Source organism: Pseudomonas sp. AC532, assembly GCF_979258965.1.
This window is the reverse complement of record NZ_OZ409888.1, coordinates 792,282-904,223: the sequence shown is the minus strand read 5'-3', so window position 1 is coordinate 904,223 and position 111,942 is coordinate 792,282. Positions and strand designations below refer to the sequence as shown.

Annotated in this window: 107 protein-coding genes (2 of these 107 running past the window's edge); 82 read left to right on the top strand and 25 right to left on the bottom strand. The window is 60.2% G+C overall.

Annotated features, from left to right (window positions below; translation table 11 throughout):
- The 7 genes in view from fliM to flhB are tightly spaced (at most 60 nt apart) and all read left to right on the top strand, a layout consistent with a single transcriptional unit that may run on beyond the window.
- Positions 1-269 carry the final stretch of a flagellar motor switch protein FliM gene (gene fliM, locus ACZ0AV_RS04340; RefSeq protein ID WP_499149896.1) on the top strand. 703 nt of this gene lie to the left of the window's left edge, so the window shows 269 of its 972 coding nt (coding positions 704-972); its start codon lies off the left edge, out of view; it ends in the stop codon at positions 267-269.
- Between the two features lie 60 nt (positions 270-329).
- Positions 330-800, top strand: a complete 471-nt coding sequence (fliN, locus tag ACZ0AV_RS04335; protein ID WP_499149895.1) for a flagellar motor switch protein FliN — start codon at positions 330-332, stop codon at positions 798-800.
- A gap of 5 nt (positions 801-805) precedes the next feature.
- A complete protein-coding gene (gene fliO / locus ACZ0AV_RS04330) occupies positions 806-1,231 on the top strand; it encodes a flagellar biosynthetic protein FliO (protein ID WP_499149894.1) in 426 nt (141 codons plus the stop codon).
- Positions 1,231-2,016 (top strand): flagellar type III secretion system pore protein FliP, encoded by a 786-nt coding sequence (gene fliP, locus ACZ0AV_RS04325; protein WP_499149893.1) that lies wholly within the window; start codon positions 1,231-1,233, stop codon positions 2,014-2,016. Before fliO ends, fliP begins: the two co-directional genes overlap by 1 nt.
- 10 nt (positions 2,017-2,026) lie before the next feature.
- Positions 2,027-2,296, top strand: coding sequence for a flagellar biosynthesis protein FliQ (fliQ, locus tag ACZ0AV_RS04320; RefSeq protein WP_499149892.1), 270 nt, complete (start codon positions 2,027-2,029; stop codon positions 2,294-2,296).
- A 5-nt stretch (positions 2,297-2,301) separates the two neighbouring features.
- Positions 2,302-3,078, top strand: coding sequence for a flagellar biosynthetic protein FliR (gene fliR, locus ACZ0AV_RS04315; RefSeq protein ID WP_499149891.1), 777 nt, complete (start codon positions 2,302-2,304; stop codon positions 3,076-3,078).
- A complete protein-coding gene (gene flhB, locus ACZ0AV_RS04310) occupies positions 3,079-4,215 on the top strand; it encodes a flagellar biosynthesis protein FlhB (protein WP_499149890.1) in 1,137 nt (378 codons plus the stop codon).
- Positions 4,216-4,258: 43 nt separating this feature from the next.
- On the opposite strand, the gene sodC is transcribed toward flhB, so the two are convergent.
- Positions 4,259-4,780 carry a superoxide dismutase [Cu-Zn] SodC gene (sodC, locus tag ACZ0AV_RS04305; protein ID WP_499149889.1) on the bottom strand — a complete coding sequence of 174 codons (522 nt, stop codon included), beginning with the start codon at positions 4,778-4,780 and terminating at the stop codon, positions 4,259-4,261.
- A gap of 234 nt (positions 4,781-5,014) precedes the next feature.
- Between sodC and flhA the strand changes: the two genes are divergently transcribed.
- The 17 genes from flhA to ACZ0AV_RS04220 all read left to right on the top strand — a co-directional run bounded on the left by flhA (position 5,015) and on the right by ACZ0AV_RS04220 (position 22,205).
- Complete coding sequence (gene flhA, locus ACZ0AV_RS04300; RefSeq protein ID WP_499149888.1) at positions 5,015-7,144, top strand: flagellar biosynthesis protein FlhA; 2,130 nt, start codon at positions 5,015-5,017, stop codon at positions 7,142-7,144.
- Between the two features lie 15 nt (positions 7,145-7,159).
- A complete protein-coding gene (gene flhF, locus ACZ0AV_RS04295) occupies positions 7,160-8,467 on the top strand; it encodes a flagellar biosynthesis GTPase FlhF (protein WP_499149887.1) in 1,308 nt (435 codons plus the stop codon).
- A 94-nt stretch (positions 8,468-8,561) separates the two neighbouring features.
- The gene (gene fleN, locus ACZ0AV_RS04290; RefSeq protein ID WP_499149886.1) at positions 8,562-9,392 is read left to right on the top strand and encodes a flagellar synthesis regulator FleN; all 831 of its coding nucleotides are present in this window, start codon (positions 8,562-8,564) and stop codon (positions 9,390-9,392) included.
- Entirely contained in the window at positions 9,389-10,132 is a 744-nt protein-coding gene (fliA, locus tag ACZ0AV_RS04285; protein WP_499149885.1) for an RNA polymerase sigma factor FliA, read from the top strand. Before fleN ends, fliA begins: the two co-directional genes overlap by 4 nt.
- 153 nt (positions 10,133-10,285) lie before the next feature.
- Entirely contained in the window at positions 10,286-10,660 is a 375-nt protein-coding gene (locus ACZ0AV_RS04280) for a chemotaxis response regulator CheY (protein WP_499149884.1), read from the top strand.
- 19 nt (positions 10,661-10,679) lie between these two features.
- Complete coding sequence (locus ACZ0AV_RS04275) at positions 10,680-11,468, top strand: protein phosphatase CheZ (RefSeq protein ID WP_499149883.1); 789 nt, start codon at positions 10,680-10,682, stop codon at positions 11,466-11,468.
- An 11-nt stretch (positions 11,469-11,479) separates the two neighbouring features.
- Positions 11,480-13,711, top strand: a complete 2,232-nt coding sequence (locus ACZ0AV_RS04270) for a chemotaxis protein CheA (protein ID WP_499149882.1) — start codon at positions 11,480-11,482, stop codon at positions 13,709-13,711.
- Positions 13,712-13,753: 42 nt separating this feature from the next.
- Positions 13,754-14,887 carry a protein-glutamate methylesterase/protein-glutamine glutaminase gene (locus ACZ0AV_RS04265; protein ID WP_499149881.1) on the top strand — a complete coding sequence of 378 codons (1,134 nt, stop codon included), beginning with the start codon at positions 13,754-13,756 and terminating at the stop codon, positions 14,885-14,887.
- The gene (locus ACZ0AV_RS04260; RefSeq protein WP_499149880.1) at positions 14,887-15,627 is read left to right on the top strand and encodes a flagellar motor protein; all 741 of its coding nucleotides are present in this window, start codon (positions 14,887-14,889) and stop codon (positions 15,625-15,627) included. Before ACZ0AV_RS04265 ends, ACZ0AV_RS04260 begins: the two co-directional genes overlap by 1 nt.
- Before the next feature lie 2 nt (positions 15,628-15,629).
- Positions 15,630-16,502 (top strand): flagellar motor protein MotD, encoded by an 873-nt coding sequence (motD, locus tag ACZ0AV_RS04255; RefSeq protein ID WP_499149879.1) that lies wholly within the window; start codon positions 15,630-15,632, stop codon positions 16,500-16,502.
- 52 nt (positions 16,503-16,554) lie between these two features.
- On the top strand, positions 16,555-17,343 hold the full coding sequence (locus ACZ0AV_RS04250) for a ParA family protein (RefSeq protein WP_499149878.1): 789 nt from the start codon (positions 16,555-16,557) through the stop codon (positions 17,341-17,343).
- A gap of 92 nt (positions 17,344-17,435) precedes the next feature.
- Positions 17,436-18,260 (top strand): CheW domain-containing protein, encoded by an 825-nt coding sequence (locus ACZ0AV_RS04245; RefSeq protein ID WP_499149877.1) that lies wholly within the window; start codon positions 17,436-17,438, stop codon positions 18,258-18,260.
- A gap of 88 nt (positions 18,261-18,348) precedes the next feature.
- The gene (locus ACZ0AV_RS04240; RefSeq protein ID WP_225831817.1) at positions 18,349-18,828 is read left to right on the top strand and encodes a chemotaxis protein CheW; all 480 of its coding nucleotides are present in this window, start codon (positions 18,349-18,351) and stop codon (positions 18,826-18,828) included.
- Between the two features lies 1 nt (position 18,829).
- A complete protein-coding gene (locus ACZ0AV_RS04235; RefSeq protein WP_499149876.1) occupies positions 18,830-19,228 on the top strand; it encodes a DUF2802 domain-containing protein in 399 nt (132 codons plus the stop codon).
- Positions 19,229-20,115: 887 nt separating this feature from the next.
- The gene (locus tag ACZ0AV_RS04230; RefSeq protein WP_499149875.1) at positions 20,116-21,288 is read left to right on the top strand and encodes an MFS transporter; all 1,173 of its coding nucleotides are present in this window, start codon (positions 20,116-20,118) and stop codon (positions 21,286-21,288) included.
- Between the two features lie 104 nt (positions 21,289-21,392).
- Positions 21,393-21,827, top strand: a complete 435-nt coding sequence (locus ACZ0AV_RS04225; RefSeq protein ID WP_499149874.1) for a hypothetical protein — start codon at positions 21,393-21,395, stop codon at positions 21,825-21,827.
- A gap of 45 nt (positions 21,828-21,872) precedes the next feature.
- Entirely contained in the window at positions 21,873-22,205 is a 333-nt protein-coding gene (locus ACZ0AV_RS04220; protein WP_499149873.1) for a YnfA family protein, read from the top strand.
- A gap of 1,056 nt (positions 22,206-23,261) precedes the next feature.
- Here ACZ0AV_RS04220 and ACZ0AV_RS04215 read toward each other — a convergent pair.
- On the bottom strand, positions 23,262-23,501 hold the full coding sequence (locus tag ACZ0AV_RS04215) for a YheU family protein (protein ID WP_499149872.1): 240 nt from the start codon (positions 23,499-23,501) through the stop codon (positions 23,262-23,264).
- A gap of 317 nt (positions 23,502-23,818) precedes the next feature.
- On the opposite strand from ACZ0AV_RS04215, the gene ihfB reads away from it, so the two are divergent.
- The 26 genes from ihfB (at position 23,819) to ACZ0AV_RS04085 (ending at position 52,237) form a co-directional block, all read left to right on the top strand.
- Positions 23,819-24,106, top strand: a complete 288-nt coding sequence (gene ihfB, locus ACZ0AV_RS04210; RefSeq protein WP_042553988.1) for an integration host factor subunit beta — start codon at positions 23,819-23,821, stop codon at positions 24,104-24,106.
- 150 nt (positions 24,107-24,256) lie between these two features.
- Positions 24,257-25,753: an MBL fold metallo-hydrolase RNA specificity domain-containing protein gene (locus tag ACZ0AV_RS04205; protein ID WP_499149871.1), complete on the top strand. Its 1,497-nt coding sequence runs from the start codon at positions 24,257-24,259 to the stop codon at positions 25,751-25,753.
- Between the two features lie 494 nt (positions 25,754-26,247).
- Entirely contained in the window at positions 26,248-27,513 is a 1,266-nt protein-coding gene (locus ACZ0AV_RS04200; RefSeq protein WP_499149870.1) for a Wzz/FepE/Etk N-terminal domain-containing protein, read from the top strand.
- Between the two features lie 299 nt (positions 27,514-27,812).
- Positions 27,813-28,982 carry a UDP-4-amino-4,6-dideoxy-N-acetyl-beta-L-altrosamine transaminase gene (gene pseC, locus ACZ0AV_RS04195; protein ID WP_499149869.1) on the top strand — a complete coding sequence of 390 codons (1,170 nt, stop codon included), beginning with the start codon at positions 27,813-27,815 and terminating at the stop codon, positions 28,980-28,982.
- A gap of 211 nt (positions 28,983-29,193) precedes the next feature.
- Positions 29,194-30,060, top strand: coding sequence for an aldo/keto reductase (locus ACZ0AV_RS04190; protein ID WP_499149868.1), 867 nt, complete (start codon positions 29,194-29,196; stop codon positions 30,058-30,060).
- A gap of 4 nt (positions 30,061-30,064) precedes the next feature.
- Positions 30,065-30,970 (top strand): Gfo/Idh/MocA family oxidoreductase, encoded by a 906-nt coding sequence (locus tag ACZ0AV_RS04185; RefSeq protein WP_499149867.1) that lies wholly within the window; start codon positions 30,065-30,067, stop codon positions 30,968-30,970.
- Positions 30,967-31,722: an SDR family oxidoreductase gene (locus ACZ0AV_RS04180; RefSeq protein ID WP_499149866.1), complete on the top strand. Its 756-nt coding sequence runs from the start codon at positions 30,967-30,969 to the stop codon at positions 31,720-31,722. The genes ACZ0AV_RS04185 and ACZ0AV_RS04180 overlap by 4 nt, the downstream gene beginning before the upstream one ends.
- A complete protein-coding gene (locus tag ACZ0AV_RS04175; RefSeq protein WP_499153290.1) occupies positions 31,716-32,423 on the top strand; it encodes an acylneuraminate cytidylyltransferase family protein in 708 nt (235 codons plus the stop codon). The genes ACZ0AV_RS04180 and ACZ0AV_RS04175 overlap by 7 nt, the downstream gene beginning before the upstream one ends.
- On the top strand, positions 32,423-33,547 hold the full coding sequence (gene pseG, locus ACZ0AV_RS04170) for a UDP-2,4-diacetamido-2,4,6-trideoxy-beta-L-altropyranose hydrolase (RefSeq protein WP_499149865.1): 1,125 nt from the start codon (positions 32,423-32,425) through the stop codon (positions 33,545-33,547). The genes ACZ0AV_RS04175 and pseG overlap by 1 nt, the downstream gene beginning before the upstream one ends.
- Positions 33,544-34,074, top strand: coding sequence for a UDP-4-amino-4,6-dideoxy-N-acetyl-beta-L-altrosamine N-acetyltransferase (gene pseH / locus ACZ0AV_RS04165; RefSeq protein ID WP_499149864.1), 531 nt, complete (start codon positions 33,544-33,546; stop codon positions 34,072-34,074). Before pseG ends, pseH begins: the two co-directional genes overlap by 4 nt.
- Positions 34,075-34,076: 2 nt before the next feature.
- Positions 34,077-35,138 carry a pseudaminic acid synthase gene (gene pseI, locus ACZ0AV_RS04160; RefSeq protein WP_499153289.1) on the top strand — a complete coding sequence of 354 codons (1,062 nt, stop codon included), beginning with the start codon at positions 34,077-34,079 and terminating at the stop codon, positions 35,136-35,138.
- A gap of 45 nt (positions 35,139-35,183) precedes the next feature.
- Positions 35,184-36,296, top strand: coding sequence for an acyltransferase family protein (locus ACZ0AV_RS04155; RefSeq protein WP_499149863.1), 1,113 nt, complete (start codon positions 35,184-35,186; stop codon positions 36,294-36,296).
- A 253-nt stretch (positions 36,297-36,549) separates the two neighbouring features.
- The gene (locus tag ACZ0AV_RS04150) at positions 36,550-37,899 is read left to right on the top strand and encodes a capsular polysaccharide export protein, LipB/KpsS family (RefSeq protein ID WP_499149862.1); all 1,350 of its coding nucleotides are present in this window, start codon (positions 36,550-36,552) and stop codon (positions 37,897-37,899) included.
- Entirely contained in the window at positions 37,896-39,137 is a 1,242-nt protein-coding gene (locus ACZ0AV_RS04145) for an MATE family efflux transporter (protein WP_499149861.1), read from the top strand. The genes ACZ0AV_RS04150 and ACZ0AV_RS04145 overlap by 4 nt, the downstream gene beginning before the upstream one ends.
- Before the next feature lie 368 nt (positions 39,138-39,505).
- Complete coding sequence (locus tag ACZ0AV_RS04140; RefSeq protein WP_499149860.1) at positions 39,506-40,432, top strand: hypothetical protein; 927 nt, start codon at positions 39,506-39,508, stop codon at positions 40,430-40,432.
- Positions 40,425-41,573, top strand: coding sequence for an N-acetyl sugar amidotransferase (locus ACZ0AV_RS04135; protein ID WP_499149859.1), 1,149 nt, complete (start codon positions 40,425-40,427; stop codon positions 41,571-41,573). The genes ACZ0AV_RS04140 and ACZ0AV_RS04135 overlap by 8 nt, the downstream gene beginning before the upstream one ends.
- Complete coding sequence (gene hisH, locus ACZ0AV_RS04130; RefSeq protein ID WP_499149858.1) at positions 41,570-42,184, top strand: imidazole glycerol phosphate synthase subunit HisH; 615 nt, start codon at positions 41,570-41,572, stop codon at positions 42,182-42,184. The genes ACZ0AV_RS04135 and hisH overlap by 4 nt, the downstream gene beginning before the upstream one ends.
- Before the next feature lies 1 nt (position 42,185).
- The gene (locus ACZ0AV_RS04125) at positions 42,186-42,971 is read left to right on the top strand and encodes an AglZ/HisF2 family acetamidino modification protein (protein ID WP_499149857.1); all 786 of its coding nucleotides are present in this window, start codon (positions 42,186-42,188) and stop codon (positions 42,969-42,971) included.
- Between the two features lie 31 nt (positions 42,972-43,002).
- Entirely contained in the window at positions 43,003-44,037 is a 1,035-nt protein-coding gene (locus tag ACZ0AV_RS04120) for a polysaccharide biosynthesis protein (RefSeq protein ID WP_499149856.1), read from the top strand.
- Between the two features lie 2 nt (positions 44,038-44,039).
- Entirely contained in the window at positions 44,040-45,143 is a 1,104-nt protein-coding gene (wbjC, locus tag ACZ0AV_RS04115) for a UDP-2-acetamido-2,6-beta-L-arabino-hexul-4-ose reductase (RefSeq protein ID WP_499149855.1), read from the top strand.
- Positions 45,140-46,273: a non-hydrolyzing UDP-N-acetylglucosamine 2-epimerase gene (gene wecB / locus ACZ0AV_RS04110; RefSeq protein ID WP_499149854.1), complete on the top strand. Its 1,134-nt coding sequence runs from the start codon at positions 45,140-45,142 to the stop codon at positions 46,271-46,273. The genes wbjC and wecB overlap by 4 nt, the downstream gene beginning before the upstream one ends.
- Positions 46,274-46,278: 5 nt before the next feature.
- Positions 46,279-47,532 (top strand): glycosyltransferase family 4 protein, encoded by a 1,254-nt coding sequence (locus ACZ0AV_RS04105; RefSeq protein ID WP_499149853.1) that lies wholly within the window; start codon positions 46,279-46,281, stop codon positions 47,530-47,532.
- Positions 47,532-48,485, top strand: coding sequence for a UDP-glucose 4-epimerase family protein (locus ACZ0AV_RS04100; RefSeq protein WP_499153288.1), 954 nt, complete (start codon positions 47,532-47,534; stop codon positions 48,483-48,485). The genes ACZ0AV_RS04105 and ACZ0AV_RS04100 overlap by 1 nt, the downstream gene beginning before the upstream one ends.
- Positions 48,486-48,529: 44 nt before the next feature.
- Positions 48,530-49,546, top strand: a complete 1,017-nt coding sequence (locus ACZ0AV_RS04095; protein ID WP_499149852.1) for an MraY family glycosyltransferase — start codon at positions 48,530-48,532, stop codon at positions 49,544-49,546.
- Positions 49,546-50,121 carry an acetyltransferase gene (locus ACZ0AV_RS04090; RefSeq protein WP_499149851.1) on the top strand — a complete coding sequence of 192 codons (576 nt, stop codon included), beginning with the start codon at positions 49,546-49,548 and terminating at the stop codon, positions 50,119-50,121. Before ACZ0AV_RS04095 ends, ACZ0AV_RS04090 begins: the two co-directional genes overlap by 1 nt.
- 100 nt (positions 50,122-50,221) lie before the next feature.
- Positions 50,222-52,237: a polysaccharide biosynthesis protein gene (locus ACZ0AV_RS04085; protein WP_499149850.1), complete on the top strand. Its 2,016-nt coding sequence runs from the start codon at positions 50,222-50,224 to the stop codon at positions 52,235-52,237.
- Positions 52,238-53,178: 941 nt separating this feature from the next.
- On the opposite strand, the gene ACZ0AV_RS04080 is transcribed toward ACZ0AV_RS04085, so the two are convergent.
- The 5 genes from ACZ0AV_RS04080 to mnmC all read right to left on the bottom strand — a co-directional run bounded on the left by ACZ0AV_RS04080 (position 53,179) and on the right by mnmC (position 62,051).
- Positions 53,179-54,369 (bottom strand): osmoprotectant NAGGN system M42 family peptidase, encoded by a 1,191-nt coding sequence (locus tag ACZ0AV_RS04080; protein ID WP_499149849.1) that lies wholly within the window; start codon positions 54,367-54,369, stop codon positions 53,179-53,181.
- 319 nt (positions 54,370-54,688) lie between these two features.
- Complete coding sequence (gene ngg, locus ACZ0AV_RS04075) at positions 54,689-56,434, bottom strand: N-acetylglutaminylglutamine synthetase (protein WP_499149848.1); 1,746 nt, start codon at positions 56,432-56,434, stop codon at positions 54,689-54,691.
- 136 nt (positions 56,435-56,570) lie between these two features.
- Entirely contained in the window at positions 56,571-58,340 is a 1,770-nt protein-coding gene (locus ACZ0AV_RS04070) for an N-acetylglutaminylglutamine amidotransferase (protein WP_499149847.1), read from the bottom strand.
- Between the two features lie 398 nt (positions 58,341-58,738).
- On the bottom strand, positions 58,739-59,182 hold the full coding sequence (locus tag ACZ0AV_RS04065) for an REP-associated tyrosine transposase (RefSeq protein ID WP_499149846.1): 444 nt from the start codon (positions 59,180-59,182) through the stop codon (positions 58,739-58,741).
- A 910-nt stretch (positions 59,183-60,092) separates the two neighbouring features.
- On the bottom strand, positions 60,093-62,051 hold the full coding sequence (gene mnmC / locus ACZ0AV_RS04060) for a bifunctional tRNA (5-methylaminomethyl-2-thiouridine)(34)-methyltransferase MnmC2/FAD-dependent 5-carboxymethylaminomethyl-2-thiouridine(34) oxidoreductase MnmC1 (RefSeq protein ID WP_499149845.1): 1,959 nt from the start codon (positions 62,049-62,051) through the stop codon (positions 60,093-60,095).
- 270 nt (positions 62,052-62,321) lie between these two features.
- Between mnmC and pap the strand changes: the two genes are divergently transcribed.
- Positions 62,322-63,815, top strand: coding sequence for a polyphosphate:AMP phosphotransferase (gene pap, locus ACZ0AV_RS04055; protein ID WP_499149844.1), 1,494 nt, complete (start codon positions 62,322-62,324; stop codon positions 63,813-63,815).
- Between the two features lie 71 nt (positions 63,816-63,886).
- Here pap and ACZ0AV_RS04050 read toward each other — a convergent pair whose 3' ends face one another.
- The 3 genes from ACZ0AV_RS04050 to ACZ0AV_RS04040 all read right to left on the bottom strand — a co-directional run bounded on the left by ACZ0AV_RS04050 (position 63,887) and on the right by ACZ0AV_RS04040 (position 65,945).
- Positions 63,887-64,099 carry a DUF6316 family protein gene (locus tag ACZ0AV_RS04050; RefSeq protein WP_499149843.1) on the bottom strand — a complete coding sequence of 71 codons (213 nt, stop codon included), beginning with the start codon at positions 64,097-64,099 and terminating at the stop codon, positions 63,887-63,889.
- A gap of 840 nt (positions 64,100-64,939) precedes the next feature.
- Positions 64,940-65,341, bottom strand: a complete 402-nt coding sequence (locus ACZ0AV_RS04045; RefSeq protein WP_499153287.1) for a YbaN family protein — start codon at positions 65,339-65,341, stop codon at positions 64,940-64,942.
- Positions 65,342-65,357: 16 nt separating this feature from the next.
- Positions 65,358-65,945 (bottom strand): UPF0149 family protein, encoded by a 588-nt coding sequence (locus ACZ0AV_RS04040; protein WP_499149842.1) that lies wholly within the window; start codon positions 65,943-65,945, stop codon positions 65,358-65,360.
- A 364-nt stretch (positions 65,946-66,309) separates the two neighbouring features.
- On the opposite strand from ACZ0AV_RS04040, the gene recQ reads away from it, so the two are divergent.
- The 4 genes from recQ (at position 66,310) to ACZ0AV_RS04020 (ending at position 72,753) form a co-directional block, all read left to right on the top strand.
- Positions 66,310-68,433 (top strand): DNA helicase RecQ, encoded by a 2,124-nt coding sequence (gene recQ, locus ACZ0AV_RS04035; protein WP_499149841.1) that lies wholly within the window; start codon positions 66,310-66,312, stop codon positions 68,431-68,433.
- Between the two features lie 118 nt (positions 68,434-68,551).
- Entirely contained in the window at positions 68,552-68,986 is a 435-nt protein-coding gene (locus ACZ0AV_RS04030; protein ID WP_499149840.1) for a MarR family transcriptional regulator, read from the top strand.
- A complete protein-coding gene (locus ACZ0AV_RS04025) occupies positions 68,986-70,386 on the top strand; it encodes a DHA2 family efflux MFS transporter permease subunit (protein WP_499149839.1) in 1,401 nt (466 codons plus the stop codon). The genes ACZ0AV_RS04030 and ACZ0AV_RS04025 overlap by 1 nt, the downstream gene beginning before the upstream one ends.
- A gap of 237 nt (positions 70,387-70,623) precedes the next feature.
- Entirely contained in the window at positions 70,624-72,753 is a 2,130-nt protein-coding gene (locus ACZ0AV_RS04020; protein WP_499149838.1) for a motility hub landmark protein FimV, read from the top strand.
- A gap of 1,022 nt (positions 72,754-73,775) precedes the next feature.
- On the opposite strand, the gene ACZ0AV_RS04015 is transcribed toward ACZ0AV_RS04020, so the two are convergent.
- Together ACZ0AV_RS04015 and fliK are read right to left on the bottom strand one after the other, a co-directional pair.
- Positions 73,776-74,117: an EscU/YscU/HrcU family type III secretion system export apparatus switch protein gene (locus ACZ0AV_RS04015; RefSeq protein WP_499149837.1), complete on the bottom strand. Its 342-nt coding sequence runs from the start codon at positions 74,115-74,117 to the stop codon at positions 73,776-73,778.
- Entirely contained in the window at positions 74,114-75,649 is a 1,536-nt protein-coding gene (fliK, locus tag ACZ0AV_RS04010) for a flagellar hook-length control protein FliK (protein ID WP_499149836.1), read from the bottom strand. The genes ACZ0AV_RS04015 and fliK overlap by 4 nt, the downstream gene beginning before the upstream one ends.
- A 130-nt stretch (positions 75,650-75,779) precedes the next feature.
- Here fliK and ccmA point away from each other — a divergent pair, with 130 nt between their 5' ends.
- The 12 genes from ccmA (at position 75,780) to ACZ0AV_RS03950 (ending at position 85,911) form a co-directional block, all read left to right on the top strand.
- Positions 75,780-76,415, top strand: coding sequence for a cytochrome c biogenesis heme-transporting ATPase CcmA (ccmA, locus tag ACZ0AV_RS04005; RefSeq protein WP_499149835.1), 636 nt, complete (start codon positions 75,780-75,782; stop codon positions 76,413-76,415).
- Complete coding sequence (gene ccmB, locus ACZ0AV_RS04000; RefSeq protein ID WP_499149834.1) at positions 76,412-77,083, top strand: heme exporter protein CcmB; 672 nt, start codon at positions 76,412-76,414, stop codon at positions 77,081-77,083. The genes ccmA and ccmB overlap by 4 nt, the downstream gene beginning before the upstream one ends.
- A 60-nt stretch (positions 77,084-77,143) precedes the next feature.
- Complete coding sequence (locus tag ACZ0AV_RS03995; protein ID WP_499153286.1) at positions 77,144-77,902, top strand: heme ABC transporter permease; 759 nt, start codon at positions 77,144-77,146, stop codon at positions 77,900-77,902.
- Positions 77,899-78,075, top strand: coding sequence for a heme exporter protein CcmD (gene ccmD / locus ACZ0AV_RS03990; protein WP_499149833.1), 177 nt, complete (start codon positions 77,899-77,901; stop codon positions 78,073-78,075). Before ACZ0AV_RS03995 ends, ccmD begins: the two co-directional genes overlap by 4 nt.
- The gene (gene ccmE, locus ACZ0AV_RS03985) at positions 78,072-78,536 is read left to right on the top strand and encodes a cytochrome c maturation protein CcmE (RefSeq protein ID WP_499149832.1); all 465 of its coding nucleotides are present in this window, start codon (positions 78,072-78,074) and stop codon (positions 78,534-78,536) included. The genes ccmD and ccmE overlap by 4 nt, the downstream gene beginning before the upstream one ends.
- A complete protein-coding gene (locus ACZ0AV_RS03980; RefSeq protein WP_499149831.1) occupies positions 78,533-80,506 on the top strand; it encodes a heme lyase CcmF/NrfE family subunit in 1,974 nt (657 codons plus the stop codon). The genes ccmE and ACZ0AV_RS03980 overlap by 4 nt, the downstream gene beginning before the upstream one ends.
- Complete coding sequence (locus tag ACZ0AV_RS03975; RefSeq protein ID WP_499149830.1) at positions 80,503-81,039, top strand: DsbE family thiol:disulfide interchange protein; 537 nt, start codon at positions 80,503-80,505, stop codon at positions 81,037-81,039. Before ACZ0AV_RS03980 ends, ACZ0AV_RS03975 begins: the two co-directional genes overlap by 4 nt.
- On the top strand, positions 81,036-81,521 hold the full coding sequence (locus ACZ0AV_RS03970; protein WP_499149829.1) for a cytochrome c-type biogenesis protein: 486 nt from the start codon (positions 81,036-81,038) through the stop codon (positions 81,519-81,521). Before ACZ0AV_RS03975 ends, ACZ0AV_RS03970 begins: the two co-directional genes overlap by 4 nt.
- On the top strand, positions 81,518-82,726 hold the full coding sequence (gene ccmI, locus ACZ0AV_RS03965) for a c-type cytochrome biogenesis protein CcmI (protein WP_499149828.1): 1,209 nt from the start codon (positions 81,518-81,520) through the stop codon (positions 82,724-82,726). Before ACZ0AV_RS03970 ends, ccmI begins: the two co-directional genes overlap by 4 nt.
- Positions 82,723-83,067 carry a hypothetical protein gene (locus ACZ0AV_RS03960; protein WP_499149827.1) on the top strand — a complete coding sequence of 115 codons (345 nt, stop codon included), beginning with the start codon at positions 82,723-82,725 and terminating at the stop codon, positions 83,065-83,067. Before ccmI ends, ACZ0AV_RS03960 begins: the two co-directional genes overlap by 4 nt.
- Positions 83,068-84,074: 1,007 nt before the next feature.
- Complete coding sequence (locus ACZ0AV_RS03955; protein WP_499149826.1) at positions 84,075-84,914, top strand: IclR family transcriptional regulator domain-containing protein; 840 nt, start codon at positions 84,075-84,077, stop codon at positions 84,912-84,914.
- Between the two features lie 178 nt (positions 84,915-85,092).
- A complete protein-coding gene (locus tag ACZ0AV_RS03950) occupies positions 85,093-85,911 on the top strand; it encodes an SDR family oxidoreductase (RefSeq protein WP_499149825.1) in 819 nt (272 codons plus the stop codon).
- A 254-nt stretch (positions 85,912-86,165) separates the two neighbouring features.
- Here the strand turns inward: ACZ0AV_RS03950 and ACZ0AV_RS03945 are convergent, their stop codons facing one another.
- Both ACZ0AV_RS03945 and ACZ0AV_RS03940 read right to left on the bottom strand, forming a co-directional pair.
- Positions 86,166-86,720 (bottom strand): hypothetical protein, encoded by a 555-nt coding sequence (locus ACZ0AV_RS03945; protein WP_499149824.1) that lies wholly within the window; start codon positions 86,718-86,720, stop codon positions 86,166-86,168.
- A gap of 184 nt (positions 86,721-86,904) precedes the next feature.
- Positions 86,905-87,183, bottom strand: coding sequence for a hypothetical protein (locus ACZ0AV_RS03940; protein ID WP_499149823.1), 279 nt, complete (start codon positions 87,181-87,183; stop codon positions 86,905-86,907).
- A gap of 351 nt (positions 87,184-87,534) precedes the next feature.
- Between ACZ0AV_RS03940 and ACZ0AV_RS03935 the strand changes: the two genes are divergently transcribed.
- Entirely contained in the window at positions 87,535-87,882 is a 348-nt protein-coding gene (locus tag ACZ0AV_RS03935; RefSeq protein WP_499149822.1) for a ribonuclease E inhibitor RraB, read from the top strand.
- 54 nt (positions 87,883-87,936) lie between these two features.
- Here the strand turns inward: ACZ0AV_RS03935 and ACZ0AV_RS03930 are convergent, their stop codons facing one another.
- Both ACZ0AV_RS03930 and ACZ0AV_RS03925 read right to left on the bottom strand, forming a co-directional pair.
- On the bottom strand, positions 87,937-88,254 hold the full coding sequence (locus tag ACZ0AV_RS03930; protein WP_499149821.1) for a protealysin inhibitor emfourin: 318 nt from the start codon (positions 88,252-88,254) through the stop codon (positions 87,937-87,939).
- The gene (locus ACZ0AV_RS03925; RefSeq protein WP_499149820.1) at positions 88,251-89,294 is read right to left on the bottom strand and encodes a M4 family metallopeptidase; all 1,044 of its coding nucleotides are present in this window, start codon (positions 89,292-89,294) and stop codon (positions 88,251-88,253) included. Before ACZ0AV_RS03925 ends, ACZ0AV_RS03930 begins: the two co-directional genes overlap by 4 nt.
- A gap of 375 nt (positions 89,295-89,669) precedes the next feature.
- Here ACZ0AV_RS03925 and ACZ0AV_RS03920 point away from each other — a divergent pair, with 375 nt between their 5' ends.
- From ACZ0AV_RS03920 to ACZ0AV_RS03905, 4 genes are all read left to right on the top strand, one after another.
- Positions 89,670-91,079 (top strand): circularly permuted type 2 ATP-grasp protein, encoded by a 1,410-nt coding sequence (locus ACZ0AV_RS03920; RefSeq protein ID WP_499149819.1) that lies wholly within the window; start codon positions 89,670-89,672, stop codon positions 91,077-91,079.
- A 2-nt stretch (positions 91,080-91,081) separates the two neighbouring features.
- Positions 91,082-92,032: an alpha-E domain-containing protein gene (locus ACZ0AV_RS03915; protein WP_499149818.1), complete on the top strand. Its 951-nt coding sequence runs from the start codon at positions 91,082-91,084 to the stop codon at positions 92,030-92,032.
- Complete coding sequence (locus ACZ0AV_RS03910; protein ID WP_499149817.1) at positions 92,029-92,826, top strand: transglutaminase family protein; 798 nt, start codon at positions 92,029-92,031, stop codon at positions 92,824-92,826. Before ACZ0AV_RS03915 ends, ACZ0AV_RS03910 begins: the two co-directional genes overlap by 4 nt.
- Positions 92,827-92,974: 148 nt before the next feature.
- A complete protein-coding gene (locus ACZ0AV_RS03905) occupies positions 92,975-93,862 on the top strand; it encodes an AEC family transporter (RefSeq protein ID WP_499149816.1) in 888 nt (295 codons plus the stop codon).
- A 424-nt stretch (positions 93,863-94,286) separates the two neighbouring features.
- On the opposite strand, the gene ACZ0AV_RS03900 is transcribed toward ACZ0AV_RS03905, so the two are convergent.
- Together ACZ0AV_RS03900 and ACZ0AV_RS03895 are read right to left on the bottom strand one after the other, a co-directional pair.
- Entirely contained in the window at positions 94,287-94,553 is a 267-nt protein-coding gene (locus tag ACZ0AV_RS03900) for a PepSY domain-containing protein (RefSeq protein ID WP_499149815.1), read from the bottom strand.
- Between the two features lie 90 nt (positions 94,554-94,643).
- Positions 94,644-94,793 (bottom strand): hypothetical protein, encoded by a 150-nt coding sequence (locus ACZ0AV_RS03895; protein ID WP_499149814.1) that lies wholly within the window; start codon positions 94,791-94,793, stop codon positions 94,644-94,646.
- A gap of 183 nt (positions 94,794-94,976) precedes the next feature.
- On the opposite strand from ACZ0AV_RS03895, the gene ACZ0AV_RS03890 reads away from it, so the two are divergent.
- Positions 94,977-95,705 carry an amidotransferase gene (locus ACZ0AV_RS03890; RefSeq protein ID WP_499149813.1) on the top strand — a complete coding sequence of 243 codons (729 nt, stop codon included), beginning with the start codon at positions 94,977-94,979 and terminating at the stop codon, positions 95,703-95,705.
- Positions 95,706-95,792: 87 nt separating this feature from the next.
- Here ACZ0AV_RS03890 and ACZ0AV_RS03885 read toward each other — a convergent pair whose 3' ends face one another.
- Positions 95,793-97,412, bottom strand: coding sequence for a malate:quinone oxidoreductase (locus ACZ0AV_RS03885; protein WP_499149812.1), 1,620 nt, complete (start codon positions 97,410-97,412; stop codon positions 95,793-95,795).
- Between the two features lie 1,062 nt (positions 97,413-98,474).
- Between ACZ0AV_RS03885 and exaC the strand changes: the two genes are divergently transcribed.
- Positions 98,475-99,995 (top strand): acetaldehyde dehydrogenase ExaC, encoded by a 1,521-nt coding sequence (exaC, locus tag ACZ0AV_RS03880; protein WP_499149811.1) that lies wholly within the window; start codon positions 98,475-98,477, stop codon positions 99,993-99,995.
- A gap of 42 nt (positions 99,996-100,037) precedes the next feature.
- Here exaC and ACZ0AV_RS03875 read toward each other — a convergent pair whose 3' ends face one another.
- The gene (locus tag ACZ0AV_RS03875) at positions 100,038-101,012 is read right to left on the bottom strand and encodes a LysR family transcriptional regulator (RefSeq protein WP_499149810.1); all 975 of its coding nucleotides are present in this window, start codon (positions 101,010-101,012) and stop codon (positions 100,038-100,040) included.
- A 108-nt stretch (positions 101,013-101,120) separates the two neighbouring features.
- On the opposite strand from ACZ0AV_RS03875, the gene ACZ0AV_RS03870 reads away from it, so the two are divergent.
- The 4 genes from ACZ0AV_RS03870 to queF all read left to right on the top strand — a co-directional run bounded on the left by ACZ0AV_RS03870 (position 101,121) and on the right by queF (position 105,048).
- Positions 101,121-101,876, top strand: a complete 756-nt coding sequence (locus ACZ0AV_RS03870; RefSeq protein WP_499149809.1) for a sulfite exporter TauE/SafE family protein — start codon at positions 101,121-101,123, stop codon at positions 101,874-101,876.
- Between the two features lie 299 nt (positions 101,877-102,175).
- Entirely contained in the window at positions 102,176-103,384 is a 1,209-nt protein-coding gene (locus tag ACZ0AV_RS03865) for a winged helix-turn-helix domain-containing protein (protein ID WP_499149808.1), read from the top strand.
- A gap of 76 nt (positions 103,385-103,460) precedes the next feature.
- Entirely contained in the window at positions 103,461-104,159 is a 699-nt protein-coding gene (gene pyrF / locus ACZ0AV_RS03860; RefSeq protein ID WP_499149807.1) for an orotidine-5'-phosphate decarboxylase, read from the top strand.
- Between the two features lie 61 nt (positions 104,160-104,220).
- A complete protein-coding gene (gene queF / locus ACZ0AV_RS03855; RefSeq protein ID WP_499149806.1) occupies positions 104,221-105,048 on the top strand; it encodes an NADPH-dependent 7-cyano-7-deazaguanine reductase QueF in 828 nt (275 codons plus the stop codon).
- A 55-nt stretch (positions 105,049-105,103) separates the two neighbouring features.
- On the opposite strand, the gene ACZ0AV_RS03850 is transcribed toward queF, so the two are convergent.
- Together ACZ0AV_RS03850 and pcrP are read right to left on the bottom strand one after the other, a co-directional pair.
- Complete coding sequence (locus ACZ0AV_RS03850) at positions 105,104-105,370, bottom strand: DUF4404 family protein (protein WP_499149805.1); 267 nt, start codon at positions 105,368-105,370, stop codon at positions 105,104-105,106.
- Positions 105,371-105,473: 103 nt separating this feature from the next.
- The gene (pcrP, locus tag ACZ0AV_RS03845) at positions 105,474-106,157 is read right to left on the bottom strand and encodes an HAD superfamily inactivated hydrolase PcrP (protein WP_499149804.1); all 684 of its coding nucleotides are present in this window, start codon (positions 106,155-106,157) and stop codon (positions 105,474-105,476) included.
- 222 nt (positions 106,158-106,379) lie between these two features.
- On the opposite strand from pcrP, the gene ACZ0AV_RS03840 reads away from it, so the two are divergent.
- Positions 106,380-107,081, top strand: coding sequence for an MlaA family lipoprotein (locus tag ACZ0AV_RS03840; RefSeq protein WP_499149803.1), 702 nt, complete (start codon positions 106,380-106,382; stop codon positions 107,079-107,081).
- Positions 107,082-107,175: 94 nt separating this feature from the next.
- On the opposite strand, the gene ACZ0AV_RS03835 is transcribed toward ACZ0AV_RS03840, so the two are convergent.
- Complete coding sequence (locus tag ACZ0AV_RS03835; protein WP_499149802.1) at positions 107,176-107,475, bottom strand: PilZ domain-containing protein; 300 nt, start codon at positions 107,473-107,475, stop codon at positions 107,176-107,178.
- 208 nt (positions 107,476-107,683) lie between these two features.
- Between ACZ0AV_RS03835 and rssB the strand changes: the two genes are divergently transcribed.
- Both rssB and rssC read left to right on the top strand, forming a co-directional pair.
- A complete protein-coding gene (gene rssB, locus ACZ0AV_RS03830) occupies positions 107,684-108,868 on the top strand; it encodes a two-component system response regulator RssB (protein ID WP_499149801.1) in 1,185 nt (394 codons plus the stop codon).
- A gap of 8 nt (positions 108,869-108,876) precedes the next feature.
- Complete coding sequence (gene rssC / locus ACZ0AV_RS03825) at positions 108,877-109,362, top strand: anti-sigma factor antagonist RssC (RefSeq protein ID WP_499153285.1); 486 nt, start codon at positions 108,877-108,879, stop codon at positions 109,360-109,362.
- A gap of 58 nt (positions 109,363-109,420) precedes the next feature.
- Here the strand turns inward: rssC and tal are convergent, their stop codons facing one another.
- Positions 109,421-110,347: a transaldolase gene (tal, locus tag ACZ0AV_RS03820; protein WP_499149800.1), complete on the bottom strand. Its 927-nt coding sequence runs from the start codon at positions 110,345-110,347 to the stop codon at positions 109,421-109,423.
- A 91-nt stretch (positions 110,348-110,438) separates the two neighbouring features.
- Complete coding sequence (gene dusA / locus ACZ0AV_RS03815; protein ID WP_499149799.1) at positions 110,439-111,449, bottom strand: tRNA dihydrouridine(20/20a) synthase DusA; 1,011 nt, start codon at positions 111,447-111,449, stop codon at positions 110,439-110,441.
- 109 nt (positions 111,450-111,558) lie between these two features.
- Here dusA and ACZ0AV_RS03810 point away from each other — a divergent pair, with 109 nt between their 5' ends.
- Positions 111,559-111,942 carry the start of a tyrosine-type recombinase/integrase gene (locus tag ACZ0AV_RS03810; protein ID WP_499149798.1) on the top strand. It continues 798 nt past the right edge of the window, so 384 of the gene's 1,182 nt are visible here — the first part of the coding sequence; the start codon lies at positions 111,559-111,561; its stop codon lies off the right edge, out of view.

Genomic DNA, 111,942 nt, shown 5'->3' with positions numbered 1-111,942 from the left:
CCGATGTCGACGACCAGGACGAGCGCTGGGTCAAGGCATTGCGCGAAGACATCCTCGACGTCAACGTGCCGCTCAGTGCCACCGTGGCGCGACGCCAGCTCAAGGTCCGCGACATCCTGCACATGCAGCCTGGCGACGTGATCCCGGTGGAACTGCCGGAACACATGATCCTGCGCGCCAATGGCGTGCCATCCTTCAAGGTCAAGCTCGGCTCGCACAAGGGCAACCTGTCGCTGCAGGTGCTCGACCCGATCGAGCGTCACCGCTAATTCCCATTTCGCCTTGCGCGGCGCGCAGGGCAACCGATAAACGCCAGCCGAGGTTGAACGATGGCAGACGAAAACGAAAACACCACGCCCGAGGAACAGGCGCTGGCAGACGAGTGGGCGGCAGCCCTGGCCGAGTCCGGCGATGCCGAAGGCCAGGACGACATCGACGCCATGCTGGCCGCCAGTGCGCCAAGCCAGCCGGCCGCGCCACGTGCGCCGATGGAAGAGTTCGGCAGCATGCCCAAGGTCAACAACCCGGTCAGCCTGGAGGGCCCGAACCTCGACGTGATCCTCGATATTCCCGTGTCCATCTCGATGGAAGTGGGCAACGCCGATATCACCATCCGCAACCTGCTGCAGCTCAACCAGGGCTCGGTTATCGAGCTCGATCGCCTGGCCGGCGAGCCGCTCGACGTGCTGGTCAACGGCACGCTGATTGCGCATGGCGAAGTGGTGGTGGTCAACGAGAAGTTCGGCATTCGCCTGACCGACGTGATCAGCCCCAGCGAACGCATCAAGAAACTGCGCTAGCGACCATGAACAGAATCCTGCTTGCGTTACTGGCATTGCCGCTTTGCGTGCTGGCTGCCGAACCTGCCGCCCCGGCTCCGGTGCCCGGCAGCGGCATTGGCGGTCAGCTGGTGCAGCTGGTCCTTGGCCTGTTGCTGGTCATCGGCCTGATTTTCGCGCTGGCCTGGATGATGCGCCGGGTGCAGCGCCTCGGGCCTTCGGGCGGCAAGGTCATCAAGATCGTCGCCACCCAGGCGCTGAGCCCACGTGACCGGCTGGTGCTGGTACAGGTAGGTGACGAGCAGATACTGCTGGGCCTTACCCCGGGGCGGATCAACCAATTGCACGTCATGGCCGAGCCGGTGCACCTGCCGGATGTCGAGCCGGCTTCGACCGAGTTCGCTCAGCGCCTGATGGAATTGCTGGGCAAAGACCAGAAGGACAAACCCTGATGCTGCGCCTGCTGCTTGTGCTGGTGTTCACCCTGGGCGCCTCGCTGGCGTTCGCGCAGGAGCCGCCTGGCGCCAGCCCGCTGATCCAGCAGGGCAGCAACCCGCTGTCCATCCCGGCGATCACCCTCAGCACCGATACCGAGGGCCAGCAGGAATACTCGGTCAGCCTGCAGATCCTGTTGATCATGACGGCGCTGAGCTTCATCCCGGCGTTCCTCATGCTGATGACCAGCTTTACGCGCATCATCATCGTCTTCTCGATCCTGCGCCAGGCCATGGGCCTGCAACAGACGCCGTCCAACCAGATCCTCATCGGCCTGGCGTTGTTCCTGACCATGTTCATCATGGCGCCGGTGTTCGACCAGATTAACCGCGAAGCGCTGCAGCCCTACCTCAATCAGCAGCTCCCGGCGCAGCAGGCCATCGAGCGGGCAGAGGTGCCGATCAAGAACTTCATGCTGGCGCAGACCCGCGAGAGCGACCTGGAGCTCTTCGTGCGCCTGTCCAAGCGTACCGACATCGCCACGCCCGAACAGGCGCCGCTGACCATTCTGGTACCGGCCTTCGTGACCTCGGAGCTGAAAACCGCGTTCCAGATCGGTTTCATGATCTTCATTCCGTTCCTGATCATCGACATGGTGGTGGCCAGTATCCTCATGGCCATGGGCATGATGATGCTGTCGCCGCTGATCATCTCGTTGCCGTTCAAGATCATGCTGTTCGTGCTGATCGATGGGTGGGCGTTGATCATGGGTACTCTGGCCAGTAGTTTCGGCACCTTATAGAGAGGCTTGCATGACCCCTGAAGTTGCCGTCGACCTGTTCCGCGAAGGACTCTGGCTGATCTCCCTGATGGTCGGCCTGCTGGTCATGCCCAGTTTGCTGGTTGGCCTGCTGGTAGCGATGTTCCAGGCCGCCACGCAGATCAACGAACAGACGCTGAGCTTCCTGCCGCGCCTGCTGGTGATGCTGTTGACGCTGATCGTCGCCGGGCCGTGGATGGTCCAGCAGCTCATGGAGTACACCGAGAACCTGATCATGAACATCCCGCAGCTGATCGGCTGAGCGCGATGTTCGAGCTGAGCGATGCGCAGATCGGCGGTTGGGTCAGCAGCTTCGTGCTGCCGCTGTTCCGTGTCGCCGCGCTGCTGATGGTGATGCCGATCTTCGGCACCCAACTGGTGCCGACCCGGGTACGCCTGTACCTGGCGCTGGCCATCAGCGTGGTGCTGGTGCCGACCCTGCCGCCGATGCCGCAGGTCGATTCGATCAGCCTGCAATCGTTCATGCTCATCGCCCAGGAAATCCTCATCGGCGTGATGCTCGGCTTCGTGCTGCAATTGTTCTTTCACATCTTCGTGGTGGCCGGGCAGATCCTGGCGATGCAGATGGGCCTGGGCTTCGCGTCCATGGTCGACCCGGCCAACGGCATTTCGGTGCCGGTGATCGGCCAGTACTTCACCATGCTGGTGACCCTGCTGTTTCTGGCCATGAACGGCCATCTGGTGGTGTTCGAGGTGCTGGCGGAGAGTTTCGTGACGCTGCCGCCGGGCTCCGGGCTACAGGTCGAACACTACTGGGAAGTGGCCACCAAGCTCGGTTGGGTGATGGGCGCCGCGCTGATTCTGGTGCTGCCGGCGGTCACCGCGCTGCTGGTGGTGAACATCGCGTTCGGGGTGATGACTCGCGCCGCGCCACAACTGAACATCTTTTCCATCGGCTTCCCGCTGACCCTGGTGCTGGGCATGGTGATCGTGTGGATCTCCATGGCCGATATCCTCTCGCACTACCAGGCATTGGCGTCCGAAGCACTGATGATGCTGCGTGAACTGGCGAGGGCGAGCTAGATGGCCGAATCCGAGAGCGGCGCCGATAAAAGCGAAGAACCCACGGAGAAACGCCGCCGCGAATCTCGTGACAAGGGCCAGATCGCGCGCTCGCGCGAGCTCAATACCCTTGCCATCATGCTTGCCGGTACCGGTGGCCTGCTGGCCACTGGCGGGGCGATCGGCAATGCCATGCTGGAGATCATGCGCGGCAATTTCGCCTTGTCCCGTGAAGTGCTGATGGACGAACGCAGTATGGCGCTGTGGCTGGCGGCTTCCGGGCAGATGGCCATGGAAGCGTTGATGCCGCTCTTCGTGGTTCTCCTGGTCGCCTCCATCGTCGGCCCGATCTGCCTGGGCGGCTGGCTGTTCTCGGCCAAGGCCATGGCGCCCAAGTTCAGCCGCATGAACCCTTTGGCCGGGCTCAAGCGCATGTTTTCCATGAAGGCGCTGATCGAACTGGTCAAGGCGCTAGCCAAATTCATCCTGATCCTGCTGGTGGCGCTGGTGGTGCTGTCGATGGACCGCGACGACCTGCTGGCAATCGCCAATGAGCCGGTGGAGTCGGCCATCATGCACGCGTCCCAGGTGGTCGGCTGGAGCGCCCTGTGGATGTCCCTGGGGCTGATCCTCATCGCGGCCGTGGATGTGCCGTTCCAGCTCTGGGACAACAAGCAGAAGCTGATGATGACCAAGCAGGAGGTCAGGGACGAATACAAGGACAGTGAGGGCAAACCGGAGGTCAAACAGCGGATTCGCCAGTTGCAGCACGAGATGACCCAGCGTCGCATGATGCAGGCCGTGCCGCAGGCCGACGTGGTGATCACCAACCCGACGCACTTTGCCGTGGCATTGAAATATGACCCGGAGAAGGGCCAGGCGCCCATGCTGCTCGCCAAGGGCAGCGACTTCACCGCGTTGAAGATTCGTGAAATCGCCCAGGAGCACAAGGTCATGCTGCTGGAATCGCCCGCCCTGGCGCGGTCGATCTATCACACCACCGAGCTGGACCAGGAAATTCCGGCCGGGCTGTATCTGGCGGTTGCTCAGGTCCTGGCATACGTCTATCAGATCCGCCAATACCAGGCTGGCAAGGGCAAGCGCCCGGTGCCGCTCAAGGACCTGCCGATCCCGCCGGACCTGCGTCGCGACGAATGAGGGCCGCGCCCCGCGAGTTGCGATTCGCGGGGCGCGGCAGGTATCACTTGATCACGCCGCAGGCGACGCGCGCGCCACCACCACCCAGTGGTTTCGGGTGGTCGGCATGGTTGTCGCCACCCGCGTGAACCATCAGTGCCAGGTTCTTCAGCTCGTCGACACTTTTGATGCGGGGCGCCAGGACGGGCTGGTTGGCCTTGCCGTCGGCGGTGACCAGCAGGGCGGGGAGGTCGCCCAGGTGGCCTTCTCCCCATGGTAGCCCGTGCTTGCCGGCGTTTTTGGGGTCCCAGTGGCCACCTGCGGCCTCGGCCGCGGAGGCCTCGCCGTCTTTCTGCGCGGCGTCGCAGCTGGGCTTGCTGTGTACATGGAAGCCATGCACACCCGGCTCCAGGTCGTGCAGTTCGGGGGTGAACACCACGCCATAAGGGCTTTGGCTGATCACCACCTTGCCTACGGACGCGCCAACGCCCTTGGCGTCCACGGCATTGAGATCGACCGTCAGGTCGGCAGCCTGCAGGCTGGCGGCGCAGCAACTGGCCAGGGCGGCCATCATCCAGCGTTTCATACGTGACTCCTCGAGGATGGAAAATCGCGGGGCGAGTACGTCGCCCACAGGGGTGTGGACTGGGGTTTTCCGGCGTGGTTCGTGTTTTCGTCGTGCAGGCATTTCCTGCGCAGGCAACCAATTGTCGCTCCAGCCCCGTGACTGCGGGCTTCTCGAAGAGTTGGAAGGGATCTTGCAAATACCGGCAACAGAGACGCTCAGGCGTCAAAAGTTTGATTCAGCCGGGGTAACCACGTGGCAGTAGATCGCACACAACTGATTGGCAACGTTCGCAACAACCTCTCGGGGTTGCGCGGCGGCAATCTAGGCATCCCGCTGTTGCTGTTGATCATGCTTGCCATGGTCATGCTGCCGATTCCGCCGTTCCTGCTCGACGTGCTGTTCACCTTCAGCATCGCGCTGTCGATCGTCGTGCTGCTGGTCGCGATCTACGCCTTGCGGCCGCTGGACTTCGCCGTGTTCCCGACCATCCTGCTGGCCGCCACGCTGTTGCGCCTGGCACTCAACGTCGCCTCCACGCGGGTGGTGCTGCTGCACGGCCAGGACGGCCACGATGCGGCCGGCAAGGTGATCCAGGCGTTCGGTGAGGTGGTGATCGGCGGCAACTACGTGGTGGGCATCGTGGTGTTCGCGATCCTCATGATCATCAACTTCGTGGTGGTAACGAAAGGTGCCGGGCGGATCTCCGAAGTCAGCGCCCGTTTCACCCTGGATGCCATGCCTGGCAAGCAGATGGCCATCGACGCCGACCTCAACGCCGGCCTGATCGACCAGGTCGAAGCCAAGAAGCGCCGCAGTGAAGTCGCCCAGGAAGCCGACTTCTACGGCTCCATGGACGGTGCCAGTAAATTCGTCCGTGGCGACGCCGTCGCCGGTCTGCTGATCCTGTTCATCAACCTGATCGGCGGCGTTGCCATCGGTATGCTGCAGCATGGGCTGCCTTTTGCCGAAGCGGGCCGTATCTACACCCTGCTGACCATCGGCGACGGCCTGGTAGCGCAGATTCCGTCCCTGCTGCTGTCCACTGCCGCCGCCATCATGGTGACCCGAGTATCCAGTTCGGAAGACATGGGCGCCCAGGTCAATCGCCAGATGTTCGCCTCGCCGCGGGCACTGGCGGTCGCCGCGGCGATCATGATCGCCATGGGCCTGGTTCCCGGCATGCCGCACATGTCCTTCATCAGCCTGGGGCTGGTGGCTGCCGGCGCCGCCTACTGGATCGCCAACAAGCAGCGCCAGACCAAGGAAGCCGAGGTCCAGGAAGTGCAGCGCCAGCAGGAGCTGCTGCCCGCGCAGCGTGCCCAGGAGGTCAAGGAACTGGGTTGGGATGACGTGATGCCAGTGGACATGGTCGGCCTGGAAGTCGGTTATCGCCTGATTCCGCTGGTCGACCGCAACCAGGGTGGGCAACTGCTGGCGCGGATCAAGGGGGTGCGCAAGAAGCTCTCCCAGGAGATGGGCTTCCTGATGCCGTCCGTGCATATCCGCGACAACCTGGACCTGCAACCCAACGCCTATCGTTTGACGCTGATGGGCGTGAGCGTCGCCGAGGCCGAGGTGTACCCGGATCGCGAGCTGGCCATCAACCCGGGTCAGGTATTCGGCACACTCAACGGCGTGGCCGCCAAAGATCCGGCGTTCGGCCTGGATGCCGTATGGATCGATCCGGGCCAGCGCGACCAGGCGCAGTCCCTCGGTTATACGGTGGTGGACGCCAGTACCGTGGTTGCCACGCACCTCAATCAGGTCCTGCACAAACACGCCCATGAACTGCTCGGCCATGAGGAAGTCCAGCAATTGATGCAGTTGCTGGCGAAAAGCTCGCCAAAGCTGGCGGAAGAGCTGGTGCCTGGCCTGATTTCCCTGTCGACCCTGCTCAAGGTGCTTCAGGCGTTGCTGCAGGAGCAGGTGCCGGTGCGCGACATCCGTACCATCGCCGAGGCCATCGCCAACGTTGCACCGCGGAGTCAAGATCCCGCCGCGATGGTCTCTGCGGTACGCGTCGCGCTGGCCCGCGCAATCGTGCAAAACATCGTGGGACTAGAGCCGGAGCTGCCTGTGATCACCCTTGAGCCAAGGTTGGAACAGATATTGCTAAATAGTCTTCAGAAGGCCGGTCAAGGCTCCGAGGATGGCATCCTCCTGGAGCCTGGCATGGCCGAGAAGCTGCAACGTTCCCTGGTGGAAGCAGCGCAGCGTCAGGAGATGCTTGGCAAGCCGGTGATACTGCTGGCGGCCGGGCCGGTTCGGGGAATGCTTTCGCGTTTCGCCCGGTTGGCCGTCCCGAGCATGCATGTTCTGGCGTACCAGGAAATTCCGGATAACAAGCAGGTCACCATCGTTGCGACGGTGGGGCAGAACTAATCGAGGGTACGGGCCATGCAGGTCAAACGCTTTTTTGCCGCCGATATGCGCCAAGCCATGAAACTGGTTCGCGATGAGCTGGGCGCCGATGCGACCATCATCGGTAACCGCCGAGTGGCCGGTGGCGTGGAATTGACGGCCGCACTCGATTACCAGGTCGCGCCTGCACCGGCACGCCAAGCCAACCCGGCGCTCGAGGCTGAGCTGCGCAAGACGCAGTCGCGTATCGCCTCTGCCCAGGCCGAGCTGACCACCCGCGCACAGCTGGATGCCGGCAAGGACCGCCAGATGTTCGCCGAAACGCCGGCCGCAGCTCCCGTCGACAGCCTGGACGCCGTGCTCGAACGCCAGCACAAGAAGCCGGCCGCAGCCGCGGTCGACCAGTCCGCGCTGGAGTCCATGCGCTCGGAGCTTCATGGCCTGCGTGAGCTGATCGAAATGCAGATGGGTTCCATGGCCTGGGGCCAGTTGCAGGCTCGTCGCCCGCAGCAGGCTACCCTGTGGCGCCGTCTGCAACGCATGGGCCTGCCGGCCGAGCTGGCGCGTTCGCTGCTCGATCGCGTGGCCTCGCTGACCGACCAGCGTCAGGCCTGGCGCATGGTGCTCGCGCACCTGGCCCACGCAATCCAGACCCCCAAGCAGGAGCCGATGGAAGAGGGCGGTGTGATCGCGCTCGTCGGCCCTGCCGGCATGGGCAAGACCACCACGCTGGCCAAGCTCGCAGCACGCTACGTACTCAAGTACGGCGCCACCAACATCGCCCTGGTGAGCATGGACAGCTACCGCATCGGTGCCCAGGAGCAGCTCAAGACCCTGGGTCGCATCCTCGGCGTCTCGGTGACCCACGTCGACCCCGGGCAGTCCCTGACCCAGGCCCTGGCGCCGCTTGCCCGCAAGCGCGTGGTGCTGATCGATACCGCCGGCCTGCCAGCCAATGATCCGGCGCTGCGCATGCAGCTGGAAGCGCTGGCCAGCCGGGGCGTCAATGCACGCAATTACCTGGTGCTGGCGGCGACCAGCCAGGCCCAGGTGCTCAAGGCGGCTTATCACAGCTACAAGCGTTGTGGGCTGTCGGGCTGCATTCTGAGTAAACTGGACGAAGCGACCAGCATGGGTGAGGTATTGGGTCTGGCTATTAGCCACCGTCTACCGGTAGCCTATCTGGCAGATGGCCCGCGGATTCCGGACGATGTTCACGTGCCGCGCAGCCACCAGCTGGTCAGTCGTGCGGTGGGTCTGCAGGCGCCGGAAGAACCGAGCGAGGACACGATGGCCGATATGTTCGCCGGCCTGTATCAGGACCCGGCACGACGCGCAGGATGAACAGGCAGGTGTGGCGAGGCACTGGTTGCCGCCGCCACGGCAGCGCACAATGGCCTATGGCTTAAAGCGAAGTTAGATAAGGTGTGTAGATAACATGGGTATGCATCCCGTACAGGTGATCGCGGTGACCGGCGGCAAAGGCGGCGTTGGCAAGACCAATGTGTCGGTAAATTTGTCGTTGGCGCTGGCTGATCTCGGTCGGCGCGTCATGCTCATGGACGCCGACCTTGGCCTGGCCAACGTCGACGTACTGCTTGGGCTGACCGCCAAACGCACCCTGGCCGACGTCATCGATGGCAATTGCGACATTCGTGACGTCGTCTTGCAGGGGCCGGGCGGCATTCGCATCGTGCCCGCTGCCTCCGGCACCCAGAGCATGGTGCAGCTCACGCCCATGCAGCACGCGGGCCTGATCCAGGCATTCAGCGATATCAGTGACAACCTCGATGTACTGATCGTCGACACCGCTGCCGGTATCGGTGATTCGGTGGTGAGCTTCGTGCGCGCGGCCCAGGAAGTGCTGGTGGTGGTGTGCGACGAACCGACTTCCATCACCGATGCCTACGCGCTGATCAAGCTCCTCAACCGTGACCACGGCATGAACCGTTTTCGGGTCCTTGCCAATATGGCGCACAGCCCGCAGGAGGGACGCAATCTGTTTGCTAAGCTGACCAAGGTGACCGATCGTTTTCTGGATGTTGCGCTGCAGTACGTGGGCGCAGTGCCCTACGACGAATCGGTGCGCAAGGCCGTACAGAAACAACGTGCGGTGTACGAAGCATTTCCTCGTTCGAAGTGCGCGCTTGCGTTCAAGGCGATTGCCCAGAAGGTCGATGCATGGCCGTTACCGGCCAACCCGCGAGGCCATCTGGAATTTTTCGTTGAACGCCTGGTGCAACAACCGACTGCAGACACGGCTGTATGACGACAGCCTCTGGACTCCGTATGTACAGCAAGGCAACAGCACAAGATTCACAGCATCAGTTGATTGAACGCTACGCCCCGCTGGTCAAACGTATCGCCTACCACCTGTTGGCGCGTTTGCCTGCCAACGTGCAGGTGGATGACCTGATCCAGGCCGGGATGATCGGCCTGCTCGAAGCTTCTCGCAAATACGACGCCGGCAAGGGCGCCAGTTTCGAGACGTTTGCCGGCATTCGTATCCGTGGCGCCATGCTTGATGAGGTCCGCAAGGGCGACTGGGCACCGCGCTCGGTGCATCGCAACAGCCGCATGGTCAGCGACGCCATACGAAAAATTGAGGCCAGAACCGGAAGAGACGCTAAAGATCAGGAGGTTGCTGCCGAACTCCAATTGAGTCTCGAAGATTACTACGGCATTCTTGGCGACACGTTGGGCAGCCGCCTGTTCAGTTTCGACGACCTGCTTCAGGAAGGCGAGAGTGGCGGACTGCAGGAAGACACGAGTTCCCTCCACCACGGGCCGTCACACGAACTGGAAGATGATCGTTTCCAGGCGGCGCTGGTGGATGCCATCAGCAACCTGCCGGAGCGTGAGCGGTTGGTGCTGTCGCTGTATTACGACGAGGAGTTGAACCTCAAGGAAATCGGCGAGGTGTTGGGAGTGAGTGAATCGCGGGTCAGCCAATTGCATAGCCAGTGTGCCGCGCGCCTACGTGCGCGGCTCGGCGAATGGCGCGCATGAATAATTGAGCAGGGCGCTGGAAAACACTGTGAACGCAGCAAAGTCGGACGCAATGGTTTTGCGGCGTTCCGCCAGGCCGGTTTCACGATTTAGAAGCGCTTCAGAATGCTGAAGGCGTTTTAGGACTGTACGGAGGTCGACTTGGACAAGAACATGAAAATCCTCATCGTCGATGATTTCTCGACGATGCGACGGATCATCAAGAACCTCTTGCGTGATCTGGGGTTCACCAACACGGCAGAGGCCGACGACGGCATGACGGCCTTGCCGATGCTGCAGAGCGGCAGCTTCGACTTTCTCGTCACTGACTGGAACATGCCCGGCATGAGCGGCATCGACCTGTTGCGCGCGGTGCGTGCAGACGAGCGCCTGAAGCAGATGCCGGTGTTGATGGTTACGGCAGAGGCCAAGCGCGATCAGATCATCGAGGCCGCGCAAGCCGGTGTGAACGGCTATGTGGTCAAGCCTTTCACCGCTCAGGTGCTTAAGGAAAAGATCGAGAAAATCTTCGAGCGGGTTAACGGCTGATGTCTGCCGCGAGGTTGTTATGGAACACGATGATTCTCAAGAGGCCGACCTCGAGTCGACCCTGAAAAGCAATGCCCGCCAACTGGTCAACAGCCTTGAACAAGGCAACTTTGGCGAAGCGGTACAGCTGATCAATGAACTGAACAAGGCGCGCGACCGGGGTCTTTACCACGAAGTCGGCAAGCTCACCCGTGAGCTGCACAACGCCATCGTCAATTTTCAGCTCGACCCACGGGTGCCTCACGCCAAGGAAGTCTCGCAGATATCCGATGCGACCGAACGCCTCAACTACGTGGTAACGATGACCGAGCGTGCGGCCAACCGCACCATGGACCTGGTCGAGCAGAGCGCGCCGCTGGTCAACGACCTGAGCAGCGAGGCCGATGCATTGAGCGAGGACTGGGGCAAGTTCATGCGCCGCGAAATGGGCGCTGATGCGTTCCGCGAGCTGGCCAAGCGCATCGAGCTGTTCCTGGCGCGCAGCCAGCGTGACAGCAGCAAACTGTCCGGGCACCTCAACGACATCATGCTCGCACAGGACTATCAGGATCTGACCGGGCAGGTGATCAAGCGCGTCACGCAATTGGTGACCGAAGTCGAGAGCAATCTACTGAAACTGGTGCTAATGGCCAGCCAGGTCGACCGTTTCGCCGGCATCGACCATGACCATGAAGTACTGCGTGCCGAGCAAAACAAACAAAAACCTGCGTCACACGGTGAAGGTCCGCAGATTCATGCCGATAAGCGTGATGACGTCGCATCGAACCAGGACGACGTCGACGATTTGCTGTCCAGCCTGGGATTTTAGGAGCACGTCATATGAGCTTCGGCGCCGATGAAGAAATCCTCCAGGATTTCCTGGTAGAGGCCGGCGAGATTCTTGAGCTGTTGTCCGAGCAGTTGGTGGAGCTGGAAAGCCGCCCGGACGACATGAACCTGCTCAACGCGATTTTTCGGGGATTTCATACGGTAAAGGGCGGGGCCGGCTTTCTGCAGCTCAATGAGCTGGTGGAGTGCTGCCACATCGCCGAGAACGTGTTCGACATCCTGCGCAAGGGTGAGCGACGGGTCGACGCCGAGTTGATGGACGTGGTGCTCGAGGCGCTGGATGCGGTCAACGGCATGTTCACCGAAGTGCGCGAGCGCGTCGAGCCGACACCAGCCTCGCCCGAGCTGCTGGCGGCCCTGGCACGCCTTGCCGAACCTGCTTCTGCTCAGCCCGCGGCAGTGGCTGCGCCAGCTCCGGCAGCGGTAGCCATGGCACCCGCTGCAGCCGACGATTCGGCGAATATCACCGACAGCGAATTCGAGCAGCTGCTCGACGCGCTGGGTGATGAGCCGCAACCGCAGGCAGGCGCCTCGGATGATGAAATCAGCGACGATGAATTCGAATCGTTGCTCGACCAGCTGCATGGCAAGGGCCAGTTCGTGGCCCCGGCCGTGGCTGCCGCGCCCGCCGTTCAAGCGCCTGCCGCCGCTCCGGCTGCAGGGCCGAGTGGCGGCAATGGCGATGACATCACCGACGACGAATTCGAAGCGCTGCTCGACCAGTTGCATGGCAAGGGCCAGTTCGTTCCGCCAGCGGTCGAGGCGCCGGCTGCTCCTGCACCTGCCGTGTCTGCCAGCGCAGCCGCCCAGGGCGACGACATCACTGACGACGAGTTCGAGGCGTTGCTCGACCAGTTGCATGGCAAGGGCAAGTTCGTCGAACCAGCCGCTGCCGCACCGGTAGCCGACGCTCCTGCTGCCGCGCCAGCAGCGCCAGCGGCCAAGCCGGCGGCGCCTGCACCGGCAGCGGCCAAGCCTGCACCGGCAGCACCTGCCGCGAAAGCCGAGCCAGTCAAGGCTGCTGCAGCACCTGCTGCCGCTGCGCCGGCCAATGAAGCGGAAACCACCGTGCGGGTCGACACCGCGCGTCTCGACGAAATCATGAACATGGTTGGCGAGCTGGTACTGGTGCGCAATCGCCTGGTGCGCCTGGGGCTCAACAGCGGCGACGAAGCCATGTCCAAGGCCGTTTCGAACCTGGACGTGGTCACCGCCGATCTGCAGACCTCGGTCATGAAGACCCGCATGCAGCCGATCAAGAAGGTCTTCGGGCGCTTCCCGCGCCTGGTTCGTGACCTGGCTCGCCAGCTCAAGAAAGAGATCAACCTGGAGTTGGTCGGCGAAGAAACCGACCTCGACAAGAACCTGGTCGAGGCCTTGGCCGATCCGCTGGTCCACTTGGTGCGTAACGCCGTTGACCACGGTGTGGAAGGCCCCGACGAACGCGAGGCCGCTGGCAAATCGCGCACCGGTCGCGTGGTGCTGTCCGCCGAGCAGGAGGGGGACCACATCCTGCTGATGATCACCGACGACGGCAAGGGCATGGATGCCGACGTCCTGCGCAGCAAGGCCGTGGAAAAAGGCCTGCTGGACAAGGATGCGGCCGATCGCCTGACCGATCTGGAATGCTACAACCTGATTTTCGCACCGGGCTTCTCGACCAAGACCGAGATTTCCGACGTGTCCGGCCGCGGTGTCGGCATGGACGTGGTGAAGACCAAGATTTCCCAGCTCAACGGCACGGTCAACGTGTTCTCGCAAAAGGGCCAGGGCTCGAAGATCGTCATCAAGGTGCCGCTGACCCTGGCGATCATGCCGACACTGATGGTGATGCTGGGCAACCAGGCCTTCGCCTTCCCGCTGGTCAACGTCAACGAGATCTTCCACCTCGATCTGTCGCGCACCAACGTGGTCGACGGCCAGGAAGTGGTGATCGTTCGCGACAAGGCGCTGCCGCTGTTCTATCTCAAGCGCTGGCTGGTCAGCAAGGCTGCCCACGAAGAGCAGGGCGAGGGCCACGTGGTGATTCTTACCGTCGGCAACCAGCGCATCGGTTTCGTCGTCGACCAGCTGGTGGGCCAGGAAGAGGTGGTGATCAAGCCCCTTGGCAAGATGCTGCAGGGCACCCCCGGCATGTCCGGGGCGACCATCACCGGTGACGGTCGCATCGCACTGATTCTCGACGTGCCGAGCATGCTCAAGCGCTACGCACGGCGTATCTGATCGTCCGCGGCGCGACCCCTGTCGCGCCGCTTAGGAGTGTTTATGGTTGTCAAGGTACTGGTGGTCGACGACTCCGGCTTCTTCCGTCGCCGGGTCTCGGAGATCCTGTCGTCCGACCCCAACATTACCGTGGTTGGCACGGCCACCAACGGCCGGGAAGCCATCGATCAGGCGCTGGCGCTCAAGCCCGACGTGATCACCATGGATTACGAAATGCCGTTGATGGACGGCATAACGGCTGTGCGCAGCATCATGCAGCGCTGTCCGACGCCGGTACTGATGTTCTCCTCGCTCACCCACGAAGGCGCCCGGGTCACCCTGGATGCGCTGGATGCCGGTGCGGTGGATTTCCTGCCGAAGAACTTCGAGGACATCTCGCGCAACCCCGAGAAGGTCAAGCAGTTGCTGTGCGAGAAGGTGCACAGCATTTCGCGCAGCAACCGCCGGGGGATCGGCACGGCGTCCCTGACGCCGCCCGCCGGCGGTAGCCTGAGCCGACCTGCAAGCACGTTCACTACACCGGCACCGGCGCCGGCGGCTCGGCCGCAGGCCAGCGTGAGCACGCCGGCGCCGGAGCGCACCTCGTCCGCAGCCAGCGCCGCGCCCAAACGCAAGGCCTACAAGCTGGTAGCGATCGGCACGTCGACCGGCGGCCCGGTCGCCCTGCAGCGGGTGCTCACCCAGTTGCCGGCCAATTTCCCGGCGCCGATCGTGTTGATCCAGCACATGCCGGCAGCCTTCACCAAGGCGTTTGCCGAGCGTCTCGACAAGCTCTGCAAGATCAACGTCAAGGAAGCCGAAGACGGCGACATCCTGCGTCCCGGCCTGGCCATCCTGGCCCCCGGCGGCAAGCAGATGATGATCGACGGCCGCGGCACCATCCGCATCCTGCCCGGTGACGAACGCCTGAACTACAAACCCTGCGTGGACATCACCTTCGGCTCGGCGGCCAAGGCCTACAACGACAAGGTGCTGGCGGTGGTGCTCACCGGCATGGGCGCCGACGGCCGCGAGGGCGCGCGCCTGCTCAAACAGAGCGGCAGCCAGGTGTGGGCCCAGGACGAAGCCAGTTGCGTGATCTACGGCATGCCGATGGCGATCGTCAAAGCCAACCTCGCGGATGCGATCTACTCGCTCGATGATATCGGCAGACACCTGGCCGAGGCCTGCATCTGATGGATGTGCTGAGCCTGATTGGCGTCATTCTGGCATTCGTCGCCATTCTTGGCGGCAATTACCTCGAAGGCGGCCATGTATCGGCTCTGCTCAATGGCCCGGCCGCGTTGATCGTGATCGGCGGTACCGTGGGCGCGGCGTTGCTGCAGACTCCGGTGGCGGTGTTCAAACGGGCCATGACCATCGTGCGCTGGATCTTTTTTCCGCCGCAGATCGACCTGCCAGGTGGCATCGACCGGGTGGTCAACTGGAGCATGACGGCGCGCAAGGAGGGCCTGCTGGGTCTCGAAGCCGTGGCTGACGGCGAAGCCGATCCCTATGCACGCAAGGGCTTGCAACTGCTGGTCGATGGCGCCGAGCCGGAGGCCATCCGCAGTATTCTCGAGGTGGACCTGTACACCCAGGAAAGCCGCGATATCCAGGCGGCGAAGTTCTTCGAATGCATGGGCGGCTATGCGCCGACCATTGGCATCATCGGGGCGGTGATGGGGCTGATCCACGTGATGGGCAATCTTGCCGATCCGAGCCTGCTCGGCGGCGGTATCGCCGTCGCGTTCGTCGCCACCATCTATGGGGTGGCGGTCGCCAACCTGCTCTTGTTGCCCGTCGGCGCCAAGCTCAAGTCCGTCGCCATGCGCCAGTCGGCGTACCGGGAAATGCTCCTCGAAGGCATCCTGTCCATCGGCGAGGGTGAGAACCCGCGCTCCATCGAGTTGAAGCTGCAAGGCTTCATGAACTGATCATGGCTCGCCGACGCCGCCACGAAGAGCACGAGAATCACGAACGCTGGCTGGTGTCCTACGCGGACTTCATCACCTTGCTGTTCGCCTTCTTCGTGGTCATGTACTCGATATCCTCGATCAACGAGGGCAAATACAAGATCCTGTCCGAGACCCTTACCGGCGTGTTCAACCAGCCGGACCGTTCGATCAAGCCCATTCCGGTGGGCGACGAGCGACCGCGCACCACCGAGCCGGATCGCTCGATGGTCGACGAGGCGGCGCCGCAGCAGATCGCGGCCTCGACCCTGCAGAGCATCGCCGACAGCATCCGCGATGCCTTTGGCGGCTTGCTGCAGAGCGACCAGTTGAAAGTGCGCGGCAATGAGCTGTGGATCGAGATCGAACTCAGTTCCGGGTTGCTGTTCAACAGCGGCGATGCGCTGCCCAACGACATGGCATTCGAGATTATCGAGAAAATTGCCAAGATTCTGGCACCTTACGACAACCCCGTGCATGTCGAGGGCTTCACCGACAACCAGCCCATTCGCACCGCGCAGTTTCCCACCAACTGGGAACTGTCCACCGCGCGAGCGGCCAGCATCGTGCGCATGCTCGCGCTGGACGGCGTCGATCCGTCGCGCCTGGCCGCGGTAGGCTACGGCGAGTTTCAGCCGGTGGCGGACAACGCTACTGCGCAGGGCAGGGCGCGCAATCGGCGAGTGGTGCTGGTGGTCTCGCGTAACCTCGATGTACGGCGTAGTGTAAGCGGTGTCGGCAGCGCCAATGCGCAACCCGATGCCGCGCTGCAGCGGGCTGGCACGCAACCTGCTATCTCGCCTGATGTACAGGCGCCAGGCAATAGTGCCGTCAATTCCCCGTCGCCCGCTCCATGAAGCGGGCACTCAGTCTCGGCCAGGCGCAGCCTGCTCCGGGAGGATGAAGCGTATGAGAGTTTGGGCTGTAGCCAACCAGAAAGGCGGTGTCGGCAAGACCACATCGTCCATCGCCCTTGCCGGCTTGCTGGCCGATGCCGGCAAGCGTGTGGTGGTGGTCGATCTCGACCCGCATGGATCGATGACCAGCTACTTCGGCCACGACCCCGATAGCCTCGAACACAGCGTCTTCGACCTGTTCCAGCATCAGGGCAGCGTGCCCCAGGGGCTGCCGGCGCAGTTGCTGCTGCCAACCAGCAACGAGCGGATTTCGCTGTTGCCGTCGAGCACGGCGCTGGCCACCCTGGAGCGGCAGTCGCCCGGGCAGAACGGCCTCGGCCTGGTGGTCGCCAAAAGCCTGGCGCAGCTGTGGCAGGACTTCGACCATGCGGTGATCGACAGCCCGCCGTTGCTCGGCATACTGATGGTCAATGCGCTGGCCGCGAGCCAGCAGCTGGTGATTCCGGTGCAGACGGAGTTTCTCGCCGTGAAAGGCCTGGAACGCATGGTCAGCACCCTGGCAATGATCAACCGGTCACGCAAGCAGGCCCTGCCGTACACCATCGTGCCGACCTTGTTCGACCGGCGTACCCAGGCCTCGATGTCGACCCTGCGGTTGCTCAAGAACAATTATCCCGAACATCTCTGGCAGGCTTACATCCCGGTCGACACGCGGCTGCGTGATGCCAGCCGGGCAGGGCTGACGCCTTCGCAGTTCGATGGCAACAGCCGCGGCACCATCGCCTACCGCGCGCTGCTCAAGCATTTGCTGGCGCAGCAACCTGCGTCGCAAGTGGCCTGATTGCCAATGGCCAGATATTCTGCTCGTACGGCCTCAAGTCTGCCGCCCCTGCGGCCGATAGCTCATACAGGTTCCCATCGCAGGTTGCATCCATGAGTCGTTCCACTGCCACCGCCACACGACCCCAATTGGCCCTGCAGGCCTATCTCGACGGATTGCTGCAGGATGCCGCGGTCGAGCTCGAGCAGGAGTTGGCGGACAGCAGCCTCGACGAGTTCGAAGCTGCCGTGCTCGAGGAGCAGATCCGTGATGCCCGGGTGGCGCCGCGGGTCGAGGTTGCGCCGTTGGTGCTCGTCGAGCCTGTCGCGCCTGCAGTCGTCGCACCCGTGGTGGAGGCGTTGCTGCCGACCCCGGTCGAGCCCGTGCCCGTGCCGGTCGTCGAACCGCTGGTGGAGGTGCACCGCCCGGTACCGCCCCTTGCCGCGGTGCTGGCCGATGGTCGCCCCGAGTGGGCCGAGGAGCCATTCGAATGCCTGCTGTTCGATGTCGCCGGGCTGACGCTTGCCGTGCCGCTGGTGTGCCTGGGTTCGATCTACCCGCTGGCCGGCCAGGACCTCACACCTTTGTTTGGTCAACCCGATTGGTTTCTAGGCATACTGCCTTCACAGTCGGGCAACCTTAAGGTGCTCGACACGGCGCGCTGGGTGATGCCCGACCGCTACCGGGATGATTTCCGCCAGGGGTTGCAGTACGTGATTTCCGTGCAAGGCTACGAATGGGGGCTGGCCGTTCATCAGGTCAGCCGTTCGATTCGCCTGCATCCGGACGAGATCAAATGGCGCGGCCAGCGTGCCCAGCGGCCATGGCTGGCGGGTACCGTGATCGAGCACATGTGCGCCCTGCTGGACGTTGCCGCACTGGCCGAATTGATCGCCAGCGGCGCCATCAAGCGCATGAACAACGGACAGATACACTGATTACCGGGGCGCGTGCCGTGCACGCGCCCTCGATTGAATAGCGGGAATCCCGCACACCGCCACACGCGGTCAATGACGAGGCTAGGCCATGAAGAAAAGCTCTGCACAAGGCGCTGAAGATCCGATCCTGCAGTGGGTGACGTTCCGTCTGGACAACGAAACCTATGGCATCAACGTGATGCAGGTGCAGGAAGTTCTGCGCTACACGGAAATCGCCCCGGTGCCGGGTGCGCCGAGCTACGTGCTGGGCATCATCAACCTGCGCGGTAACGTGGTCACCGTGATCGACACGCGTCAGCGTTTCGGCCTCGATTCCTCCGACGTCACCGACAACACGCGCATCGTCATCATCGAGGCGGACAAGCAGGTCGTGGGCATCATGGTCGACAGCGTCGCCGAAGTGGTTTACCTGCGTCAGTCCGAGGTGGAAACCGCGCCAAACGTCGGTAACGACGAGTCGGCCAAGTTCATTCAGGGCGTCTGCAACAAGAACGGCGAGCTGCTGATTCTGGTCGAGCTGGACAAGATGATGACCGAGGAGGAGTGGTCGGAGCTGGAGAGCATCTGACGTGCTCGAAGCCGTTCTGATCGTTCTCGCGCTGGTCTGTGCCGGGCTGGTGGGCACCTGCGTGTGGCTCGCAGGGCGCCTGCGCCTGGCCAGCCAGCTACAGGCCGAGCGCGATGCCCAGCGTGACCAGCGCATTCGCGAACTGGGCAAGCGCCTGGACACCTATCTGACCGGCAGTATCCGCATGGGCGAGGAGCTCCACGAGTTGCGCCGCACCGTAGCGCCGCTGCCGGACAAACTGACCCAGATCGAACAGCGCGACCCCACCAGCCTGTCATTCACCCAGGCCGCGCGCCTGGTGGGCATGGGCGCCAGTGCCGACGACCTCACCCAGTCCTGTGGGCTAAGCAAGGCCGAGGCTGATTTGGTCGCCAAGCTGCACCAGTCCCGTCGCCCCTGATACGCCAAGCGGTCGCGATTCCTGCGCGAAATGTGCCCGCCCGTAGGCGCGTCGCCCTCGACGCGAAGGTGATTGCGGCCACACCGCACAATCCGCATTGCCCCTACTATTCGCCGCGAGGTCGCGGCTCCTACAATGGATCGCGGCACCACCACCCGCGTAGGAGCGTCGCCCCCGGCGCGAAAGCGATTGCGGCCACACGGCAAAATCAATGTTGCCCCGCCATTCGCCGCGAGGTCGCGGCTCCTATAATGGATCGCGGCACCACCACCCGCGTAGGAGCGTCGCCCCCGGCGCGAAATGTTGCAGCCGCGCCGCGCCATCGCGTAACGGCCACCATTCGCCGCGAGGTCGCGGCTCATACAATGGATCGCGGCACCACCACTCGCGTAGGAGCGTCGCCCCCGGCGCGAAGGCAATTGTGGCCACACCGCAAAATCAAATGTTGCCCCGCCATTCGCCGCGAGGTCGCGGCTCCTACAATGGATCGCGGCACCACCACCCGCGTAGGAGCGTCGCCCCCGGCGCGAAATGTTGCAGCCGCGCCGCGCCATCGCGTAACGGCCACCATTCGCCGCGAGGTCGCGGCTCCTACAATGGATCGCGGCACCACCACCCGCGTAGCAGCGTCGCCCCCGGCGCGAAGGCGATTGCGGCCACACTGCACAATCCGCATTGCCCCCACCATTCGCCGCGAGGTCGCGGCTCCTACAATGGATCGCGGCACCACCACCCGCGTAGGAGCGTCGCCCCCGGCGCGAAAGCAATTGCGGCCTAACTGCAAAATAAACCCCAGTTTCAGCGCAAGCCCATCGAGCTTGCCCTTGCGCTGCTCTGTCGGTAGGGTTGCCGCCTCGGCTAACCTGGCCACCTGATCAGGATCTTGTGTGAAACCCGTTTCCCGTGCGTTGTTGCTGCTGGCCCTAGTGGCCGCAGCGGTAAATTTGCGACCAGGCATAACTTCGCTAGCGCCCCTTATCGAGCGTATCGCTCAGGAACTGTCCCTGAGCCGCGGCTTCATCAGCCTCACTACCGCGTTGCCGGTGCTGTGCATGGGGCTTCTGGCGCCTCTGGCTCCGCGCCTTGCGGTCCGGTTTGGCTTGGAGCGCACCATAACCCTGTGCCTCTTCACCATCACCCTTGCCCTGGCGCTGCGCCTGGCTGGCCACTCCAGCACGATACTGGTGGCCAGTGCCGTGCTGCTTGGAGCCGCCATTGCGATTGCCGGGCCGCTGTTGTCGGGTTTCATCAAGCGCCATTTTTTTGGCCGCATGGGGCAGGTGCTCGCCTGGTACTCGCTGAGCATGGCCATCGGCGGCGCGGTCGGGGTCGTGCTCACCATGCCGGTAACTCAACTGTTCGCGGATGACTGGAGCGTCGGCCTGGCTATCTGGGCACTGCCGGCCGCATTGGCAGCGGCCATCTGGCTTGGCCTGCCAAAACATCAGGCCGAGCCGCTGAGCAGCGAGGATGCCTCTGCGGGGTTGCCCTGGCGTGAGCCGCGGGCCTGGCTGATTGCCGGCTACTTTTCGCTGCAGGCCGGATTGTTCTATGCGATTGCGACCTGGACCGTGGCCCGTTACCAGGAAGCCGGACTGTCGGCGATGCACAGCAACACGTTGTTCAGCCTGGCGATGCTGATGGGGTTGCCGAGCTCGTTCCTGCTGCCATGGTTGGTGCAGCGGGTCGCCAACCATTACCTGCTGATGGTGGCCTGCGGCTCGATGACGCTATTGAGCCTGAGCATGATCACCTTCGTGCCCACTTTCGTACCCGAGTTGTGGGCGCTGACGCTGGGCTTCGGCATGAGTGGCTCGTTCGCCCTGTCGCTGCTGTTGCCGATCTACGAAGCGGGCTCGCCCATGGCGGTGAGCCGCTGGACAGCGATGATGCTCGGCCTGGGTTACAGCGTCGCCTGCCTGACGCCCGTGCTAAGCGGCCTGGCCCGCGATGTTGCCGGCACCTATCAGGTGCCGTTCATGGTCCTGACCGGGATGGCCGTGGTCATGGTGCTGCTGGCATGGCTAATGCGCAAAGGGCCACGCCGGGCCGGTAAATGACGGGCAGGGCGCAGGCATGTCGCAATACCCGAAATCCGCCGGCGGAGTTCCCTGGCACGCCTCTCGTGTGATAGAAGGCAGCCAGTTTTTTACGGAGTGAACCCGTGGAATCGGAATCCATCGTCTATGGCTGCATCCGCGACTGGCCATCGGACAGTCCTTCGGAGAGCCGTTTACGCCGTCTGCTCAATCGGCAGGTACTGGATGCGTTACCCGCTGGCGATGCCTGGCCCTTCCTCGGGCGCGAGATGTTCTCCTGCTGTCAGCAGCCGGGCAGCGGCCTTTACCAGACCCAGGTGATCCACTTCGGCGCGAGTTACCAGACCGTCGAGTATGAATGGAAGCTATGGGTCGCCGAGTTCGAGGCCTTGCTCAAACGGCTGTACTGGGCCAGCGCTGTGGTGCATCTGGAAACCGAACTGAACGGCACCCATACCTTCCGCTGGGAATCCGAGTCGGAAAACGGTTTGCATAGCCCGCACGACGGCGCCCTGCGCGTGCGCTGTGCCTGGGAGCGGGAAGGGGGCCTGCGCGGCTAACCCGGCAGGTTGGATGCGAACGTTGAATCATTGGCAGGACAAAAAATGCTCAATTACTTCTGGTTCTTTCTCGCAGCACTGTTCGAAATCGCGGGTTGCTACGCCTTCTGGATGTGGTTGCGCATGGGCAAGAGCGCATGGTGGGTGCTGCCTGGCCTGTTCAGCCTGTTGCTGTTCGCGCTGCTGCTGACCCGCGTCGAGGCGGCTTATGCAGGCCGTGCCTATGCAGCCTACGGCGGCATCTACATCGTTACCTCGCTGCTCTGGCTAGGCATCATCGAAAAAGCGCGCCCCCTCGGTAGCGACTGGCTCGGTGCAGCGTTCTGCGTGATTGGCGCCTCTATCATCCTGCTTGGCCCACGCTTGCCGCAGCCATAAGCTGGCACCACCAAACACCCCGTAGGAGCGCCGCCCCCGGCGCGAACGAGTGCGGCCTTTCAGGGATACCGGAGTTGTGCATGCGATTCGCCGCGAGGTCGCGACTCCTACGGGGTGTGGCGTTTGTAGGAGCGTCGACCTCGGCGCGAACGAGTGCGGCCTTTCAGGGATATCGGAGTTGTGCATGCGATTCGCCGCGAGGTCGCGACTCCTACGGGGTGTGGCGTTTGTAGGAGCGTCGACCTCGGCGCGAACGAGTGCGGCCTGTCAGGGATATCGGAGTTGTGCATGCGATTCGCCGCGAGGTCGCGGCTCCTACGGGGTTTGGCGTTTGTAGGAGCGTCGACCTCGGCGCGAATGATGGCGGCCTTACCGCATCTTCGATGCTGCCCACACGCGTCGCCGCGAGGTCGCGACTCCTACGGGGTGTGGCGTTTGTAGGAGCGTCGACCTCGGCGCGAACGAGTGCGGCCTTTCAGGGATATCGGAGTTGTGCATGCGATTCGCCGCGAGGTCGCGACTCCTACGGGGTGTGGCGTTTGTAGGAGCGTCGACCTCGGCGCGAACGAGTGCGGCCTGTCAGGGATATCGGAGTTGTGCATGCGATTCGCCGCGAGGTCGCGGCTCCTACGGGGTTTGGCGTTTGTAGGAGCGTCGACCTCGGCGCGAATGATGGCGGCCTTACCGCATCTTCGATGCTGCCCACACGCGTCGCCGCGAGGTCGCGACTCCTACGGGGTGTGGCGTTTGTAGGAGCGTCGACCTCGGCGCGAATAATGGCGGCCTTACCGCATTTTCGATGCTGCCCACACCATTCGCCGCGAGGTCGCGACTCCTACGGGGTGTGGCGTTTGTAGGAGCGCCGCCCCCGGCGCGAAGGATGGCCGCCGTACCGCAGGATTGATGTCGTGCCCACCATTCGCCGCGAGGTCGCGACTCCTACGGGGTGTGGCGTTTGTAGGAGCGCCGCCCCCGGCGCGAAACGCTTGTGGCTACGCCATACGATCAGCGTCTCACCTGCTCCCCGTGAGCACGAATCCTACCCGGCAGCAGCGCTTAGGCTTCATCTTCTTCCAGCCATTCTTTCGGCACATCGCGTTTGAGCGCCAACTGGCATTGCTGGCTTTCCGGATCGAAGACGATTACCGCTTCGCCTTTGTCCAGTGCCCGGCGTACGCGGATTACGCGGGTCTCCAGCGGCGTTTCGTCGCCGTTATCGGTGCCGTCGCGGGTCACGAAGTCCTCGATCAGGCGGGTGAGGGTTTCTGCCTCGAGCAGGTTGGCCGGAATCAACACGATTTTCTCCTGAGGCGCCATGGCCTCGTGAACATCAAAAAAGCATCAGCCCAGTTGGACGGCACCAGCCGGCGTTTGATCACCTCTTTCGCTCACCGGCCGATGCAGTGTTGCAGGCTCCGCTGAGCTAACAATCGGCAAAGCAACATCCCAGGCCATACAACGACTTACGCTCGCCTGCTCGATTCAGCCGTGACTTTTACATCAACCTGTGCACATTTTCCGGGTTGGTGATTTTTTAGACTGTTCAAAAGCTGATCAGCGTGCTAAAACCGTTCCATCGAGTGACATAGCCGCTTGAAAACGAAGGGAAAAGTATGACCAAGTCGGAGCTGATCGAAAGAATCGTCACCCACCAAGGACAGCTTTCAAACAAAGATGTCGAGCTGGCCATCAAGACCATGCTCGAACAAATGTCCCAAGCGCTGGCGACCGGTGATCGGATCGAGATCCGTGGCTTCGGCAGTTTTTCTCTTCATTACCGTGCTCCCCGTGTCGGTCGTAATCCGAAAACCGGCCAGTCGGTACGGCTGGATGGCAAATTCGTCCCGCACTTCAAACCTGGTAAAGAGCTGCGCGACCGGGTGAACGAAGAGGAAGAGTAAGCATACGCAGCCCTATGCCTGAACGCCCAGCCTGGGCCAGGCGTCGCCTCACAGCCATCACTTCTCAAGGGTCGTCGCCCGGATTGATCAGAAACATCCGCTAGATCGATCTCGACCTTGCCGCTCCATCACCAGTTAAAGGATTGACTGATGAGCTACCCGCAGATCACCCACCATGGCGCGCACGACGGGGTAACCGGCTCCTGCCACCAATTGCATATGGCCGCCGACAGCAGCGTGCTCATCGACTGTGGGCTTTTCCAGGGTGCCGACGCTTCAGCCAATGGCGCCCGGGCGGATCACCAGACCATCGATTTCACCCTGGAAGGCATCCGCGCGCTGATCGTCACCCACGTGCACATCGATCATGTGGGGCGCATTCCGTACCTGCTAGCTGCCGGCTTCAAAGGGCCGATCCTGTGCAGCGAACCCTCCGCCAGGCTACTGCCCATCGTGCTCGAAGACGCCTTCAAGCTGACCTTCAGCCGCGACCAGCGCCAGGTCGAACGCTACATAAAGGAGGTGCAGCAACGGCTTATCGCACTGCCCTACAACCACTGGTTCACTCTGCAAGAGGGCGGCGGCCTTACCGTCAGGGTTCGCCTGCAGCGTGCCGCCCATATGCTCGGCTCCGCCTACGTGGAAGTGGATCTGCAAGACGATGCCAGCGCGCCGAGCAAGCGCATCGTCTTCTCGGGCGACCTCGGCGCGCCGGGTGCGCCAATCCTCAAACCCTGCATACCGCCGCGTCGCGCCGACATTCTGGTGCTGGAAAGCACCTACGGCGACCGCCTGCACGAGGATCGCAGTACCCGCCGTCAGCGCCTGGAGCAGGTCATCGAACACGCCCTGGCCAACAACGGCACCGTGCTCATACCTGCCTTCAGCGTCGGTCGCACGCAAGAGCTGCTCTACGAGCTGGAAGACATCATCCACAGCAAGAGTCTGGGTACCCCAGCCGCTATAGAGTCACCTGTGGGAGCGGGCCATGCCCGCGAAAATCCTCAAACTGCACTCAATGATCCTGCTGAAACCGACTGGCCAAGCCTACCCATCATCCTCGACTCACCCTTGGCCAGCCGCTTCACCCAGGCCTACCGCGAACTGGAAGATTTCTGGAACGACGAAGCCCAGGCCCGCGTGCAATCCGGCAGAAGGCCGCTGGCCTTCGACCAACTGATCACCATCGACAGCCACGCCGACCACCAGAGGATTCTCAACCACCTGGCCAGCAGCGCCAGGCCGGCTATCGTCATCGCCGGCAACGGCATGTGCTCCAGCGGCCGCATCGTCAACTACCTAAAGGCCATGCTGGGCGACCCGCGGCACGACGTGCTATTCGTCGGCTACCAGGCCAGGGGTACGCCAGGCCATGCTATTCAACGCTTCGGCCCGCGCAACGGCTACGTGGAGTTCGACGGCGAGCGCTATGACATTCGTGCTGGTGTACACAGCATCGGCGGGTACTCTGCCCATGCGGACCAGGCGGGGTTGGTTGAGTTCGTGACGGCGATGGAGCAGTTGCCGAGGGAGATTCGGTTGGTGCATGGGGAGGAGGGGGCGAAGGCGTCATTAAGGCGTGCGCTGGTAAGTGCTTACAGCGCACGTGGGCTGACCCTTAGGTTTCAGGCTGCTGCGCCCTCTTAGGGCGCAAAGACCAAGCGAAAAATGTGAGGATTCGTTCACGTCGGTGGTAATTGATCCATAAAGAACAGCTAGAATGATCGCTCGATAAGTCTACAGCGGCCTCGAAAAGTTAGCAGTATTCCGATTGATGCTAGCCAGCAGTTTGCCGGGGCACCACAGCTAGCACGACGTTGTAGGTTTATAGGTGTGTAGTGATTGCCGGATGCTGTTGTGACAATGTTCAACTTAGCCCTATCGGTGCCCAGACGCCCAGTCGAGTGTGTGGCTACTGACTTCATGTTGGGGGTTCCCGGGTTTGCTGTATCGCACAATCTTGCGCTTTTGTCCTCTGTGCCATAAGCACCTCCAGCCGTTGCCAGCGCCGCTAGCCGTAGCAGCATCGCCCTCGGCATGACGCATCTACGTGGATTGACTGTCTGCACCGCTCGTCTAGCGATCACGTTGTTCCGTGCCTCGAATTTCTCCGCCCGCCTTGAAACAGGATCACTGAGCCCATGCCGCAATCCCCAAATGTCCGCCCGCAAAACGATGAGATCGATCTGGGCAAGCTGATGCACGCACTGTGGGAGCGCAAGAAACTGATCATTAGCGTTACAGCCATCGTGACGCTGTTGGCGGTCGCTTATGCGCTGCTGGCTACCAAGTACTACCGTACCCAGAGCATCCTTCGCCCGGTTGCGATGAACGTGCTCGATGAACTCAATGCGTCCGGCCTCTACACCCTGACGCCTGAGGAGGCACTGCAACGAGTCGGTGCAGGGATCAGCTCCTATGAATATCGGCTCGAGTACTTCAATGCAAACCAGGAGCTTTTTGGGCCGGAGGCTGTGAGCGATGGGCAGACGCCCGAGCAGGCGCTGAACCAGATCACTGAAGATTTCGAAATACTCAGGCCCGCTGCCAATCGTACGGATGGTGGCTTTTCCTATGTAGGTCTCGCTTATACCTATCCTTGGGGCGTGAAGGGCGCGGATATCGTCAATGGGCTGATTCAGTACGTCATTCAGCGAGAACGCATCGCCTTAGCGGAAGATGTGGAAGTGATCATCCGTAACCGCCTAGCCAAGTTAGAACAGCGCATGGCAGCAGAGCGAGCAGCCTACCAGGCAAACAAGCAGGCGAAAATAGCATCCCTTTTGGAGGCTGATGCGCTCAAGCGTGCTCAACTACAGGACGAGCTGAGTTCGTTGCGCAAACAGCTGCGTACCCGCCGTGACGACAGAATTGCTCAACTCAACGAGGCCATTATGATCGCGCAGTCTTTGAGCATCGAGAAGCCCAGCACGCCATCTAGTCTTTCTGACAATACTTCGATAACCGGTTCGGGCGATGTGATCCGCACTGAAATCAACAACCAGAATATTCCGCTTTACTTCATGGGCACAGAGGCATTGGAAGCTGAGCGCGTTGCACTCCAAAAACGTCTTACGGATGACTTTATAGAGCCGAGAGTCGCGCAGATTCAAGCAGATCTACGGCTACTTGAGCAGAACCGCGAGGTTGAACTCCTTAAACAGCGCGTCGATGAAGATGTCTACATCGAGAATTATGCGAAGTGGAGTCTGGAGGCTGCGGAGCTTAAGGGATTGAATCTTGACCTAAACACTTTGCAGCTGATCAACATAGATAGCGAGGCGATCTATCCGAATTCGTCTATCAGCCCTAGAGTAGCCTTGGTAGCAGTGTTAGGTGGTATTTTTGGTATTATGCTTGGTCTGTTCTGGGCTTTAATCAGTGTGATAGCCGTCCGCCCAAGGTAAACATTAATGTCTAAGCTTTTCTAAATGTTATGTTGTCTAATTTTTTGAGCTAAGTTTAGGGAGTGTAGGGCGGGGCTTTATATAATGCAGATATATTGAAAAGATTTGGCGGGTAGTTAGGTTTTAAATTAAAATAAAGATGGCTCTGATTATAAATCAAATTGATTGGTGTTATTTTTTGGCTTGCAAATATGCTGGCGGTTTTGGTATGTAAGGTTAAGTGATTTTTACTGATCTGATTTTAGGTGGTCAGTTCCCTTGGGGCTGATCCGAAGTAGCTTATAAATTGAGGTGTTAATATGATTCCTTATGGGCGGCAAGATATTACTGAAGAAGACATAAAGACGGTGATAGACGTCCTTAAGTCATCCCACTTAACTCAAGGTCCAGCCGTGCCTAAGTTTGAACAGGCTGTGGTGCGCCACTGTAATGTTAAATATGCGGTTGCGGTAAATAGTGCTACATCTGCGTTGCATATCGCATGTTTATCTCTCGGACTTGGGGAGGGGGACTGGCTATGGACGACGCCCAATACATTTGTCGCTTCAGCTAATTGTGCGCTTTATTGTGGTGCAAAGGTTGATTTCGTCGATATTGATTCTCGCACATATAATTTATGTCCTGTAGCGTTAGAGGCAAAGTTAATAGATGCGGAAAAGTGTGGATTGCTGCCAAAGGTTGTTGTCCCCGTACACTTTAGTGGTCAGCCCTGTGACATGAAGGCTATCCATGCGCTATCTTTGAAGTACGGATTTAAAATAATAGAAGATGCATCTCATGCTATCGGTGGGCTCTACTTGAATGAGCCTATTGGTAATTGTCGTTATAGTGATATTACAGTATTTAGTTTTCATCCCGTTAAAATTATTACTTCGGCGGAAGGGGGGATGGCATTAACAAATAATGAAAAATATGCCGAGAAGATGTCTTTATTGCGAAGTCATGGGATTACACGAACGTCGAGCTTAATGACTAAGCCAATGGAGGGGGCTTGGTATTATCAGCAGGTAGATCTCGGTTTTAATTATAGAATGACCGATCTCCAGGCTGCACTAGGGGGCAGCCAGATGTCGAGGCTTCTACACTACGTGGCCCGCAGGCATGAGTTGGCTAAGCGCTATAATAAGTTGCTCTCGGATCTGCCTGTTGTTACGCCATGGCAACATAAAGACGGGCATTCTGCGTATCATCTTTATGTTATTTGCTTGAAATTGGATGAGATAAAAATTTCACACGTAGAGGTTTTTGAGGCTCTCAGAGCTAAAGAAATTTTAGTCAATCTTCATTACATTCCGGTACATACACAACCTTACTACCAAGCCATGGGGTTTAGTGTTGGTGACTTTCCAAAGGCAGAGAAATATTATTCTGAGGCCATAAGCATTCCTATGTTTCCTACGCTAAAAGAAGCAGAGCAGGATTATGTTGTTGAATCGCTTAGGGAAATACTTCAATCCTCTTGCGGGTAGGGTTGTCAATGATTTCGGAAGCAGAAAATAATTGGCCAAAGCTCTCGATTCTTTTCTTTTTCATTCGTTGGAGTGGTTAGTATAAAAAGGCCTATAGGCGAGCCTTATAGCAGGTGCTTATAATGGATAAATGTGATCTTACTGATTTCCTTTGAAATGTTGATCGCATAACTGCCGTAATTTTTACGATCTACTTGGCGGTGAAATTGTTATGTCTTTGTTTAAGTTGGCACTGGGAACTGCGCAGTTTGGTCTCGATTATGGAGTTTCAAACTCTAATGGTAAAGTAAGCCTACAAAACGCAACTGATCTTCTTTCTTATGCCAAAAGTAATGGCGTTAGTATGCTGGATACTGCAGTGGCTTATGGTGACAGCGAGCAAGTTCTGGGTAATATTGGAGTAATCGATTGGGATATAGTCACTAAGTTACCTGCATTCCCAGAATGCGAACACGATATTGAATCTTGGGTCGAACGACAGCTGAAGGAGTCACTCGAACGTCTCGGAGTTAATAGCATTTACGGGTTGCTATTGCATCGTCCTCAGCAGCTATTGGAGGGGGGCGGGGGTGAATTAATCCGCGCGCTCGAGCGATTGAAACTGCAAGGTTTTGTGAATAAGGTAGGGGTCTCCATATACCAACCAGAAGAGCTTGATTGTATTTGTAAGGTTATAATTCCTGACATTGTCCAAGCCCCACTAAATATTCTTGATCGCCGTTTAATTGATTCTGGCTGGCTTGCTAGGCTCAAATTATTAGGGGTTGAGGTTCATGCACGCTCAGTTTTCATGCAAGGCCTATTGCTAATGCCGCCGGCTCAGCGACCAAAAAAATTCGCTCGTTGGCAAACTCTTTGGAATGAATGGGATCAATGGCTAAAAGCGAATGAAATTGACCCCGTTGTTGCGTGTTTAGGATTTATATTATCAGAGCCTTTTGTTGACAAGATTGTAGTCGGCGTCGAAAACGCGACGCAGCTCAAAAGTATAATAGGATCAATAGATGTGAGTATACCGAAGGTTCCTGCAAGCATCAGCTCGCAAGAGCTAGACTTGTTAAATCCTGCAAGGTGGTAGGTATATGACACTTAGGCTTGGTGTTATAGGAATGTCAAAAGGCAATGGCCACCCTTATTCGTGGTCAGCTATCTTTAATGGCTACGATGAAGAAAGCATGATGGGCTGTGGCTTTCCAGCCATCTCGGAGTATTTAGCCCTGCAAGAATGGCCGCAGGCCCAGATTAAAGGCGCTTGCGTTACGCACATATGGACGCAAAGTCTTGAGTTGTCTGAACATATAGCAAGCGCTGCTCTGATCAAACATATTGTTTCGCGCCCGGAAGAAATGATAGGCGCTGTAGATGCCGTCCTTTTGGCGCGCGACGATGCTGAACGACACTTGGAGTTCGCAGTTCCTTTTATTGAAGCGGGTATCCCTATCTATATAGACAAGCCCGTGGCCTTGTCTTTAATTGATTTTGATTATTTGTTTAGTCTTGAAAAATATGCGGGACAAATATTTACATGCTCAGCTCTGCGCTACAGTAAAGAGTTGAAGTTAACTTTGCTAGATCGAACTCATCTTGGTGAGATTCGTGAGATACACGCAGTTACGCCAAAATCTTGGGATAAGTACGCGGTGCATATTATTGAGCCTGTTTTGGCAATGTTGCCTAGCCCAGATAAAATCGTTTGCGTGGAGCAAGGCGCTGCAAGAGATAAAGGCGGAGCATTGAGCGCAGTTTGGGAAAGTGGTGTCGTTACTCGATTTTTTGCTATTGGTGAGTCCGCAGTGGCGCCAATAGCCATTCGGGTTTTTGGTAGTAATGGTTATAAAGATCTTTTATTTACTGATTCTTTTGGCGCATTCAAAGCAGCATTGCAGGAATTTATTGATGGCGTGCAGCTTAAATTGGTTAAGTCATCGCCGGATTTCAACAGAAGAGTTGTTTGTCTGATAGAACAAGGGCGGAGGGAACTAGAGTGAGTACTATCCTGATCACAGGAGGAACTGGAAAATTTGGTTCCGTATTGGTTGATTTTTTTTGTCAGAAGGGCCTGCAGGTTGTTTTTACATCGACCTCGGCAGAGAAAATCGCCGCGTTCTCAGGTGAGTATTCTCAGAATAATCAATCGCTAGTCGGTATTGAGGTGGATTTCAATGCCGAGGGCAGCATAGATTATTTAGTAGGGCAGTTGGTCGAAAAAAATATTTCAATCGATTTTTTAGTGAATAACGCAAGAAGTTTAAAGTCTCTCGCCATTGACGCCGACGGCCTTGTGTCAAGAGAGAACTTTGTTGCCGAGTACTTGCTTGATGTAGTTGTCCCCTATGAATTGACTATGGCTCTTTCCAGGCTTAAAGACAGTAGTTTGAAAAGCGTCGTCAATATAGGCTCTCAATATGGACTGGTTGCTGCGAATCCCTCTTTATATACTGATCATATTCGGCAGTCTCCCATCCAGTATGGCGTTGCCAAAGCGGGGCTTGTGCATCTTACCAAAGAGTTAGCTGTACGCCTTGCCGAGCAAAAAGTTCGTGTAAACTGCGTTGCTTACGGGGGCGTTGAAGGGCGAGTAGATGAAGGGTTCAAAGTGCGCTACGCAAGCTTAGTGCCTAGCCAAAGAATGCTTCGTGAAACAGAGATACCTGGACCTATCGAGTTTTTGCTGAGTGATGCTAGTTCCGCAATCACAGGCCAAGTGGTGTCTGCGGATGGCGGGTGGACGATATGGTAAAAAGGTGTATAGCCATAATTCCAGCACGTGGCGGCTCAAAGCGTATTCCGCGTAAGAATATACTCGATTTTTTTGGTAAGCCGATGATTGCGTGGACAATCGAGGCAGCCCAGAAAAGTGGACATTTCGAGCGCATTTTGGTTTCTACTGACGACGAGGAAATTGCTCAGGTAGCAAGGAATTATGGGGCCAGTGTGCCGTTCTTGAGAGTGGAGTGCGCCGATGATCATAGTCCTGTTACTACAGCGACATTGGCTTCGCTTAAGCAGGCTGAGCTTTATTGGGAAACCAAATTCGATACAGTTGTTCAATTAATGCCTAATTGCCCAATGCGTACTGCAGATGATATAAGAAATGCTATTGATAGATTCAATAGTAGGCAGGTCACGTTTCAGATTAGCTGTTTCAAGTTTGGCTGGATGAATCCCTGGTGGGCTTTGCGGCTGAATGAGCAAGGTCAGAGCGAGAAGCTTTTTTCAGAAGCAATGTCTGCAAGATCACAGGACTTGCCTGAACTCTATTGTCCCACAGGTGCTATCTGGTTAGCGCAAGGAGCTGCTTTGAAAGAGCTAGGTGATTTTTATGGCGCTGGGCACGTATTTGATCCGATGCACTGGAGTTCAGCTGTAGATATTGATGATTACGAAGATATGGAGATGGCAAAAGCAGTATGGGTAATGCGCAATCAGATAATTAACTAATGGCTAGCTTTGTTTTTCGTGCCGATGCTTCCCTGCAAGTAGGGACAGGCCATGTAATGCGCTGCTTGACTTTAGCTGATGGACTCAAGGCTAAAGGCGGAGATTGTCATTTTATCTGTCGTGAACATCCGGGCAATCTTCTGGGCTACATAGAAAGTAAGGGTTATAAGGTTTATGTTATTCCTGCTCTGCAAGTAGAGGGAGGCGAATGGAAAAGTGCTAGCGCTTTGTCTCCAAGTGGAGTAACTACTTTGGCTCATTCCCATTGGCTAGGCGCTTCACAAGAAGAAGATGCTGATTCATGTGCAGTGATTTTGAGTGAGTTACGGCCTGACTGGCTGATAGTCGACCACTATGCGTTGGATGCATGCTGGGAAAACATGCTGTCCCGATACTATCGTAAGTTAATGGTTATTGATGACTTGGCTGATCGACAGCATATTTGCGATGTGTTATTAGATCAAACCTTTGGCCGCAATGCCGATGACTATGCGCAAAAGGTTCCGACAGCGTGCAAAGTACTCTGCGGTGCGCAATATTCTTTGCTACGCCCTGAGTTTGGTGCTCTCCGACATTACAGTCTAAATCGACGAAAAGCTCAGGAGGTGAAGCGGCTGCTCGTTACAATGGGAGGCGTTGACAGGAACAATGCCACTGGAAAAGTGCTAGAAGCCCTTAGGTATTGTGATCTCCCGCCGAACTGCAGCATCACTGTAGTAATGGGCAACAACGCCCCTTGGCGGAGTGAGGTACGACTGCAGGCTGAGCAGATGCCTTGGCTTACAGATATCCTGATTGGTGTAAGTGATATGGCTCAGTTGATGGCTGACAGCGACTTAGCAATTGGCGCTGCTGGTTCGACTTCCTGGGAACGCTGTTGTTTGGGATTACCTACGGTAATGGTCGTCCTAGCTGATAATCAGCGTCATTTAGCTCATTGGTTAGAGACCGAGGGGGCAGCAGTATCAGTAGAGTTGCAGAAGATTGATGAATTTCTTCCCGCATTGATAAGTCAGCTGATATTGCTATCAAGCCCTAGGCTTGTTATGAGTCAGGTCGCAGCTGATATAACAGATGGAAGTGGAGTGGCTGCAATTATTCAGCATTTGGAGTCTGTAAAATGACTTTGATGGTGTCAGGTAAACAAAGTATTCGTCTAATGTCACCTGATGATTTGGAGTTGGTACTCGCATGGCGGAACCATAAAGAGATTCGCCGCTATATGTATACCCAGCATGAAATTACTTTAGCTGAGCATTCAGCATGGTTTGATCGGGTATCGCATGACTCCAGTCGTCATTTGCTTATTTTTGAAGATGATCAAGTTCCGCTTGGTTTCATAAATATTAATCAGATAGGTCTTGGCGGAATAGCCGACTGGGGTTTTTACACTGACCCAGCTGCGCCAAAAGGAACCGGCAGAAAGCTCGGCCAATTAGGCTTAAAGTTTGCATTCACTCACGCTAAGCTACATAAAATTTGCGGCCAATCACTAAAACATAATAATCGCTCAATTAAATTTCATCTGCATTTAGGATTTAAGCAAGAAGGCATTTTGAGTGAGCAGCATTACGATGGTCAGAGATATCATGATATTGTGTGTTTTGGTCTACTGGCTTCTGAGTGGCAAATCAATATTTTAGAGGTTTAATTATGCCTACATTACCTGCTATTCACATTGCTGGCCGCCGTATTGCTGCAGACATGCCTCCTTATATTATTGCTGAGCTTTCTGCAAACCATAATGGCAAGTTAGAAACAGCATTAAAAATAATTGAGGAGGCCAAAAAAGCCGGTGCCGACGCGGTTAAATTGCAAACGTACACCGCGGATACCATCACGCTTGATTGTGACTCTGAAGATTTTCAAATTCATGGCGGTTTATGGGGCGGAAAAACGCTTTATCAGCTTTACCAAGAAGCTCATATGCCTTGGGAATGGCATAAACCATTGTTTGAACATGCACGTAAGATGGAAATTACCATCTTCAGTTCGCCATTTGATAACAGTGCTGTCGATTTTCTGGAAGATTTGAATGCGCCTGCATATAAGATAGCATCTTTTGAAGCAGTTGATTTATCGCTTATTAAATATGTAGCCAGCACAGGCAAACCAATGATCATTTCTACAGGCATGGCTGATGCCGAGGAGATTCAAGAAGCTATTGATGCCGCATTCGCTGGCGGATGTAAAGAATTAGCGATATTGCACTGCGTGAGTGGTTATCCTGCGCCGGCGGAAGATTATAATTTGCGAGTTATTCCGGATATGCTGCGGCGTTTTGGGTTAGTTACTGGTTTGTCAGATCATACATTGGATAATACGACTGCAGTTACCAGCGTAGCGTTGGGTGCAGCTTTGATTGAAAAACACGTTACTCTTAATCGTAGTGGCGGGGGGGCTGATGATAGCTTCTCTTTAGAGCCTAACGAACTTGCGCAGCTATGCGAGAATAGTCGTATTGCATGGAGTGCGTTAGGAAAGGTCGATTATGGGAGAAAGTCAAGCGAGCAGGGTAATGCTAAATTTAGAAGGTCGCTATATTTTGTTAAGTCGCTGAAGAAGGGTGAGCTAATTACCTCCGATTCTATTAGAAGTGTTCGGCCGGGATTTGGGCTGGCTCCGAAGTACTTAGAAACATTAATCGGTTGTTCCGTAACGTCAGATATTAAAGCTAATACTCCAGTGAGTACTGAGTTAGTAGGTAAGCGATAAAATGACTCATCAGTCACTGCGAATCTCCATGGTGCCGGAGTTGCTATGTTAAAAGCAGATGAGTCGTTGTTTCTAGACTTTATAAGAGCTGCGAGTGCCTTTGTTGTTTTGCTCGCACATGTACAGCAAATTTTGATAAGTCCTACTTGGATGCCGTTTTCGTTGAGCGGCAGAAGTGACATTGTTCCTTTCATATATTCGCAGATTGGCGCACTCGGTGTAATGGTATTCTTTGTGTTAAGTGGTTTTCTAATAGCATACTCATTCGCTGGCAACTTAAAGAAGAATAGATATGAAAAATTCAGTGCTAAGAAGTATTTTAAGAGTCGATTGCAAAGACTGTACCCTCCACTAGTATTCAGCCAGGTTCTGGTCTTATTGGTTTTTGGAATACTTCATTTTTTTGAATTAAATAGCGCTGCTTTTTTTACAACTGGGAACGAATTGTATGTGGCAAGAAGCGAATTTAATTTCGATCTTGTTGATTATGTTGGGAGTTTCTTTTTTTTAAATAATATTGTTAGCGGCGTGAATAGTCCGATTATAAATGGTCCGCTGTGGTCGGTTGCTCAAGAGTTTTGGTTTTATATGCTTGCTGGTTTGCTTGTGGCAGCATTCTACCGGCGTGAAATGTTAATAGCCTTGGTGTTCGTATCGTGCTTTGTTTTTTTTCAAGCAGACGTGTTTTTTTGGTACGGCTTTGGAATATGGCTGTTGGGGGCTGCTGCTGCTGTCTTGCATATGAATAGACTGCACGAGTCCAATGCTGCGCTTATATCCATTGCGGCTTTAGTAGCCTTGTCTGTCTGGGTGATGTTGCTGTATTTAAACGAAAATTTATTTATACGTGCGCGACATCAGTTTGTCTTCGGCATTGCGTTTTCATTTATTCTTTTGCTGCTGTTAGCCAGTAAAAGTCTCCTAAGAGGAATGGTATGCTCCTGGCTCGTAAAAAAAATCGCCACGCAGGCGTGTTTTTCTTACACTCTTTATTTGATCCACTTTCCATTGTTATTGTTAATTTGGGCTATTACAAATAAGTATGTTCAAGGGGATTTTTTATTGGTATTTTCAGTTTCATTAGTATCCGTTGTTGCGCTCATGTGGGTTTCTGCAAAGATATCCCTCCTCACAGAGGGAAGTTCACCAGGAAAATAACGCGACGATTTATCTATAATAATAAAGCTTTACTCGTCGAGCTGATCTCGGAGATTGGAAGTATTGAAAGAAGCTTTCTGAAAAGCAAAGTGCTCCTGAGCTTCTTGTTTTATGTGTTGAAGCAGGCATTTAAAATCTAGACATTATTGATGGGTTACACCAGGCAGCAAGCATGATCCTAGAGTTATGGCCTTTACTTACATATTCACTTTGAGCTCGCTCAAGAAATAGCAGTTTATAAATGAGGTTGATTATGAGGTTTCTCTGCCATGCAGGTCCATGGTCGGACGTTTATCTATCAAGTATTGTGCAGCATATTTCTACCAAAAACAGTTGCGCAATATTAAGTGCTCACAAGAAAAGTGATGAGTCGGGCGTGTGGGATGCTTACTATGCATTCTTAGCTGAGTACAGAAATGTAAGATTTTTAGCAACAGCAGAGGACGAAGACATAATTGTTCGATGTCGTCTATTACGTAATATTGGTCGAGACGAGTCACTGCTACATTTGAATAGTATGAGGGATGCGATACGCACCGTCTTTGATAGATATAAACCTGATATAGTGCTGAGTGAAACAATCGACTCCTATATCATGGATTTAATGTATTTCGAGTCGCTGAAAAGAAACATCCCTTTTATTGGTTTGGTCACAGTATTTGTTAATGGCTATTTTCGGGTGTCTGCACGCGGTGAGCACAACCGTTTACGAACACCTGGAGCTCAGGAAATTTCGGATGTTTTGGAAGTTCTGGAGAACAAGAACTATCTGCCAGATTTTGTCAAAAAAGATAAAAGAAATCCCAAATTATCTATTCTGCGAAAGTGGTTAAGAAATATTATAAAAATACCTTATTTCTTTTTGAAGAGACATGTCTCCGGCGATTTTTATAATTACCACTACTGGCAGTCTGTTATTATTTCAAAGCAATGGTTTCATTTACGACCTAGATTTGAGATAGGCGATGATAAGTGGTTGGCAAGCTTGTCTGCTGTGAATAAACCAGTTATCTATGTGCCGCTCCAAATGATACCAGAGGCCACTGTAGATTACTGGTGTGTTACTGCTGATGTTATTGATTATAATAATGCGCTGTTGGGATTTATCGCGAGCCACCAGGAATTGCACTTTTTAATAAAGGAACATCCCAACGTCATAGGTTATAGAAATCCACGTATATACGATCAGCTCGCTGAGTTTGTAAATGTAACTCTCTGTCCTACGCAAGTAGAGTCCAATTCATTATTTGACCATTATGATGCTGTGTTGGTTTGGACGGGTACTGTCGGGTTTGAGACTGTGCTTAGGGGAAAGCCCGCGTTATGCTTTTCGCATCCGTATTATTTTCCTAATGAGGAGTATTTTAAGCTAATTCGTTTGGATACGAGTAGTGCTGATATAGTCGAATATATAGACCAGTATAAGTGTGGTCTATCGATAAAGAAAAAAAGAGATTTGGTATCACATCTCTTGAGCGGGGTGGATAAGGGTAGGCTGATAGTTGATGGATCCTGGGATCCATCGTCGGACAGTGATAAGAAAGAGATGGCACTGCTCGCCGACTCTCTAAGGCGGTATATAGACAGCAGATTGCCAGAATGATGAAGAGAGATTACTCGTTTTACGTTGTGCTTTCTTTTAGTGCAGCCATCTTGTCCTTTTATAAGCTAGGGTACTTGGCAAGCAAACTATCCTCTGAAGATTTTGGTTTGTATTCAATAATAATTCTTTCCTTCGTTTATATCTGTTATTTGGGAGGTATGGGAGGGAGTGATTATGTTCTGAAGTTAGGGTCGATGACTGCGCATGATAAACGGCCTGAACTTTTTCTAATGCGAAATAACGCAATTTTTTACGGTTTGCTGGGGGTGCTGGTTGTTTCGCTGATCCTTATCTTGGTCTCCTATGCATTTCTTAGTACAGAAATATATTTCGCTATGTTCGCTGTTGCAGCTTTGGCGGTTTGTACGCTTCCTTATAATGTTTTTGAATCATATTATCGCGCCACGCAATCACCGCTGGTTTTTTCAGGGATGCTGTTAGCTAAGGCCGTTCTTGTTATTGTTGGTATTTATATCCTAGTAGACGATTTTGGAGTCTTCGGTATATTGATTTCTGAAATAGTTGCGCTTGTCATGATTGTAGCTTTTTGCGTTGCAAAAAACTTTAATATGATTCTTTTGGGCGGTTTAGAGTCTCCCGTAATAGCAATAAGAAAAATGATGGAGAATGGATTTTATATTAGCGTGTCAAACTTGCTGAGAAATGTATCTATCGCGACAGATAGATATATAGTGGCTTTTTTTTTAGGCGTCTACAGTTTGGGTGTTTATTCGTTTGTGATGATCCTGTATCAAGGAAGCGTTTTGTTCAGTGGAATCGTTATGAATATTGTAGGGCCCTATTTTATGAGGCGTTATAGCTCCAATCCCTCTAGGCGTGAAATCGCTAGCTTGCTTTGGAAGGTAGTGGCTTCGCTCGTCATTGTGGGAACTTGTGTTTTTCCGATTTTTGATCATTTAGTTAGATTCTTTGTCGGGATTTTTTTTAAAGACTATGATAGCCCTGATGTTTATTTTATGCTGAATATGATTTATATCGCGTCGATTACATCTTTTTTTGTTTTTCTTTTAGATTGGTTTTTCATATGTATATCGAAGGAGTATTTAATCTCAATAGTTTCGTTTTTTTCTTTTATGCTGATTCTTTCTTCTGCGCTTTTTTTTAGCTTTTTTAATATTGATCTTGAGTTTTATGTCACTTTTTTTATGATGGTTAGAGTAGCCGTGTTTTTTGTGATGACAATTCTAGTGGTTCGATATACTAGGAGTGAGCTTTAATGTTGAATTGTTTGTCAGCTTCTATTTTTGCTCGGTTTGTATTGTTTTCAGTGCTAATCATAGGTCCTTGGTGTTTTGTATTTGTTGTTAGATTTTTCGGTCCCATTACCTACCCTCAAGTAAGTATGGAATTAATCTTTTTTTTAGTTCTCTGCATTGCGGTGAAGTATTTCGCATTTTGCTTAGGTTTTTTTACGTTATCTACGTTCAATCAGTCGACGTCTCATGTGCCTCACCTGTCGAAGCCACCTTCGACTGATATGGGTGGCATATTTTATGTCGTTAGATTAACGGTCGTATGTATGGCCGTAATGCATTTAATAGTTTCTATAATTGATTTTTTTGTTGTGAAGGATGCTGCCTTATCGATGATTGTTGAACAAAGGGAGGCTGAGCACCTTACGGGACCTAGAAATTCTCTCATAGGAGCTGTTGGTGCTTTGCTCTCTGGGGCTCCACCAGTGTTATTGGCAATAATGGGGTTGTCCAGATTTAGAAGTTTTCCCTTAAATTTTTTTATTTATATAGTTGCAGCTCTTGGCTTTGCCACGATGTTTCTCTCTGGTGGGCGAAATTCTTTTTTTATAAGCGCAGCTTTTGTTTTTTTCTTCTACCTGTTCTTCTCGGTTAATTACGTCGGAGTAATGGCAAGGTTTTCTATGAAAAGTTTTCTTGCGCTCGGATTTTTTCTTTATTGCGTATATTTTTCGATGAGGATGTTTTTGGATCGCTTTGAGGCTCAAGGGTTTGAAGTTGGATTTATGTTGGAGTACTTGGAGCGTGAGTATGATGTGAAAATATTCAGGTTTGAGTACGGCGGTGACTTGTTTTTGGCTGCGTATTCGGTGCTTGTATATTTGAGTTTTTATATTGCGCATTCATTTACATATTTAAATGATTACTTTGTGGCAGCGTATACTCCTTATATGGGAGGCGGGTATAATTTTCCGCAGGTTGCAAGATTGATTGACGTCGCTTTTGGCTCCAGCTTTTTTGAGAGTGGGCGGGAGCGAATGCTTTTGGTAGGTGTTTACCTTACTCTCCCAGGCTCGCTATATCTTGACTTTGGTATTGTGGGAAGTCTGATTGTTTCCTCGCTCATTGGCTTCTGTTGTGGCTACCTTGCCTGTAATATGTCGCGCTTGGCGCTTTATCAGAAACTATGGTTGTCCTATATGGCTGTTGCATTGGTTTTCTCTCCAATATATAGTGTTTTTGGCATGGCTAATGGCTTCTCGTTGATCTTTATTTTGATATTAATAGTTTTGTTTTCCTTGAGGGTGCGTCATGAGTAAGTTTGTTATGCCTTATCAAGTATGCAGGCAATGTATTATGGATGCCAGTGACCCGAATATCAGGTTTGATCAAAATGGCGTTTGTGATTACTGTCTGAATTTTGAATCAAAGATTATTCCGAGCTGGCACACGGATACGCGTGGTTCTGCAATACTCAAGTCTCTTGTTGAGGAAATAAAAAAAGATGGTGCAGGTAAACCTTTTGACTGCATCATAGGGCTGAGCGGCGGGTTAGATAGCTCCTACGTTGCATATATTACGAAAGCGAAGTTAGGACTCCGCCCACTGCTTTTTCATGTAGATGCGGGCTGGAATACCGATCAGGCGGTTGGCAATATCGAGAAGCTGGTAGATGGGCTCGGTCTCGATCTTTATACCGAGGTGATCAACTGGGAAGAAATGAAAGACCTTCAGGTCGCGTTTCTCAAATCCCAGATCGCGGATCAGGACTTGCCCCAGGATGCAGCCTTTTTCTCTGGTCTGTACAAGTTCGCGCGCAAGCACGGCATCAAGTACGTGCTGACCGGTGGCAATTATTCGACCGAGTGCTGCCGCGAGCCTGAGGAGTGGGGCGGCTATCCGGGGATCGACAAAACTCTGTTCGCGGATATTCACAAACGCTTTGGCAAACGCCCGCTCAAGACTTTTCCCCTGGTCGATATCATGACCTACAAGATTCTCTACCAGCGTGTGCTGGGCATGCAGATCGTCAAGCCGCTTAACCTGGTGCCTTACGTCAAGAAAGAAGCCGAAGCCGAGCTGGAACGTCGTTTCGGTTGGCAGAAGTTCCAGCACAAGCACCATGAGTCCCGCTTCACGCGTTTCTATGAAGATTATTGGATGCCGCGCAAATTCGGCTACGAGAAGCGGCGTGCGCACTTCTCCAGCCTGATCATGACGGGCCAGATGACTCGCGACGAGGCCTTGGCACGTATCGCCAAGCCTGAAATGGATGAGCAGTTCCTGAAAACGGAATTCGAGTTCGTGGCCAACAAGCTGGGGCTTTCGGTCGCTGAGTTGCAGGCGATTTTCGAAGGCGAAAACAAGACGTATCGAGATTACAAGAACAAGCGCTTTCTAATCGGCATCGGTTCGCGTGTAATGAGCGCCCTCGGATTGGAGAGAAGACTGTTCAGATGATAACCATCATCGATTACGGCCTGGGTAATATTCAGGCCTTTGTCAATGTCTACAAGCGCCTGCATATTCCGGTCACGGTAGCGACCAGTGCTGGTCAGCTAGCTGGTGCCAGTAAGTTGATCCTGCCCGGCGTGGGTGCATTCGACCATGCCATGCAGCGCCTGAACGCCTCCGGGATGCGGCAGACGCTCGATGACATGGTTCAGGGGCATGGTATCCCCGTGCTGGGTATCTGCGTGGGCATGCAGATGCTCGCCGACTCCAGTGATGAGGGCGTGCTGCCGGGCCTGGGCTGGATTCCGGGCCAAGTGCGTAATTTCCATTCCGTCGCTGAATCCAGCGAACTGGCGCTGCCCCATATGGGCTGGAACGATGTGCTGCCTGTTGCTGACAGCCCATTGTTTCAGGGGCAACAGGAGAACTGGCTGTTCTACTTCCTTCACTCCTACTTCTTCGAGTGCACTGAACCTGCGCATATCGCGGCCACCGCGACTTATGGCGCCAGCTTCAGTTGTTCCGTTGCATCGAAGAATGTGTATGGGGTGCAGTTCCATCCCGAGAAGAGCCACCACTGTGGTGTCGCCCTGCTGAAGAATTTCGCGGAATTGTGAAATGTTGAGACCACGTATCATCCCCTGTTTGCTGATCCAGGATAGCGGTCTGGTGAAGACCGTAAAATTCAAGGATCCCAAATACGTCGGCGATCCGATCAACGCCGTGAAGATTTTCAACGAGAAGGAAGCGGACGAGCTGATCGTCATAGATATCGATGCCAGTGCCCATGACCGTGAACCGGACTATCAGAAGATTGCCTATCTTGCTTCCGAGTGCAGAATGCCGCTTTGTTACGGCGGTGGGGTACGTACCGCCGAGCAGGCCAAGCGCATCATATCCCTGGGCGTCGAGAAGGTAGCGATCAGCTCGGCTGCGCTGGCCAACCCCGCGCTGATCAGCGAAATCGCCGCCGAGATCGGTCGGCAAAGCGTTGTCGTGGTGCTCGATCACAAGCAGCGGTTGCTGGGCAAGACCCAGGACGTCTGGACTCACAACGGCACGCGCAACACCAAACGCAGCGTCATCGACGTGGCGCTGGAAATGGAAAAGCTCGGGGCAGGCGAGATCGTCATCAATTCCATCGATAACGACGGCAAGATGAAGGGCTATGACGTGGCTCTGGCTGCTCAGTTGCGTGAGGCGCTTACGGTTCCACTCACCGTGCTCGGCGGGGGAGGGAGCCTCGATGACATGCACAAGGTGGTCGCCGCCTGCGGTGTGGTTGGTGTGGCGGCGGGTAGCTTCTTCGTGTTCAAAGGCCCCTACCGTGCGGTGTTGATTAGCTACCCCACTGCACAGCAGAAACGTGACTCTATTTATTCAGCCCTGCAAGGCCGCCGCTAGGCTGCCTCGCAACCGGATTTCAGGATTGCATATGTTCAATGAAAAGAAGCTGCTCATCTCTGGCGGCACAGGTTCGTTCGGCAATGCCGTACTCAAGCGTTTTCTCGATACCGATATCGCTGAGATTCGTATCTTCAGCCGAGACGAGAAGAAGCAGGATGACATGCGTAAGCTTTACGCCAGCCCCAAGCTGAAGTTCTACATTGGCGACGTGCGCGACTACCAGAGCGTTTTGAATGCGACCCGGGGCGTTGATTACATTTTCCATGCCGCTGCGTTGAAGCAAGTTCCGTCTTGCGAGTTTCACCCGATGGAAGCGGTCAAGACCAACGTGCTGGGCACCGAGAACCTGCTGGAGGCGGCTATCCAGAATGGCGTCAAGCGCGTGGTCTGCCTTAGTACCGACAAGGCTGTTTACCCCATCAATGCCATGGGTATTTCCAAGGCCATGATGGAAAAGGTCATGGTGGCCAAGTCCCGCAATCTCGATGAGACCGATACGGTCATCTGCGGTACCCGCTACGGCAATGTGATGGCTTCTCGCGGCTCGGTGATTCCGCTGTTCGTCGATCAGATCCGTGCCGGTAAACCCCTGTCCATCACTGACCCGAATATGACTCGCTTCATGATGACCCTGGCCGACGCGGTCGACCTGGTGCTGTATGCATTCGAGCATGGCCGCAATGGCGATCTGTTCGTGCAGAAAGCACCTGCTGCAACGGTTGAAGTGCTCGCGCAAGCGCTGACCTCCCTGTTGGGCAAGCCCGATCATCCCATCCAGGTTATTGGTACTCGTCACGGTGAGAAGCTTTACGAAGCGCTGCTGAGTCGCGAGGAGATGGCCTGCGCCGAAGACCGAGGCGAGTACTACCGCGTACCGCCGGATCTGCGCGACCTGAACTACAGCAAGTTCGTTGAGCAGGGTGAAGAGCGTATCTCCCATACGGAAGATTACAATTCGCACAACACCGAACGCCTTGATGTGCAGGGTATGCAGCAGCTGTTGCTCAAGTTGAATTTCATGCGCGCCATTCAGCGCGGCGAAGACGCAGCGCCCGAGGAGTAAAGATGAGGGTTCTGATCACTGGTGCCAACGGTTTCGTAGGCAAGAATCTGATCGTTCACCTTAAAGAGCGCCAGGATGTCGAGATTCTCACATTCGGCCGTTCCGATGATTTGAACTTGCTTGGCGAGCGCGTGGCTCAAGCTGACTTTATCTTCCATCTGGCTGGGGTGAATCGCCCTCAGGATCCTGCTGAGTTCGGTCAGGGCAATACCGAGCTGACCGTTGAACTGTGCAGGGCCATTGAAGCCAGTTGTCGGCAGATTCCGGTTGTGTATACCTCGTCGAGCCAGGCCGCGCTGGACAATCCCTATGGCACCAGCAAGCGTGGCGCCGAGGAAGCCTTGCAGCTGCTTGGGCAGCAGCAAGGTAGCCCGGTGCATGTTCTGCGCCTGCCGAACGTATTCGGCAAATGGGCCAGGCCGAATTACAACTCGGCGGTAGCCACCTTCTGTCACAACATCGCTCGCGATTTGCCTATCCAGATCAACGATCCGGCCGCCGTCATCACGCTGGTGTATATCGATGATGTGATTGCCCATTTCCTCGCCTTGATGTCGGGCGAGAAAGCTCGTGTCGAAGTGCAGCCGCAGTATCGCGTGAGTGTCGGCGAGATAGCCGACCGCCTGCGCGGCTTCAAGGAAAGCCGCGATACTCTGGTCACGGATCGGGTAGGTGATGGCTTTGTACGCGCCCTGTACTCGACTTACTTGAGTTACCTGCCTCCCGAGCGATTCAGTTACGAAGTGCCGAAATACGCTGATCAGCGTGGTGTATTCGTCGAGATGCTGAAAACCCCTGACTGTGGGCAATTCTCGTTCTTCACCGCGCACCCGGGTATTACCCGTGGCGGCCATTATCACCACACCAAAACCGAGAAGTTTCTGGTCATCAAGGGGCGTGCGCGCTTTGGGTTTCGCCACATGACCTCGGGTGAGCTCCACGAGCTTGTCACCGAGGGTGATAAGCCGCAGATCGTCGAAACCGTACCGGGCTGGACACACGACATCACCAATATTGGTGATGATGAAATGATCGTGATGCTCTGGGCCAATGAGATCTTCGACCGCGCGCACCCCGATACCTACGCCTGCCAGGTGAAACCATGAAAAAACTGAAAGTCGCCACGGTCGTTGGCACCCGCCCGGAAATCATCCGCCTGGCTCGCGTCATGGCCAAGCTGGACGAGCACTGTGATCACGTTCTGATCCATACCGGGCAGAATTACGATTATGAGCTCAACGAGATCTTCTTCGAAGACCTGGGCATTCGCCGCCCAGACCATTTTCTCAATGCGGCCGGTGCCACGGGGGCCGAGACCATTGGCAACGTGATCATCGCGGTCGACAGGGTGCTGGCAGAGGTGCAGCCCGATGCGCTGCTGGTGCTGGGCGATACCAACAGCTGCATGGCGGTGATTCCGGCCAAGCGCCGCAAGATCCCCACCTTCCATATGGAGGCGGGCAACCGCTGTTTCGACATGCGCGTGCCGGAAGAGATCAACCGCCGTATCGTCGACCACACGGCGGACATCAACCTGACCTATAGCACCATCGCTCGCGACTACCTGTTGCGTGAAGGGCTATCGCCGGACATGGTGATAAAGACCGGTAGCCCGATGTTCGAGGTGTTGACCCATTATCGTGAAGGTATCGACGCCTCCGACGTACTTCAGCGCCTTGGGCTGGAGGAGGGCAAGTTCTTCGTGGTCAGTGCGCACCGTGAAGAGAACATCGACTCCGAAACGAACTTCCGCAAGTTGGCCGAGACCCTGAACGAGGTCGCTGCCCATTACGATATGCCGGTAATCGTTTCCACCCACCCGCGCACCCAGAAACGTGTGGATGCATTGGGTGTGACCTTCCATCCCAACGTACGCCTGCTCAAGCCACTGGGCTTCAAGGATTACAACAAGCTGCAGGCCAGCGCCAAAGTCGTATTGTCCGACAGCGGTACCATCTCGGAAGAATCGTCGATTCTCAATTTCCCGGCTCTGAACATTCGTGAGGCTCACGAACGCCCCGAGGGTATGGAAGAGGCTGCGGTGATGATGGTAGGCCTGGGCGTCGAGCGAGTGATGCAGGCACTCCAGGTACTGGAGTCTCAAGCCCGTGGAGACCAGCGTAGCTTGCGCCTGGTCGCTGACTACAGCATGCCCAACGTGGCGGAAAAGGTCGTGCGGATTCTGCATAGCTATCGCGACTACGTGATGCGTACGGTCTGGAAACGGAACGACTGACGCGCATGCGAGAGGGAAAACTGAAGATATTGATCGTCAGCCAGTATTTCTGGCCCGAGAACATGCGCGTCAATGACATGGCCGAAGAGCTGGTGCGCAGAGGGCATGAAGTCACGGTACTGACGGCGTTGCCAAATTATCCTGAGGGCCAGGTATTCGAGGCTTATCGTGAAGCGCCGGAGCAATTCGCCTCCTATCGTGGCGCGGAGGTGGTTCGGGTACCGATCATTCCACGCGGCAAGCGCAGCCTGACTCTGGCTCTCAACTACTTGTCGTTCGTTGTGAGTGGTTCGCTGCTGGGCAGTTGGAAGCTGCGGGGCAAGGATTTTGACGGTGTGTTCGTTTATGCCGTCTCACCGATCATGTCCGCCATTCCCGCCTTGGTGATGGGCAAGTTGAAAAAGGCTCCGGTCAGCGTCTGGGTGCTGGACTTGTGGCCGGAAACCTTGCGCGCGGTCGGGGTCGTCCATGATGACCGCGCCCTGGCGTTGGTCGGCAAGATGGTGTCGTGGATCTACAATCGCACCGACTATTTGCTGCTCCAGTCCCGCGCGTTCATGGATAGCGTCCGTTCATACTGCACAAAGCCCGTTGAGGATGAGCGACTGGTGTATTTCCCCAGTTGGGCCGAGGACGGGTTCAGCGAGCTGCCCAGCGAGGCATCGCCCTTGCTGGCTCGTTCTGCAGACGAATTTACCATCCTCTTCGCGGGGAATCTGGGCGAGGCACAGGACTTCCCTGCGATTCTCGACGTCGCCCAGGCCTTGCGCGATGTCGTGAAGGTTCGTTGGGTGCTGGTCGGGGACGGCCGAATGAGCGATTGGTTACAGCTGGAGGTCGCTCGTCGCAATCTCGATAATGTGCTTTTGCTTGGCCGCCATCCACTGGATGCCATGCCGGGTCTGTTTGCGACGGCTGATGCCTTGCTGGTGTCTTTGAAGACCAACGAAGTGTTCGCCAGAACCATCCCGGGGAAGGTTCAGGCCTACCTCGCTTCTGGCAAGCCAGTGCTTGGCATGATTGGTGGCGAGGCGGCGCGGGTTATCGAGGAGTCGGGTGCAGGGCTCGCTTGTGCGTCCGGCGATCAGCAAGGTTTGTCTCGTATCGTGCAACTGATGGCGGCTATGAGCCCGCAGGAGCGTGACGCGATGGGCCGCGCGGGCAAGTGCTACTACGATGATCAATTCTCCAAGGAAAAGATCTTCTCGAATCTGGAGCGCCTGTTTCGGCAAGGAACGCGCAGGGACCAAAAGCAGTGATGAAGAAAGTAATGCTCACAGGGGCAAGCGGTTTTGTTGGTCGTTCGTTGCTCGAACGTTTGCACCAGGAAGGCTACGAGTTGGTCGCCCCATCGCGTACGCCCCTGGCGGGGGCGCCGGTCGGCGTCGGCAATCCGCTGGTGGGCGAGCTGGCTGCGGATGTTGACTGGGGCGGTTCGCTGGAGAGCGTTTCGGTGGTCATACACAGCGCTGCTCGCGTTCACGTCATGAACGATACGGCTGACGATCCCCTGGTGGAGTTTCGCAAGGCCAATGTCGACGGTACCGTGAGCCTCGCCAGGCAGGCTGCTGCAGCTGGGGTGCGACGTTTCGTTTTCATCAGCTCGATCAAGGTCAACGGCGAGGGCACGGAACCTGGGCAGCCTTACCGCGCCGATGACACGCCGGCCCCGCAGGACCCTTATGGCGTTTCCAAGATGGAAGCCGAGCAGGCGCTACGCGCAGTGGCGAGCGAGACGGGTATGGAGGTGGTGATCATACGCCCCGTACTGGTCTATGGCCCGGGTGTGAAAGCCAACTTTCGCAGCATGATGAGCTGGTTGAGCAAGGGCGTTCCGTTGCCACTGGGGGCCACCGGTAATAAACGCAGCCTGGTGGCAGTGGACAATCTGGTGGATCTGATCGCCACCTGTATCGAGCATCCAGCTGCGGCCAACCAGACCTTTCTGGTCAGTGACGGTGAAGATCTTTCCACGACGCAATTGCTGCAGCGCATGGGTAGCGCGCTTGGGCGGCCGGCAAGGTTGCTGCCGGTACCTGCCAGCCTGCTGCAGGCCGGTGCCGCCATGCTTGGCCGACGCGCCATTGCACAGCGCCTCTGTGGCTCGTTGCAGGTGGATATCACGAAAACTCGGGAGTTATTGGGCTGGACGCCCCCTGTGAGCGTCGATGACGCACTGCGGCGAACTGCCCATGCCTTCGCGGCTGGTTGAACAGGAGTACCTGCCTTGAGCGGCGGGACTTAGGAGAACATTGAGTGTTGACCACCGTCTTGCTGGTTATCGCCAGCCTGTCGTTCGTGCTGACCTGGCTGCTCAGGCGTTATGCGTTGGCCAGCAGCCTGATGGATGTGCCCAATGCGCGCAGCTCTCACTCTGTGCCTACACCGCGCGGCGGCGGTGTGGCCATTGTCATTTGCTTTCTGCTGGCGGTGCTTGGCCTGGCCTTGACTGGCCATGTCGACAGCGCTGCGGCCTACGCGTTGTGCGGCGCGGGCGGGCTGGTGGCTGTGGTCGGCTTTCTTGACGACCACGGGCACATTGCGGCTCGTTGGCGGCTGCTCGGTCATTTCGCCGCGGCTACCTGGGCGCTTTTCTGGATGGGAGGCCTGCCGGCAATCAGTCTGTTTGGCACTGTGGTCGACCTGGGTTGGTTTGGCCATGTAATGGCTGCCATTTACCTGGTGTGGCTGCTCAACCTCTACAACTTCATGGATGGCATCGACGGTATCGCCAGTGTGGAAGCCGTTTGTGCATGTGTCGGCGGGGCCTTGCTCTACGCCTGGCTCGGCAGCACTGCCGGTTCGCTGATTACCGTGTTGTCGCTGGCGGCTGCTGTCATTGGCTTCCTGATCTGGAACTTTCCACCCGCTCGTATCTTCATGGGCGATGCCGGTAGCGGTTTTCTGGGCATCACGCTGGGCGTTCTGTCTTTGCAGGCGGCGGCTGCGTCGCCTCAGTTGTTCTGGGCCTGGTTGATACTACTGGGTGTATTCGTGGTCGATGCCACCTTCACGCTGTTGCGCCGTCTGCTGCGTGGCGAGCGTGTGTACGAGGCTCACCGAAGCCATGCCTATCAATACGCCTCGCGGCACTACGGGCGTCATTTACCGGTCACCCTGGCAGTCACCGCGATCAATCTGCTGTGGCTGTTGCCCATTGCCTTATGGGTCGGGGTTGGCGGGGTAGACGGCACCATTGGACTGCTGGTGGCCTATCTGCCGCTGGTTGTTCTCGCCGTCAGGTTCAATGCTGGTTCTGTGGAGCCGAAATGATGGACGAAACCCTGCTGATACTGGGCGCAGGCGGGCACGGTAGGGCGGTTGCCGAAGCGGCTCTGCTGTCTGGCCAGTGGCAGTCGGTTCGGTTTCTGGATGACCGATGGCCTGAGGCGAGCGACCTTTATGGAATACCTCTCGTCGGTAAGCCTGACGATGTGGCCAGGTTCGCGGGCGCTGGCCATGCAGCAATTGCCGCGGTGGGTAACAATGCGCTGCGTGAAAAGTGGAGTGCGTCGATCAGAGCCGCCGGGTTGTCTTTGGCTACGGTTATTCACCCTCGGGCCTTTGTCAGCGCGGGTGCAACCGTTGAACGCGGTGTAGCGGTAATGGCCATGGCGATGGTAGGTGTCGGCGCTGTGCTCGGCCGAGGTGCCATCGTGAACGCCAATGCAACCGTCGATCATGACGCGGTGCTAGGTGCTTTTGCCCATCTGGGCGTCGGGGTGCAACTTGCCGGCGGCGTGAAAGTGGGCGCCAGGGCTTGGTTACAGGCAGGATGCAGTGCCGGCTATAACGTTGTTGTAGAGGAAGGTGCATTGCTCGCGCCAGGTACCGTTTTGATCGGTTAGGTCGCGAAGTGCAGGCGATCGAGGCGAGTCCGCCTGCTTACTCTTGTACCGTCAGGGAGCTGCCTGATGGTGGCTTGCTACAGGGATATGAGGTGTTGTTTTGTTGAGGTTTGCAGAGTTGCTCCGGACTCGATTGGTACGGTTGCGGCGTCGCCAGAAGCGTTTGATCCAGGTATCCGTCGATGTCGTGCTGGTGTGGGTCGCCTTGTGGCTGGCGTTCGTGGTGCGGTTGGGGGACTTCAGCCAGATCCACCCCTTGGATGGGCACTTGTGGCTCTTCGCACTGGCACCGCTGATCTCCATTCCGTTGTTCATTCGCTTCGGCATGTATCGCGCGGTGCTGCGTTACTTCGGTAACGAAGCACTGATTGCAATCGCCAAGGCGGTTTCGCTGTCCGCGTTGATTCTGGCCCTGGTGATTTACTGGCGCGAGGACACGGGAGCGCTGATTCCGCGCTCCATGGTGTTCAACTACTGGTGGCTGAGCATCATGCTCATCGGTGGGTTGCGCCTGGCGATGCGCCAGTTCTTCATGGGCCATTGGTTTGCCGCAGACCAGCCGTTCAAACTGAGCGGCCGGGAGGCTAGCTTGCCGGCTGTCGCCATCTACGGGGCGGGTTCGGCAGGGAACCAGTTGGCGGCCGCCTTGCGCATGGGCCGAGCCATGCGGCCGGTGGCATTCATCGACGACGAACCGAATATCGCCAATCGCGTTATCGCCGGCCTGCGGGTGTACTCGCCGAGGCACATCCAGCAAATGATCGAAGATACCGGTGCGGTCGAGATCCTGCTGGCACTGCCGTCCGTATCGCGCACCCGCCGGCGAGCGGTGCTGCAGCTACTGGAGCAGTACCCGTTGCACGTACGCTCGGTTCCCGGCTTCATGGATCTGGCCAGTGGCCGGGTCAAGGTCGAGGACGTTCAGGAGGTGGATATCGCCGACCTGCTGGGCCGTGATGCCGTGCCGCCCCAGCGCGAGCTGTTCGAGCGTTGCATCCGCGACAAGGTGGTGATGGTTACGGGAGCGGGTGGCTCGATTGGCTCCGAACTGTGTCGCCAGATTCTCGGCTCTGGGCCACGAACCTTGTTGCTGCTCGAACATGGCGAATTCAACCTGTATTCGATCCACAGTGAACTGGAGCAGCGAATCCGCCGGGAGTCCTTGCCGGTGCGTTTGGTACCTGTGCTTGGCACGGTGCGCAATCAGGAGCGTCAGCTCGAGCTGATGCGTTCCTGGGATGTGAACACGGTCTACCACGCGGCGGCCTACAAGCATGTACCGATGGTCGAGCACAACATTGCCGAGGGCGTGCTGAACAATGTGTTTGGTTCGCTGTGCACCGCGCAGGCCGCGTTGCGCGCCGGTGTCGAGAACTTCGTGCTTATCTCCACAGACAAGGCGGTACGCCCCACCAACGTGATGGGCAGTACCAAGCGCTTGGCCGAGATGGTGCTGCAGGCACTGAGCCAGGAAACGGCGCCAGTGTTGTATGGCGACAAGGACAGGCTGCATCAGGTCAACACGACGCGTTTTACCATGGTGCGCTTTGGCAACGTGCTGGGTTCCTCGGGTTCGGTGATTCCGCGCTTCTATGAGCAGATCCGCAAGGGCGGGCCGGTTACTGTCACCCACCCCAATATCACCCGTTACTTCATGACCATCCCGGAGGCCGCACAGCTGGTGATCCAGGCAGGTTCCATGGGTAAGGGCGGGGACGTGTTCGTGCTGGACATGGGGCAGCCGGTGAAGATCGCCGAGCTGGCGGAGAAGATGATCCACCTTACTGGCCTCAGCGTGGCGTGCGATGACAATCCTGGCGGCGATATTGCCATCGAGTTCACCGGTTTGCGGCCTGGCGAGAAGCTTTACGAAGAGTTGCTGATCGGTGACAACGTAAGCCCTACAGATCACCCGATGATCATGCGGGCAAACGAAGAACACCTACCTTGGGAATCCTTCAAGGTGGTGATGGCCGACCTGATCAAGGCGGTCGAGCAGGATGATTACGACCGAGTGCGCCAGTTGTTGCGCGAAACCGTATGCGGTTATGCGCCGGAAGGCGAGATCGTCGACTGGATGCATTTACGCCGCGCCGCCAAGCGGCCGCTGGAGTAGGGCGCATCAGCCACGGGATCTGTCTTCGTAGCAGCTATGCCCTCGGCGCGACGAGCGCGGCCTGCCAGGGATATCGGCGTTGTGCATGCGATTCGCCGCGAGGTCGCGGCTCCTACAAGAGCGCTACACACCACACTGCGTAGGAGCGTCGCCCCCGGCGCGAAGAATTGCAGCCGCGCTGCGATATCGGCGTTGCCCACTCGATTCGCCGCGAGGTCGCGGCTCCTACAAGAGCGCTGCACGCCACACTGCTTAGGAGCGTCGCCCCCGGCGCGAAGAATTGCAGCCGCGCTGCGATATCGGCGTTGCCCACTCGATTCGCCGCGAGGTCGCGGCTCCTACAAGAGCGCTACACCACACCGCGTAGGAGCGTCGCCCCCGGCGCGAAGAATTGCAGCCGCGCTGCGATATCGGCGTTGCCCACTCGATTCGCCGCGAGGTCGCGGCTCCTACAAGAGCGCTACACACCACACCGCGTTGGAGCGTCGCCCCCGGCGCGAAGAATTGCAGCCGCGCTGCGATATCGGCGTTGCCCACTCGATTCGCCGCGAGGTCGCGGCTCCTACAAGAGCGCTACACACCACACTGCGTAGGAGCGTCGCCCCCGGCGCGAAGAATTGCAGCCGCGCTGCGATATCGGCGTTGCCCACTCGATTCGCCGCGAGGTCGCGGCTCCTACAAGAGCGCTGCACGCCACACTGCTTAGGAGCGTCGCCCCCGGCGCGAAGAATTGCAGCCGCGCTGCGATATCGGCGTTGCCCACTCGATTCGCCGCGAGGTCGCGGCTCCTACAAGAGCGCTACACCACACCGCGTAGGAGCGTCGCCCCCGGCGCGAAGAATTGCAGCCGCGCTGCGATATCGGCGTTGCGTATGCGATTCGCCGCGAGGTCGCGGCTCCTACGGGGAGTGGCATTTGTAGGAGCGTCGCCCCCGGCGCGATCAGCTTTCTCTCTCGCGGTTGCCTACCAGGCTGTCGACGGTCGGCACGCGGGTGTCCGGTTCCATCTGCGCATTGTGTTCCAGCTGGTGGCTGAAGCGCTCCAGGGAGCCGTTTTCCGGCTGGGCGTCGCTGGCGAATACCGGCGGGCTCAGCAGGTAGGCGCCGAGCAGGCGGGCGAGGGCAGCCAGGCTATCGATGTGGGTGCGCTCGTAGCCATGTGTGGCGTCGCAGCCAAAGGCGATCAGCGCGGTGCGTATGTCGTGGCCGGCGGTAACGGCCGACTGGGCGTCGCTGTGGTAGTAGCGGAACAGGTCACGACGCACGGGGATTTCGTTCTCGCTTGCCAGGCGTAACAGTTGCCGCGACAGGTGATAGTCGTAAGGGCCGCCGGAGTCGTGCATGGCCACGCTGACGGTGTGCTCGGTGGAGCGCTGGCCAGCGGCGACCGGTGCGATGTCGATGCCGACGAACTCGCTCACATCCCAGGGCAGTGCAGCGGCGGCGCCGGAGCCGACCTCTTCGGTGATGGTGAACAGCGGGTGGCAATCGATGTGCGGTTCCTGGCCACTCTCCACGACTGCCTTGAGCGCAGCGAGCAGGGCGGCGACACCAGCCTTGTCGTCCAGGTGCCGGGCGCTGATGTGGCCGCTCTCGGTGAACTCGGGCAGCGGGTCGAAGGCCACGAAGTCACCGACGGATACACCCAGGCTTTCGCAATCGGCGCGGCTGGCGACCAAAGCGTCGAGGCGCAGTTCGACGTGATCCCAGGAGATGGGCATCTGGTCGACTTCGGTATTGAAGGCGTGCCCGGACGCAAGCAGCGGCAGTACGCTGCCGCGAAACACGCCGTGGTCGCTGAATACGCTGACTCGGCTACCTTCCGCGAAGCGGCTCGACCAGCAGCCAATCGCGGTCAAACACAGGCGGCCGTTGTCTTTGATCTCGCGGACCATCGCACCGATGGTGTCGAGGTGCACGGATACCGCACGGTCGGGGCTGTAACGACGACCTTTGAGTGTGCCGCGGATAGTGCCTCGCCGGGTCATTTCGAAAGGAATGCCGATTTCCGTCAGACGCTCCGCGACGTAGCGCACGATGGTGTCGGTAAAACCGGTAGGGCTGGGAATGGCGAGCATTTCCAGCAGCACTTTTTGCATGTATTCGAGATCGGGTTCAGGAATTTGCGACATGGAATCTCCATCTGTGACGGGGACGGGTCGCCGAGCGGCGTCAGTCTTGGGTGAATGCCTATGACGCCCTGTCGACGGACATTAATGTGCTCTGTGTTACATGCTGACCTGATATAGCGGTGAGGGTTTCAAACAAGCCTCGGTGTTGCGAAAACGGGTGCCGGAGCGGCGAGCGGTTTCTCTGGTAAGAGTCGCGACCTCGATGCGAATTACGTAGCCGACACCGACATCGCGGTAGGGCCACAACCGTTCGCGCCGGGGGGGCGCTCCTACAGGCACGCGGGGTTCCTGTTTTTAAGCTTTCTTTAACAGCCCACTCCTATCGATCGCCTACGCCGTGGCTGAGCGGGAACAGCAGGTCGATGAAGCGCTCCGCAGTCGGTTGTGGCTCGTGGTTGGCGAGGCCGGCGCGTTCGTTGGCCTCGATGAACACGTGCTTCGGCTGGTCCGCTGCGGGGACGAGCAGGTCGAGGCCTACTACCGGGATGTCCAGCGCACGAGCGGCTTTGACGGCTGCTTCGGCGAGGGCCGGATGCAAGATGCCGGTAACGTCCTCGAGAATCCCTCCGGTGTGCAGGTTCGCGGTTTTGCGCACGGCCATGCGTTTGCCCTGTGGCAGCACGCTGTCGTAGTCGTAACCGGCGGCATGCAGGGTGCGTAGGGTTTCGGCATCCTTCGGGATGCGGCTTTCACCACCGGTAGCGGCCTGGCGCCTACGGCTCTGCGCATCGATCAGTTCACCAATGGTATGGCGGCCGTCGCCCAGCACTTCGGCGGGGCGGCGAATGGCGGCGGCGACCACTTCGAAGCCGATCACCACGATGCGCAGGTCATAGCCCTCGTGGTAGCTCTCCAGCAACACGCGCTCATCGAACGGGCGGGCGCGTTCGATGGCGGCCTGTACCTCGGCCGGCGTGCGCAGGTCGACGGCCACGCCCTGGCCTTGCTCGCCGTCTACCGGCTTGACCACCAGGCTGCCGTGCTCGGCGAGAAATGCCGCATTGTCTTCGGCGCTACCCGCCAGTCGCTGCGCTGGCAGACTCAAGCCGGCGCGGCTCAGCGTGCGGTGAGTCAGGCGCTTGTCCTGGCAGAGGGTCATGGTGACGGCGCTGGTCAGGTCGGTCAGCGATTCTCGGCAGCGTATACGGCGCCCGCCCTGGCTGAGGGTGAACAGACCGGCTTCTGCGTCGTCGATGTGCGCGTCGATGCCACGGCGGCGCGCCTCGTCGACGATGATGCGCGCGTAAGGGTTGAGATTGTCATCCGGCCCCGGGCCGAGGAACAGTGTCTGGTTGATACCATTCTTGCGTTTGATGCTGAAGGTCTGCAGCTCACGGAAGCCGAGCTTGGCATACAGCTTCTTGGCCTGGCCGTTGTCATGCAGCACGGACAGGTCGAGGTGGCTCAGGCCGCGGCTCATGAAGTGTTCGATCAGGTGGCGCACCAACACCTCGCCAACGCCGGGGCGGCTGCAGGTCGGGTCGACCGCCAGGCACCACAAACTGCTGCCGAGCTCGGGGTCGCGGTAGGCTTTCTGGTGATTGAGGCCCATGACGCTGCCGATCACGGCGCCGCTGTCTTCGTCCTCGGCGAGCCAGTAGACCGGGCCGCCCTGGTGACGCGGAGTCAGTTTCGCGGTATCGATGGGCAGCATGCCGCGCGTCTGGTAGAGGCAGTTGATGGCCTGCCAGTCCGCATCGGTCTGTGCGCGACGTACGCGGAAACCACGAAAGCTGCGCCGTGCCGGCCGATAATCGCTAAACCACAGGCGCAGCGTGTCCGAAGGATCGAGAAACAGCTGCTGTGGCGCCTGCGCCAGTACCTGTTGTGGCGCGGCCACATAAAGCGCGATGTCACGCTCGCCGGGCTGTTCGCTGAGCAGCTCTTCAGCCAGTACCGCCGCGTCCGGGAATGTGTGGCCAATCAGCAGCCGGCCCCAGCCGCAATGGACGATCTGCGGCTGACCGATTGCGTCACCGTGTTCTTCGGCAAAGCGGGCCTGCAGGCGCTCGTAGGAAGGCGATTGACCCCGGAGGAGACGTTGGTTGTGGGCAGTGGCTCGCATTGGAGAATGTTCCTTTGCTTTCGCATGGCCGGCCATGAGCCGGCTATCGGTTGACCTGTTTGCGGATCCGCGTCGACGCGAATTCGGCCATTCCTGTTTAAGTGCCGGGGGAACCTGCGGCGCCCCCGGTTAGTGATTACAGCCCCTGTTCGGCGAGCCACAGGTTCAACGCCGCCATCTGCCACAGCTTGGAGCCGCGTAGCGGCGTCAACTGACCTTGTGGGTCGGTGAGCAGGCGGTCGAGCATCTGCGGGTTGAAGATGCCGCGGTCGTGGGCCGGGTCGACCAGCAGGTCGCGTACCCAGCCCAGCGTGGCGCCTTCCAGGTGCTTGAGTCCCGGCACGGGGAAATACCCCTTCTTGCGGTCGATGACCTCGGACGGAATGACCTTGCGCGCGGCTTCCTTGAGCACGTACTTACCGCCTTCCGGCAGCTTGTACTGCCCCGGAATGCGGGCAGACAGCTCGGCGAGATGGTAGTCGAGGAACGGCGTACGCGCTTCCAGGCCCCAGGCCATGGTCATGTTGTCGACGCGTTTGACCGGGTCGTCGACCAGCATCACCGTGCTGTCCAGGCGCAGAGCCTTGTCCACGGCAGCGTTCGCGCCAGGCTGGGCAAAGTGCTCGCGGACGAATTCGCCGGCGGCGTCGTGGGTCAGCCAGGCGGGCTGAACGCAGGCCGCATACTCGTCGTGTTCGCGATCGAAGAACGCCTTGCGGTAGGCACTGAAGGCATCCTCGGCGCCATCTACCAGGGGGTACCAGTGGTAGCCCGCGAACAGTTCGTCAGCACCCTGGCCGCTTTGCACCACCTTGCAATGCTTGGCCACTTCTCGGGACAGGAGGTAGAAGGCGATGCAGTCATGGCTGACCATCGGCTCGCTCATGGCGCGGAACGCCGAAGGCAACTGGTCGAGAATTTCGTTCTCGCCAATGCGCAACTGATGGTGCTGCGTGTTGAAGCGCTGGGCGATCAGGTCCGAATACTGGAATTCGTCGCCGCGCTCGCCGCCTGCGTCCTGGAAGCCGATGGAGAAGGTCAGCAGGTTATCGACCCCGGCTTCGCGCAGCAGGCCAACCAGCATGCTGGAGTCCACGCCGCCGGAGAGCAGCACGCCAACGTCGACCGCGGCGCGCTGGCGGATCGACACCGCTTCGCGCATGCCATCGAGCACCGCGTCGCGCCATTCGTCGAAGCCATAGTTGGCCTCGTCAGCGTTCGGGCCGAAGTTCAGTGTCCACCAGACCTGTTGCTCGACCTTGCCGTCGGTGTCGATGCGCATCCAGGTCGCTGGTGGCAGCTTCTCGACGCCGGCCAGGATGGTGCGGGGCGCGGGCACGACGGCATGAAAGTTCAGGTAGTGATTGAGCGCGATCGGGTCCAGCGTCTTGCCGATGTCGCCGCCCTTGAGCAGCGCTGGCAGGCTGGATGCGAAGCGTAGGCGGTCCTTGGTTTTGGACAGATACAGAGGCTTGACGCCCAAACGGTCGCGAGCGATGAACAGCTGCTGGCTGTCGCGTTCCCAGATGGCGAAGGCGAACATGCCATTGAGTTTGGGCAGCAGCTTTTCACCCCAGGCGTGATAGCCCTTGAGCAGCACTTCGGTATCGCCGCCCGAGAAAAAACGATAGCCGAGCTGTTCGAGCTCGCCGCGCAGTTCCGGGTAGTTGTAGATGGCGCCGTTGAAGACCATCGACAGGCCGAGGTCATTATCGATCATCGGCTGGCCCGAGGCCTCGGCGAGATCCATGATCTTCAGCCGGCGGTGGCCGAAGGCGACGGGGCCGCGGCTGTGAAAGCCATGGGCGTCGGGGCCACGCGGGGCGAGGTGGTGAGTGATGCGTTCAACGGCAGCCAGGTCGGCTGGTTGGTTATCGAAGCGTAATTCGCCTGCTATTCCGCACATAGTCTATAAAGCCCTCGTATTTCCTGGGCTCTGTTCCTCCTTAACGTCAGTCCGTACCAGTTGTGTAGCGGTTCTGAGTTCCAGTGCGCTCCAGGCGCACCGGAGACGATCGAGCATGGATGGACCCGGTGTCCGCCCGAGGCGGCGCACGAGTCCCGAGTTTTTTCGAGTCCCCCTGGCGCGCGAATGTTCAATAAAATGACGGTGACGTGGGGCGTCTGCGTTGCGCTTGCAAAAGCCGCGACCCCGCTGCGAATCGAGTGGGCAACGGCGATATCGCAGCGCGGCCGCAATTTTTCGCGCCGGGGGCGACGCTCCTACGCGGTATGCATGACCCGGCGGGAGTCTCTTCGAAACGGTCTTTTGTGTTCCCGGCCCGTCGTACGCATGACCGTACGTTAGAGCCAAATGGCATCCCAATGCGGATAGTCGCCTATGTGCGTCACCAAACCGGCGCGCAGAGGATTCGCCACGATATAACGGGCAGTGGGAAGCACGTCCTTTTCGTCGCGCAATGCATGGTCATGGAAGCCCCGTTGCCAGACAGATTTGCCAATGCGTCTGGATGAAAGCGACTTCACGCGTCCGACCAGTTGTGACAGGTTTCCCTGATGTAGTTGAAGGAGCCAGTGCAAATGATCTGGCATCACTACATAGCACAACGTCTGATGGGTGCCTGCCAGGGCGTCTTGTTTGATGGTGTCGATCAGCGCTCTTGCGTGATGGAAGTCGGCGAACACGGGGCGTCTACCGAGTGTCACAGCCGTTATCAGGTAATGGTGGCCTGGGGCTGACCACCTGCCTAATCGAAGCCGGTGGGCAGCTTGGCGGCTGACGCTCATGGTAACCACTCCCTGGATCTGCGCATTTCGCCAGTCTAGGCGCAGCGACCAGAGGATGCCCGGCAGGCACCTCTACAAAATGTGTAACGCTCTTGTAGGAGCCGCGACCCCGCGGCGAATCGAGTGAGCAACGCCGACATCGCAGCGCGGCCGCAATTTTTCGCGCCGGGGGCGACGCTCCTACGCGGTGTGGTGTGTAACGCTCTTGTAGGAGCCGCGACCCCGCGGCGAATCGAGTGAGCAACGCCGACATCGCAGCGCGGCCGCAATTTTTCGCGCCGGGGGCGACGCTCCTACGCGGTGTGGTGTGTAGCGCTCTTGTGGGAGCCGCGACCCCGCGGCGTATCGAGTGGGCAACGGCGATATCGCAGCGCGGCTGCAATTCTTCGCGCCGGGGGCGACGCTCCTACGCGGTGTGGTGTGTAACGCTCTTGTAGGAGCCGCGACCCCGCGGCGAATCGAGTGGGCAACGGCGATATCGCAGCGCGGCTGCAATTCTTCGCGCCGGGGGCGACGCTCCTACGCGGTGTGGTGTGTAACGCTCTTGTAGGAGCCGCGACCCCGCGGCGAATCGAGTGGGCAACGCCGACATCGCAGCGCGGCCGCAATTTTTCGCGCCGGGGGCGACGCTCCTACGCGGTGTGGTGTGTAGCGCTCTGGTAGAAGCCGCGACCCCGCGGCGAATCGAGTGAGCAATGCCGATATCGCAGCGCGGCTGCAATTCTTCGCGCCGGGGGCGACGCTCCTACGCGGTGTGGTGTGTAGCGCTCTTGCAGGAGCCGCGACCCCCCCCGCGGTGTGGTGTGTAGCGTTCTTGTAGGAGCCGCGACCCCGCGGCGAATCGAGTGCACGACGCGCTTATCGTGGTATGGCTGCCATTCTTGCCCTGGGCAATACGCGGGGGAGGGGCTCAGCCCTTGCGGATCAATTGGCGCAGCATGAAGCGATTCGGGTGGCAGGCTTCGGCCACATCCTGTGGCACGGGCAGCGGCTCGTCATTCAGCCAGGCGGCGATCAACTCGCCGGACAGCGGTGCGGTGATCAATCCGCGTGAGCCGTGGCCGCTGTTTATGTAAAGCCCGTCGTGCCAGGGGCAGGGTATCGACGGCACCTGGCGGGCGTCGCGTGCCAGCACTTCATAGGCCTTGGCAAACGCCTCGGCATCGGCAAGCGGCCCGACGATGGGCAGGTAATCGGGGCTGGTGCAGCGGAACGCCGCGCGACCCTGCAGGGTTTCGACATCGACGGTATCCGCCTGCAGGCGCTCGGCCAGGTCGGCGGAAATTTCCCGTAGTAGCCCAAGGTTGCTCGCGTGCTCGGCACTGCTCGGCGTCAGGTCATCGCTATCGAAATTGAAGCTGGCGCCCAGGGTATGCTCGCCCTCACGGGCAGGTGCCACATAACCTTCGGCGCACACTACCGTGCGCAGGGCCGCGCTCTGCGGCGAGACTGGCAGGCGGGTGATCTGCCCGCGAATGCGCTTGAGTGGTAACCGGGCGCTCTGCTCCAAGCGGGTGATATCGGCGGCACCGCAGAGTACGACCACGGCAGCGCTGGCGATCAGCCGTTCACCGCTCCACGCCTGCCAGTGGCCGTTCACGCGCTCCAGCTGCAAGGCTTCCTGGTGGTGATGCAGATGTATCCGGTGATGATCGACCATGAGCCGGCAGAGCGCGGGAGGATGCACCCAGCCTGCGTCGGGGTAGAACAGCCCGCCGCTAGCCAGTGCGATACCGGCGTGGTGCTCGGCCTCGTCAGCCGGCACCTGAATGAGCAGCGTGTCAGGAAATGCTGCGGCGAGTTTGGCCTGGCGCTGCATTTCGCGCTCGTCGAAGGCCAGCTGCAGCACGCCGCAATTGTCCCAGTCGTGGCCCTTGTGCAGGCGCTGGAGCAACCGGCGTGTGTAGCCGAAACCGTCAACGATCAGCCGCGACAGGGCCGTGCCATGAGCGGACAGCTTGAGGTACAGCACACCCTGGGGATTGCCCGAGGCTTCCTGGGCGATAGCCGCGTGGCGCTCCAGTACCTCCACTTGCCACCCACGCGCGGCCAGGCTGGCTGCTGTCGCGCAGCCCGCCAGTCCCGCGCCGATGATAAGTGCACGGCGCTCGGTGGGAACATGGTCCGGGCGGGCAAACCAGGGTTTGCTCAGGCTGCCGGGCGGCCCGTCGAAAGTGCCGCGCATGACCTCCCATTTCTTGCCGAGCCCCGGCACGCGCTTCATCCGAAAGCCGGCCTCGTTCAGCGCGCGGCGCACGTAACCGGTGGCGGTGAAGGTGCCGAGGGTAGTCATGGGGCCACTCAGCCGGGCCAATTGGGCAAACAACTCGGGCGTCCACATCGCGGGGTTCTTGGCGGGGGCGAAACCGTCCAGGAACCAGGCGTCGATGCGCGTATTCAGGTGCGGCAGCATGGCGCTGGCATCGCCGATCAGCAGCGTCAGCACCACGCGGCCTGCATCGAATACCAGGCGCTGGAACCCGGGGTTCACAGCGACGTAGGCGTTCAGTAATGGGGTGCTGTAGCGTTGCAAGGATGGCCACAGGGCGAGGGCGCGCTGCAGGTCGGCCGGTGTCAGCGGGTGTTTTTCCACGCTGACGAAATGCAGCCGCGCGCCGGCTGGCGCCTGCTGTTCGAAGAGCTCCCAGGCGCAGAGAAAATTCATGCCGGTGCCGAAGCCGGTTTCGCCGATCACCAGTTGCGCACCGGGGGGCAGCGCGGCGAAGCGTTGTGGCAGGTCGTTGTTGGTCAGGAATACGTAGCGGGTTTCCTCGAGGCCGTCTTCCCGGGAGAAGTAGACGTCGTCGTACTGACGTGACAGCGGCTGGCCCTGGTCATTCCAGTCCAGCTGGGCATATTGATCGGCCATGGCGGCGTTCCGAAGCAGGCAGGGCGGCGATTCTAGCAGGGGCAGTGGCAGCGTTGGCCACGCCATTCGCTGCACGGTCGCGGCTCCTGCGCGTAGGTGGCTGCCGCGTAGAAGCGTCGCCCCCGGCGCGAATGATGGTGGCCGTGCCGCAACGTCGGTGATGCTCACACCATCATCGTAGGACGTGCCTCCTTCACGTATGTGGTCTCGCGGCTTGCGCTGGAGTGTCAGCCCCACCTAGTCTGGTGAGACAGTTCAGGAGAGGTGCTTATGTTCGAATCTGCGGAGATCGACCACGTCATCGACAAGGCCACATTCGATGCAGAGGAACAAGTACTGCGCGAGGCGCTGCTCGAGGCGCAGTACGCGTTGCGTGAGCAGGGTCGGCATGCGGTGATCATCTTGATCAACGGCATCGAGGGGGCGGGCAAGGGCGAGACGGTGAAGCTGCTCAACGAGTGGATGGATCCGCGGCTGATTCAGGTCAGCACCTTCGATCAGCAAACCGACGAGGAGCTGGCCCGGCCACCGGCCTGGCGTTATTGGCGGCAATTGCCGCCCAAGGGGCGTATCGGCATCTTTTTCGGCAACTGGTACAGCCAGATGCTGCAGGGGCGTGTGCATGGCGACCTGAAGAAGGACGAACTCAATGGCGCCATCGAAGGCGCGCTGGGCCTGGAGCAGATGTTGTGCAACGAAGGCACGCTGATCTTCAAGTTCTGGTTCCATCTCTCCAAGGAGCAGATGCTCACGCGGCTCAAAACCCTGCAGGACGATCCGTTGCACAGCTGGCGCTTGAGCCCGCTGGACTGGCAGCAGTCGAAGACCTACGACAAGTTCGTACGTGCCGGCGAAGACGTGCTGCGCCGTACCAGCCGCGACTATTCGCCCTGGTACATCGTGGCCGGCGCGGATGCCAACTACCGTAGCCTGACGGTCGGTCGCATCCTGCTGGAGGGGTTGCAGGCTGCGTTGCGTGGCACCGGCGAGCGGGCGCCACTGCCCCACGCGACGCCGCTGACCACGCGCACCGATCAGCGCAGCCTGCTCGACAGCCTGGACATGAGTGTGAGCCTGGGCAAGGCGGACTACCGCGAGCAACTGACCCGCGAGCAGGCGCGCCTTTCACAATTGATGCGCGACAAGCGCATGCGGCGCCATGCCCTGGTTGCAGTGTTCGAGGGCAATGATGCCGCGGGCAAGGGCGGCGCCATTCGCCGGGTTGCCGCAGCCCTGGATCCTCGCCAATACCGCATCGTGCCGATCGCCGCGCCAACCGAGGAGGAGCGCGCCCAGCCCTACCTGTGGCGGTTCTGGCGGCATATCCCGGCGCGTGGCAAGTTCACCGTATTCGACCGCTCCTGGTACGGGCGCGTACTGGTGGAGCGCGTCGAAGGTTTTTGTGCGCCGGCCGATTGGCTGCGCGCCTATGGCGAGATCAATGATTTCGAGGAGCAACTGAGCAATGCCGGCGTGGTGCTGGTGAAGTTCTGGCTGGCAATCGACGAGCAAACCCAGTTGGCGCGCTTTCGTGAGCGCGAGGCCAATCCGGTCAAGCGTTTCAAGATCACCGAGGAAGACTGGCGCAACCGCGAGAAGTGGCGGCAATACCGTGAGGCAGTGGGCGACATGGTTGACCGCACCAGCACCCGCCTTGCGCCGTGGACGCTGGTCGAGGCCAACGACAAGCCCTATGCGCGGGTAAAGGTGCTGCGCACCATCAATGATGCGTTGCAAGCAGCGTTCGATGAAGACAAGCACTAGCGCGGGTGCACTGCGCCTGTTGCGGATGGGCCGCGAGCGCCGTGGCTTTGGGGCATCTGCCTGCGGCTGAACTAGGCGTTGTTGCGGCTTTCGAGGATCGCCAGCGATTGGCTCATGCGGTCGATGTAGCGGGGAATGCTGCGCTCTGCCTCGCTGCGCGAAAAATAGGGGCCCTCGAGCGTGCCTTCACGTGTCGTGAAAAAGAAACGGCCATTGATGGTGCTGATGCGGTCACTGCGAAAGTGAGTGGTCTGCACCGTATCCTGCGCGCGCTGAATGGCCATGGGGCACCTTCGAATAATCTAATGCTCTTCGAGTGTATCAGCGGTTTGAAAACCTGCTCGCGCGGTGCTACCCGCAGGTACAGCAATCCTACGTTGCCACGTGGGAGCGTCGCCCCCGGCGCGAAAGATCGTGGGTGTATCGCGACATCGGCATTGCCCGCTCGATTCGCCGCGAGGTCGCGACTCCTACAACAGCAGCGCACACCGCGCAGGAGCGTCGCCCCCGGCGCCAAAGATCGTGGGCATACCGCGACACTGGCATTGCCCGCTCGATTCGCCGCGAGGTCGCGACTCCTACAACAGCACCGCACGCCGCGTAGGAGTGTCGCCCCCGGCGCGAAAGACCGTGGGTGTAACGCGACATCGGCATTGCCCACTCGATTCGCCGCGAGGGCGCGACTCCTACAACAGCAGCGCACACCGCGTAGGAGCGTCGCCCCCGGCGCGAAAGATCGTGGGCGTACCGCGACATCGGCATTGCCCACTCGATTCGCCGCGAGGTCGCGACTCCTACAACAGCAGCGCACACCGCGCAGGAGCGTCGCCCCCGGCGCCAAAAATTGTGGGTGTACCGCGACATCGGCATTGCCCACTCGATTCGCCGCGAGGTCGCGACTCCTATAACAGCAGCGCACACCGCGTAGGAGCGTCGCCCCCGGCACGAAAGATCGTGGGCGTATAGCGACGTCGGCGTTGCCCACTCGATTCGCCGCGAGGTCGCGACTCCTACAACAGCAGCGCACACCGCGTAGGAACGTCGCCCCAGCGCGAAAGATCGTGGGCGTAGAGCGATACCGGCATGGGCCCGGCGATTTCCCGCGCCGACCAGGCACGTCGCCCCTAGCGGCGGTCGGGAAGGGTCTTCTGTTTAAGGATATACAGGCTGACCAGCACAGCACTGGTTAGCATGAACGCCCGCGCCCAGATCAGCGGAACCAGCCAGCAGGAAATGCCGATGCTCAACCACATCAACGCGATGGCATAGCACTTGGCTTTGCGCGGGATGCCGTCACCGTTGAGGTAGTCGCGAATCCACGGGCCCAGGTGCGGGTGGTCGACCAGCCACAGGTAGAATCGCCGGGAACTGCGCATGAAGCAGGCCGCTGCGAGCAACAGGAACGGTGTGGTGGGCAGCACCGGAAGAAATATCCCCAGCACGCCCAGCGCCACGCTCAGCCAGCCGATGACCAGCAGGCTGTAGCGCAGCAGAGGGTTGCGTGTTTCATAGGGTTCGCGCGCCATATCGATGGCGTCGCCATCAGTGGTGGCGAGGCTTGAGCAGCGCCGGTTTTTCATCAGGCGCGTTGCACAGCAGGAACAGGGCGGTGAGCAGCTCAGGAATCTGTTCGACCATGCTGTCGACCAGGTCGCGGTCACGGGCGATTTCGGCGAACTCCGGCTGCTCGTCGAACAGGCCGGAACCGACCATGATCGGCAGCAGCAGTTCGCTGACTTCATCTTCGGCATCGTCGAACCACACGGCTTCGCGCAGGAATACGCCTTCCATGAAGCCAATGCACCAGCCGCGCAGGTCGGAGTCGTCCGGCTCGTCACCCAGGTCGAGGTCACAGGGCACTTCAGGCTCGTCGTCGCTGGCCAGTTGGCGGGCGATGTGCGCCTGCAGCTGGATCAGTGTGGCTTCGATATCATCGCGTTCTTCATCGCTGCGGTAGTGCGGCGGCTCGGAGAACAGCGCGTCGATCCATTCGCGGGGTTCGACTTTGTCCGGGCAGATGGACAGGGCAGTCAGGTAACCGTGTGCGGCGACATAGTCCAGCGCTTCTTCGTGCAGCTCATCGGCATCGAGGAAGGCTTGCAGGCGGGACAGTTGCTCGGCGAAGGACATCGGTGGCTACCTTGAAAGAGTAAACGAGGCTGGATTCTAGCAGGCTGTTGAAAAACTATCTGCGTTGCCGTCGCCTGATTGCACAGAGCCTGGCAAGGCGTTTGCGCTGGCGTGCAGCTCGATGACAAGCAATCTACCAGGGCATGACAGGGTCGCTTCGAGCGGCCCCATCAGGCGGCCGCAACAGGCCGCCATCGGCTCTCCTGCGGCGCATCGCATGCGTTTTTCAAGCACCTGCTAGAGCAGACCCGCCCGCCGGGCCAGAGTTGCAGCCAAAACAACCTGCCACACGCTAAAAAACACATCACGTGCCGTCCTCGCGAGACACTTGCGTATAATGCCCCGCTTGATTCGGAGACCCTACATGCTCGAGCAGGCGCAACGCATCCTCAAAGACGTTTTTGGCTATGACAGCTTCCGTGGCCGCCAGGGTGCGATCATCGAGCGCGTGGCCAGCGGCGGCGATGCGCTGGTGCTGATGCCCACCGGTGGCGGCAAGTCGCTGTGTTTCCAGGTGCCGGCGCTGTTGCGCGAGGGCCTGGCGGTAGTGGTGTCGCCGCTGATCGCGCTGATGGACGACCAGGTGGCTACGCTCGAAGAGCTGGGGGTCGCCGCCGTGGCCCTGAACTCCACGCTGGAGGCCGACCAGCAGCGCGAGATCGCCGAGCGCATCCGCCGTGGCGAGATCAAGATGCTCTATCTCGCCCCCGAGCGGCTCGTGCAACCGCGCATGCTGGCATTCCTGCAGCAGCTGCAGATTGCTCTTTTCGCCATCGATGAAGCGCATTGCGTGTCGCAGTGGGGGCATGATTTCCGTCCCGAGTACCTGCAGCTGGGGCAATTGGCCGAACTGTTTCCCGAGGTGCCGCGCATCGCCCTGACGGCGACCGCCGACATGCGTACGCGCGAGGAAATCGTCAATCGCCTGCACCTGCAGGACGCCGAGCGCTTTCTGTCGAGTTTCGACCGCCCCAATATCTTCTACCGCATCGTGCCCAAAGAGCAGCCGCGCAAGCAGTTGCTGGCCTTCCTGGCTGCGCGCAAGGGTGATGCCGGTATCGTTTACTGCCTGTCGCGCAAGAAGGTCGAAGAAGTCGCTGCCTACCTGTCTGAGCAGGGTTTCCCGGCATTGCCCTATCACGCGGGGTTGCCAGCCGAACTGCGTGCCTACAACCAGAAGCGCTTCCTCAATGAGGAAGGCCTGATCATGGTCGCGACCATCGCCTTCGGCATGGGCATCGACAAACCCAACGTACGGTTTGTCGCCCACCTCGACCTGCCCAAGTCGCTGGAGGCCTATTACCAGGAGACCGGCCGCGGTGGCCGCGACGGGCTGCCTGCCGATGCCTGGATGGCCTACGGGCTGCAGGACATGATTTTCCTCAAGCAGATGCTCGCCAACTCCGAGGGTGATGAACGCCACAAGCGCGTGGAACAGCACAAGCTCGATGCCATGCTGGCGCTGTGTGAGGAGACCCGCTGCCGCCGTCAGGTGCTGCTGGCCTATTTCGACGAAGACCTGCCACAGCCCTGCGGCCACTGCGACAACTGCACCGATGGCGTACAGACCTGGGATGCCACCGAGCCGGCGCGCCAGGCACTGTCGGCGATCTACCGCAGTGGCCAGCGCTATGGCGTTGGCCACCTGGTGGACATTCTGCTCGGTCGCGACAATGAAAAAATTCGCGGGCTTGGCCACCAGCACCTGTCGGTGTTCGGTGTCGGCAGCGCACTCAGCGACGGTGAGTGGCGCTCGCTGTTTCGGCAATTGGTGGCGCGTGGCCTGGCTGATGTCGACCTGGAGGGCTACGGTGGCCTGCGTCTGTCCGACAGCTGCCGGCCCCTGCTGCGCGGCGAAGTGAGCCTGCAACTGCGCCGCGATCTCAAACCGCAGCAGAGCGCCAAGGCCTCGGGCAGTGCGGCCCGTCAGTTGGTGCGTGGTGACGAGCGCGAGCAGTGGGAAGCCCTGCGGGCCTTGCGCAAGCGCCTGGCAGAGGAGCATGCGGTGCCGCCGTATGTGATCTTCCCGGATGCAACGTTGCTGGAGATGCTGCGCAGCAAGCCGACCACCCTGGCGGAAATGGCTCGGGTCAGCGGGGTGGGTGCGCGCAAGCTGGAGCGCTACGGCGACGCGTTCCTCGAAGTGCTGGCCGGTGGCGACACGCCGCAGCCGGTCGTCGACCTGCGCCATGAGCTGGTCAGCCTGGCGCGCGCCGGGATGACGCCCACGCAGATCGCCAACCAGCTTGGCTGCAGCCAGAAAAGCGCCTACACGTTGCTTGCCGAGGCCATTGCCGATCAACAGATTTCGCTGGAGCAGGCTCTGGACCTGCCGGAGGAACTGCTTGGCGAAATCCAGGATGCATTTCTCGATGGCGAGGGCGAATTGCCCCCTGTGGCGCAGATCAGTGCGATGTTCGTCGGCCGCGTGGAGGAGGGGGTGCTGCATTGCGTTCGTGCTGCCCTGCAGGCCGAATTCGAAGCCTGATCGACGATGATGGGCGCGACGGACTCTTGTCTTGCAACGACTGCAATCTTGCTCTCTATCAAAAGCTATGGTTAGCTCGCTAATAATTAGTTTTTTGATAATTCCAAGAGTTGCCTGAATGTCCCATTCCGAACAACACCGTTTCGCTATGCAGTTGGCCCAGCTATCGCGTTCCTGGCGCGCCGAACTGGATCGGCGTCTTGCCGGCCTGGGGCTGTCGCAGGCGCGCTGGCTGGTGCTGCTGCACATCGGTCGCTTCGCCGAATTGCCGACCCAGCGGGAGCTGGCACAGAGCGTTGGGGTAGAAGGGCCTACCCTGGCACGCCTGCTCGACAGCCTGGAGGCGCAGGGGCTGGTCAGCCGCCAGGCGGTGCCGGAAGACCGGCGTGCCAAGAAAATCGCCCTGTGTCCGCCCGCCAAACCATTGATCGAGCAGATCGAGGCCATCTCCACGCAACTTCGCGAAGAGCTTTTCGCCGGTATCGACGAAGAGGACTTACGCCGTTGTCAGCAGGTGCACGCACGCATCCTGGGTAACCTGGAACGGCGCTGATGGAAGGGCTGTCTCTGCTGCAGAGACGCTTCGGGCCGCGTTATCCGCACTACCTGCTGATCGTGCTGATGCTGGGCAGCATGGCCATGATCCTCGCCTCGACCAGCATCAATGTCGCGCTACCGGCCATCATGGCCGACTTCGATATCGGGCGGCCGCTGGCCCAGTGGCTGTCCACCGGCTTTCTCGCCGCCATGACCGCAGGGCTGCTGCTTTCTGCCTGGGCCCAGGCGCGCCTCGGCGCACGCCTGACCGCGCAGGCCGGCTTGAGCCTGTTCATCGTGACCTCGTTGCTGGCGCTGGTGGCTGGCGCTGCCTGGCAACTGATCGCGTTGCGCATCATCCAGGGCCTGTGCGCCGGGATCGTCCAGCCGCTGGCCATGGTGCTGATCTTCAAGGTGTTCGCCGGCGGTGGCCGCGGTACTGCCCTGGGCGCTTACGGGCTCGGTGTGATGATCGCGCCGACGCTGGGGCCGACGATCGGCGGTTACCTGGTCGACGGGTTTGGCTGGTATGCGATCTTCTGGTTACCGCTGCCGATGTGCGTGCTGGCGATGCTCGCCGGGCAGTTTCTGATGCCCAGCGAGCGACAGTCCAACACACCGTTTCTGGATATCTGGGCGTTCGCGCTGCTCTGCATCGGCTTGTTCGCCGGGCTAGGCGCCCTCGCGGAAGCCCAGCGCTTCGCCTGGAGCGAGCCGCGCGTGTGGCTGACCGGACTGGCCGGGGTGCTTGGCGGGGGCGGATTTCTGCTGCGCAGCCGCTACAGCCGGCGGCCCCTGCTGCCGCTCGGCTTGTGGCGACGCAGCGGTTTTCGCAAGGCCAGCTGGGTGGCCCTGGCGCTGGGGCTCGGGCTGTACGGCACGACCTACCTGATTCCGCTGCACGTGCAGACCGTCGAAGGGTACAGCGCAGGTTGGGCGGGACTGTTGTTGCTGCCCACCGGCATCGTGATGGGCATGGCGTCGTTTCTCGGCGGCTGGATGAGTGATCGCCTGTCCACCGCCGTGCTGCTGGTCAGCGGTTTGCTGTTGTTGGCGGTCTCGTCTTTCGGGTTCGGGTGGCTGGAGCCGGGCGCGTCGTTTCTGGTGCTGTGCTGTTGGGCGTGCGTGGGGCGTATTGGCCTGGGCATCCTGCTGCCGGCCCTGAACACCGGTGCGCTGGACATTCTCGACCGCGATGAACTGGCCCATGGAGCAGGGGCCATCACCTTCGTGCGCCAGTTGGGCGGGGCGTTCGGCGTCAACCTGCTGACCTTTTTTTTGGAATGGCGGCATCAGCGCGAAGGGGGCGACATTGCCGCCGAAGTGCTGGCGTTCCAGCAGAGTTTCATGCTCATGGGAGCGGTGTTCGCACTCACCGTCGTCGCCGCTTGGCGGATGGGTTTGTCACAACGTTGACGGTGTTCACATAACTAGCCGAATTTTCAGCTTTTTGCGTATGATGGCTAAATGTTGAGGTCGAGCGAGTCATGCCGTTGGAAAACTCGCAAGCCCTTGAAATATGACCATACTCACTATTCGGTGTGACAGGGAGCGTTTACCGACGCAGCGCTGTGCCACGCCGCATTTGCAGGGGCACCCGGTCCGGTTCCGGTGGCTGAAGCTACTCTTCGAGCGGAGTTATCGGGAGCTTTTATGACTCGTGTTCGTCACCTACTGATCGGCCTGGCATCGGGTTCGGCGTTTTATTCGGGACTGGCGCCGGCGCTCGGGCTGGGTGAAATCACCCTGCACTCAGCGCTGAACCAGCCATTGAACGCCGAGATCGAGCTGTTGGCGGTCGCCGACGACATGAGCGCCTCTGACGTCAGGGTTTCCCTGGCGCCGGCCGATGCCTTCAACCTGGCTGGCGTCGACCGTGTGTATTTTCTCAACGACCTGCGCTTCAGCCCGGTTTTGCGTGGCGGCAAAAGTGTCGTGCGGGTGGTCTCCAACCAGCCGGTGCGCGAGCCGTATCTGAACTTCATCGTGGAGCTCAAGCGCCCTGGTGGACAGTTGCTGCGTGAGTACACGTTGTTGCTCGATCCTCCCTCGTCCTCTTCCTACAGCGCCCAGGCCGCACCGGTCGGCGACGAGCAGTTCACGTCCTATGCGCCGCCGCGCCGCACGCCCATCGCCAGCCGCGGCGAGCGCTATCAGGTGGCCAGCGGAGAAAGCCTGTGGACGATCGCGTCCAAACTGCGGGTCGACGGCAATCAGAGTTCCCTGCAGGATCTGATGCTGGATATTCACGCGCTCAACCCGCAAGCCTTCAGCAACGGCGATATTCACCGCCTGCGCGCGGGGGTGTCCCTGCTGCTGCCGGATCACGCCCGTGTCGCCGAGCCAGCGCCAAGCCCGCCTGCCGAAAGCGGGGAGGCACCACGGCCCGAAGCGCCGGCTGAAATCATCCCCGATACCGCACCTCAACAACCTGCCGAACCGCAGGTCGAGGTGCTCGCGCAGATTCGCCGGGTCGAAGAGGAAGTCGCCAACCGCACGGCCGAGAACATGCAACTGCAGCAGGATCTGCTGGTGGTGCAGAACCAACTGAAGGATTTGATGACGCGCATGGAAGCGCGTGATCAGCAGATCGCCCAGTTGCTCGAGCAACTCGCCCAGCGGCCGGCGTCGGCTGCATCTGCCGAACCTGCGCCGGCAGTATCCGCCGCACCCGCCGCGCAGAACGTGGCGCCGGCCGCTGAGGCGCCGGCGGTTGCCCCCGCGCCGGTCGCGCAGCCGGCTAGCGACAGCTTCTGGAACCTGTGGAATATGCTGTTGGCAGCGCTGCTCGCCATTCTGGCGCTGGCGCTGGTGCTGTTCAAACGCAAGCGCAAGCCGGCCCCTGAAGCGGTTGCCGAGCCGGTGGTGGTCGTGCCGCCTGCGGCCCAGGTGCTTGCTACCGAGGTCAGCGAACCGCTGGTGGCGCCACGCGCTGCGGTGGTTGACGTGCCGTTGCCGGTCCGCACACCGGTGGTGGCGAGAGCGGAGCCGAGCCCGACCGATCCACTGGACGGTGCCAATATCTACCTCGCCTATGGGCGCCTGGGCGAAGCAGTATCGGTGTTGCGACAGGCGTGCGAGGACAATCCGCAGCGGCTGGACATCCGGTTCCGTCTGCTCGAAGTGCTGGCCCAGCAAGGCAATACCGTTGCCTTCGCCGAAGAAGAGGCGAAGCTGCGCCAGGCCGGTTTCGACGCAGCGCGCATCGATGCCCTGAAATCCCGCTACCCGGCGCTGTTCATGCTGCCGCCGGAAACCCAGGATGCCGACGAACTGCCGCCGCTCGACGATCTCGAGGAGCTGACCCTCGACCTCGACGACGTGCCAGCGCCCGAGCCGAAGAAAAATCAGGACGACGACTTCCAGCTCAACCTGGATGATCTCTCGCTGGACGCCGACTGGGACCTGGTCAACCCGTTCGAAAATGGTGCGCGTCAGCGGCGTGGCGCCGCAGAGGCCGACGTGTCGGCTGCGCGTGCCGAGCCGTCGGCCGATATCTTCGGTCACCACGACGTCAACAGCCCATTCGCCGGCACCATGCTGGTCGAAGAGGAGGGGGCGGAGCACAATTGGCTGGAGCTGGACGACCTGCCTGGCGACTCCACCGATGGCCTGGATCGTTTCGTCACCAGCCACGAGAACCTCACCAAGCTCAACCTGGCGATGGCCTACATCGAGCAGGATGACCTGGAGGCCGCCTGTAACATCCTCAACGAAGTGATCAACGAGGGTGACGAAGACGAGAAGCAGGAAGCGCGCGAGCTGCTGGCACGCATCGCCTAGCAGCTCTGCTGGCGGCGCAGTCATCTCTACGCGGATGTAATCGTTCGTAGGAGCGTCGCCCCCGGCGCGAAAAATCGTGGCCTTACCGCAATATCGGCGTCGTACCTACGATCGCCGCGGGGTCGCGGCTCCTACGCGGATGTAATCGTTCGTAGGAGCGTCGCCCCCGGCGCGAAAAATCGTGGCCTTACCGCAATATCGGCGTCGTACCTGCGATTCGCCGCGGGGTCGCGGCTCCTACGCGGATGTAATCGTTCGTAGGAGCGTTGCCCCCGGCGCGAAAGATCGTGGCCTTACCGCAATATCGGCGTCGTACCTACGATTCGCCGCGGGGTCGCGGCTCCTACGCGGATGTAATCGTTCGTAGGAGCGTCGCCCCCGGCGCGAAAAATCGTGGCCTTACCGCAATATCGGCGTCGTACCTACGATTCGCCGCGGGGTCGCGGCTCCTAAGGGGTGTGGCGCTTGTAGGAGCGTCGCCCCCGGCGCGAAAAATCGTGGCCTTACCGCAATATCGGCGTCGTACCTACGATCGCCACTGGGTCGCGGCTCCTACGCGGATGTAGTCGTTCGTAGGAGCGTCGCCCCCGGCGCGAAAAATCGTGGCCTTACCGCAATATCGGCGTCGTACCTACGATTCGCCGCGGGGTCGCGGCTCCTACGGGGTGTGGCGCTTGTAGGAGCGTGGCCCCCGGCGCGAAAAATCGTGGCCACACCGCAGTATCGGCGTCGTACCTACGATTCGCCGCGGGGTCGCGGCTCCTACGGGGTGTGGCGCTTGTAGGAGCGTGGCCCCCGGCGCAAAAGATCGTGGCCACACCGCAATATCGGCGTCGTACCTGCGATTCGCCGCGGGGTCGCGGCTCCTAAGGGGTGTGGCGCTTGTAGGAGCGTCGCCCCCGGCGCGAAAAATCGTGGCCTTACCGCAATATCGGCGTCGTACCTACGATCGCCGCGGGGTCGCGGCTCCTGCTGCGCCCCGATTCCGAGCACGTCGGTCGCGCGGCTGTCGTGTCAACGCCCTAGCGGCCGCTGTTCTTGCGACTGGGGCCGTCAAGCAGAAGCGGACCTTCCTTTGGTTTGCCGCGAGGGTCGAAGCCTGGCGGGTACTTGCCCTTCAGGTACCAGGCAAACGCGATGATTTCGGCGATGCAGCGGTACAACTGCTCGGGTATCGCTTCGCCCAGTTCCAGGCGTGCCAGCAAGCGCACCAGTTCGGCGTTCTCGTAGATCGGTACGTCGTGAGCACGGGCGATGGCGAGTATCGCTTCGGCGAGTTCGTCATCACCCTTGGCGCTGAGGTTGGGGGCGTTCTGGCCGTCGTAGGTGAGGGCGATGGCCTGGCGGGGGGCTTTGTTGCTCATGCGGTTTCGTCGACCCAGCGCTGTTCCAGAGAAGTTTTCGGGCCCTGCGGCGGCGTACCCTGGCTGCAGGCCAGGTCGCCAACCGTCAGACCGGCCGTCACCAGGCGTTCGCGCAGGTTGCCCAGCTCGCGGTCGATCAGCCCGGCGGTGCTGGCGCGCTCGGCCCACAGCTGGCTGGACAGGCTGCCGTGGGCGAGCTGCGCCTGCACCTGCAGCGGCCCCAGCGGATCCAGGTCGAACGCCAGGTCGATGCGCCAGAGCGCTTCCTTGGGGTCCTGCTTGCCGGAGGGCGCCGGTTCCTCGTGCTGGATTTTCACCTGCAGCGGTACCAGCTCCTGCTGATTGCGCATCGGCACTTCGATCTGCCAGGTGGTCACCAGGGCGCCATCCGGCCCGGTCTGGCTCTGGGCCAGGCTGGAGAGCTGATGGGTCTGCAGGCGCGAAATGGCCGCAGCGGCCAGCTTGAGCAGCCCCTCCAGGTCGCTTTCCCCCTCCATGGCCTGCAGCAGGCGACTGGGCAGGGGAAAGCTCATCGCCTGCTGACGACCGCTGCTCTGGCCGATGTTGCCGAGGATATTGCGCGCGAACGCGGGCAGCGCCTGGGTCATGGCGTTGGCGCTTGCGGCGGCCAGCGGCGCCGAGCCGGGCAGCAGGGGCAGCAATTGGCTGACCAGGCGCAGCAGGTTGGCTTTCATGTCGGTGCTCAGCGCGCCGGGCTGGCCCGCCAGCAGTTTGCTTTCGAGAAACAGGCCGCTGTTTTCCAGCGCCTGCATCAGCCCCTTGCCGCTGCTCATCTGCTCGCCGCTCGGCAGCCCGCCCAGCAGTTTGTCGATGCTGCCGCGCAGGCCGTCGGGCATGCCGGCCTGATTGCCCATGCCCTTCAATGCCGCCATCAACCCCTCCAGGGAGCCCTGGCGGCTTTGCTGATTGCCGAGTTGCTGGAGCAGGGCCAGTTGGTCGAGCCGCCCGCTCAGCGGCAGGAAGGACAGCGAATGATCGCTCTGCACGCGGGCGCTGAGCAGGCTGCCCAGTGGCAGGTCGAGGTGGGTTTCCAGGCTCAGCTTGCTGCCTGCCAGCGGCGTATTGAGGAGGTTCACCAGAACCTTGTAGACGACTTGGGCGGCCTGTCCGGGCACGGCTTCGCGGGAGACGACCTTGCCCTGGAGGAGGGTGCCGACGGGTAACTGTTCCAGATCGATACTGGTCAGGGGTTTGCCGCCGGCCAGCACTGCCAGGGCCAGGCGGGTTTCCGATAGCGCAGTGACTGCCAACGCCGTGCCCTGGGCCACGGGCAGCGGGCTGTTGGCCTGCAACGTTGCCTGGCGGCCGTTGTCCAGGGTCACGCGCAGCATCAGCTGAAAACTCTGCGCTCCTTCCTTCAGGCCCACGACCTCTGCCTTGGCGCTTTCACCGCTGAGCATCAGGCCATCGAGGGGCTGCAGCAGCTTGACCGCCAGATCGGCGGCATTGGTCAGCGGCCTGCTGGCTGGAGGCGTTGCGGCGATAGGACGCGATCCACTGATCTCGGTCATCAAGTCTCATACTCTGTGGGCAATGCGTACTGCGGGTGGCCCTGTCGGGGATGTATAATTCCCGCCACTCCGAACGTCCGCACCATTATAGCGGCCATAACCCTACCGACTTGAACCAGGTGTCCGCGCTGTGAGCAGCCCTTTTCTCGAAGCCATGGCCCTTTCCTGTGAACGGGATTGGCGCCTGCTGTTCGAGAACCTCGATATCCAGCTGCATGGCGGGCAGATGCTGCAGGTATCGGGCCCCAACGGCAGCGGCAAGACCAGCCTGCTGCGTGTGCTCGCCGGATTGCGGCAACCCACCTGCGGCGAGGTTCGCGTCAACGGTCAGCCATTGGCCAGTCGCAGCGGCGAGCTCGCCAGCGATCTGCTGTGGATCGGCCACGCCGCGGGCATAAAGGGGCTGCTGAGCGCCGAGGAAAACCTCGCCTGGCTGTGTGCGCTGCATCGCCCGGCCAGCCGTGAGCAAATCTGGCAGGCTCTGGAGGCGGTCGGTCTGCGCGGCTTCGAAGACGTGCCTTGTCACACCCTGTCGGCCGGCCAGCAGCGCCGCGTAGCGCTGGCGCGGTTGTACCTCGCCAGCCCGCCGCTGTGGGTTCTCGACGAGCCGTTTACCGCACTGGACAAGCAGGCCGTGAAGCAGCTCGAAGAACACCTTGCCGCGCACTGCGAGCAGGGCGGCCTGGTGGTTCTGACCACCCACCATACCCTGGGTAACCTGCCGGCAAGTTACCGCGATCTTGATCTGGGGCAGCATGCCGCATGAATGGCGTATTTATGCTGCTGGTCGTGCGCGAGGCGCGTCTGTTGTGTCGGCGCCCCGCAGAGCTGGCCAACCCACTGGTGTTTTTCGCTATCGTCATCGCCCTGTTTCCGTTGGCTGTCGGCCCGCAAACGCAACTGCTGCAAAGCCTTTCGCCCGGGTTGTTGTGGGTAGCGGCCTTGCTGGCGGTGCTGCTTTCGCTCGACGGCCTGTTTCGCAGTGACTTTGAAGACGGCTCTCTCGAACAATGGGTGCTGTCTTCGCACCCATTGCCGCTGCTGGTGCTGGCCAAGGTCAGTGCGCACTGGCTGTTTTCCGGCCTGGCCCTGGTGCTGCTGTCACCCCTGCTGGCGCTGATGCTCGGGCTGCCGGAGCGCTGCCTGCCGGTGCTGCTCGCCTCGCTGCTACTCGGTACACCGGTCCTCAGCCTGCTTGGGGCGGTCGGCGCCGCGTTGACCGTAGGGCTCAAGCGTGGTGGGCTGCTGCTGGCGCTGCTGATTCTGCCCCTGTATATCCCAGTGCTGATTCTCGGCAGCGGAGCCCTGCAGGCGAGCCTGCAGGGGCTGCCGGTGGCCGGTCATCTGTTATGGCTGGCCAGCCTTTGCGCACTCACGCTTACCTTGACACCGTTCGCCATTGCCGCCGGCCTGAGCATCAGTGTCGGCGAATGATTCAACCGTGCTACCGGGGATGGCCGCCGCAGGCCCCTACCTCGGAGAATGATGAGTGACCTGATGAACTGGACATGGTTTCACAAGCTGGGCTCGCCCAAATGGTTCTATGACATCAGCGGCCGCTGGCTGCCCGCGCTGGCCATTGCCGCTGCCGTGCTGCTGATCACAGGTACGGTCTGGGGCCTGGCGTTCGCGCCGCCAGACTACCAGCAGGGCAACAGCTTCCGGATCATCTATATCCACGTGCCGGCTGCGTTCCTGGCGCAGTCGATCTACGTGATGCTGGCGGTGGCGGGGCTGGTTGGCCTGGTGTGGAAGATGAAACTGGCCGATGTCGCCCTGCAGCAGGCCGCGCCCGTCGGTGCATGGATGACCGCCATCGCGCTGATCACCGGCGCGGTATGGGGCAAGCCGACCTGGGGCACCTACTGGATCTGGGATGCCCGCCTGACTTCGATGCTGATCCTGCTGTTCCTGTATTTCGGCGTCATTGCCCTTGGCCAGGCGATCAGCAACCGAGACAGCGCCGCCAAGGCCTGCGCGGTGCTGGCAGTGGTCGGCGTGGTCAACATCCCGATCATCAAGTATTCGGTGGAGTGGTGGAACACCCTGCACCAGCCGGCGACTTTCAGCGTTATCGAAAAACCGGCGATGCCGGTGCAGATGTGGTTGCCGCTACTGATCATGGTGCTGGGCTTCTACTGCTTCTTCGCTGCCGTGCTGCTGATGCGCATGCGCCTCGAGGTGCTGCGCCGCGAAGCACGCAGCAGCTGGGTGAGGGCCGAGATTCGTGCGCTGGTGGAGGGCAAACGATGAGTTTCGCGTCATTTGCCGACTTTCTCGCCATGGGTAACCACGGCGCCTACGTCTGGTCGGCCTACGGTATCTGTTTCGCGGTGCTGGTGCTCAACGTGGTGTTGCCGCTGCGGGCGAGGGGCCGGCACCTGCAGGATGAGGCGCGTCGTATGCGCCGGGAGGAATCACGTTGAATGCTGTTCGCAAGAAGCGCCTGTTCATCGTCCTGGCGATCGTCGCCGGGGTCGGTATTGCCGTGGCGCTGGCCCTGAGTGCGCTGCAGCAGAACATCAACCTGTTCTACACCCCTACGCAGATCGCCAACGGTGAAGTGCCACTGGATACCCGCATTCGTGCCGGCGGCCTGGTGGAGAAGGGTTCAGTGAAGCGTTCCGGCGACTCTCTGCAGACCGACTTCGTGGTCACAGATGGCGTGGCGCGGGTGACGATTCGCTTCCACGGCATCCTGCCGGATCTGTTTCGCGAGGGGCAGGGGATCGTTGCCCTGGGCAAGGTGGAGGACACCGGCATCCTGCTCGCCGACGAGGTGCTCGCCAAGCACGATGAAAACTACATGCCGCCCGAGGTCAAGCAGGCGCTGGAGCAGAGTGGCATGAACAAACACTACGAGAAGACCGGGGAGACCGCTCGATGATTCCCGAACTCGGCCACCTGGCGATGATCCTGGCGCTGTGCCTGGCGGTTGTGCAGGCGACGCTGCCACTGATCGGCGCCTGGCGTGGCGACCGGCAGTGGATGGGCCTGGCGCAGCCAGCCGCCTGGGGGCAGTTCGCCTTTCTGGCGTTCGCATTCGCCTGCCTGACGTATGCCTTCATGGTCGACGATTTCTCGGTGGCCTACGTGGCGCAGAACTCCAACACGGCGCTGCCCTGGTATTACAAGTTCAGTGCGGTCTGGGGCGCGCACGAGGGCTCGCTGTTGCTTTGGGCACTGATTCTCGGCGGCTGGACCTTCGCCGTGGCGATCTTTTCCCGCCAGTTGCCCGAAGAGATGCTGGCCCGCGTGCTGGGGGTAATGGGCATCATCAGCATCGGCTTCCTGCTGTTTCTGATCCTCACCTCCAACCCGTTCAGCCGCCTGCTGCCGAACGTGCCAGCCGATGGCCGGGACCTCAACCCGCTGCTGCAGGATTTCGGCTTGATCGTTCATCCGCCGATGCTCTACATGGGTTACGTGGGGTTCTCGGTGGCCTTCGCGTTCGCCATTGCCGCGCTGCTCGGCGGCAAACTGGATGCTGCCTGGGCGCGCTGGTCACGGCCCTGGACCATCGTGGCCTGGGCATTTCTCGGCATCGGCATCGCCCTGGGCTCGTGGTGGGCGTATTACGAGCTGGGCTGGGGCGGCTGGTGGTTCTGGGACCCGGTGGAGAACGCCTCGTTCATGCCGTGGCTGGTCGGCACGGCGCTGATCCACTCGCTGGCGGTGACCGAGAAGCGCGGCGTGTTCAAGAGCTGGACGGTGCTGCTCGCGATCGCGGCGTTTTCGCTGAGCCTGCTGGGCACCTTCCTGGTGCGTTCCGGCGTGCTGACTTCAGTGCACGCCTTTGCCAGCGACCCTGAGCGGGGCGTGTTCATTCTTGCCTTCCTGTTGCTGGTGGTCGGTGGCTCGCTGACCCTGTTCGCCCTGCGCGCGCCGGTGGTGCGCAGCCAGGTCGGCTTCGGCCTGTGGTCGCGGGAAACCCTGCTGCTGGCCAACAACCTGATTCTGGTGGTCGCCGCCGCGACGATCCTGCTCGGTACCCTCTATCCCCTGGTGCTCGATGCCCTGAGCGGCGCCAAGCTGTCGGTGGGCCCGCCTTACTTCAATGCGCTGTTCGTGCCGCTGATCGGATTGCTGATGGCGGTGCTGGCCGTCGGGGTTCTGGTGCGCTGGAAGGACACGCCGCTGCGCTGGCTGCTCGGCATGCTCGCGCCGGTATTGATCGCCAGTGTGTTACTGGCGCTGTTGGCCAGTTGGGCGTGGGGTGATTTCCATTGGGCGGTGCTCGGCGTTTGCCTGCTCGCTGCCTGGGTCGTGCTGGCCGGCCTGCGCGACGTCCAGGACAAGACCCGCCACAAAGGTCTGTTCAAGGGCATGGCCAGTCTTGGCCGCAGCTACTGGGGCATGCAACTGGCGCATCTGGGCCTGGCGATCTGCGCGCTGGGCGTGATCCTCACCAGCCTCGGCAGTTTCGAACGCGACATGCGCATGGCGCCGGGCGATGCCGTCGAGCTGGGCGGTTACCGGTTCGTGTTCGAAGGTGCGGTGCATCACGAGGGCCCCAACTTCATCTCTGATCGTGGCACGGTGCGGGTCTTCGAAGGCGAGCGGCAGATTGCCCTGCTGCACCCGGAAAAACGGCTGTACACCGTGCAGCAGTCGGTGATGACCGAGGCGGGCATCGACGCCGGCGTGACGCGTGACCTGTTCGTCGCGCTTGGCGAGCCGCTGGAGCAGGGGGCCTGGGCCGTGCGCGTGCACATCAAGCCTTTCGTGCGCTGGATCTGGCTCGGCGCGCTGATGATGGGCTTCGGCGGTTTTCTCGCCGCCGCCGACAAACGCTATCGAATGAAGGTCAGGACCCGCGTGCGTGACGCGTTGAGCTTGCAGGAGGCACGTGCATGAGACGGCTTATTCTGCTGCTACCGCTGCTGATGTTTCTCGCCGTGGCGGTGTTTCTCTACCGCGGTTTGTTCCTCGACCCGTCCGAACTGCCGTCGGCCCTGATCGACAAGCCATTTCCCGCCTTCTCGTTGCAGGCGGTGCAGGGCGATCGCTCAGTCACCCGGCAGGACCTGCTCGGCAAACCTTCGCTGGTCAACGTCTGGGCCACCTGGTGCGTGGCCTGCAAGGTCGAGCATCCGGTGCTCAACAAGCTGGCCGCCATGGGCGTGAACATCCATGGCGTCAACTACAAGGACGACAACGACGCTGCGCAGAAATGGTTGCGCGAGTTCCACGATCCCTATCAGCTCAACATCAGCGACCCCAAGGGCACGCTGGGTCTGGACCTTGGCGTGTACGGCGCACCGGAGACATTCTTCGTCGATGCCAAAGGCATCATCCGCCACAAGTTTGTCGGCGTGATCGACGAGGCGATCTGGCGCGAGAAGCTCGCCCCGCTGTACCAGCAACTGGTCGACGAGGCCGGGCAATGAAGCGGCTGTTGACCGGTATGGCGCTGCTGCTGGCGCTGGGCGGCGCCGCCCAGGCGGCCATCGATACCTATGAGTTCGCCAGCGAGGCCGAACGCGCGCGCTATCGCCAGCTCACTGAAGAGCTGCGCTGCCCGAAATGCCAGAACCAGAATATCGCCGACTCCGACGCGCCGATTGCCATGGACTTGCGTGCCGAAATCTATCGCATGCTCGAAGCCGGCGACAGCAATGCGCAGATCATCGATTACCTGGTCGCCCGTTATGGCGATTTCGTGCTCTACAAGCCGCCAGTGACCGGCCGCACGGTGTTGCTCTGGTATGGGCCAGCGGTGCTTCTGGCTGCGGGTTTCGTGCTGCTTGGGGTGATCGTGGTGCGCCGCCGCAAGACGGCTGCGAAGGTTTCCCCGGGTCTGTCGAACGATGAACAGCAACGACTGGCGCAACTGCTCAGGCAGGCGCCTCTGGATAAGAAAGAGCCATGATCGAATTCTGGTTGTGCGCCGGCCTGCTGTGTCTGGTCGCCGTGAGTTTTCTGCTGGTTCCCCTGCTGCGCGGCCGCAAGTTGCAGGCCGAGGAAGACCGTACCGCGCTGAACGTCACGCTCTATCAGGAGCGCCTGCGCGAGCTGGAACAACAGCACCAGGCCGGCACGCTGGATGCCGCTCAGCTGCAGGCCGCGGGTGACGAGGCCGCGCGCGAATTACTCGCCGATACCGAGGGCAGTGGGCCAAAGGCTGGGCGTCGCCTGGGGCGCAGCGTGCCGCTGATCGTAGCGGTGCTGATGCCGCTGCTTGGCGTCCTGCTCTACGCGCAATTGGGCGCGATCGGCGAGGTCGAGCGGGCACGGACGTTCACCGGCGAGCCGCGCAGCATCGAGGAAATGACCGCGCGCCTGGAACAGGCCGTGCAGGGCAACCCGGAATCTCCCGAAGGCTGGTATTTTCTTGGCCGCAGTTACATGGCGCAGGAACGCCCGGCCGAGGCCGCGCGCGCTTTCGAGCAGGCGGTGAAGGTCGCGGGGCGTGAGCCCGAGTTGCTTGGGCAGTGGGCCCAGGCGCTGTACTTCGCTGGCAACAAGCAATGGACCGCGCAGCTCGACGCGCTGACCGCGGAAGCGCTGCAGGCCGATCCCGAAGAAGTGACCAGCCTGGGCTTGCTGGGCATTGCGGCCTATGAGCAACAGCGCTTCCAGGATGCCATCGGCTACTGGGAACGGCTCGTCGCGGTATTGCCCGAAGGCGATCCCTCGCGGCAGGCGATTGCCGGCGGCATCGCTCGGGCCCGCCAGGAGATCGACCCCCAGGCCGGCGGCGGCGCTGCGGCGCAAACGCCGGCAATCGGCAGCTTGCAAGTGCGTGTCGAGCTGGCGGAGGAGTTGCGTGACAAGGTGCAGCCCGGTGACACGGTGTTCGTCTTCGCCAGGGCCGCCTCGGGGCCGCCCATGCCCCTGGCGGTCAAGCGCCTCACCGTTGCCGATCTGCCGGCGCAGGTCAGCCTGTCGGACAGCGATGCGATGATGCCGGAACTGAAACTTTCCGCGTTCGACCAGGTTCAACTGGTAGCGCGTATTTCGCGCGCCGGCGATGCCAAAAGCGGCGAGTGGATGGGCCAGGGACAACCCTTGGCCAGCACCACCCAGACCGTGCAACGCCTGATCATCGATAGCGCTGATGGCAAACAACCATGAATAAACTGATGTCGGCTGCCCTGGCAGCCACCCTGTTGAGCCTTGCCGGCTGTACCCTGCACGCCCCGGCGCCGGGTGTCGACGGCTCCCCGGCTCCAGCCGGGAAAGCTCCGGTCAGCAAGTCCCACCCGCGCTTCGCGCCGCCGCCCGGCGTTTCCAGCCACTGGGATGGCGGATTGGGTGTGTATGTCGTCGATTCCGAACGGGATACCTACTACCGCGAGCGCACGTTCTACCGCTGGAGTGATGGCTGGAGCTGGGCGGGCACCCTGCAGGGCCCGTGGGAGTCAGTGGACAGCAGCGGCGTACCTCCTGCGCTTTATCGGCGGCACGCCCAATAGCCGGTCCCAGCGCCAACGCTGTTGCTTACGCAAGCGTGTCCCCTTTGTAGGAGCATCGGCCTCGGCGCGAAAACGGTTGCAGCCATCTCGCACACTTCAGCGTTGCCCAGGCCATTCGCCGCGGGGTCGCGGCTCCTACGCGAACGTGCCCGTCCCTAGGCGCGTCGGCCTCGGCGCGAAAACGGTTGCAGCCATCTCGCACGCTGCAGCGTTGCCCAGGCCATTCGCCGCGGGGTCGCGGCTCCTACGCGGACGTGCCCGTCCGTAGACGCGTCGCCTCGGCGCAAAAACGGTTGCAGCCATCTCGCACGCTGCAGCGTTGCTCAGGCCATTCGCCGCGGGGTCGCGGCTCCTACGCGAACGTGCCCGCCCGTAGGCGCATCGCCCCGGCACGAAAACGGTTGCAGCCACCTCGCACACTTCAGCGTTGCTCAGGCCATTCGCCGCGGGGTCGCGGCTCCTACGCGAACGTGCCCGTCCGTAGACCCGTCGCCTCGGCGCAAAAACGGTTGCAGCCATCTCGCACGCTGCAGCGTTGCTCAGGCCATTCGCCGCGGGGTCGCGGCTCCTACGCGAACGTGCCCGTCCGTAGACGCGTCGCCTCGGCGCAAAAACGGTTGCAGCCATCTCGCACGCTGCAGCGTTGCTCAGGCCATTCGCCGCGGGGTCGCGGCTCCTACGCGAACGTGCCCGCCCGTAGACCCGTCGCCCCAGCACGAAAACGGTTGCAGCCATCTCGCACACTTCAGCGTTGCTCAGGCCATTCGCCGCAGGGTCGCGGCTCCTACGCGAACGTGCCCGTCCCTAGGCGCATCGGCCTCGGCGCGAAAACGGTTGCAGCCATCTCGCACACTTCAGCGTTGCCCAGGCCATTCGCTGCGGGGTCGCGGGTTCTAGACGAACGCGGCCGTCTCTCGGGGCTTAGCTGCTGTCAAGATGGCAGCGACTTGCGATTACCGAACCGTGGTTCGATAATCGCGCAAACCGCCAGGATGAGTGCCTGCTCCATGACCGAATCCCGTTCCATGCCGACCCCCATGGCGCCGCCGATCATTGCCTCACCGGCCAAACGCATCGAGGCCTTTACGGGGGACCCGAACTTCATGACCTCGCTGGCGCGCGGGCTGGCGGTCATCCATGCCTTTCAGGAGCGCAAGCGTCACCTGACCATCGCCCAGATCAGCCACCGCACGGAGATTCCGCGAGCCGCCGTGCGCCGCTGCCTGCACACGCTGATGAAGCTGGGCTACGTGACCACCGACGGGCGCGTCTACTCGCTGTTGCCCAAGGTGCTGACGCTCGGGCACGCCTACCTGTCATCGACGCCGATGGCGGTAACTGCCCAGCCGATCCTCGATCGGCTCAGCGAGCAACTCCACGAAGCCTGCTCGATGGCGGCCCTGGAGGGGGACGAGATCCTCTACATCGCCCGTTCGGCAACGCCGCAGCGGCTCATTTCGGTCGACCTGAGCGTCGGCAGCCGGTTGCCGGCTTACTGCACGTCGATGGGCCGCATCCTGTTGGCCGCCCTCGATGATGCCGCCCTCGATGACTACCTGAGCCATGCCGATTTGCAGGTGAAAACCAGCCGCACCCTGCACACCCCAGAAGACCTGCGCGCCAACATCGAGGAAATTCGCCGCCAGGGCTGGGTGATCATCGATCAGGAGCTGGAGGTGAGCCTGCGTTCCATCGCCGTGCCACTCAAGGACTCTGCCGGCCAGGTGTTGGCGGCGCTCAATGTCGGCACTCATGTCGGCCGGGTTTCGCGCCAGGAGCTGGAAAATCGCTTCCTGCCGATTCTTCTGGAGGCCAGCCAGGAGCTGAGCACGCGGCTGTTCCAGTAGGCTCGTGCCGTGGCGGTCCGCCTGCACCGAGCGAGGCGGTAGCCGGGTAATGATCGCCAGACCATCCGCCATACCCATCGCGCGGTTTGCCCATTCAACAGGCTGATAATGGCTGGGAGCCGCCAGCGCCTTCGCTACACTCGGCCTGTCTTTCATTGGCCAGCAGGGCAGGTTGCGTATGCACAATCGCATGATGATCACGGGTGCCGGATCCGGTTTGGGGCGTGAGATCGCGCTGCGCTGGGCTCGCGAGGGCTGGCGCCTGGCCCTGTCCGATGTCAATGACGCTGGCCTGGCGGAAACCCTGCGCCTGGTGCGCGAAGCCGGCGGCGACGGCTTCACCCTGCGCTGCGATGTGCGTGACTACAGCCAGTTGACGGCCTTTGCCCAGGCCTGTGAAGAAAAGCTGGATGGCATCGACATCATCGTCAACAACGCGGGCGTCGCCTCGGGCGGTTTCTTCGCGGAACTCTCGCTCGAGGACTGGGACTGGCAGTTGGCGATCAACCTGATGGGTGTGGTCAAGGGGTGCAAGGCCTTCCTGCCGCTGCTCGAGCGCAGCCAGGGACGCATCGTCAACATCGCCTCGATGGCGGCGCTGATGCAGGGGCCGGGAATGAGCAACTACAACGTGGCCAAGGCCGGGGTAGTGGCATTGTCGGAGAGCCTGCTGGTCGAACTCAAGCCGATGAACGTTGGCGTGCACGTGGTGTGCCCGTCGTTCTTCCAGACCAACCTGCTCGATTCCTTCCGTGGCCCCACACCGGCCATGAAAGCGCAGGTCGGCAAGCTGCTGGAGAGCTCGCCCATCAATGCCGAGTTCATCGCCGATTACATCTTCCAGGGGATTGCTGACGGCCAATTCATGATTCTGCCCCACGAACAGGGCCGTCAGGCCTGGGCCCTGAAGCAGAAAAACCCGCAATTGCTGTACGACGAAATGGCCACCATGTGCGAGAAGATGCGCGCCAAGGCCGCAGGCCACCGCGACGCTTGAGCCAATCTTGCTGAAGCGCTGCAACTGGCGAAAATGCAGCTCGATGCAAACCCGGCTTTGTCTACGTCATTCGCAGCGGGGCGCTGCGCCTGAGATGGGTAGTGCTTCTGAGGGCGTGGTGCTTGGCGTGACGGCGACGGCCATAACCAGTCGCAGCCTCCATGTTCCCCGTTGTTCCACGATGAGCGCCAGGCGGCCTTTCAAGTGCCGGCCAGGCCAGAACGGGCGAGACGGAGCCTCGCCCGGTGCTCATGTCAGTTGCAGCCTTCGACGTAGAAAACCGCAGGTGGCATGCCGATGCGCCAACGGGTCACGATGCCATCGGAGTCGGTTTCGAAAATCAGGCGTGCTTCGGTATCGACATAGGGTTTGACGATGAAATCTCGGCCACCCTTGACGTACTTGCTCGGCTGCTCTTCGAAGTGGCTCGGAAAGGTCGCGCGAATCTGCTGGGCACTGCTGCCGACTTGCAGGCCGCGCGGAGCCTTGCGCTCGCGGCTGTCGATGTCGTAGCGCACGAATGCGCCATTCTCCAACATGAAGGATGTGCCGAAGCCTTTGGCCGGCGCAGGGTCCTGGGACAGCTGGCGACAACTGTCGGAGGTGCCGCCGGCGTCCTGCAGCGAGCCTTTCCATGCCGCCCGCACGGCCGCCTCGTCGCTGCCGAAGCGCGCGCTGGCAAAGCCTGCGAAAGGGCTCAGGTCCGCGCTTTCCTGCAGCTTTGGCGGGCTGCTCTGGGCGGCGGAGGCGGTCTTGGCAGGGGTGTTGTCGGCGTCGCTGCAGGCGCTGAGCGCCAGAATGCTGGTCATCAATACTGTCGAAATGAGAAGCGTGCGTTTCGCCATGAAATCCAAACCTTCGTCTTGAATGAGAACGGTCGCATCAGACTGCGACCGGGTCTGCTGGGCATGAGACCGGCTGGAGTGGGGCGCTCTCGCGCCTTAGCGTAGGAGTGGAATGGCCCGCTGCGGATGCGGGCCATTCTTTACGGTCTCATGCTGCGTGGTGTTTGGCCGCATGATCGGCAAAAAGATCCCGGTTTTTATCGAGATGCTGATCGACCAGCCACCTGCCATGTGCGAGGGAGGCGTGCCGGGCCTTTTCAAGGTCATCGAGGAACGCGCCATTGACCGGCAGCGCCATGCGGCGGGTGGTTCGACCATCCGGTGCGGTGATGCGACAACCGCCGGCCCATGGCGTTGGAATGCCGGGGTGTTCCATGACCTGCGCACTGATGAGGAAGTCGCGATGTGTGCACTGTAATGTGTTCATGAGAGGTACCTCGTGAGTGTTGCCCCGCGAAGGCTGCACGATGATCCCTGGTGCGAGTACGCCTCCGAGTGGGCGTGGCTTCCAGTCTGGTATAGCACAGCGCACCCCATGCCTGGCGTCAGCCGACGAACTGTGAGCAGATAGGTGACCCGGCGCGCGCGAAGGTCTATTCTCCAGGTGCGTGTCGCAGTGACAGTGCCACGTTCTCGCCGGCCAGCAAGGCCGGTGCTGCAGTTGCTCGAATCACGGGCCTAGGCCCGAGCGCCATCACGGTGCGCCGTGTATGGCATGTTGAATCGGATCGCCGGCCGCGCCGGTGCATCAATCCTTCGCCTGATGGAGATCAACGTTATGAGCACGATTCTGCACGAAGATGTCAGTGGTGGCGTTCTGCGCCGGATGAAGGAAGGCGGCTTCGATTTCGCCAGTGTCCATCCCATCGAGTTCTACGCGATTTTTCCAGACCAGGATCGGGCCCTGAAGGCCACGCGCAATTTTCGCGGCGAATCCCTGCATGCCCAGATTACCGAGCGCGATGAGGGTGGCTGGTACCTGCAGGTCAGCAAGGTGATGCACGTTACGCCGTTCGGCATCGATGACTTCGAACAGGACATGGAGTCCGTGGTGGTCCCGCTTGGCGGCAAACTGGATGGTTGGGGGGTAACCCAGGAGCTCAAACCGGCCAGTCGCATCGACTGACCGTTCGCCTCTCATCCTCACCGACCCCTGGCCGTCGTTTGGCTGCCAGGGTGCTCAGGCACCGTCTTTCCACAACCTCACCAGATCACCCGGCGCCTTGTCCTCGGGGATTTGCAGGACCATTTCGCCTGGCTGATCCTGGCGGGGCACCTGTAGCTCGATGCGGTAAAAGCGCTGGTCGTCCTTGCCGGCCTCGGCAGTCGACTCGGGCAGACAGCTCTGCAAGATGGAGCAGACCTGCCCGCGCTGGTCCGGGTCGCACTGGGCGAAGTCGATCTCCCGCGGTCGGCTCAGCGCGCCGATCGCCGCGAAGCCGCCCTGACGGGAAATCCGCACGATGGCGCTGCTGCCCAGCTCCGGAAGACTTTTCATGGCCGGGCCTCTACGCCGACGTCGCGCCATGCCTGCATAATTGCCCGGGCTTCCCGCGAACCCTGGCCGAAGCGCGCGGCCGCCTTGTCGGCACACAAATGGGCGAACTCGGCGAACGTCGCGTCATTGCTCAGGCGTCGGTCGCAGAGGGTGTCGTACCAGATGAGCCCGGCTCTTTCCCAGGCAAAGCCACCGAGGGCCACCGCAGCGAGATGGAAGGCGCGGTTGGGAATGCCCGAGTTGATGTGCACACCGCCGTTGTCTTCGCGAGTCTCGACGAATTCGTTCATGTGCGCGGGTTGCGGATCCTTGCCCAGCAGAGGGTCGTCGTACGCCGTGCCTGGTGCCGACATGGAGCGCAGGCTCTTGCCGTTGATGGCATCGGTGAGCAGCCCGGCGCCAATGAGCCAGTCCGATTGCTCGGCCGTCTGCCCGAGGGTGTATTGCTTGGTGAGAATGCCGAAGACATCGGACAGCGACTCGTTCAAAGCGCCAGCCTGGTTGACGTAGACCAGCGCCGCTTCGCTGTCGATCACGCCGTGGGTCAGCTCGTGGGCGACCACGTCCAGGGCAACGGTGAAGCGGTTGAAGATCTCCCCGTCACCGTCGCCAAAGACCATCTGCTCGCCGTTCCAGAAAGCATTCTCGTACGCCTGCCCGTAGTGCACGGTGCCGGTTAGCGGATAGCCTTTGCCATCGATGGAGTGCCGCCCGAAGGCCTGCCAGAAGAACGCGTAGGTCGCGCCCAGGGCATCGTAGGCTTCGTCCACGGCCTGATCGCCCGTGGCGGGTTGGCCTTCGCCTCGGCGCAACGTACCGGGCAACTGCATTTGTTGTTCAGCGTCGTGAATGCTGCGCTGCGGGCGACCGGGTTCGAGAGGGCGCGCACCGGATTGCAGCGTGCTCCGAAGATTCTCATCAGAGCCCTGGCGCAACGAGTTGACATGATTGAGCGTGCTGCGTGCACAGGCCCTTTGGCGATCGGAGCCGTGACCAATGATACGGTCGAGAATGTACGGTGGTACAAGGTAGGTGCTCATTGCGCATTCCTTGTGGTGAGGCGGATGGCAGGCCGTGTGGGCACGGTCCCTGAGGGTGGGATCGCAGCGTGGCGCCGATGTTTCCTCCTGTGACATTTTCTGGACGGAAGGCCGTGAGATAAAAGTGCAATGCTTGGCCGTCTCGCTTGTCTAGGTATTAGTGAGCGATGCAGATCGGCTGCGGCTGTGCCGATCCTGTGCTCGGCCAATGTGTGCGATGCAATGGGGCACTTCTGCCGCGCTTTGCACCTCGGTGTGCATCGATGTGGTGCGGTTCAGCTGTTGTACGTATTCATGTGGTTGTTTTTAAAGGAATAAATTCGGTGGCTCGGCGTTTGCAACGTTCGGCTTACACGGGTGGCAATGGAGTTCGGTATGGGCCGCACCTTTTATGACGAGATGCACCTGGCAGATGGCGCGTGCCGTCCGCATTACCAGGCCTTTGCCCGCTGGCTGGCCGAGACCCCGCAGGAATTGCTGGCACAGAGGCGGCGTGAAGCCGATCTGCTGTTCCATCGTGCGGGTATCACTTTCACGTTGTACGGTGATGACCAGGGCACCGAACGGCTGATTCCCTTCGATATCATTCCGCGCAGCATCCCTGCCAGCGAGTGGCGTATCGTCGAGCGTGGCTGCATCCAGCGGGTGCAGGCACTGAACATGTTTCTTGCCGACCTCTATCACGAGCAACGCATCATCAAGGCCGGGCTGATTCCTGCCGAAGAACTGCTTGCCAACGAGGGTTATCAGATGGCGATGCAGGGCCTGAACCTGCACCGTGGTCTGTATGCCCACATTGCCGGCGTCGACCTGGTGCGTGACGGTGATGGCACTTACTACGTGCTCGAGGACAACCTGCGCACACCGAGCGGTGTCAGCTACATGCTCGAAGACCGCAAGATGATGATGCGCCTGTTTCCCGAGCTGTTCGCCAACCAGCGCGTTGCGCCCATCGACCATTACCCCAACCTGCTTCTCGATACCCTGAAGAGCTCCAGCCCGCTGGACAACCCGACGGTGGTGGTGCTGACCCCAGGACGTTTCAACAGCGCCTATTTCGAGCACGCCTTTCTGGCACGGGAAATGGGTGTGGAGCTGGTGGAGGGTGCAGACCTGTTCGTGCGCGACGACAAGCTGTTCATGCGCACCACCTCCGGCGCCCGGCAGGTCGATGTGGTGTATCGCCGCCTCGACGATGCCTTCCTCGATCCCCTGGCGTTCAATCCCGACTCGATGCTCGGTGTGCCCGGCCTGTTGTCCACCTACCGCTCCGGCAACGTGGTGCTGGCCAATGCCATCGGTACCGGCGTGGCAGACGACAAGTCGATCTATCCCTATGTCGGCGAGATGATTCGTTTCTACCTCGACGAAGAGCCGATTCTCAAGAACGTACCCACCTGGCAATGCCGCAAGCCCAGCGAGCTGTCGCACGTGCTGGCCAACCTCAAGGACCTGGTGGTCAAGGAAACCCAGGGGTCCGGCGGCTACGGCATGCTGGTGGGCCCAGCCGCCAGCAATGCGGATATCGAGTCGTTTCGCCTGCGCCTGATCGCCCGCCCCGAAGCCTATATCGCGCAGCCGACCCTGTGCCTGTCGACCTGTCCGACCTTCGTCGAAAACGGCATCGCCCCACGCCATATCGACCTGCGCCCGTTCGTGCTGTCCGGCAAGGAGACGCGTATCGTTCCTGGCGGGCTGACGCGCGTGGCACTGCGTGAAGGGTCGCTGGTGGTCAATTCGTCGCAAGGCGGCGGTACCAAGGACACCTGGGTAGTGGAGGACTGAGCATGCTATCGAGAACTGCCTCCGATCTGTATTGGATGTCCCGCTACCTGGAACGCGCGGAAAACCTCGCGCGCATGCTGGACGTCAGCTATTCGCTGTCATTGATGCCACAGGATGGCCGCCGTGACGGGCTCGATGAGCTGGCGATGCCGCTGCTCATCACCGGCACCCTGGAGGAATACCAGGAGCGCCACGGCGCCCTGCACGCCGAACGCATGCTGCATTTCTTCGCGCTGGATGCGCAGAACCCGGCAAGCATCTACAGCTGCCTGGGCGCGGCGCGCAGCAACGCCCATGCGGTACGCGGTCGGATAACCGCGGACATGTGGGAAAACATCAACGCCACCTGGCTGGAGATCCGTGGTATCGCCGATCAGGGCCTGGGGCGTTACGGTATCAGCCGGTTTTGCGAATGGGTCAAGGAGCGCTCGCACCTGTTTCGCGGTGCGACTTTCGGCACCATCGTGCGCGGCGAGGCATATCGGTTCATTCGCCTGGGTACTTTCATCGAACGGGCAGACAACACCCTGCGACTGCTCGATTCACGCTATGAGCTGCTGGGCGAGGATATCGACGAGATCGACGGTCGCCCGGCTCACAGCTATTACCAGTGGAGCGCCTTGCTGCGCGCACTGTCCTCGTTCGAAGCGTTTGCCGAGATCTACCGCGGTTCGCCAGGCGCCCGCAAGGTCTCCGAACTGCTGCTGCTGCGCCCCGAGGTACCGCGCTCGTTGCGCGCCTGCATGGACGAGCTGTACCTGATGCTCGCCAATCTGCCCGGCAACAACGGCCGGCCGGCGCAGCGCCTGGCTGCCGAACTCGATGCACGTTTGCGTTACACCAGCATCGACGAGGTGCTGGAGGAGGGGCTGCACGCCTGGCTAACCGATTTCATCGGGCAGGTTCACGAGCTCGGTCGCGTCATTCACACGTCCTATCTGGAGGTCGCATGAGACTGTCCATCCGCCACAACACCACCTATCACTATGAAGATCAGGTGCGTGCCAGCATCCAGTACCTGCGCCTCACGCCTCACGATAGCGCACGGCAGCAGGTGCTCAGCTGGCAGCTGGACCTGCCGCGGCCGGTACGTGCACAGCGTGACCCCTACGGAAATATCCTGCACGTACTGACGCTCGATGAGCCCCACGAGTCGATCGTCATTGGCGCGCGCGGGCAGGTGGACATCGACGAGTCCAGTGATGCCGAACAGGAGAGCCAGTCACCGCTGCCTTTCCTGCGATTCACCCGGTTGACCGAAGCGGACGCGGCGTTGCGTGATTTCGCCAGCCTGCAGTGTGCCAGTCGCCGCAACCGCAACGGCCTCATCGACCTCATGCACGGGTTGAACCAACACATCAGCTACCTGCCCGGTATCACCGAGGTGGAGACCAGCGCAGCCGAAGCGTTCGCCGGGCGCCAGGGGGTCTGCCAGGATCACGCCCATGCCTTCATTGCCTGCGCCCGCAGCCTGGGCATCCCGGCGCGCTATGTGTCCGGCTACCTGTTCACCGACAGCTGCGACCACCTGGCCAGCCATGCGTGGGCCGAAGCCTGGCTGGATGGCGCCTGGTACAGTTTCGACGTGACCAACTGCCTGTCCCGACCCGAGCGCCACCTGAAGCTGGCGGTAGGGCTGGACTATCTGGATGCCTGCCCGGTGCGCGGCATGCGCCGCGGTGGTGGCAGTGAGCGGATGATGGCGCGGGTCGACGTCCAGCCAGTGATCCTCGCTCAGGCGCAATGATCGGGAGGGCGGGGCGAGGCGCTTGCCCCTGGCCGGGCGACGTTTGACACTCCCGCCTCGCTGCTGAGTGCCGCGGCACATCGTCGTACGACTTGCGATGCCGTGCCCACCCCTCCTAGGATTGCCCTTTGCCCCGAGGGGAATGGCCATGCTGGCCGAGTTGTTTGCTGTACTGGCGCCGGTGGTCATCGTCGCCGGCATTGGGTATGCCTGGGCCCGCAGTGGCCAGCACTATCCCACGGAATTCATCGCGCGCCTGGTGCTGTCCATCGGCACGCCCAGCCTGGTGCTGGCGACCCTTAGCAGAACCAGCCTGGATCCCGCTGCGTTTACCAGTATGGCGCTGGGCTGCGTGCTGGTGACCGCGAGCATGGGCCTGTTCGGCTTGCTGTTCAGCCGCTTGTTCCGCCAGCAATGGAAAGTGCTGGTGCCTGCTTTCCTGTTTCCCAACACCGGCAACATGGGCCTGCCCATCAGTCTCTATGCTTTTGGCGAGCACGGCCTGGCCCTGGCCGTGGCGTTTTTCCTGACGCTGTCGATCTTCCAGTTCACAGTGGGCATCGCGTTATCGGGCAATGCCGCGTCGCTTCGCGATCTGCTGCGTAATCCAATTCTGATAAGCCTGCTGCTGGCGCTGCCGATCATATTCTTCGATCTGCAGCTGCCTCGCTGGCTGGGCAACACCGTCAGCCTGCTGGGCGGTATGACCATTCCGTTGATGCTGCTGACACTCGGCGTATCCCTGGCCAGTATCCGCTTGCATCATCTTGGTTCGGGGCTGGTGCTGGGAGGGTTGCGCATTCTGCTCGGCGCAGCAGTCGGATGGGGCGTCGGTGCCGCTCTGGCGCTGGAGCCGCTGACCCATGCGGTATTGGTGGTGCAATCGGCGATGCCGGTTGCGGTATTCAATTACCTGTTTGCGGTACGCGCCAATCGTTCACCAGAGCAAGTGGCCAGCCTGGTGCTGTGCTCGACCGTATTGGCTATCGGGCTACTGCCATTGATTCTGGCCTGGTGGATGCCTCAGGTTAATTGAAGCCTGCTCAGCCGATCATCCGACTCAGGTTCGGGAGGATCAGCAGCACTGCCGTGGCAAAGAGAATCAACCCCGCCTGGCGGAATTTCGGTTTGTTGAACATGGCCGTTACCTTTTTGATTGTTGTCATTGGGCCGGTGAGTGCCGTATCCCCGTAATCGCCCCGGCAAGACCCGGCTGCGCATAGCTTCACTGTAGAGCGACTTTTTCTTTTTTTTAGATCGCTTGGTTTCTAATGAATGGTTAAAACCAGTTGCACGGTTATGGAACCCTTTGTAACTTCCGTGCACCCCCTGCGCCAGAGCGCGCCCCTTTCAGCCGATGCGGCTGCAACCTCCGGTACCGTCCGTCTGGATTGCAATGGCAGGCGGAATGCCCATAAAAAAACCGGCTATGAGCCGGTTTTCTGAATCACCAGTCCGCTTTAGTTATCCAGTTGCTCGCGGATCACTTTGCCGGACTTGCCGTCGATGCGAAACTCATAGAGACGGTTATCCTGCTTGACGCCTTCGCCTTCCCAATAACCGGCGTCATCGGCCTCGATCTTGTGGACCTGGGTGAAGCCAGCCTGCTTGGCACTGCTCAGCGCCTGTTCGATGCTGATCCAGTCAGCACCGGGACGGTCGGCCATGGCAACGCCGGCACTCAGGGCAGCGGCGGCGGTGAGGGCAGTCAGGGTTTTCTTCAACATCGCGGAACTCCTGTTTCGGGAAAGAGACGCCTGAATCCAGGCGTTGAAAGTTGGAGTCCACCGTTTCGCTTCTGGTTCAAGAAACCGTGGTTAGGATGGTGTCAGCGATGCGCTTGGCCGCAGTGCGGCATTGTGATTACCGTGCAGGCTAAGGCCCAGAAGCGCAAGGGTGATCATGAGGTAGAGACCGATAGCGGCGAAGGCGCCGTTACGGGCATATCGGGCGGTGTGGCGGGGCATGGGCAGGTTCTCCTTGACTGGCTGCATGCGCCAATCATCGGGCGGTCATAGCCGGGGTAGAAGACAATGCCGGCCATGGCGACTATCGAGCCGGCTGATGACATCGTTGGCCACTGGCCTATTGCCTTGCTGACCAGGCACAGGCACGCTTTGCGAGCGTCATCATTCTTTCAGGTACCGCTCATGTCGCTGCAGATCTGCATTCTGGAAACCGACGTCCTGCGCCCCGAACTGGTCGACCAGTATCAGGGCTATGGCAGGATGTTCGAACGTCTCTTCGCCGGCCAGGCAATCGCTGCCACCTTCACGGTGTTCAACGTGATGAATGGCGATTACCCACCTGCTGACGCGCGCTTCGACGCTTACCTGGTTACCGGCAGCAAGGCCGATTCGTTTGCCACCGATCCCTGGATCGAGACCCTCAAGGTCTATCTGCTCGAACGCTACAAGGCAGGCGACAAGCTGCTCGGCATCTGTTTCGGGCACCAGTTGCTGGCCCTGTTGCTCGGTGGCAAAGCCGAGCGAGCCAGCGGTGGCTGGGGCGTGGGCATCCACCGTTACCAACTGGTCGAACAGCCCGACTGGATGACCCCGCAGGTGGACGAGCTGACATTGCTGATCAGCCATCAGGACCAGGTCACCCGCCTGCCGGAAAACGCCACATTGCTGGCTTCCAGCCCGTTCTGTGCGCACGCCGCCTACCGCATCGGCGAGCAGGTACTGTGCTTCCAGGGGCACCCGGAGTTCGTGCCGGAGTACTCGCGTGCCTTGCTCGATATCCGTCAGCAGCACATCGGTGAGACCACCTATCGCGCCGCGGTCGATACCTTGCACGAGAGTCATCACGGCCGCACCGTTGGCGAATGGATGCTGCGTTTCGTGGCTAATGGCAAAACGGCGCAGCTCGCCTGACTGGCAGCCTGCAATGAAAAACGGCCCACAAGGGCCGTTTTTCGTTTCAGCAAGGGTGCCTTGCGTGGAGGCACCTGATATCGCTGATTACAGCGCTGCGGCTTCAGCCTCTGGCTGCTCGGCAGGCTCGGCTTGCGGCTGCTCGGGCTTGACCTCGACAAAGTTCAACTGCAGACGCTCGCTGCTCCAGGCGCGGGTCTTGTTGGTCAGTTCGAGGTTGTTGTTCAAGGTCTGGCCGTAGGAAGGGATGATCTCCTTCAGCTTCGCCTGCCATTGCGGGCTCTGGATCTTGTCCTTGAAGGTGCGCTCCATCAGGTGAAGCATAATGGGCGCCGCAGTCGAGGCGCCTGGCGATGCGCCGAGCAGAGCCGCGATGGAGCCGTCTTCCGAGCTGACCACTTCGGTGCCGAATTGCAGGACGCCACCCAGCTCTGGATCTTTTTTGATGATCTGCACGCGCTGGCCGGCCTGGATCAGTTCCCAGTCCTTGTCCTGCGCCTCGGGGAAGTACTCACGCAGCGAGTGCATGCGGTCTTCCTGGCTGAGCATCAACTGACCGATCAGGTAGGTGCTGAGCGAGAAGTTGTCGATGCCGGCATTGATCATCGGCGAGATATTGTGGGTTTTGATGGTAGCGAACATGTCCAGCAGCGAACCGTTCTTCAAGTACTTGGTGGAGAAGGTGGCGAATGGCCCGAACAGGATGACTTTCTTGCCGTCGATCACGCGGGTGTCGAGGTGCGGAACCGACATGGGTGGCGAGCCTACCGAGGCCATGCCGTAGACCTTGGCCTGGTGCCTCTCGACCACTTCCGGGTTGCTGGTAACGAGGAAAGAGCCACCCACCGGGAAGCCTGCGTAACCTTCGGCTTCAGGAATGCCGGACTTCTGCAGCAGCTTGAGGGCGCCACCACCGGCGCCGATGAACACGAACTTGGCGTTGACGGTGCTCAGCTTCTCGTCATTGGCCAGATCAGCCACCGTGACGTTCCAGGTACCGTCGTCGGCACGGGTGATGTCACGCACTTCATGCTGTACATGAACGTTGAACACGTCTTTCTTCTGCGACAGCGAATCGAGCAACTGCGTGGTGATTTCCCCGAAGTTGACATCGGTGCCAGTTTGCACGCGAGTGGCTGCGATCTTTTCGCCCGGCTCGCGGCCTTCCATCACCAGCGGGATCCATTGTTCGATCTGCTGGGGATCGTCGGAGAATTCCATGTTGCGGAACAGCGAGCTGTGCTGCAGCGCTTCATAGCGCTTCTTCAGAAACTCGGTGTTCTTGTCGCCCCACACGAAGCTCATGTGCGACACGTCGTTGATGAACGATTGCGGGTTGTTGAGAACGCCCTGTTCGACCTGATAGGCCCAGAACTGCTTGGAGATCTCGAACGACTCGTTGATAGCCACTGCCTTGCTGATGTCGATGCTGCCGTCAGCTTTTTGCGGGGTGTAGTTCAGTTCGGCAAGCGCCGAGTGACCGGTACCGGCGTTGTTCCAGGGGTTCGAGCTCTCCTCGGCTACCTGCGGCAGGCGCTCGTACAGGTCGATCTTCCAGGTTGGCTCCAGTTCGTTGAGGTAGGTGCCGAGGCTTGCACTCATGATGCCCCCGCCGATCAGCAGGACGTCCACGGATTTTTCCGGTTCGGGCTGCTTGGCGCAGCCGAGCGCACTCAAGCACAGTAGGGACAGCAGGAGTTTTTTCATTAGACAGACCACTTCATTTAAATGTGATTGCATGGCAGCACGACCCATTCGATGCCGCTCTGATGACGGGCGGTTCCAGCAGTAGCGTGCAGCCAGGTTTCGTTCTGCGAAACCGTTCAGTGCCCAGCGATTTTTTGAACCGCCGGGCTATGTACCTTCATGTGCGCGCATTCGTCGCAGGCCGGTGGCCTTAAGCAAAAGCAGTGCCTGAAAAGCCCCGTTTCACTGATCTAGTGATGTGTATCAATATTTCCGTCATGTTTTTGTGCATTGAGTGGCGAAAAACCGCCTAAAAATTGCCCGCTGACCGCAATTTTTGGCGGAATACCGCCTCAGTTCCTCATGCCGCCGGCAGCCGATCCGCCGCTATTACTGCCCGCTCCAGCGGGGCCGGGTATGCCCGTACCGCCTTGTGGTGCCGGGGCGGATTGGCCATTGCCAATCGGTACGCCAGGAGTCGAATTGGGTGAGGTGGGCGCCCCTGTCGAATTACTCGCCGGTTCGTTGGTGCGATCTTGTCGGGCTGGTGAATTGAGCGTGCTGCGCGGCGACTGCTGGCCGGGCTGATTGGATGGTTGCTGGTCCTGGTTGATTGCGGGTTGGCCACCAGCGCCTGTGCCAGCCGGTGGGCTGCCGGTGCGTTCACGCACCATCTCGTCACCAATCCGTTCGCGTTGCTGTTGCAAGCTCAGGCCACTGTCGTCTGCCTGTGCGCCAGAGATGAAGAGGGCGGCAAGCAACAATGCCGAACCCGTAAGTATTTTCATGATGCTCTCCCGATCATTACCTGGTTGATCAGGTGACCGGTCGATGTCGCGCAACGTTCACTGTATTCGCCGGGAGGTTTTTCCTCAGGCCCCGGTAACGCCGTTGGGGGCGAACGGCAAAGTCATGACAAGCGTCTACCCTGTTAACAGGCCGAAATGCAGCCGTTGCACTGCTATGTCCATTGTTCGGTACCCTGGGGACGTCAGGTCGGAGGCGGGTTCGGCGGGTATCGAACCTTGCGCTATCGATCGCCTCAGAAGACAGGCTTTCACTTTATAACCAGAGGTCATTGTCATGATTTATGCCAAACCCGGTACCGCAGGCGCCGTCATCACCCTCAAACCGCGCTACGGCAATTACATCGGCGGCGAGTTCGTCGCGCCCGTGGGCGGTCAGTACTTCACCAACACCAGCCCGGTGGATGCCTCGGTGATCGGTGAATTCCCCCGTTCCGACGCCAAGGACATCGACAAGGCCCTGGACGCCGCCCATGCCGCCGCCGACGCCTGGGGCAAAACCTCCGTGCAGGACCGCGCCCTGGTGCTGCTGAAGATCGCCGACCGTATCGAAGCCAATCTCGAACTGCTCGCGGTGGCGGAAACCTGGGACAACGGCAAGGCCGTGCGCGAAACCCTGAATGCCGACGTGCCGCTGGCCGCCGACCACTTCCGTTATTTTGCCGGCTGCATCCGCGCCCAGGAAGGCAGCGCGGCGGAGATCAACGAACACACCGCGTCCTATCACTTCCACGAACCGCTGGGCGTGGTCGGGCAGATCATCCCCTGGAACTTCCCGCTGCTGATGGCCGCCTGGAAGTTGGCCCCGGCCCTGGCAGCCGGCAACTGCGTGGTGCTCAAACCCGCCGAGCAGACGCCGCTGTCGATCACCGTATTCGCCGAACTGGTCGGCGACCTGCTGCCGCCGGGCGTGCTGAACATCGTCCAGGGCTTTGGCCGTGAGGCCGGCGAGGCCCTGGCCACCAGCACGCGTATCGCCAAGATCGCCTTCACCGGCTCCACCCCGGTCGGCTCGCACATCATGAAGTGCGCCGCCGCCAACATCATCCCGAGCACCGTGGAGCTGGGCGGCAAGAGCCCGAACGTGTTCTTCGAGGACATCATGCAGGCCGAGCCAGCGTTCATCGAGAAGGCCGCCGAAGGCCTGGTCCTGGCCTTCTTCAACCAGGGCGAGGTGTGCACCTGCCCATCGCGCGCACTGGTGCAGGAGTCGATCTTCGAGCCGTTCATGGTCGAGGTGATGAAAAAGATCAAGGTCATCAAGCGCGGCAACCCGCTGGATACCGAGACCATGGTCGGCGCCCAGGCCTCGCAGCAGCAGTACGACAAGATCCTGGGCTACCTGGAGATCGCCCAGCAGGAAGGCGCCGAGCTGCTCACTGGCGGCGCCAGCGAGAAGCTCGAGGGCGACCTGGCCGGCGGTTATTACATCCAGCCGACCCTGCTCAAGGGCACCAACAAGATGCGCGTGTTCCAGGAGGAGATCTTCGGCCCGGTGGTGGGCGTGACCACCTTCAAGGACGAAGCCGAGGCCCTGGCGATTGCCAACGACACCGAGTTCGGCCTGGGCGCCGGCGTGTGGACGCGCGACATCAACCGCGCCTACCGCATGGGCCGCGGCATCAAGGCCGGCCGCGTATGGACCAACTGCTACCACCTGTACCCGGCGCACGCTGCCTTTGGCGGCTACAAAAAGTCCGGGGTCGGGCGCGAAACCCACAAGATGATGCTCGACCACTACCAGCAGACCAAGAACCTGCTGATCAGCTACGACATCAACCCGCTGGGCTTCTTCTGATCCGGCGCAAATGACCCTGACAACGCAGCCTTGGCCGCGTTGTCAGGGCTGCCGGGTGGTAGCGCCCCGCTGCAGGCCGCTTTGCAGAGGAATGTCCCAGGGCGGAGTCGGCCCAAAGCGATTTTTCAGAAACTCCAGCAACAGCCGGCTGCGTGAGTCGGTGTCGCGCTCGAGCCGAAGGGCATAAATGCCGCTGGGCTCCGGCGGCGGCAAGCCATTCTCGCAAAACAGCGCGACCAATTCGCCGCGGGCCAGGTATTCGCTGACCAGCCAGGTGGGCAGGTGCGCCACGCCCAGGCCGGCGAGCAAGCTGAACGCCAGGGTCTCGGCGTTGTTGGTGGTCATGCGCAGGCGCCGTGGCCGATACATCGCCAGCTTTCCCTCGTTTTCGAAACGCCAGGCATAGGCGGGTGCCAGCCCGTCCCAGTCCAGGCCGTCATGCTCCAGCAGTTCGGCAGGCGTACGCGGCACGCCCCGGCGTTCCAGGTATGCCGGGCTGGCACACACCACACGAACCATCGGAGCCAGCTCAGTGGCGACCAGGCGGGTATCGGCCAAGGGCCCGATACGCAGCACCAGGTCCACTTCCCCCAGATGACCGCCGTGCAGGTCGATGAAGCTGTCGATCAGCCGCAATTGCACATCCAACCCAGGGTAGGCGCTCAGAAAGTCGGCAATGGCCGGTGCCAGGTGTCGGCGGCCAAACGGGGCAGGGGCGTCGATGCGGATCAGCCCCTCCGGCGCGCTGCTCAAGGACACTGCTTCGGCGCGTGCCAGGTGCAGCTCGGCAAGAATTCTCCTGGCCCGTTCGGCAAAGGCCAGCCCGGCGGGTGTCGCACGCACTACGTGGGTACTGCGGCTGAACAGCGTGCAATCGAGCGAACGCTCCAGGGTGTCGATGCGCCGCGATACCGCCGACGGCGTGAGCGGGTGCAACCGTGCGGCTGCAGAAAAGCTGCCGCTTTCCAGGACATCGAGGAACAGGCTCAGTTGATCGGTCAAGGCATCTGGATTCATGGCGGTATTCGCTGTGCGTGATTCGCATAGCCATTATGCCGGGCTGTGCGTTACCCCGCCAATCACCAGCCGGTAGCATGCCTCTACCTTTTCCACCGGACCGCTTTCATGGACCTGCTTGCCTTCGCGCTCAACATCGTACTTGGCCTGATGCTTGGCACCCTGGGCGGATTGTTCGGTATTGGCGGCGGGCTGATCGCCATTCCGGTGCTGGGCGTACTGTTCGGGCTGGACCAGCAACTGGCGCAAGGTACCGCGCTGGTGATGGTGGTGCCCAACGTGCTGTTGGCGCTGTGGCGCTACCACCAGCGCAACCGCATCGATCTGCGCTACGCATTGGCGCTGGCGCTCAGCAGCTTTGTCTTCGCGCTTGTTGGCGCGGGTTGGGCGGTCAACCTCGATCCGGAGGCGATGCGCCTGGCGTTCGTATCGTTTCTGGTCGCTCTGGCCTTCTACAACCTGCTACGCATGTGGCTACGTCCTCCTGCCGCGTCGGCGGAACTGCGCCAGCCCTGGCCTTGGTTGGCAGTGCTGGGCAGCGGTGCGGGGCTACTCGGCGGTCTGTTCGGCGTCGGTGGCGCGGTGATCGCCACGCCCATCCTGACCAGCGTGTTCGGCACCTCGCAGGTGGTCGCGCAGGGGCTGTCGCTGGCCTTGGCGGCGCCCAGCACTGGCGTGACCCTGGTGACTTATGCCATGCACGACCACGTCAACTGGGCGCTGGCCTTGCCGCTGGCGATTGGCGGGCTGCTGAGCATCAGCTGGGGCGTACGCCTGGCTCACGCGCTGCCCGAGCACCTGTTGCGCATACTGTTCACCGCCTTTTTGCTGGCCTGCGCCGTGGCGCTCGGCCTCAAAGCCTGACGCCTTCGAGAATCCGCTCGGCCAGTGCCTCGCTGGCCGGCGAGCGGGTGCGCGCTTTATCGCCTGGCTCAAAAAGTGTGTAGCGCGGGCCCGCCGTTGGCGGCAACTGGCGCGTGAGCGTCAACTACTGGCGTCACTCGGCGACGCTGCGTTGAAGGACCTGGCCTCGATAGCAGTGAGGTGTTCAGCGAGACTCAGTGGCCGTTCTGGGACGCTCCCCTGAGCAAGTAGGCAGGCCCTCGGTTGGTCGATTCAGCGCAATGGGTTACCGTATTTTTTCACTCCTTGTCGGTGCCGCCATGTCGTCCATTGCCAGCTTGTCTACTGCCCAGGCACGGCGCGCGGTGCTTGCCGCTCAAGGGTTCGCGGAGCGCCCGCGATCAGGAGCGCCTGGCAGCCGTGCCGTCAATGAGGTGATCGAGCGGCTGGGGCTGCTGCAGATCGACTCGGTGAATGCCGTGGTGCGCTCGCATTACCTGCCCCTGTATTCCCGCCTTGGCCGCTACGACCCCCAGTTACTGCAACAAGCCGCGTGGAGCCAGGGGCGGCAGCGCACGCTATTCGAATACTGGGGCCACGAGGCCTCTCTGCTGCCATTCGACTATTACCCGCTGCTGCGCTGGCGCATGCAGCGCGCGAAGGAGGGGCGCGGAATCTACAAGGAGCTGGCAGCACTCGGGCGCGAGCAGCAACCGCTGATTCACAAGGTGCTGCAGGCCGTCACGGAGCGCGGTGCACTGGGCGCCGGCAGCCTGGCCGAGGAGCGCTCACGTAGCAGCCCCTGGTGGGGGTGGACGGCGCAAAAGCAGGCGCTGGAATGGCTGTTCGCTGCTGGCGAAGTGACGGTGGCCGGGCGCCGCGGGTTTGAACGTTTGTACGACCTGCCGGAGCGGGTGCTGCCGGCATCCCTGCTGGCGCAGCAGCCTGACGAGGCCGATGCGCAGCGCGCGCTGGTGCTGCGGGCGGCCGGGGCGCTGGGCGTCGCGACGGAGCGAGACCTGCGCGACTACTTTCGTCTGCAGCCGGGCGACTGCCGCGCACGGTTGCAGGAACTGCTCGAGGAGGGCGCGTTGAGCCCTGTCCGCGTGAAGGGGTGGGCGCAACTGGCGTACTGCGTTGCGCCCCTGAGGGTGCCGCGCCGGGTCGTGGCCTGCACGCTGCTGTCGCCATTCGATTCACTCATATGGGAGCGCTCACGTACCGAGCGGCTGTTCGATTTCCGCTATCGGCTGGAAATCTACACGCCACAGCATAAGCGGGTATATGGCTACTACGTGCTGCCGTTTCTGTTCGGCGAGCGGATCGTCGCGCGGCTGGACGTGCGCGCCGAGCGCAGCCAGGGATGTCTCGCGGTCCATGCGGTGCATGAGGAGCTCCCCGGGCTCGACGAGGACAGCATCGAGGCCCTGGCAGGCGCGGTGAGGCGTCTGGCTGACTGGCTGGGCTTGAGTGCCATCCGCATCGCCTGCCAGCGTGGCGAAGGTCTACGCCTGGCGGCGCTGCTCTAGCGAAGCCATCGTTGCAACCCCATTGGCAATCGCTTGCGCTACAATGCGCGCCGAATTTCCTGCTCGAGAGTTGCTCATGTCCGCGTGCCAGACCCCGATCATCGTTGCCCTGGATTTCCCGACCCGGGAGGCTGCGCTTGCGCTCGCCGACCAGCTCGATCCCAGGTTGTGCCGAGTCAAGGTCGGCAAGGAGCTGTTCACCAGCTGTGCCTCTGACATCGTCGCTACGCTGCGTGACCGTGGCTTCGAGGTGTTCCTCGACCTGAAATTCCACGACATTCCCAATACCACGGCAATGGCCGTGAAGGCGGCTGCCGAGATGGGCGTGTGGATGGTCAATGTGCATTGCTCCGGCGGGTTGCGCATGATGAGTGCCTGCCGCGAGACGCTGGAGCGGTTCAACGGCCCGGTGCCACTGCTGATCGGCGTCACGGTGCTGACCAGCATGGAGCGCGAGGACCTGGCCGGCATCGGCCTGGATATCGAGCCCCAGGAGCAGGTGCTGCGCCTGGCAGGGCTGGCTCGGAAGGCCGGCATGGACGGTCTGGTGTGCTCGGCACTCGAAGCTCCCGCGCTGAAAGCCGCACAACCCGCCTTGCAGCTGGTCACGCCCGGTATCCGGCCGGCCGGCAGCGCCCAGGATGATCAGCGCCGCATCCTCACGCCGCGTCAGGCGCTGGACGCCGGCTCCGACTACCTGGTGATCGGCCGCCCGATCAGCCAGGCCGCCGATCCGGCTGCCGCACTGGCTGCCGTGGCCGCTGAGCTGGGCTGAACCCCTTTCTTGCGGCGGAGATCATCGGGCCTCCGCACTCAACGCGTCACAGGTAACCGTCATGCAATCCGTGGAACATTCCCCGCTGGGCAAGAGCAGCGAATACATCGCGACGTACTCGCCTGAACTGCTATTTCCTATCCCGCGCGCAGCCAAGTGGGCCGAGCTGGGGTTGAGCGCGCAGACACTGCCGTATCGAGGCGTGGATTACTGGAACTGCTTCGAATTGTCCTGGTTGCTGCCATCCGGCAAGCCGGTGGTGGCGATCGGTGAGTTCGCCATTGCCGCAGACTCGCCGAACATCATCGAATCGAAGTCCTTCAAGCTGTACCTGAACTCACTGAATCAGTCGGTGTTTGCCAGCGAAGCCGAACTGGTCAGCGTGCTCGAGAAGGACTTGTCCGCAACCGCCGGCAAGCCCGTAGGTGTGCGCGTACGGCAGTTGGGTGAGGTGGCGCGTGAAGGGCTGGCGGTGCTGCCAGGTACCTGCATCGACGAGCTGGACGTACAGATCAGCACTTATGCGGCGCCGCAGCCGCAGCTACTGGTTTGCGATACGGCACGTATCGTCGAGGAGAGCCTGCACAGTCACCTGCTCAAATCCAATTGCCCGGTAACCGGGCAGCCGGACTGGGGCAGCGTGGTGGTCGAGTATCGCGGGTCTGCGCTGGAGCCGGCCAGCCTGTTGGCGTATCTGGTCAGTTTTCGTCAACATGCGGACTTCCACGAACAGTGTGTGGAGCGCATTTTCCTGGACCTGCAGCGGCTGTTGCAGCCACAGTACCTGACTGTTTATGCACGGTACGTGCGGCGTGGCGGGCTGGACATCAACCCTTATCGCACTACCTTGAACCAACTCCCGGAGAACCGGCGACTGGTCAGGCAGTAGCGGATGCAAAAAAACCAGCCTTCTCAGGCTGGTTTTTTCATTCTTGCGGTCGCTATCAGATACCCATGTTGGCCAGGCTCTGCATGATGTTGCGCAGGCTGCCTGCCAGTGTCGGGTGGCTCACTTCAAAGCGCTCGACCGCCAGATTGACACTGTCGACCAGCGAGGCATCGGCCGTAGTTACCGGCTGGGCAGCGAGCTGCAGCTCGATATCGCGGGCCAACAGGGCCAGCGACTCACGGTCTTCTTCGTTTACCGGCGGATTCTGCGCCAGTTGCTTGTGCAACTCTTCCAGTTGCTGCTGCAGATGATTCGCAGGCATGGGGTTCTCCCTTGGTGATAGGCAAGATAATTGACCGCCGCGGGCGACGAAAGGTCATTACTTCTTGCGCCAGATGGAAGCGCCCAGCCGTTGCGCTATCCGTCTAGGGTTTTTCACCTTTGCCGCGACGAACCTGCAGGTCGTCGAGACAGGCGGGCAGGTCGGTCAACTGGTCAATCACCGAGTGGGCGCCCAGGCGGTAGAGGGTCAAGGTCGCATCGGCGCGCAGCAGATCACGTTGCAGGCTGTCCAGCCGCAGCCAGTCACTCAATGCGTGGCCGCCCAGCGAGCCACAGGCGGCCAGCCCCACTGTCCATAGCCCTGCATTGAGGCCAGCCTGCAGCAGGCGCGGTTCGCCGCTGACCAGCACGCAACCGTCCAGGCGGTCGATCTGCAGGCTGCTCAGCGCCTGCCAGCAGGCATCCGGTGCTGGCCACGTGCGTTGCGTGCCGCAAGGCGCTGCCACCAGCCACTCGGGCAACTGGTTGGCCAGGTTCAGCGCCAGTGGTTCGGGCAGCTCGTCCATCCAGGCGCATGGCACCCCTTGTTCCTGAAGGCTGTGCAGGGTCGCCAGCGCTCCCGGGGTGGGCTCGCAGCAGCTGTGCAGGTCTCGCGCAATGTCGGGTTCGATCCGCCGCGCCGGGCCGCCGTCCTCGCGTATCAACGTCAGGTGTCGAGCGCCGGCCAGCGAGGCACTGCGGGCGCCGAAGTCGACCAGGCAGCCGGACAGCCCGAACAATACGGCGGTGAAGGAGGGGGGAACTGCAGAGAGGGCTGGCTGTGGCATTGCGATGTCGTTCCCTGGCGATGATCGCGCTACCATGACAAGCCAATATGACGGTCTCGTGACGCTGCGGGGCAGCCGGACGACCGGTACATGGAGCGGCGCCGGGCGTCGATAAACACCGGCCCACCCGTGCATCAGCGCGCTGCCTATTGCTCGCGCACCGCCTTATACTACGTCGCCGCTGCCGGGAGAGACCGTGCTCAATAGCCTAGGAGAACAGTAATGCGTTTGATTGGATCGGATTGGATGACAAGCTTCGGCAGGATGCTGGCATGCGCCGGTTTGCTGGCAATGCCTGTCATGGGCCAGGCGGCCACGGAAGATCCCTGGGAATCGGTCAATCGGCCCATCTTTCGCTTCAACGATACCGTCGACACCTATGCGCTGAAGCCCCTGGCTCAGGGCTACCAGACAGTCACGCCGCAGTTCCTGGAAACCGGTGTGCACAATGTGTTTCGTAACCTTGGCGATGTCGGCAATCTGGCCAACAACCTGCTGCAAGGCAAGGTGCACGACGCTGGCGTCGACACCAGTCGTCTGCTGTTGAACAGCACCCTGGGCGGCCTTGGTTTCTTCGACGTGGCCAGCCGCATGGGCCTGCAACGCAGCGATGAAGATTTTGGCCAGACACTGGGCGCATGGGGCGTGGGCAGCGGCCCTTACCTGGTGTTGCCGCTGCTCGGCCCGAGCTCGCTGCGTGACGCACCCAGCAGGGTGCCGGACAGCTTGCTGACCCCCTATCCCTACATGGATCACGTGCCGACCCGCAATGTGGTGCGTGGCGTCAATGTGGTCGATACCCGGGCAAGCCTGCTCGACGCAGAGCGCATGATCAGCGGTGACAAATACATCTTCATTCGCAACGCCTACCTGCAGAACCGCGAGTTCCGGGTCCGCGACGGTGAGGTGGAAGACGATTTCTGATCACCCTGCATTGCCGTTGCGCCAGGGCAACCTGGCAGGGCAGTTGATAACGCGATGGAGGCGGGCGGTAGGCTCCATCACGTTACCGTGTATGTCAGCTCATCGAGATGACGGCCAGGCCGAGAATCTGTCGGCCGTCGTCTTCATCGGCCACTCGCACCACTTGCGCTTCGGCCTCCAGGCCTTTCAACGCGTCGTGCCCTGAAGGGATCGATACGCGCACCTTGTCGCCAATCTGCACCTTGCATTGCGCCTCCAGCTGCATGCCGGTGCTGGACAGGTCGCGGCACAGCGCCGGGATTGCCTGACCGCCATGGTGGAGCGTCACCTGGGTTTCCAGGCGCATGCGAATGTAATCGCGCTTTTCCTCGTAATCACGATCACTCTGGCTCATCAAGCTATCCTCATTGTTGTAGGGCGTTCCTGCGGTTCTTATAACCCTCCCCGATTTCAGGTGTAAAGTCGCTAGGCAGCGAACGGCGCCTGTTGAATCGTGTTGAGGATGGGAGTACCGTCTGCGCCTTGACGCGAACCGTGTACCCGCGCAGGTTGTTGGCTGCGTTTACGCTAACCATCCCCGGCGCAGTTTGCCTGGACACCCCATGCACAAAACCAGTGCCACGTTGCTGCTGATCGATGACGACGAAGTCGTTCGCGCCAGCATTGCAGCCTACTTGGAAGACAGCGGCTTCAACATCCTGCTCGCCGGCAACGGTCTGCAAGGTCTTGAAGTGTTCGAGCGCGAACGCCCGGATCTGGTCATCTGCGACCTGCGCATGCCTCAGGTCGATGGTCTCGAGCTGATCCGCCGGATCAATGCCCTGGAAAGCTCGGCGCCCATCATCGTGGTGTCCGGGGCGGGCGTGATGACCGATGTGGTCGAGGCTCTGCGCCTCGGCGCGGCCGACTACCTGATCAAGCCGCTCGAAGACCTCGCCGTGCTCGAGCACTCGGTGCGGCGTGCGCTGGACCGCGTACACCTGCGCCAGGAGAACGAGCGTTACCGCGAGAAGCTGGAAGCCGCCAATCGCGAGCTGCAGGCCAGCCTGCACCTGCTGCAGGAAGACCAGAATGCCGGGCGTCAGGTGCAGATGAACATGCTGCCTGTCACGCCGTGGGAAAACGAAGGGCTGTCCTTCGCCCACCAGATCATCCCGTCGCTCTATCTGTCAGGCGACTTCGTCGACTACTTCCGTGTCGACGAGCGACGCGTCGCCTTTTACCTGGCAGACGTGTCCGGGCACGGGGCGTCTTCGGCATTCGTGACCGTGCTGCTCAAGTTCATGACCACCCGGCTGCTCTATGAATCACGACGCAATGGCATGTTGCCCGAGTTCAAACCGTCGGACGTGCTCGGCCACATCAACCGGGGCCTGATCAATTGCAAGCTTGGCAAGCACGTGACCATGCTCGGCGGGGTGATCGACGAAGAGCACAATCGCCTGACCTACAGCATTGGCGGTCATCTGCCGCTGCCTGTCATGTACAGCGGCGGCGAAGCGCACTATCTCGAAGGCCGCGGCTTGCCCGTGGGCCTGTTCAAGGAAGCGGATTACACCGATCTGGAAATGGACCTTCCGCAATCGTTTAGCCTGACCCTGTTGTCGGACGGCATTCTTGATCTGCTGGACGGCGACACTCTGCAGGAAAAAGAAGCCTTGCTACCGAAGCTGGTGAGCGAGGCAGGTGGAACCCTGGACGGGTTGCGCAGCGTGTTTGGACTGGCCAATCTGGCGGAGATGCCGGATGATATCGCCTTGCTGGTGTTAAGCAGGAACCTTGCATGAATCCTGGGATAAGCCCCGGTAGAATCCAGTTTGCCGAACAGGATGGCACCTTCGTCCTCAAGTTCATCGGCGAAGTGCGCCTGACCTTGTGCTCGGCACTGGATTCCACGATCGAAAAGATTTTCACCGCGCTGAATTTCTCCGCCATCGTTATCGACCTGACGGAAACGCGCAGCATCGACAGCACCACGTTGGGGCTGCTCGCCAAGCTGTCGATCCTGTCGCGGCAAAAGGTCGGGCTGTTGCCGACCGTGGTGACCACCCACGCCGACATTACCCGTCTGTTGCAGTCGATGGGCTTTGATCAGGTGTTCAACATCATCAATCAGCCCTATGACTGTCCCGACTGCCTGGCTGATCTACCCTCGCAGGACCAGTCTGAAGACGTGGTGCGCGCGCGCGTGCTGGAGGCCCACCGGATTCTGATGGGGCTGAACGAGTCGAATCGTGCGGCCTTTCATGATCTGGTGAGTGCGCTCGAGCAGCATCCCTGATCTGCAGGCCCGAGGCCAACTGACGGGGCGCCGAGAGGCGCCCCGTTTTCGTTTCCCCTCAGATGGTGGCGGCAAGCAGCTTCTCGAGTTTTTCCTGGTCGCGGGCAAACTGGCGGATGCCCTCGGCGAGTTTCTCGGTGGCCATGGCGTCTTCGTTCATCTCCCAGCGGAACTGGCTTTCACCGATGGCGGCTTCGCTCTGCCCGGAAATCTCCGTGTTCAGCTTGCGCTCCAGTGTGCCGCTGTCTTCCGCCAACCGTTGCAGCAGATCAGGGCTGATGGTCAGGCGATCACAGCCGGCCAGCTGTTCGATCTGGCCAACGTTGCGAAAGCTGGCGCCCATGACCACGGTCTTGTGGCCGTGCGCCTTGTAATAATCATAGATGCGCGCCACGGACTGCACGCCCGGGTCCTCGGCACCCACGTAATCGCGCCCTTCGGCCTTCTTGTACCAGTCATAGATGCGGCCCACGAAGGGCGAGATCAGAAAGGCGCCGGCATCGGCACAGGCACGCGCCTGGGCAAAGGAGAAGAGCAGGGTCAGGTTGGTCTGCACGCCGGCCTTTTCCAACTGCTCGGCAGCGCGGATGCCTTCCCACGTGGAAGCGATCTTGATGAGGATGCGTTCGCGGGTCACGCCGGCTTCTTCGTACAGCTCCACCAGGCGCCGGGCACGGCTCAGGGTGGCCTGGGTATCGAAGGACAGACGGGCATCCACCTCGGTGGAAATACGTCCCGGAATCACCTGCAGAATCTCGCGACCGACAGTCACGCCGAAACGGTCGCTGGCCAGGTCGATATCACCCTTGCTGGCGCTTACCGCCTGCTTGAGCAGCTCGGCGTAGCGCGGCAGGGCGGCTGCCTTGAGCAGCAGCGAGGGGTTGGTGGTGGCGTCCACCGGCTTCAGGCGGGCAATAGCGTCGATGTCTCCGGTGTCGGCAACCACGGTGGTGAACTGCTTGAGTTGATCCAGCTTGGAGGTCATGGCTCGGCCTTGTCGATTCGGGTGCCATGACCTTACCTGAGCCTCAGGTGGCGCTCAACTGGTGGCGCGGCGGGTTGTGATTGCTGCTCGGCTAACGGCCGGCCAGCAACTCCGCCGCCTGGTCGAAAATCGCCAAAGGCCGATCGCTTTTGTGGATATCGGCCGACAGCAACTGGCGGAAGCGCCGCGCGCCTGGAAAACCCTGGGCCAGGCCGAGCATATGGCGGGTAACATGGTGCATCAGGCCGCCCGCAGCCATGTGCCGTTCGATGTAGGGGCGCATGCTCCGCATGGCCTCCTGCCGGCTGATCGGCGGGCGTTCGCTGGCGAACAACTGCTCGTCGACCTCTGCCAGCAGGTAGGGGTTGTGATAGGCCTCGCGACCGAGCATCACGCCATCGAAGGTCTCGAGGTGCTGCTGGCAGGCTTGCAGGGTCTTGATGCCGCCATTGAGAACCCACTCCAGCTCGGGGAAATCCTGTTTCAGTTGCGCTGCCACGTCATAACGCAGCGGGGGAACCTCGCGGTTTTCCTTGGGCGACAGGCCGGACAGAATGGCGATACGCGCGTGCACGGTGAAGCTGCGGCAGCCGGCGTCGCGTACCTGGCCGACGAAATCGCGCAACTGCGCGTAGCTGTCGCGCCCGTCGATACCGATGCGGTGCTTGACGGTAACCGGAATGCTCACCGCATCGCTCATCGCCTTGACGCACTCGGCAACCAGCGCTGGATGTGCCATCAGGCAGGCGCCGATCATGTTGTTCTGCACCCGGTCGCTGGGGCAGCCGACATTGAGGTTCACTTCGTCATAGCCGGCGCGCTCGGCAAGCCGCGCGCAGGCCGCCAGATCAGCCGGATTGCTGCCGCCCAATTGCAGCGCCACCGGGTGCTCTGTCTCGTCGTAGTGCAGGAATCGCTGGGTATCGCCATGCAGCAGCGCACCCGTGGTGACCATCTCCGTATAGAGCAATGCGTGGCGCGAGAGCTGGCGCAGAAAATACCGGCAATGGTGATCCGTCCAATCCATCATCGGTGCCACGGAGAAGCGGCGAGACAGTGTAGGGCGCGTGGTTACTGGCTTTGAGGCTGATTCTAGAGGCATTTGCTTGGGTCGTTTAAAGGCCGGAAATGCTTGTTTTTGCCCGTTTTTACGCGTGTAGTGCTAAAATTTAGCACTGGCAAATACATTTTTAGCACTGTTGGTGAGCGATATGGGAACGATCACTCGGCGCGTGAATAAAAGCGGGCAGGCCAAATACACGGTTCAGATTCGGTTGCGCCGCAAGGGCGTCGTAGTCTACCAAGAAAGCCAGTCCTTCGACCGTAAGCCGGTTGCCCGTGCCTGGATGTTGAGGAGGGAGGCCGAGCTTGCCCTGCCCGGTGCTCTCGAAAAGGCTTCGAGGGAAAATGTGCCGCTTCAGAAAATCATTGAGCGCTATCTTGATGAATACGAGTTGATCCGTCCGCTCGGAAAAACGAAGCGGGCTACCTTAAAGGCCATTAGCCTGAGTTGGCTGGGTCAAGTTGCTGATGTCGATCTGACAAGTCAGAAGCTGGTTGAGTACGCGCAATGGCGAATGAGCAAGGATGGCGGC

What these genes read in the sequence shown, in the direction of transcription:
- ACZ0AV_RS04135 (WP_499149859.1), top strand. Translation starts at nt 40,425, where the DNA reads ATGAGTAAGTTTGTTATGCCTTATCAAGTATGCAGGCAATGTATTATG.
- ACZ0AV_RS04220 (WP_499149873.1), top strand. Translation starts at nt 21,873, where the DNA reads ATGCTCAATTACTTCTGGTTCTTTCTCGCAGCACTGTTCGAAATCGCG.
- ACZ0AV_RS03945 (WP_499149824.1), bottom strand. Translation starts at nt 86,720, where the DNA reads ATGACCAGCATTCTGGCGCTCAGCGCCTGCAGCGACGCCGACAACACC.
- ACZ0AV_RS04080 (WP_499149849.1), bottom strand. Translation starts at nt 54,369, where the DNA reads ATGTCGCAAATTCCTGAACCCGATCTCGAATACATGCAAAAAGTGCTG.
- pseI (WP_499153289.1), top strand. Translation starts at nt 34,077, where the DNA reads ATGCCTACATTACCTGCTATTCACATTGCTGGCCGCCGTATTGCTGCA.
- sodC (WP_499149889.1), bottom strand. Translation starts at nt 4,780, where the DNA reads ATGAAACGCTGGATGATGGCCGCCCTGGCCAGTTGCTGCGCCGCCAGC.
- ACZ0AV_RS03980 (WP_499149831.1), top strand. Translation starts at nt 78,533, where the DNA reads ATGATTCCCGAACTCGGCCACCTGGCGATGATCCTGGCGCTGTGCCTG.
- ACZ0AV_RS04185 (WP_499149867.1), top strand. Translation starts at nt 30,065, where the DNA reads ATGACACTTAGGCTTGGTGTTATAGGAATGTCAAAAGGCAATGGCCAC.
- fliP (WP_499149893.1), top strand. Translation starts at nt 1,231, where the DNA reads ATGCTGCGCCTGCTGCTTGTGCTGGTGTTCACCCTGGGCGCCTCGCTG.
- pseH (WP_499149864.1), top strand. Translation starts at nt 33,544, where the DNA reads ATGACTTTGATGGTGTCAGGTAAACAAAGTATTCGTCTAATGTCACCT.
- ACZ0AV_RS03955 (WP_499149826.1), top strand. Translation starts at nt 84,075, where the DNA reads ATGACCGAATCCCGTTCCATGCCGACCCCCATGGCGCCGCCGATCATT.
- flhB (WP_499149890.1), top strand. Translation starts at nt 3,079, where the DNA reads ATGGCCGAATCCGAGAGCGGCGCCGATAAAAGCGAAGAACCCACGGAG.
- ACZ0AV_RS04265 (WP_499149881.1), top strand. Translation starts at nt 13,754, where the DNA reads ATGGTTGTCAAGGTACTGGTGGTCGACGACTCCGGCTTCTTCCGTCGC.
- ACZ0AV_RS03960 (WP_499149827.1), top strand. Translation starts at nt 82,723, where the DNA reads ATGAATAAACTGATGTCGGCTGCCCTGGCAGCCACCCTGTTGAGCCTT.
- ACZ0AV_RS04175 (WP_499153290.1), top strand. Translation starts at nt 31,716, where the DNA reads ATGGTAAAAAGGTGTATAGCCATAATTCCAGCACGTGGCGGCTCAAAG.
- fleN (WP_499149886.1), top strand. Translation starts at nt 8,562, where the DNA reads ATGGGTATGCATCCCGTACAGGTGATCGCGGTGACCGGCGGCAAAGGC.
- exaC (WP_499149811.1), top strand. Translation starts at nt 98,475, where the DNA reads ATGATTTATGCCAAACCCGGTACCGCAGGCGCCGTCATCACCCTCAAA.
- ACZ0AV_RS04155 (WP_499149863.1), top strand. Translation starts at nt 35,184, where the DNA reads ATGTTAAAAGCAGATGAGTCGTTGTTTCTAGACTTTATAAGAGCTGCG.
- ACZ0AV_RS03970 (WP_499149829.1), top strand. Translation starts at nt 81,036, where the DNA reads ATGAAGCGGCTGTTGACCGGTATGGCGCTGCTGCTGGCGCTGGGCGGC.
- ACZ0AV_RS03935 (WP_499149822.1), top strand. Translation starts at nt 87,535, where the DNA reads ATGAGCACGATTCTGCACGAAGATGTCAGTGGTGGCGTTCTGCGCCGG.
- fliN (WP_499149895.1), top strand. Translation starts at nt 330, where the DNA reads ATGGCAGACGAAAACGAAAACACCACGCCCGAGGAACAGGCGCTGGCA.
- mnmC (WP_499149845.1), bottom strand. Translation starts at nt 62,051, where the DNA reads ATGGCCGATCAATATGCCCAGCTGGACTGGAATGACCAGGGCCAGCCG.
- ACZ0AV_RS04015 (WP_499149837.1), bottom strand. Translation starts at nt 74,117, where the DNA reads ATGAGCAACAAAGCCCCCCGCCAGGCCATCGCCCTCACCTACGACGGC.
- ACZ0AV_RS03940 (WP_499149823.1), bottom strand. Translation starts at nt 87,183, where the DNA reads ATGAACACATTACAGTGCACACATCGCGACTTCCTCATCAGTGCGCAG.
- ACZ0AV_RS04105 (WP_499149853.1), top strand. Translation starts at nt 46,279, where the DNA reads ATGCGAGAGGGAAAACTGAAGATATTGATCGTCAGCCAGTATTTCTGG.
- ACZ0AV_RS03900 (WP_499149815.1), bottom strand. Translation starts at nt 94,553, where the DNA reads ATGTTGAAGAAAACCCTGACTGCCCTCACCGCCGCCGCTGCCCTGAGT.
- motD (WP_499149879.1), top strand. Translation starts at nt 15,630, where the DNA reads ATGGCTCGCCGACGCCGCCACGAAGAGCACGAGAATCACGAACGCTGG.
- ACZ0AV_RS03930 (WP_499149821.1), bottom strand. Translation starts at nt 88,254, where the DNA reads ATGAAAAGTCTTCCGGAGCTGGGCAGCAGCGCCATCGTGCGGATTTCC.
- ACZ0AV_RS03920 (WP_499149819.1), top strand. Translation starts at nt 89,670, where the DNA reads ATGGGCCGCACCTTTTATGACGAGATGCACCTGGCAGATGGCGCGTGC.
- ccmD (WP_499149833.1), top strand. Translation starts at nt 77,899, where the DNA reads ATGAGTTTCGCGTCATTTGCCGACTTTCTCGCCATGGGTAACCACGGC.
- ACZ0AV_RS03915 (WP_499149818.1), top strand. Translation starts at nt 91,082, where the DNA reads ATGCTATCGAGAACTGCCTCCGATCTGTATTGGATGTCCCGCTACCTG.
- ACZ0AV_RS03905 (WP_499149816.1), top strand. Translation starts at nt 92,975, where the DNA reads ATGCTGGCCGAGTTGTTTGCTGTACTGGCGCCGGTGGTCATCGTCGCC.
- ACZ0AV_RS04245 (WP_499149877.1), top strand. Translation starts at nt 17,436, where the DNA reads ATGAGTCGTTCCACTGCCACCGCCACACGACCCCAATTGGCCCTGCAG.
- ACZ0AV_RS04090 (WP_499149851.1), top strand. Translation starts at nt 49,546, where the DNA reads ATGGACGAAACCCTGCTGATACTGGGCGCAGGCGGGCACGGTAGGGCG.
- ACZ0AV_RS03885 (WP_499149812.1), bottom strand. Translation starts at nt 97,412, where the DNA reads ATGAAAAAACTCCTGCTGTCCCTACTGTGCTTGAGTGCGCTCGGCTGC.
- ACZ0AV_RS03890 (WP_499149813.1), top strand. Translation starts at nt 94,977, where the DNA reads ATGTCGCTGCAGATCTGCATTCTGGAAACCGACGTCCTGCGCCCCGAA.
- ACZ0AV_RS04125 (WP_499149857.1), top strand. Translation starts at nt 42,186, where the DNA reads ATGTTGAGACCACGTATCATCCCCTGTTTGCTGATCCAGGATAGCGGT.
- ACZ0AV_RS03950 (WP_499149825.1), top strand. Translation starts at nt 85,093, where the DNA reads ATGCACAATCGCATGATGATCACGGGTGCCGGATCCGGTTTGGGGCGT.
- fliA (WP_499149885.1), top strand. Translation starts at nt 9,389, where the DNA reads ATGACGACAGCCTCTGGACTCCGTATGTACAGCAAGGCAACAGCACAA.
- pseG (WP_499149865.1), top strand. Translation starts at nt 32,423, where the DNA reads ATGGCTAGCTTTGTTTTTCGTGCCGATGCTTCCCTGCAAGTAGGGACA.
- pseC (WP_499149869.1), top strand. Translation starts at nt 27,813, where the DNA reads ATGATTCCTTATGGGCGGCAAGATATTACTGAAGAAGACATAAAGACG.
- ACZ0AV_RS04030 (WP_499149840.1), top strand. Translation starts at nt 68,552, where the DNA reads ATGTCCCATTCCGAACAACACCGTTTCGCTATGCAGTTGGCCCAGCTA.
- flhF (WP_499149887.1), top strand. Translation starts at nt 7,160, where the DNA reads ATGCAGGTCAAACGCTTTTTTGCCGCCGATATGCGCCAAGCCATGAAA.
- ACZ0AV_RS03840 (WP_499149803.1), top strand. Translation starts at nt 106,380, where the DNA reads ATGCGTTTGATTGGATCGGATTGGATGACAAGCTTCGGCAGGATGCTG.
- recQ (WP_499149841.1), top strand. Translation starts at nt 66,310, where the DNA reads ATGCTCGAGCAGGCGCAACGCATCCTCAAAGACGTTTTTGGCTATGAC.
- wbjC (WP_499149855.1), top strand. Translation starts at nt 44,040, where the DNA reads ATGAGGGTTCTGATCACTGGTGCCAACGGTTTCGTAGGCAAGAATCTG.
- ACZ0AV_RS03895 (WP_499149814.1), bottom strand. Translation starts at nt 94,793, where the DNA reads ATGCCCCGCCACACCGCCCGATATGCCCGTAACGGCGCCTTCGCCGCT.
- ACZ0AV_RS03835 (WP_499149802.1), bottom strand. Translation starts at nt 107,475, where the DNA reads ATGAGCCAGAGTGATCGTGATTACGAGGAAAAGCGCGATTACATTCGC.
- pap (WP_499149844.1), top strand. Translation starts at nt 62,322, where the DNA reads ATGTTCGAATCTGCGGAGATCGACCACGTCATCGACAAGGCCACATTC.
- ACZ0AV_RS04200 (WP_499149870.1), top strand. Translation starts at nt 26,248, where the DNA reads ATGCCGCAATCCCCAAATGTCCGCCCGCAAAACGATGAGATCGATCTG.
- ACZ0AV_RS04120 (WP_499149856.1), top strand. Translation starts at nt 43,003, where the DNA reads ATGTTCAATGAAAAGAAGCTGCTCATCTCTGGCGGCACAGGTTCGTTC.
- ACZ0AV_RS04025 (WP_499149839.1), top strand. Translation starts at nt 68,986, where the DNA reads ATGGAAGGGCTGTCTCTGCTGCAGAGACGCTTCGGGCCGCGTTATCCG.
- ACZ0AV_RS03975 (WP_499149830.1), top strand. Translation starts at nt 80,503, where the DNA reads ATGAGACGGCTTATTCTGCTGCTACCGCTGCTGATGTTTCTCGCCGTG.
- hisH (WP_499149858.1), top strand. Translation starts at nt 41,570, where the DNA reads ATGATAACCATCATCGATTACGGCCTGGGTAATATTCAGGCCTTTGTC.
- ACZ0AV_RS03925 (WP_499149820.1), bottom strand. Translation starts at nt 89,294, where the DNA reads ATGAGCACCTACCTTGTACCACCGTACATTCTCGACCGTATCATTGGT.
- ACZ0AV_RS04045 (WP_499153287.1), bottom strand. Translation starts at nt 65,341, where the DNA reads ATGGCGCGCGAACCCTATGAAACACGCAACCCTCTGCTGCGCTACAGC.
- queF (WP_499149806.1), top strand. Translation starts at nt 104,221, where the DNA reads ATGCAATCCGTGGAACATTCCCCGCTGGGCAAGAGCAGCGAATACATC.
- ACZ0AV_RS04020 (WP_499149838.1), top strand. Translation starts at nt 70,624, where the DNA reads ATGACTCGTGTTCGTCACCTACTGATCGGCCTGGCATCGGGTTCGGCG.
- ACZ0AV_RS04040 (WP_499149842.1), bottom strand. Translation starts at nt 65,945, where the DNA reads ATGTCCTTCGCCGAGCAACTGTCCCGCCTGCAAGCCTTCCTCGATGCC.
- ACZ0AV_RS04065 (WP_499149846.1), bottom strand. Translation starts at nt 59,182, where the DNA reads ATGAGCGTCAGCCGCCAAGCTGCCCACCGGCTTCGATTAGGCAGGTGG.
- ACZ0AV_RS03875 (WP_499149810.1), bottom strand. Translation starts at nt 101,012, where the DNA reads ATGAATCCAGATGCCTTGACCGATCAACTGAGCCTGTTCCTCGATGTC.
- ACZ0AV_RS04145 (WP_499149861.1), top strand. Translation starts at nt 37,896, where the DNA reads ATGATGAAGAGAGATTACTCGTTTTACGTTGTGCTTTCTTTTAGTGCA.
- tal (WP_499149800.1), bottom strand. Translation starts at nt 110,347, where the DNA reads ATGACCTCCAAGCTGGATCAACTCAAGCAGTTCACCACCGTGGTTGCC.
- ccmI (WP_499149828.1), top strand. Translation starts at nt 81,518, where the DNA reads ATGATCGAATTCTGGTTGTGCGCCGGCCTGCTGTGTCTGGTCGCCGTG.
- wecB (WP_499149854.1), top strand. Translation starts at nt 45,140, where the DNA reads ATGAAAAAACTGAAAGTCGCCACGGTCGTTGGCACCCGCCCGGAAATC.
- ACZ0AV_RS04280 (WP_499149884.1), top strand. Translation starts at nt 10,286, where the DNA reads ATGAAAATCCTCATCGTCGATGATTTCTCGACGATGCGACGGATCATC.
- ACZ0AV_RS04190 (WP_499149868.1), top strand. Translation starts at nt 29,194, where the DNA reads ATGTCTTTGTTTAAGTTGGCACTGGGAACTGCGCAGTTTGGTCTCGAT.
- dusA (WP_499149799.1), bottom strand. Translation starts at nt 111,449, where the DNA reads ATGCCTCTAGAATCAGCCTCAAAGCCAGTAACCACGCGCCCTACACTG.
- ACZ0AV_RS04070 (WP_499149847.1), bottom strand. Translation starts at nt 58,340, where the DNA reads ATGTGCGGAATAGCAGGCGAATTACGCTTCGATAACCAACCAGCCGAC.
- ihfB (WP_042553988.1), top strand. Translation starts at nt 23,819, where the DNA reads ATGACCAAGTCGGAGCTGATCGAAAGAATCGTCACCCACCAAGGACAG.
- ACZ0AV_RS04240 (WP_225831817.1), top strand. Translation starts at nt 18,349, where the DNA reads ATGAAGAAAAGCTCTGCACAAGGCGCTGAAGATCCGATCCTGCAGTGG.
- ACZ0AV_RS04260 (WP_499149880.1), top strand. Translation starts at nt 14,887, where the DNA reads ATGGATGTGCTGAGCCTGATTGGCGTCATTCTGGCATTCGTCGCCATT.
- ACZ0AV_RS03870 (WP_499149809.1), top strand. Translation starts at nt 101,121, where the DNA reads ATGGACCTGCTTGCCTTCGCGCTCAACATCGTACTTGGCCTGATGCTT.
- ACZ0AV_RS04050 (WP_499149843.1), bottom strand. Translation starts at nt 64,099, where the DNA reads ATGGCCATTCAGCGCGCGCAGGATACGGTGCAGACCACTCACTTTCGC.
- ccmB (WP_499149834.1), top strand. Translation starts at nt 76,412, where the DNA reads ATGAATGGCGTATTTATGCTGCTGGTCGTGCGCGAGGCGCGTCTGTTG.
- fliQ (WP_499149892.1), top strand. Translation starts at nt 2,027, where the DNA reads ATGACCCCTGAAGTTGCCGTCGACCTGTTCCGCGAAGGACTCTGGCTG.
- fliR (WP_499149891.1), top strand. Translation starts at nt 2,302, where the DNA reads ATGTTCGAGCTGAGCGATGCGCAGATCGGCGGTTGGGTCAGCAGCTTC.
- ngg (WP_499149848.1), bottom strand. Translation starts at nt 56,434, where the DNA reads ATGCGAGCCACTGCCCACAACCAACGTCTCCTCCGGGGTCAATCGCCT.
- ACZ0AV_RS03865 (WP_499149808.1), top strand. Translation starts at nt 102,176, where the DNA reads ATGTCGTCCATTGCCAGCTTGTCTACTGCCCAGGCACGGCGCGCGGTG.
- ACZ0AV_RS04150 (WP_499149862.1), top strand. Translation starts at nt 36,550, where the DNA reads ATGAGGTTTCTCTGCCATGCAGGTCCATGGTCGGACGTTTATCTATCA.
- ACZ0AV_RS04100 (WP_499153288.1), top strand. Translation starts at nt 47,532, where the DNA reads ATGAAGAAAGTAATGCTCACAGGGGCAAGCGGTTTTGTTGGTCGTTCG.
- rssB (WP_499149801.1), top strand. Translation starts at nt 107,684, where the DNA reads ATGCACAAAACCAGTGCCACGTTGCTGCTGATCGATGACGACGAAGTC.
- ACZ0AV_RS04275 (WP_499149883.1), top strand. Translation starts at nt 10,680, where the DNA reads ATGGAACACGATGATTCTCAAGAGGCCGACCTCGAGTCGACCCTGAAA.
- ACZ0AV_RS04140 (WP_499149860.1), top strand. Translation starts at nt 39,506, where the DNA reads ATGATTGTTGAACAAAGGGAGGCTGAGCACCTTACGGGACCTAGAAAT.
- ACZ0AV_RS04270 (WP_499149882.1), top strand. Translation starts at nt 11,480, where the DNA reads ATGAGCTTCGGCGCCGATGAAGAAATCCTCCAGGATTTCCTGGTAGAG.
- ACZ0AV_RS04205 (WP_499149871.1), top strand. Translation starts at nt 24,257, where the DNA reads ATGAGCTACCCGCAGATCACCCACCATGGCGCGCACGACGGGGTAACC.
- ACZ0AV_RS04250 (WP_499149878.1), top strand. Translation starts at nt 16,555, where the DNA reads ATGAGAGTTTGGGCTGTAGCCAACCAGAAAGGCGGTGTCGGCAAGACC.
- pyrF (WP_499149807.1), top strand. Translation starts at nt 103,461, where the DNA reads ATGTCCGCGTGCCAGACCCCGATCATCGTTGCCCTGGATTTCCCGACC.
- ACZ0AV_RS03910 (WP_499149817.1), top strand. Translation starts at nt 92,029, where the DNA reads ATGAGACTGTCCATCCGCCACAACACCACCTATCACTATGAAGATCAG.
- fliK (WP_499149836.1), bottom strand. Translation starts at nt 75,649, where the DNA reads ATGACCGAGATCAGTGGATCGCGTCCTATCGCCGCAACGCCTCCAGCC.
- fliO (WP_499149894.1), top strand. Translation starts at nt 806, where the DNA reads ATGAACAGAATCCTGCTTGCGTTACTGGCATTGCCGCTTTGCGTGCTG.
- pcrP (WP_499149804.1), bottom strand. Translation starts at nt 106,157, where the DNA reads ATGCCACAGCCAGCCCTCTCTGCAGTTCCCCCCTCCTTCACCGCCGTA.
- ACZ0AV_RS03850 (WP_499149805.1), bottom strand. Translation starts at nt 105,370, where the DNA reads ATGCCTGCGAATCATCTGCAGCAGCAACTGGAAGAGTTGCACAAGCAA.